This window comes from Flavobacterium sp. NRK F7, assembly GCF_024054195.1.
Taxonomy (GTDB): Bacteria; Bacteroidota; Bacteroidia; order Flavobacteriales; family Flavobacteriaceae; genus Flavobacterium.
In genome coordinates this window covers 173,014-288,356 of record NZ_JAMXLB010000001.1, presented here as the reverse complement: position 1 = coordinate 288,356, position 115,343 = coordinate 173,014, and the positions used below count along the sequence as shown (strand labels likewise).

92 protein-coding genes and 1 riboswitch (1 of these 93 running past the window's edge) are annotated in these 115,343 nt (G+C 31.8%); of the genes, 49 read left to right on the top strand and 43 right to left on the bottom strand.

Annotation, left to right across the window (positions count from 1 at the left end):
* The 3 genes from NHF47_RS01150 to ahcY all read right to left on the bottom strand — a co-directional run.
* Positions 1 to 1,211, bottom strand: partial view of a M56 family metallopeptidase gene (locus tag NHF47_RS01150; protein ID WP_252763197.1) — the 5' portion only. Its footprint begins 94 nt before the window's first position; only the first 1,211 of its 1,305 coding nucleotides appear in the window; it begins with the start codon at positions 1,209 to 1,211; its stop codon lies beyond the left edge, outside the window.
* Positions 1,204 to 1,578 carry a BlaI/MecI/CopY family transcriptional regulator gene (locus NHF47_RS01145; RefSeq protein WP_252763196.1) on the bottom strand — a complete coding sequence of 125 codons (375 nt, stop codon included), beginning with the start codon at positions 1,576 to 1,578 and terminating at the stop codon, positions 1,204 to 1,206. The genes NHF47_RS01150 and NHF47_RS01145 overlap by 8 nt, the downstream gene beginning before the upstream one ends.
* Positions 1,579 to 1,738: 160 nt before the next feature.
* On the bottom strand, positions 1,739 to 3,055 hold the full coding sequence (gene ahcY / locus NHF47_RS01140; RefSeq protein ID WP_252763195.1) for an adenosylhomocysteinase: 1,317 nt from the start codon (positions 3,053 to 3,055) through the stop codon (positions 1,739 to 1,741).
* Between the two features lie 187 nt (positions 3,056 to 3,242).
* Here ahcY and NHF47_RS01135 point away from each other — a divergent pair, with 187 nt between their 5' ends.
* The 9 genes from NHF47_RS01135 (at position 3,243) to NHF47_RS01095 (ending at position 12,986) form a co-directional block, all read left to right on the top strand.
* Positions 3,243 to 3,869, top strand: a complete 627-nt coding sequence (locus tag NHF47_RS01135) for a 4'-phosphopantetheinyl transferase superfamily protein (RefSeq protein ID WP_252763194.1) — start codon at positions 3,243 to 3,245, stop codon at positions 3,867 to 3,869.
* Positions 3,869 to 4,588, top strand: coding sequence for a geranylgeranylglyceryl/heptaprenylglyceryl phosphate synthase (locus NHF47_RS01130; protein WP_308219252.1), 720 nt, complete (start codon positions 3,869 to 3,871; stop codon positions 4,586 to 4,588). The genes NHF47_RS01135 and NHF47_RS01130 overlap by 1 nt, the downstream gene beginning before the upstream one ends.
* On the top strand, positions 4,585 to 5,190 hold the full coding sequence (gene pnuC / locus NHF47_RS01125; RefSeq protein ID WP_252763193.1) for a nicotinamide riboside transporter PnuC: 606 nt from the start codon (positions 4,585 to 4,587) through the stop codon (positions 5,188 to 5,190). Before NHF47_RS01130 ends, pnuC begins: the two co-directional genes overlap by 4 nt.
* On the top strand, positions 5,166 to 6,701 hold the full coding sequence (locus NHF47_RS01120) for a DUF4301 family protein (RefSeq protein WP_252763192.1): 1,536 nt from the start codon (positions 5,166 to 5,168) through the stop codon (positions 6,699 to 6,701). The genes pnuC and NHF47_RS01120 overlap by 25 nt, the downstream gene beginning before the upstream one ends.
* Entirely contained in the window at positions 6,694 to 7,095 is a 402-nt protein-coding gene (gene arfB / locus NHF47_RS01115) for an alternative ribosome rescue aminoacyl-tRNA hydrolase ArfB (RefSeq protein ID WP_252763191.1), read from the top strand. The genes NHF47_RS01120 and arfB overlap by 8 nt, the downstream gene beginning before the upstream one ends.
* A gap of 50 nt (positions 7,096 to 7,145) precedes the next feature.
* Positions 7,146 to 7,240, top strand: a riboswitch (TPP riboswitch).
* Positions 7,241 to 7,340: 100 nt separating this feature from the next.
* Entirely contained in the window at positions 7,341 to 9,548 is a 2,208-nt protein-coding gene (locus NHF47_RS01110) for a TonB-dependent receptor (protein WP_252763190.1), read from the top strand.
* 144 nt (positions 9,549 to 9,692) lie between these two features.
* On the top strand, positions 9,693 to 10,088 hold the full coding sequence (locus tag NHF47_RS01105; RefSeq protein WP_252763189.1) for a hypothetical protein: 396 nt from the start codon (positions 9,693 to 9,695) through the stop codon (positions 10,086 to 10,088).
* Positions 10,088 to 11,797, top strand: a complete 1,710-nt coding sequence (locus tag NHF47_RS01100; protein WP_252763188.1) for a hypothetical protein — start codon at positions 10,088 to 10,090, stop codon at positions 11,795 to 11,797. Before NHF47_RS01105 ends, NHF47_RS01100 begins: the two co-directional genes overlap by 1 nt.
* A gap of 22 nt (positions 11,798 to 11,819) precedes the next feature.
* Entirely contained in the window at positions 11,820 to 12,986 is a 1,167-nt protein-coding gene (locus NHF47_RS01095) for a hypothetical protein (RefSeq protein WP_252763187.1), read from the top strand.
* A gap of 2 nt (positions 12,987 to 12,988) precedes the next feature.
* Here NHF47_RS01095 and NHF47_RS01090 read toward each other — a convergent pair whose 3' ends face one another.
* From NHF47_RS01090 to NHF47_RS01065, 6 genes are all read right to left on the bottom strand, one after another.
* Entirely contained in the window at positions 12,989 to 13,624 is a 636-nt protein-coding gene (locus NHF47_RS01090) for a response regulator transcription factor (protein ID WP_252763186.1), read from the bottom strand.
* Positions 13,625 to 13,632: 8 nt separating this feature from the next.
* The gene (locus NHF47_RS01085) at positions 13,633 to 15,759 is read right to left on the bottom strand and encodes a tetratricopeptide repeat-containing sensor histidine kinase (RefSeq protein WP_252763185.1); all 2,127 of its coding nucleotides are present in this window, start codon (positions 15,757 to 15,759) and stop codon (positions 13,633 to 13,635) included.
* Positions 15,760 to 15,819: 60 nt separating this feature from the next.
* The gene (locus NHF47_RS01080) at positions 15,820 to 16,263 is read right to left on the bottom strand and encodes a LexA family transcriptional regulator (protein ID WP_252763184.1); all 444 of its coding nucleotides are present in this window, start codon (positions 16,261 to 16,263) and stop codon (positions 15,820 to 15,822) included.
* Entirely contained in the window at positions 16,257 to 17,519 is a 1,263-nt protein-coding gene (locus tag NHF47_RS01075) for a Y-family DNA polymerase (RefSeq protein ID WP_252763183.1), read from the bottom strand. The genes NHF47_RS01080 and NHF47_RS01075 overlap by 7 nt, the downstream gene beginning before the upstream one ends.
* A 71-nt stretch (positions 17,520 to 17,590) precedes the next feature.
* Positions 17,591 to 18,535, bottom strand: a complete 945-nt coding sequence (locus tag NHF47_RS01070; RefSeq protein WP_252763182.1) for a DUF3078 domain-containing protein — start codon at positions 18,533 to 18,535, stop codon at positions 17,591 to 17,593.
* A 4-nt stretch (positions 18,536 to 18,539) separates the two neighbouring features.
* Entirely contained in the window at positions 18,540 to 20,312 is a 1,773-nt protein-coding gene (locus NHF47_RS01065; RefSeq protein ID WP_252763181.1) for a 1-deoxy-D-xylulose-5-phosphate synthase, read from the bottom strand.
* Between the two features lie 38 nt (positions 20,313 to 20,350).
* Here NHF47_RS01065 and NHF47_RS01060 point away from each other — a divergent pair, with 38 nt between their 5' ends.
* From NHF47_RS01060 to NHF47_RS01035, 6 genes are all read left to right on the top strand, one after another.
* On the top strand, positions 20,351 to 20,791 hold the full coding sequence (locus NHF47_RS01060) for a nucleoside deaminase (RefSeq protein ID WP_252763180.1): 441 nt from the start codon (positions 20,351 to 20,353) through the stop codon (positions 20,789 to 20,791).
* Positions 20,792 to 20,868: 77 nt separating this feature from the next.
* Positions 20,869 to 26,373 (top strand): alpha-2-macroglobulin, encoded by a 5,505-nt coding sequence (locus NHF47_RS01055; RefSeq protein ID WP_252763179.1) that lies wholly within the window; start codon positions 20,869 to 20,871, stop codon positions 26,371 to 26,373.
* Positions 26,349 to 28,727 (top strand): penicillin-binding protein 1C, encoded by a 2,379-nt coding sequence (pbpC, locus tag NHF47_RS01050; protein WP_252763178.1) that lies wholly within the window; start codon positions 26,349 to 26,351, stop codon positions 28,725 to 28,727. The genes NHF47_RS01055 and pbpC overlap by 25 nt, the downstream gene beginning before the upstream one ends.
* Before the next feature lie 71 nt (positions 28,728 to 28,798).
* The gene (locus NHF47_RS01045; RefSeq protein ID WP_252763177.1) at positions 28,799 to 31,711 is read left to right on the top strand and encodes a sensor histidine kinase; all 2,913 of its coding nucleotides are present in this window, start codon (positions 28,799 to 28,801) and stop codon (positions 31,709 to 31,711) included.
* A gap of 9 nt (positions 31,712 to 31,720) precedes the next feature.
* Positions 31,721 to 32,473: a LytTR family DNA-binding domain-containing protein gene (locus NHF47_RS01040; RefSeq protein WP_252763176.1), complete on the top strand. Its 753-nt coding sequence runs from the start codon at positions 31,721 to 31,723 to the stop codon at positions 32,471 to 32,473.
* A gap of 96 nt (positions 32,474 to 32,569) precedes the next feature.
* Complete coding sequence (locus NHF47_RS01035; protein WP_252763175.1) at positions 32,570 to 35,143, top strand: LamG-like jellyroll fold domain-containing protein; 2,574 nt, start codon at positions 32,570 to 32,572, stop codon at positions 35,141 to 35,143.
* A gap of 172 nt (positions 35,144 to 35,315) precedes the next feature.
* Here the strand turns inward: NHF47_RS01035 and NHF47_RS01030 are convergent, their stop codons facing one another.
* Together NHF47_RS01030 and NHF47_RS01025 are read right to left on the bottom strand one after the other, a co-directional pair.
* Complete coding sequence (locus NHF47_RS01030) at positions 35,316 to 36,866, bottom strand: ribonuclease E/G (RefSeq protein WP_252763174.1); 1,551 nt, start codon at positions 36,864 to 36,866, stop codon at positions 35,316 to 35,318.
* A gap of 289 nt (positions 36,867 to 37,155) precedes the next feature.
* On the bottom strand, positions 37,156 to 37,494 hold the full coding sequence (locus tag NHF47_RS01025; protein ID WP_256476717.1) for an HU family DNA-binding protein: 339 nt from the start codon (positions 37,492 to 37,494) through the stop codon (positions 37,156 to 37,158).
* Between the two features lie 88 nt (positions 37,495 to 37,582).
* Between NHF47_RS01025 and mutY the strand changes: the two genes are divergently transcribed.
* The 4 genes from mutY to gldD are packed head-to-tail and all read left to right on the top strand — an operon-like array spanning position 37,583 to position 40,977.
* Positions 37,583 to 38,611 (top strand): A/G-specific adenine glycosylase, encoded by a 1,029-nt coding sequence (gene mutY / locus NHF47_RS01020; protein ID WP_252763173.1) that lies wholly within the window; start codon positions 37,583 to 37,585, stop codon positions 38,609 to 38,611.
* A gap of 47 nt (positions 38,612 to 38,658) precedes the next feature.
* On the top strand, positions 38,659 to 39,108 hold the full coding sequence (locus tag NHF47_RS01015) for a single-stranded DNA-binding protein (RefSeq protein ID WP_140997357.1): 450 nt from the start codon (positions 38,659 to 38,661) through the stop codon (positions 39,106 to 39,108).
* Between the two features lie 22 nt (positions 39,109 to 39,130).
* Positions 39,131 to 40,423 (top strand): gliding motility-associated protein GldE, encoded by a 1,293-nt coding sequence (locus NHF47_RS01010; RefSeq protein ID WP_252763172.1) that lies wholly within the window; start codon positions 39,131 to 39,133, stop codon positions 40,421 to 40,423.
* A 2-nt stretch (positions 40,424 to 40,425) separates the two neighbouring features.
* Positions 40,426 to 40,977 carry a gliding motility lipoprotein GldD gene (gldD, locus tag NHF47_RS01005; RefSeq protein WP_252763171.1) on the top strand — a complete coding sequence of 184 codons (552 nt, stop codon included), beginning with the start codon at positions 40,426 to 40,428 and terminating at the stop codon, positions 40,975 to 40,977.
* A gap of 44 nt (positions 40,978 to 41,021) precedes the next feature.
* Here gldD and NHF47_RS01000 read toward each other — a convergent pair whose 3' ends face one another.
* Positions 41,022 to 41,531, bottom strand: a complete 510-nt coding sequence (locus tag NHF47_RS01000) for a heavy metal-associated domain-containing protein (protein WP_308219251.1) — start codon at positions 41,529 to 41,531, stop codon at positions 41,022 to 41,024.
* A gap of 107 nt (positions 41,532 to 41,638) precedes the next feature.
* Between NHF47_RS01000 and NHF47_RS00995 the strand changes: the two genes are divergently transcribed.
* Positions 41,639 to 42,514, top strand: a complete 876-nt coding sequence (locus NHF47_RS00995; protein WP_252763170.1) for a DMT family transporter — start codon at positions 41,639 to 41,641, stop codon at positions 42,512 to 42,514.
* A gap of 51 nt (positions 42,515 to 42,565) precedes the next feature.
* On the opposite strand, the gene NHF47_RS00990 is transcribed toward NHF47_RS00995, so the two are convergent.
* A complete protein-coding gene (locus NHF47_RS00990) occupies positions 42,566 to 44,620 on the bottom strand; it encodes a pitrilysin family protein (protein ID WP_252763169.1) in 2,055 nt (684 codons plus the stop codon).
* An 8-nt stretch (positions 44,621 to 44,628) separates the two neighbouring features.
* Positions 44,629 to 45,954, bottom strand: a complete 1,326-nt coding sequence (locus NHF47_RS00985) for a pitrilysin family protein (protein ID WP_252763168.1) — start codon at positions 45,952 to 45,954, stop codon at positions 44,629 to 44,631.
* A 185-nt stretch (positions 45,955 to 46,139) separates the two neighbouring features.
* Here NHF47_RS00985 and rplU point away from each other — a divergent pair, with 185 nt between their 5' ends.
* On the top strand, positions 46,140 to 46,820 hold the full coding sequence (rplU, locus tag NHF47_RS00980) for a 50S ribosomal protein L21 (RefSeq protein ID WP_252763167.1): 681 nt from the start codon (positions 46,140 to 46,142) through the stop codon (positions 46,818 to 46,820).
* A gap of 32 nt (positions 46,821 to 46,852) precedes the next feature.
* Positions 46,853 to 47,113 carry a 50S ribosomal protein L27 gene (gene rpmA / locus NHF47_RS00975; RefSeq protein WP_140997365.1) on the top strand — a complete coding sequence of 87 codons (261 nt, stop codon included), beginning with the start codon at positions 46,853 to 46,855 and terminating at the stop codon, positions 47,111 to 47,113.
* Positions 47,114 to 47,176: 63 nt separating this feature from the next.
* Here the strand turns inward: rpmA and NHF47_RS00970 are convergent, their stop codons facing one another.
* Positions 47,177 to 47,752: a hypothetical protein gene (locus NHF47_RS00970; protein ID WP_252763166.1), complete on the bottom strand. Its 576-nt coding sequence runs from the start codon at positions 47,750 to 47,752 to the stop codon at positions 47,177 to 47,179.
* A gap of 48 nt (positions 47,753 to 47,800) precedes the next feature.
* Here NHF47_RS00970 and NHF47_RS00965 point away from each other — a divergent pair, with 48 nt between their 5' ends.
* The 7 genes from NHF47_RS00965 to NHF47_RS00935 all read left to right on the top strand — a co-directional run bounded on the left by NHF47_RS00965 (position 47,801) and on the right by NHF47_RS00935 (position 54,648).
* Positions 47,801 to 48,586 carry a DNA/RNA non-specific endonuclease gene (locus tag NHF47_RS00965; protein WP_252763165.1) on the top strand — a complete coding sequence of 262 codons (786 nt, stop codon included), beginning with the start codon at positions 47,801 to 47,803 and terminating at the stop codon, positions 48,584 to 48,586.
* 104 nt (positions 48,587 to 48,690) lie between these two features.
* Entirely contained in the window at positions 48,691 to 48,843 is a 153-nt protein-coding gene (locus NHF47_RS00960; RefSeq protein WP_252763164.1) for a hypothetical protein, read from the top strand.
* A 77-nt stretch (positions 48,844 to 48,920) separates the two neighbouring features.
* Positions 48,921 to 50,453: a vitamin K epoxide reductase family protein gene (locus NHF47_RS00955; RefSeq protein ID WP_252763163.1), complete on the top strand. Its 1,533-nt coding sequence runs from the start codon at positions 48,921 to 48,923 to the stop codon at positions 50,451 to 50,453.
* An 81-nt stretch (positions 50,454 to 50,534) separates the two neighbouring features.
* Complete coding sequence (locus tag NHF47_RS00950) at positions 50,535 to 50,759, top strand: hypothetical protein (RefSeq protein WP_252763162.1); 225 nt, start codon at positions 50,535 to 50,537, stop codon at positions 50,757 to 50,759.
* Between the two features lie 2 nt (positions 50,760 to 50,761).
* A complete protein-coding gene (locus tag NHF47_RS00945) occupies positions 50,762 to 51,016 on the top strand; it encodes a hypothetical protein (protein WP_252763161.1) in 255 nt (84 codons plus the stop codon).
* An 85-nt stretch (positions 51,017 to 51,101) separates the two neighbouring features.
* On the top strand, positions 51,102 to 53,303 hold the full coding sequence (locus tag NHF47_RS00940) for a peptidase domain-containing ABC transporter (RefSeq protein ID WP_252763160.1): 2,202 nt from the start codon (positions 51,102 to 51,104) through the stop codon (positions 53,301 to 53,303).
* A 34-nt stretch (positions 53,304 to 53,337) separates the two neighbouring features.
* Positions 53,338 to 54,648: an HlyD family secretion protein gene (locus NHF47_RS00935; RefSeq protein ID WP_252763159.1), complete on the top strand. Its 1,311-nt coding sequence runs from the start codon at positions 53,338 to 53,340 to the stop codon at positions 54,646 to 54,648.
* Between the two features lie 9 nt (positions 54,649 to 54,657).
* Here the strand turns inward: NHF47_RS00935 and rodA are convergent, their stop codons facing one another.
* The 9 genes from rodA to NHF47_RS00890 all read right to left on the bottom strand — a co-directional run bounded on the left by rodA (position 54,658) and on the right by NHF47_RS00890 (position 65,818).
* Positions 54,658 to 55,911 (bottom strand): rod shape-determining protein RodA, encoded by a 1,254-nt coding sequence (rodA, locus tag NHF47_RS00930; protein WP_252763158.1) that lies wholly within the window; start codon positions 55,909 to 55,911, stop codon positions 54,658 to 54,660.
* Positions 55,912 to 57,825: a penicillin-binding protein 2 gene (gene mrdA, locus NHF47_RS00925; RefSeq protein WP_252763157.1), complete on the bottom strand. Its 1,914-nt coding sequence runs from the start codon at positions 57,823 to 57,825 to the stop codon at positions 55,912 to 55,914.
* Positions 57,822 to 58,325 (bottom strand): rod shape-determining protein MreD, encoded by a 504-nt coding sequence (gene mreD, locus NHF47_RS00920; RefSeq protein WP_252763156.1) that lies wholly within the window; start codon positions 58,323 to 58,325, stop codon positions 57,822 to 57,824. Before mreD ends, mrdA begins: the two co-directional genes overlap by 4 nt.
* Entirely contained in the window at positions 58,322 to 59,152 is an 831-nt protein-coding gene (gene mreC, locus NHF47_RS00915) for a rod shape-determining protein MreC (protein WP_140997377.1), read from the bottom strand. The genes mreD and mreC overlap by 4 nt, the downstream gene beginning before the upstream one ends.
* Positions 59,153 to 59,161: 9 nt before the next feature.
* Positions 59,162 to 60,190: a rod shape-determining protein gene (locus tag NHF47_RS00910; RefSeq protein WP_130735703.1), complete on the bottom strand. Its 1,029-nt coding sequence runs from the start codon at positions 60,188 to 60,190 to the stop codon at positions 59,162 to 59,164.
* A 58-nt stretch (positions 60,191 to 60,248) separates the two neighbouring features.
* The gene (gene purH, locus NHF47_RS00905) at positions 60,249 to 61,775 is read right to left on the bottom strand and encodes a bifunctional phosphoribosylaminoimidazolecarboxamide formyltransferase/IMP cyclohydrolase (RefSeq protein WP_252763155.1); all 1,527 of its coding nucleotides are present in this window, start codon (positions 61,773 to 61,775) and stop codon (positions 60,249 to 60,251) included.
* 165 nt (positions 61,776 to 61,940) lie between these two features.
* Entirely contained in the window at positions 61,941 to 62,975 is a 1,035-nt protein-coding gene (locus tag NHF47_RS00900) for an SUMF1/EgtB/PvdO family nonheme iron enzyme (protein WP_252763154.1), read from the bottom strand.
* The gene (locus NHF47_RS00895) at positions 62,972 to 65,200 is read right to left on the bottom strand and encodes a hypothetical protein (RefSeq protein ID WP_252763153.1); all 2,229 of its coding nucleotides are present in this window, start codon (positions 65,198 to 65,200) and stop codon (positions 62,972 to 62,974) included. Before NHF47_RS00895 ends, NHF47_RS00900 begins: the two co-directional genes overlap by 4 nt.
* 33 nt (positions 65,201 to 65,233) lie before the next feature.
* The gene (locus NHF47_RS00890) at positions 65,234 to 65,818 is read right to left on the bottom strand and encodes a hypothetical protein (protein WP_252763152.1); all 585 of its coding nucleotides are present in this window, start codon (positions 65,816 to 65,818) and stop codon (positions 65,234 to 65,236) included.
* Between the two features lie 143 nt (positions 65,819 to 65,961).
* Here NHF47_RS00890 and NHF47_RS00885 point away from each other — a divergent pair, with 143 nt between their 5' ends.
* Together NHF47_RS00885 and NHF47_RS00880 are read left to right on the top strand one after the other, a co-directional pair.
* On the top strand, positions 65,962 to 67,839 hold the full coding sequence (locus tag NHF47_RS00885) for an ATP-binding protein (protein ID WP_252763151.1): 1,878 nt from the start codon (positions 65,962 to 65,964) through the stop codon (positions 67,837 to 67,839).
* A complete protein-coding gene (locus tag NHF47_RS00880) occupies positions 67,829 to 68,440 on the top strand; it encodes a response regulator transcription factor (protein WP_252763150.1) in 612 nt (203 codons plus the stop codon). Before NHF47_RS00885 ends, NHF47_RS00880 begins: the two co-directional genes overlap by 11 nt.
* A gap of 64 nt (positions 68,441 to 68,504) precedes the next feature.
* Here NHF47_RS00880 and NHF47_RS00875 read toward each other — a convergent pair whose 3' ends face one another.
* Positions 68,505 to 69,524, bottom strand: a complete 1,020-nt coding sequence (locus tag NHF47_RS00875) for an OmpA family protein (RefSeq protein ID WP_252763149.1) — start codon at positions 69,522 to 69,524, stop codon at positions 68,505 to 68,507.
* Positions 69,525 to 69,841: 317 nt separating this feature from the next.
* Between NHF47_RS00875 and NHF47_RS00870 the strand changes: the two genes are divergently transcribed.
* Entirely contained in the window at positions 69,842 to 71,092 is a 1,251-nt protein-coding gene (locus NHF47_RS00870) for an ABC transporter permease (protein WP_252763148.1), read from the top strand.
* A 61-nt stretch (positions 71,093 to 71,153) separates the two neighbouring features.
* On the opposite strand, the gene NHF47_RS00865 is transcribed toward NHF47_RS00870, so the two are convergent.
* Positions 71,154 to 75,329, bottom strand: a complete 4,176-nt coding sequence (locus tag NHF47_RS00865) for a T9SS type B sorting domain-containing protein (RefSeq protein ID WP_252763147.1) — start codon at positions 75,327 to 75,329, stop codon at positions 71,154 to 71,156.
* A gap of 174 nt (positions 75,330 to 75,503) precedes the next feature.
* Between NHF47_RS00865 and NHF47_RS00860 the strand changes: the two genes are divergently transcribed.
* From NHF47_RS00860 to NHF47_RS00850, 3 genes are read left to right on the top strand one after another with little or no spacing between them, the layout of a single operon-like run.
* Positions 75,504 to 76,244, top strand: a complete 741-nt coding sequence (locus tag NHF47_RS00860; RefSeq protein WP_252763146.1) for a prolipoprotein diacylglyceryl transferase — start codon at positions 75,504 to 75,506, stop codon at positions 76,242 to 76,244.
* The gene (locus tag NHF47_RS00855; protein ID WP_252763145.1) at positions 76,234 to 77,631 is read left to right on the top strand and encodes a radical SAM protein; all 1,398 of its coding nucleotides are present in this window, start codon (positions 76,234 to 76,236) and stop codon (positions 77,629 to 77,631) included. Before NHF47_RS00860 ends, NHF47_RS00855 begins: the two co-directional genes overlap by 11 nt.
* Positions 77,632 to 77,634: 3 nt before the next feature.
* Positions 77,635 to 77,835, top strand: a complete 201-nt coding sequence (locus NHF47_RS00850; protein WP_252763144.1) for a hypothetical protein — start codon at positions 77,635 to 77,637, stop codon at positions 77,833 to 77,835.
* 54 nt (positions 77,836 to 77,889) lie between these two features.
* Here NHF47_RS00850 and lepA read toward each other — a convergent pair whose 3' ends face one another.
* Positions 77,890 to 79,686: a translation elongation factor 4 gene (gene lepA / locus NHF47_RS00845; protein ID WP_140997385.1), complete on the bottom strand. Its 1,797-nt coding sequence runs from the start codon at positions 79,684 to 79,686 to the stop codon at positions 77,890 to 77,892.
* A gap of 193 nt (positions 79,687 to 79,879) precedes the next feature.
* On the opposite strand from lepA, the gene NHF47_RS00840 reads away from it, so the two are divergent.
* The 3 genes from NHF47_RS00840 (at position 79,880) to dusB (ending at position 82,985) form a co-directional block, all read left to right on the top strand.
* Positions 79,880 to 81,160, top strand: coding sequence for a putative DNA modification/repair radical SAM protein (locus tag NHF47_RS00840; RefSeq protein WP_252766046.1), 1,281 nt, complete (start codon positions 79,880 to 79,882; stop codon positions 81,158 to 81,160).
* A complete protein-coding gene (locus tag NHF47_RS00835) occupies positions 81,141 to 81,896 on the top strand; it encodes a TIGR03915 family putative DNA repair protein (protein ID WP_308219250.1) in 756 nt (251 codons plus the stop codon). The genes NHF47_RS00840 and NHF47_RS00835 overlap by 20 nt, the downstream gene beginning before the upstream one ends.
* A 96-nt stretch (positions 81,897 to 81,992) precedes the next feature.
* Complete coding sequence (dusB, locus tag NHF47_RS00830; protein ID WP_140997388.1) at positions 81,993 to 82,985, top strand: tRNA dihydrouridine synthase DusB; 993 nt, start codon at positions 81,993 to 81,995, stop codon at positions 82,983 to 82,985.
* A gap of 134 nt (positions 82,986 to 83,119) precedes the next feature.
* On the opposite strand, the gene NHF47_RS17235 is transcribed toward dusB, so the two are convergent.
* Positions 83,120 to 83,248 carry a hypothetical protein gene (locus NHF47_RS17235; protein WP_256476715.1) on the bottom strand — a complete coding sequence of 43 codons (129 nt, stop codon included), beginning with the start codon at positions 83,246 to 83,248 and terminating at the stop codon, positions 83,120 to 83,122.
* 126 nt (positions 83,249 to 83,374) lie between these two features.
* Between NHF47_RS17235 and NHF47_RS00825 the strand changes: the two genes are divergently transcribed.
* The gene (locus tag NHF47_RS00825; RefSeq protein WP_252763142.1) at positions 83,375 to 83,713 is read left to right on the top strand and encodes a hypothetical protein; all 339 of its coding nucleotides are present in this window, start codon (positions 83,375 to 83,377) and stop codon (positions 83,711 to 83,713) included.
* Positions 83,714 to 83,763: 50 nt separating this feature from the next.
* Positions 83,764 to 84,138 carry a hypothetical protein gene (locus NHF47_RS00820; protein ID WP_252763141.1) on the top strand — a complete coding sequence of 125 codons (375 nt, stop codon included), beginning with the start codon at positions 83,764 to 83,766 and terminating at the stop codon, positions 84,136 to 84,138.
* A 97-nt stretch (positions 84,139 to 84,235) separates the two neighbouring features.
* On the opposite strand, the gene NHF47_RS00815 is transcribed toward NHF47_RS00820, so the two are convergent.
* The 5 genes from NHF47_RS00815 to mvaD form a co-directional block, all read right to left on the bottom strand.
* On the bottom strand, positions 84,236 to 84,595 hold the full coding sequence (locus NHF47_RS00815; RefSeq protein ID WP_252763140.1) for a nuclear transport factor 2 family protein: 360 nt from the start codon (positions 84,593 to 84,595) through the stop codon (positions 84,236 to 84,238).
* 57 nt (positions 84,596 to 84,652) lie between these two features.
* A complete protein-coding gene (locus NHF47_RS00810) occupies positions 84,653 to 85,534 on the bottom strand; it encodes a pseudouridine synthase (protein ID WP_252763139.1) in 882 nt (293 codons plus the stop codon).
* Positions 85,535 to 85,622: 88 nt separating this feature from the next.
* Positions 85,623 to 86,570 (bottom strand): geranylgeranylglycerol-phosphate geranylgeranyltransferase, encoded by a 948-nt coding sequence (locus NHF47_RS00805; protein WP_252763138.1) that lies wholly within the window; start codon positions 86,568 to 86,570, stop codon positions 85,623 to 85,625.
* A gap of 72 nt (positions 86,571 to 86,642) precedes the next feature.
* Entirely contained in the window at positions 86,643 to 87,581 is a 939-nt protein-coding gene (locus NHF47_RS00800; protein ID WP_252763137.1) for a mevalonate kinase, read from the bottom strand.
* 36 nt (positions 87,582 to 87,617) lie between these two features.
* The gene (gene mvaD, locus NHF47_RS00795) at positions 87,618 to 88,694 is read right to left on the bottom strand and encodes a diphosphomevalonate decarboxylase (protein ID WP_252763136.1); all 1,077 of its coding nucleotides are present in this window, start codon (positions 88,692 to 88,694) and stop codon (positions 87,618 to 87,620) included.
* Between the two features lie 81 nt (positions 88,695 to 88,775).
* Between mvaD and NHF47_RS00790 the strand changes: the two genes are divergently transcribed.
* The 3 genes from NHF47_RS00790 to NHF47_RS00780 all read left to right on the top strand — a co-directional run bounded on the left by NHF47_RS00790 (position 88,776) and on the right by NHF47_RS00780 (position 90,878).
* Complete coding sequence (locus NHF47_RS00790) at positions 88,776 to 89,252, top strand: TspO/MBR family protein (RefSeq protein ID WP_252763135.1); 477 nt, start codon at positions 88,776 to 88,778, stop codon at positions 89,250 to 89,252.
* Positions 89,253 to 89,348: 96 nt separating this feature from the next.
* Positions 89,349 to 90,281, top strand: a complete 933-nt coding sequence (locus NHF47_RS00785) for an OmpA family protein (protein WP_252763134.1) — start codon at positions 89,349 to 89,351, stop codon at positions 90,279 to 90,281.
* Positions 90,282 to 90,305: 24 nt separating this feature from the next.
* Complete coding sequence (locus tag NHF47_RS00780; protein ID WP_252763133.1) at positions 90,306 to 90,878, top strand: hypothetical protein; 573 nt, start codon at positions 90,306 to 90,308, stop codon at positions 90,876 to 90,878.
* A 33-nt stretch (positions 90,879 to 90,911) separates the two neighbouring features.
* Here the strand turns inward: NHF47_RS00780 and NHF47_RS00775 are convergent, their stop codons facing one another.
* From NHF47_RS00775 to NHF47_RS00730, 10 genes are all read right to left on the bottom strand, one after another.
* Positions 90,912 to 92,126, bottom strand: a complete 1,215-nt coding sequence (locus tag NHF47_RS00775) for an NAD(P)/FAD-dependent oxidoreductase (protein ID WP_252763132.1) — start codon at positions 92,124 to 92,126, stop codon at positions 90,912 to 90,914.
* Complete coding sequence (locus NHF47_RS00770; RefSeq protein ID WP_252763131.1) at positions 92,123 to 92,800, bottom strand: glycerophosphodiester phosphodiesterase family protein; 678 nt, start codon at positions 92,798 to 92,800, stop codon at positions 92,123 to 92,125. Before NHF47_RS00770 ends, NHF47_RS00775 begins: the two co-directional genes overlap by 4 nt.
* Positions 92,801 to 92,882: 82 nt before the next feature.
* On the bottom strand, positions 92,883 to 94,328 hold the full coding sequence (locus NHF47_RS00765; RefSeq protein WP_252763130.1) for an alpha-amylase family glycosyl hydrolase: 1,446 nt from the start codon (positions 94,326 to 94,328) through the stop codon (positions 92,883 to 92,885).
* A gap of 10 nt (positions 94,329 to 94,338) precedes the next feature.
* Positions 94,339 to 95,274: an alpha/beta hydrolase gene (locus NHF47_RS00760; RefSeq protein ID WP_252763129.1), complete on the bottom strand. Its 936-nt coding sequence runs from the start codon at positions 95,272 to 95,274 to the stop codon at positions 94,339 to 94,341.
* Positions 95,275 to 97,116: a glycoside hydrolase family 13 protein gene (locus tag NHF47_RS00755; protein WP_252763128.1), complete on the bottom strand. Its 1,842-nt coding sequence runs from the start codon at positions 97,114 to 97,116 to the stop codon at positions 95,275 to 95,277.
* 56 nt (positions 97,117 to 97,172) lie between these two features.
* Positions 97,173 to 99,287 carry a glycoside hydrolase family 97 protein gene (locus NHF47_RS00750; RefSeq protein ID WP_252763127.1) on the bottom strand — a complete coding sequence of 705 codons (2,115 nt, stop codon included), beginning with the start codon at positions 99,285 to 99,287 and terminating at the stop codon, positions 97,173 to 97,175.
* A 1-nt stretch (position 99,288) separates the two neighbouring features.
* Positions 99,289 to 101,586 (bottom strand): glycoside hydrolase family 65 protein, encoded by a 2,298-nt coding sequence (locus tag NHF47_RS00745; RefSeq protein ID WP_252763126.1) that lies wholly within the window; start codon positions 101,584 to 101,586, stop codon positions 99,289 to 99,291.
* A gap of 1 nt (position 101,587) precedes the next feature.
* Positions 101,588 to 102,244 (bottom strand): beta-phosphoglucomutase, encoded by a 657-nt coding sequence (pgmB, locus tag NHF47_RS00740; RefSeq protein ID WP_252763125.1) that lies wholly within the window; start codon positions 102,242 to 102,244, stop codon positions 101,588 to 101,590.
* Entirely contained in the window at positions 102,234 to 103,760 is a 1,527-nt protein-coding gene (locus tag NHF47_RS00735; protein WP_252763124.1) for an MFS transporter, read from the bottom strand. The genes pgmB and NHF47_RS00735 overlap by 11 nt, the downstream gene beginning before the upstream one ends.
* A gap of 200 nt (positions 103,761 to 103,960) precedes the next feature.
* Entirely contained in the window at positions 103,961 to 104,983 is a 1,023-nt protein-coding gene (locus NHF47_RS00730) for a LacI family DNA-binding transcriptional regulator (protein WP_252763123.1), read from the bottom strand.
* Between the two features lie 227 nt (positions 104,984 to 105,210).
* Here NHF47_RS00730 and NHF47_RS00725 point away from each other — a divergent pair, with 227 nt between their 5' ends.
* From NHF47_RS00725 to NHF47_RS00700, 6 genes are all read left to right on the top strand, one after another.
* Complete coding sequence (locus NHF47_RS00725) at positions 105,211 to 108,282, top strand: SusC/RagA family TonB-linked outer membrane protein (RefSeq protein WP_252763122.1); 3,072 nt, start codon at positions 105,211 to 105,213, stop codon at positions 108,280 to 108,282.
* A gap of 10 nt (positions 108,283 to 108,292) precedes the next feature.
* Positions 108,293 to 109,834, top strand: coding sequence for a RagB/SusD family nutrient uptake outer membrane protein (locus NHF47_RS00720; RefSeq protein ID WP_252763121.1), 1,542 nt, complete (start codon positions 108,293 to 108,295; stop codon positions 109,832 to 109,834).
* Between the two features lie 17 nt (positions 109,835 to 109,851).
* On the top strand, positions 109,852 to 110,937 hold the full coding sequence (locus NHF47_RS00715; RefSeq protein ID WP_252763120.1) for a SusE domain-containing protein: 1,086 nt from the start codon (positions 109,852 to 109,854) through the stop codon (positions 110,935 to 110,937).
* A 42-nt stretch (positions 110,938 to 110,979) separates the two neighbouring features.
* A complete protein-coding gene (locus NHF47_RS00710) occupies positions 110,980 to 113,847 on the top strand; it encodes an alpha-amylase family glycosyl hydrolase (protein WP_252763119.1) in 2,868 nt (955 codons plus the stop codon).
* A 101-nt stretch (positions 113,848 to 113,948) separates the two neighbouring features.
* Positions 113,949 to 114,404 (top strand): hypothetical protein, encoded by a 456-nt coding sequence (locus tag NHF47_RS00705; RefSeq protein ID WP_252763118.1) that lies wholly within the window; start codon positions 113,949 to 113,951, stop codon positions 114,402 to 114,404.
* Positions 114,405 to 114,822: 418 nt separating this feature from the next.
* Complete coding sequence (locus NHF47_RS00700) at positions 114,823 to 115,191, top strand: hypothetical protein (protein ID WP_252763117.1); 369 nt, start codon at positions 114,823 to 114,825, stop codon at positions 115,189 to 115,191.
* Positions 115,192 to 115,343: the final 152 nt, after the last annotated feature.

Sequence of the window (115,343 nt, the reverse complement as noted above, 5' to 3'; positions counted from 1 at the left end):
TTTTCTTGAGGAAACTTTAGGCTTCTCGCATTTTTGTAAACATGACTGTTTTGAAAAAACACAAAATCAGATGGTTTAAATTTATTGAGTTCTGAATTGTCTACATTTTTTCCATCAATCCAAATGGCATATTTAGCTTGTTTTTTAAAATCTTCAAACTGAGCTTGAGTCATTTTTATTTTTAATGGTACAGGCGGTGGAGGAGGAATCATTTTTTTTTCGTCTTCACTTAATTCATTGTATTTTTTGGTGCTAATTACATTTCCGGTTCTGTCTTGTGTAATCACCTGAACATCTTCATAATACCTATTTACATCTTCATGTGGAAATGAAGTTTCAGTTTTTTCTTTTTCTTGTGCAACAAGATCAATACATAGAAAATAAATTAGTAGTGTTAAAATGGGTAATGTAGTTGCTCTTTTAAGTATACTACTAAGTCGCGATGTTTTTTTTGTCATCATAATAAATCTTTTTTTAGTCATTAAATAATTCAAATTACTGGCCAAGTAATATTTTTTAGTCTCTATAGTATTTAATAATAGTTGTTGATACAATGAAACATTTTTATGTTTTTTGATTACATTTTCATCGGCAATGAACTCATGATTAAGTTGTATTGCTTTTTTATATAAATTGTACATTGGGTTAAACCAAAATATAATTTTTATTATTTCTATAAATAGGATGTCATAACTGTGTTTTTGATGTATATGTGTGAATTCGTGTTCCAATAATTCTGGACTAATCCCTTTGTTTTTATAACTTTGTTTGTTGACAAAGACGAAATTCAAAAAGGTATAGGGCATTGTATTTTCATCTAATAAAATAATTGTAGCGTTATGCAATCGAATATGTGGGTTCTTTTTAATTTTTTTTCTGAAAGTCCATAAGTTATTAATAAACCGAATCACCAAGATAATAGCTACGATAAAATACAGTGTTAGAGCTATCTTAGTTCCAGTATTGATGTCATTTTTTTGGGTTATAGAATTGGGAATATTACGTTCGTTAAGAATTTCTGGTGCAGTTGGAATATTTTGTATTTCATTAAATATTTCAATGGAGATAAATGGGATAATTAATGAAATTAATAAGGAGGCTAATAGATAAAATCGATTGAATTGGTAGGTTTTTTCACTTTCTAAAAAGAATTTATAGAAGAAAAATAAAATTACCAAGCTAATAGTTGATTCTACAATATAATTACTCATTTTTTCTTTTTTTAAGTTCTACATCAATTATTTTTTTTAATTCTTCCAACTCTTTTTCAGATAAATCTGTTGCAGTAGTAAAAAACGAAGCAAATTGTGAGGCCGAATTGTTAAAAAAATGCTTGATTAATCCGTTTACATGTTTCGAAAAATAATCAGACTTTTTAACTAAAGGATAATATTCTCTTGAGTTTCCATGTAAATTATAAGCAATAAATTTTTTATCTGTCATTCTTTTTAATAGTGTTGCAATAGTAGTAGTAGCAGGTTTTGGATTTGAATAGGCATCTAAAAGGTCTTTCATGTACGCTTTTTCGAGCTTCCAAAGATGTTCCATTAATTGTTCCTCTGTAGGTGATAATTGCATTTGTTCTACGGTTTTAGAATTAACTCTACAAATGTAGAATAAAAATTTAATTCTACAAGTGTAGAATTAAATTTTAACAAAAAACCCTCACAAATTCATGTAAGGGTTTTAAAAATTTATATTAAACTAATTGCTAATCACTAGTAACTAATTACGCTAATTAATATCTATAATATTCTGGTTTGAAAGGACCTTCAACAGCAACACCAATATATTTTGCTTGTTCAGGGCGTAAAGTTTCTAATTCTACTCCTAATTTTGCTAAGTGAAGCGCTGCTACTTTTTCATCTAAATGTTTAGGTAACATGTATACTTCATTTTTATAAGCAGCACTATTCGTCCATAATTCAATTTGTGCTAAAGTTTGATTGGTAAACGAGTTACTCATAACAAAACTTGGGTGACCTGTAGCGCAACCTAAATTTACTAAACGACCTTCTGCTAAAATGATAATGTCGTTTCCGTTGATTGTATATTTGTCAACTTGTGGTTTAATTTCAACTTTGGTAGCACCATGGTTTTTGTTTAACCAAGCCATGTCAATTTCGTTATCAAAGTGACCAATATTACAAACGATTGTTTTGTCTTTCATTTTTTCAAAATGAGAACCTAAAACGATGTCTTTATTACCTGTTGTGGTGATAACAATATCAGCATTAGCCACAACAGTGTCTAGTTTTTTAACTTCAAAACCGTCCATTGCTGCTTGTAAAGCACAAATTGGATCAATTTCAGTTACCGTTACAATGGATCCTGCACCTCTAAAAGAAGCTGCTGTTCCTTTACCTACATCTCCATAACCACAAACAACCACTCTCTTACCAGCAAGCATTACATCTGTAGCTCTTCTAATAGCATCTACAGCCGATTCTTTACAACCGTATTTGTTATCAAATTTAGATTTGGTAACAGAATCATTTACATTGATAGCAGGCATGTGTAAGGTGCCATTTTGCATTCTTTCGTATAAACGGTGCACACCAGTAGTTGTTTCTTCTGATAAGCCTTTAATACCTTTAATTAATTCTGGATATTTATCAAAAACCATATTGGTTAAATCACCACCATCATCTAAAATCATGTTTAATGGCTGGCGCTCTTCACCAAAGAACAACGTTTGTTCGATACACCAATCAAATTCTTCTTCATTTAAACCTTTCCATGCATATACTGGAATTCCAGCAGCAGCAATTGCAGCAGCAGCATGATCTTGAGTAGAGAAAATGTTACAAGATGACCAAGTAACATCAGCACCTAAAGCAACTAAGGTTTCAATTAAAACAGCAGTTTGAATGGTCATGTGAAGACATCCAGCAATACGAGCCCCTTGTAAAGGCTTACTTGCACCATATTCTTCTCTTAAAGCCATTAATCCTGGCATTTCAGCTTCTGCTAATTCAATTTCTTTTCTTCCCCATTCAGCTAGAGCAATATCTTTCACTTTATAAGGAACATAAGGGATGGTTTTTGTACTCATCTATTCGTATATTTGTATTTATAATTTCAGACGGCAAAGATACTGAATTCCTTTTTATTTTTTTAGGGATTTTAGTTTTTTTGTGAAATGTCTAACATTATAATATTTTGAAATTCAGTTTTTTAATTGGGAAAATTTGACGTAAAAAGAAACGAATTAACCAGTTAAACACAAAAATAAATCATACATGTCTTTTTACAAGGAAATAACTATTCATCCAACAGCAACTATTTATCTATGGAAAATAGAAGAAGAGTTTGCTACGTTATTTCGTCAAGTACGACTAAAAGATACTTCTTTAGCTCGGCTGGAAAGTATGAAATCAGAAAGTCATCAAAAGGGTTTTTTGGCGGTTCGAATGTTATTGCAGCATTTGGATTATACCGATTTTGATTTGTTTTATGATGCATTTGGTAAACCACACTTAAAAGATGGAAAACACATCTCAATTAGTCATTCAAGTGATTTTTCAGCAGTATTAATTAGCGATACCCTTATGGGAATAGATTTGGAAATTTTAAAGGATAAGATTGTAACTATTGCACCTCGATTTATGGATGTGAATCATCTTGAAAATTTAAATCAAACCGACAAAATAAAGAAAGCTACAGTGATTTGGGGAATTAAAGAGTCTATTTTTAAAATTAAGAATGAAAAAGGAATTAGTTTTCCAAAACATATTTTTGAAAAAGAGTTTTGTTTGATGGATAAAAAAGGATTAGCACAATTGAAATTTAATGATTTAACTGAAGAATATTGCTTTCAGTTTGAATTTGTAGATAATTATGCCTTAGTTTGTGCTTTTCAAAATTAATGATGACTGCTATCTATCAAGAAATACTTCATGCAAAACAGCAACAACGAAAGCTTTTAGCGATTCTTTTAGATCCTGAAAAAGTAGAAGTTGCACAAATTCATGATTTAAGTCTTAAAATAAAAGAGGCACCAGCGACTCATATTTTAGTTGGAGGAAGTACTTTTAATGGTTTCCATTTAGATGCTTTAATTCAAGAAATAAAAAAATATTTAGACTTACCAGTTTTACTTTTTCCTGGAGATTATAAGCAAATTTCAGCTCAGGCAGATGGAATTTTGTTTTTAAATTTAGTATCAGGTAGAAATCCAGAATATTTAATTGAGCATCAAGTGAATGCTGTGCCAATATTGGAAAAAACCAATTTAGAAGTTATTCCTACAGCCTATTTATTAATTGAAAGTGGTGTAGTAACAGCAGTTGAAAAAGTAAGTTTAACTAAACCTTTAAATCGTGATAACATTGGTTATGTGAGTCAAACGGCAAAAGCCAGTGAATGGATGGGAAATAAATTAGTGTATTTAGAAGCGGGTAGTGGTGCAAAAAAAGCAATCCCTGTAGAAATGATTGCAGAAACAGCTTCAAAAATCTCAATTCCAATCATTGTGGGTGGTGGAATTACCACTTTTGATGGGATTCAACAAGCTTACAAAGCAGGTGCTACTATGGTAGTTATTGGTACCGCTTTTGAGAATAACACTTCTTTTTTTGAGCGATGATTGATTTTTTATTTTCTCAATATAAAGAAGTTTCTACTCAAAATATTATTCTTGAGTTTATTGCATTTGTTTTTGGATTAGTAAGTGTTTTTTATGCCAAAAAAAGAAATGTTTTAGTGTATCCTACTGGATTAGTTGCTACAATAATTTCTGTTTATTTACTTTATGAAGCAAACTATTTCGGAGATATGACCATGAATTTTTATTATTCTATAATGAGTATTTATGGCTGGATTATTTGGTCAAATACAAGTGAGAACAAAGTAGTTTCAATTTCTAAAATAAATTTTAAAGAAAAAATTATAGGAATAATTTTATTTCTATTAACTTTAGTCTTTACATATTTGATATATCAATTTTTTGAATATGAAATTGAATTATTGAATTATATTGATATACTAACATCTGGAATTTTCTTTACAGCAATGTGGTATATGGCAAAAAAGAAAATAGAAAATTGGACGCTTTGGATAATAGGTGATATAATTACTGTACCGCTATATGCATATAGAGGTTTAGGAATGCTAGCATTACAATATCTTATTTTTACAATTATTGCAATTTATGCGTATAAAGAATGGAAGAAAAATTTAGTGAATTAGATTTAAAACAAATTCAAGATAAGGGCATTTCAATTGAAAAAATACTACAACAATTTTATTTTTTTGAGAACGGAATTCCTAAAGCCAACTTGGTCAGATCGGCTACAAAAGGCGATGGAATATGGGTATTAAGTGGTGAAGAAAAAGAAAACTTTATTGTTGTTTTTAACGAAAAGAAGCATCTTTTTGATATTCAAAAGTTTGTTCCCGCTTCTGGAGCAGCTAGTAGAATGTTTCAGTTTTTATCGGAGTTTTTAAATGAATATGACTATAAAAATGAAACCATAAACGCGTATATAAATAGAAAAAAAGCAAGTGAATTATCTGTTTTTTTAATTGGATTAAAAAACTTTCCTTTTTATCCGAAACTTAAAGAAAAAACAATTGCTATTTATCCTGACTATTTTAGCAATGAAAGAGATGTAAAAGATTATTTCTTAATAAAAACATTACTTTCGGAAGCTCATTTTGATTTTGCAAACAAACCAAAAGGAATACTTCCCTTTCACAAAAAAAAGAATTCGATTTATTCTCCTGTAGAAGAGCATTTAGAAGAAACTCTTTTTTATCGAGTAGATTCAATTAAGCCTAAAGTTCATTTTACCATCTCTGAAAATCATTTAGAAAGTTTTAAGGAAATAACCTCGAAATACGATACGGTTGAAATTGATTTCTCCTATCAAGAAAGCTATACAGATACTTTGGCAGTTACTAAAAACAATGAACCTTTTAGAAAAGAAGACGGGACTCTTCTTTTTAGACCTGGTGGACATGGTGCTTTGATTGAAAACTTAAACCGACTAAATACAGATCTTATTTTTATTAAAAATATCGATAATGTTTCTCAAAATCATTTAAGTGAAATTGTACAGTATAAAAAATTATTAGGAGGAATTCTTATAGCTATACAAGAGCAGGTTTTTGCATTTTTAAGAGCATTGGATAAAAAAACATTAGGAAACCAAGAGTTAAATAAAATAGTGTCTTTCGTAGAAGAAAAACTCAATATAAACTTACCTGTCGATTTTGATAAATATAAAAAGACATACAAGAGTGAAGTTCTTTTTGAAATTTTAAACCGACCTATTCGCGTTTGTGGTATGGTTAAAAATGAAGGAGAACCAGGAGGAGGTCCTTTTTGGGTGAAAAATGAAAAAGGGATAATAACGTTACAAATTATTGAAAATACACAGGTAGATTTTACCAATGAGAAACAAGTTGAAATTTTTAATAAATCCACTCATTTTAATCCTGTTGATCTAGTTTGTGGTGTGAAAAATTTTAAAGGTAAAAAATTCGATTTACTACGCTATGTGGATGAAAATATGGGATTTATAGTGGAAAAAACTAAAAATGGTAAATCCTACAAAGCATTTGAGTTACCTGGTTTGTGGAATGGAGCTATGGGGTTTTGGAATACTATTTTTGTAGAAGTTCCACTAACTACTTTTAATCCTGTAAAAACAGTAAATGATTTATTAAAACCGGCACACCAACCAGAAAATGAATAAAGAGATCCTACTTACAGAAGTGAAATATAAAGCGGTACGAAGCAGTGGTGCGGGTGGTCAAAATGTAAACAAAGTGTCTTCCAAAGTGATGCTGAGTTTTGATGTCTTACATTCAAAAGGTTTAGATGAAGCCGAAAAAGAAAGATTAAAAGAGAAAATTGCTTCTAAATTGACTCAAGAATTCCATTTAATATTGACTTGTGATGAAGAGCGAAGTCAACTTAAAAATAAAGAAATAGTCACCCGTAGATTTATCAAAATGCTGCAAGAGGGTTTGAAAATAGAAAAACCAAGAAAAGAAACTAAAATTCCAAAAGCTGCTAAAGAAAAAAGACTGGTAGCTAAAAAAACAACCGCGCAAATTAAAGAAAACCGAAAGAAACCCAAGTTGTAAAAAAAAATGAATTTTCTATCTTGTAATTTATAACTTTAGCTTACATTTGCACCGTCTCAAAGGGGTGCTCTAAATAACGAGCTGAGATTATACCCATAGAACCTAGAACAGGTAATGCTGTTTAGGAATGAAAAGAGAAATCATTTATTTTATCTATTTAGATTAAAATAAAAACAATCTCGAGTATATCAATTTAAGTTTTAACCAAGAATAATGACCCCTTTTATTCGTATAATTTTTTACGAATGAAAATTTTATTCCACAAAAAAGAAAAGTATCTTTCTAAAGCAACAAATCAAAAGGCCAAAGTATCTTTGAGTTTGCTGACTTTCTTTTTTTTTCTTTTCTCTTTTTCACAAGAAACTGAAAAAGATTCAACAAAAATTACCCAACTAAATGAAGTTGTTCTTTCTTCTGTAAGAGCCAAAGAAAAAAGTCCAATTACCTTTACGAATATTTCTAAAGAAGAAATCGCAAAGCGAAATTTAGGACAAGACATTCCCATTTTATTGAATTACCAACCATCTGTTGTAACAACGACTGATGCCGGTAATGGTGTTGGATATACCTATATGAGAGTGAGAGGCTCGGATGGATCGCGTATAAATGTGACTCTAAATGGTGTTCCTTTTAACGATAGCGAAAGTCATGGTACTTTTTTTGTTAATCTACCCGACTTTGCTTCTTCAATACAAAGTGCTCAGCTGCAAAGAGGCGTTGGAACATCAACAAATGGAGCAGGCGCTTTTGGAGCAAGTTTGAATATGGAAACCAAATCGTATCAAGAAAAAGCGCATGCTGAAATTGCGAATTCAGTGGGTAGTTTTGGTACTCGAAAACATACGCTTTCTTTCGGAAGTGGCTTGCATAATAACTTCGAAATTAATGGACGTTTGTCTCAAATTGCTTCTGATGGTTACATTGATAGAGCTTCCACAAATATGTTTGGTTATTTCTTTAATGCCAATTATGTAAAAGAAAATACCATTATAAAGTTGATTGCTTTTGGTGGAAAAGAAAAAACGTATCAAGCTTGGTATGGTTTGGAGGATGAAGAAATGTTAGCGAATAATCCTACCTATAATATTGCAGGAATGTATTATGATGAAAACGGGAATGTACAATTTTATGATAATGAAACCGACAACTATTGGCAAAATCATTTTCAATTGCATTGGTCAGAAAAATGGAATTCAAAATGGAGTTCTAATGTTTCTTTACATTATACAGCAGGAAAAGGTTTCTTTGAACAATATAAAGAAGATGAAGATGTAACAGCATATAATTTACCAGATTTTAATGGGAATGTTATTTCAGATTTAGTAAGACGCAGATGGTTGGATAATGATTTTTTTGGAGCTACCTTTTTCTTAAACTATAATAGTCAAAAAACAGATTTTCAAATTGGTGGAGCAGTTAATAGATATTTAGGCAAACACTATGGTGAAGTTATAAAAACACAATATTATACTCCAAACGCAAATCGCTATTATGATAACTTTGGAAATAAAGACGATGTAAATGTTTACAGTAAAATAAGTCAGGAAATTATTGATAAAGTAAATGTATTTGCCGATTTGCAATATCGAATGGTTTTTTATCAAGCAGATAGTTTTAAATTTAATGATGTAAATGATACATTTCGTTTCTTTAATCCAAAAGTGGGCTTGAATTATCAATTGAATGCGAATAATATGTTCTATGGGTATTTTGGTATTGCCAATAAAGAACCAAGAAGAGACGATTATGAAAACAATGAAAATAAACCAAAACCAGAACGTTTGAACGATTATGAATTGGGTTGGAAATACGTCTCTAAGAAGATAAAAGTGAATACCAATCTTTTTTATATGAATTATAAGAACCAATTGGTTTTAACAGGAGCTTTAAATGATGTAGGTGCTCCTGTTTTCACAAATAGTGGTAAAAGTTATCGTTATGGAATTGAAATTGATGCCCAAATTCAAATAGTTGAAGGCCTATTTTTTCAACCTAATGTAACTTTGAGTCAAAATAAGAATCAAGAGTTCTATTTTCAAAGAGATGGTGAATTGCAAAATTTAGGCGATACAAATATTGCTTTTTCTCCAAATGTTATAGCTGGTGGAAATATCACGTATCTACCAGTGAAAGGGTTGCAAATTTCGCTATTGTCTAAATATGTTGGTAAACAATACATGGGTAATATTGATGCAGAAAAATCGATATTAGAAGCCTATTTTATTAACGATTTGAATGTAAATTACGAATGGAAAATTAATAAAGGAATTCAATCGATTGTTTTTTCAGGTTTAATCAATAATATTTTTGATGTAAAATACATTTCTAACGGTTATTTTTATACGTATGATGATGATTTTTCAAACCCACCAGCCATTACAACCATTGAAGGGGCAGGTTATTATCCGCAAGCAGGTATTAACTTTTTAGCAGGAATGACTGTGAAATTTTAGATTGAATCAAATCAGTTCAAATACAAAAGCTAGTTAATTGTTAACTAGCTTTTTTTATATTTCAAAATGAAAAATCACTATTTTTAATGATTCATAGAAGCTTAATTACCAATAGTTTTGTTTTCAAATAAATTCAAAACTATTATGGGACTAGCCGAAAAACGCTTAGCAGCTACTATACAAACTGATGCTTTGCCAAAATTCATATCAGAAATTCAAGAAGTAGCTACTTATCCAATAGCCATTACTATTGATTGGGAAACTTTTACTGCTTTTGATACTTATCCTTTGAGTCGATTGGAAAACTATGTTTTTAATGATGTGAAAGAGGCAATAGGAAAAATTTGTAGTGATGCCATCGGAAAAGAAGCGTTACAAGAAAGTGTAACTACAATACATATTCGTAACACAGATCAACAAGATAATTTCAGCATGGAGCTAAAAGATAAAACCCTTTTTCTTACCGAACGTTTGTATGGAGATACTTTTAGTAATCATATGACCAATATGATAGTGGATTATTTAGAATCGGTATTGTAATGAATAGGAGTAATAGTTATCAATTACAAATTGAAAGAGAAGGAGTTAATCAAGTACATGTTTTTAAAAAAAATCATGAAGATAGCTATGAAAATTACTGGAATTTCTCTTTGTTTGGTGACGATGAACCCATTATTTTAAGCGAATTTTATAACGAAAATCAATTTGTAGTTATTAATTGGAATGGCTGGATACGACTGTTTGATGCAAAGAAAAAAATACTACTATTGGATTATGATTTGAAAGGAAACATCGATGCAAAAGCTGTTTTTTCTGTAAATCAAAAACAAGTATATATTTGTATTCACGACCACAATCATAAAGCTTTTCTAGTTACTCTAGATTTAAAAACTACTAAAATTGCCATTCAAGAATTGGGTAATTGCTATGCATCTCATCTTGGAATTCGAAAAGATGGATGCTTGTTGTTTTATAAACAGGATTGGGACTATGAAAATAAACAAAAAAAATACACGCATGGTTTTACTGTATTCAATCCTAAAACGAGTGAGCAGCAGTATTTTAGTTTGCCTGAAGCGCCTTGTTCTTCTTTCGACAGTGTTAAACCTTTTATTGATACTCGAACGAATGTAGCCATAATGCCATATTATGGGGCGGTACAGGTTAAAAATAAAGAAAAAAAGCAACTGTTGTTTGAGTTTCATATCATGCTTATCCGTTTAAATACGTTTGAAGTTGAATTGCTTCCTGTTAGAGATTTTGAAAAATACCAATTGAGTTGCTTTGAATCCAGTTGTGAAGAGATGGCGGAACTTTTTCTGAATAAAGAGGTTGAAGAAGAAGAGTACCAAAATGCTGTTTGCGAATTTTGTGAAGATTTAAACACCGTTTATTTTGTGGAAGATGGTTTTTGGTTGTGCTGGAGAAATGGAGTTTTAAGAAAAGTTTATAATGATAAAAGCCTTTCCGCTTTATTAATAACCCATTCCTTAGCTAGTAATAGCGGAAAAGGAATGTTTCAATTTCCGTTTTTTCATTCTCAATTGTATAGAATTGAAGACAATAATCTCTATCTTTTTGATGAAACGAATTATTATTCTACAGTAATTCCTGATGCTATTTCATTGAAAAATGAGGTTTGTTTTCCTATTTCATTAGAAATAACGAATCTCGATACTATTCATAAAACGAGCTATACCCATGAGAAAAAGAAAGAGATAGATTCTTTGAACAAAATTATCCTCTTAGTGGAAGATATAGCTTTAGAAAATGCTCTTTTAGATGCCTTACATCAAATGTATCTAAAAATAACCTCTTTAGAAACTTTGGGTTTAGGAACTAAATTGGAATTCCAAATAGAAGATACACAAGGAACTATTGTATCGGAACCCTCATTTTTTGAAAAAGTGGCTAATCTAGAAACGGCGACCACAATAATTCAAAACCTAATTGAAAAATTCTGTGACTATCCAAAAGCCAAATACTTATATAGGAATGAGCAAGAAACAGCGCTTTGTTATGCAGTCTTGGTACTCTCGAAAAAAGGAAAGGAATTTTTGCCCACGGTACTTCGGTATTTAGCTACCATAGATTTGGATCATGATGTTTTTACTATTGAACATGTCATTCCTTATTTGGATGCCACATATGAGAGAGCCTTTGTGATGGAAAATTTAAAAATCATTTCTGAAGATTGTTTGGAATGGTTCGAGTTTTATTGGCAAGAAATGGATGCAGATAAAATATAGTCATACCGCTATTCAGAAACTAATGAATAAGTCAATAGAAATAGCTTTTTTTCTGATAACATTGCCGTTTTATACACAAAATAATATGGGACATTACACTTACGACCAAGAAATTCTAGATGAAAATAACTTACGACACGGAACTTTAGTGGCTACAAGTTATCTGTTTGAGGGATTGGCTTATAAACATGTATACCAACACGGATTGTTACTGCAAACGACTGATTTTCGTTATCAAGTAAATCATCAAAAAGAATTAATTGGGAACTTTAAGAATAATCTTCCCTATGAAGGTTATTTCGTTTTTGAAAATGAATTTGAAATTCCAGAAATTTCCTATTATGAAAAGGGTGAAATACACACGATTTATAGAACAACGCTTTCCGATATCTTAGAAATAGAATTAACGGGTAAAATGCCTGTTTGGGTAGCATGCAGTTTTAAAGAAGGGGTATTGTTTGATGGGTTATGTCATGAACAATTTAAACTCGATGACGGACATTTATTAGTAACCGAATTTTTTAAAAATGGAGAACGTACTCATGTTAGTTTTTGGCTTTTAGCCATGCATTATGCTGAAACGATTCGATTGAATTTTATCAAGAATGGATATGAAATCATTAAAGAACGGATAGAAGCAGAAGCTATTGATCCTGAAATTGATACGCGAGAACAGCGGCTAAAAATCGTATTTAATGAACAAGGAAGTGGCAATTTATCTTTTCAAAAAGAAAAAGAAGTAATTGCTCAATATGAGTTTAAGGAATATGAACTTTCAAGAAAAATTTCAGCTATTCCCAGTATTGTGAATTATGTCTTAAATGCATCCCAAACGATTCGATGTTTTCAAAAATATAATTTTAAGAGTGTTACTTCCAATTCTGAAAAAGACTTTTACAACCCAAGTTTAATGAATTCGATTTATAGTAATTTATTATACAATCGTATTCCTAAATTTTCTATTACTGAAAAAAATGAGTATACGACCTTGTTTCAAGAACAGCAGGATTTAGAATCTGGATTGCTTTTGTTTTTGAATCAAGAAGGAAAACCAGAGCATGGTTTGCTATTGGAACAAAAGAATGAAGTATATCAATATTCCAAATTTAAAGAAGGAACAAAAACGGAACACAAAGAGCAACTTACATTGAAAAATTTAAAGCAGTTGTTTTTTCAGGAAGAACAATAGCCTTAGTCTAAAAGGCCCAATTCAATAGCAAACTTCACTAAACCAGCTGTATTTTTTACATTTAATTTAGACAATAAATTTCTTTTATGTGTATTTACGGTGTTCAAACTTATGAATGTTTTTTCTGCAATTTCAGCGGCTGTTAATTGTTTGGCGATTAAAACAAGAATTTCTTTTTCACGATTACTTAATTCGGTGGTAGAAGAGAGGTTCTTTTTTAGATTGGTTTCATATTCTTTATGAATCGCAGCCACTTCTTTAGAAAAATAATGTTCTCCCGATTGTACTTTTTTAATAGCATATAAAAGTTCATCTTTTTCTGCGTTTTTTAAGAGATACCCATCGACACCTAAACGATTTAATTTGGCAATAATGTGTGCATTACTATGTGTGGTTAGGATAATAATTTTTAATTTAGGATAGGTTTTTTTTATGATTTTAGTTACTTCAACACCATCCATTTCAGGCATACTAATGTCTAATAAAAGCACATCGGCCGTATTTTTTTCTAATAATTTGAGTAGTTCTTTTCCATTGGAAGCTTTTTCAGTTACGGTAATTTCTGGAACATTTCTTAATAAAGAAATCAATCCTTCTAAAAACATAGTGTGATCGTCGGCAATGATTATGTTTGTCATGTTTGTTTTTATATTATGGGTATTTCAATGTTAAAAATGGCACCTCTATTTGGGGTGGAATCAATTTGTAAATTACCATTGAGTTGATGGATTCGGTTTTTAATATTGGTTAAACCAATACCTTCTTTGTTATTTTCAACAGCAAATCCTTTTCCATTATCTTCAAAAATAATATTAAATAGGTTTCCAATCAAATTGAGTTGTAATTCGATGTTATTGGCTTGGGCGTGCTTAATGGTATTTGTAATTAATTCTTGAATAATATGATACACTTCGTTAAGAATCAATTCGTCTATTTTATTGATTTCATTTCTTGGATGTGCCGAAAAATACGATTGTATATGACTAGCTTCTGCTAATTTGTTTTGGTATTCTTCAACAAATTCACAAAAATTATCCTGATGGAAACGTTTCGGTAATAAATTATGCGAAATACTTCTTATTTGATTATAGGTGTCATTAATTTGGGTATTTATGCGTTTAATTTCATTTTCTTTGCCATAAGTAGAATTGTTTAATTGTAGCTTAATGGCAGCTAAATTTCCTCCTACAGCGTCGTGTAGTTCTTGCGCTATTCGAATGCGTTCTTTATCCTGACCTTCAATTTCAGCCTTCACTAATTTTAATTCCTGATCTTTTAAAAGTGCTTTGTTCTTTTGCGCGCTAATTTCTTGTTGTTTTTTGTTAATTAAAAGTTGGGCTTTTTGTTTTTGATAATATACGAATGAGAGTGCAATCACGGGAATGAGCAGCACTAAGAAACCAATAATAATGATATTACGAACTTGCTTTTCTCTTAAAATTTCAGACTCTTTTAACTCCTTGTCTTTTTGCAACAAATTAATTTGATTGACTTTGTTTTGAGTTACTTCTTGTAATTTTAAGACTTCATTTTCATTCTGCTTTTTCTCAATTGCCTTCTGTAGATTAAGATTTTCAATGGCTCTTTCTTGGTTTTTAAGCAAAAGCATTTTATTGTTGTTTTTTAACGTCAAATCTTTGATTTCGTTCTCTTTCTGTAAGGTTTTAAACTTAATATCCAATTCATTTATATCTTGATCATTTTGCATTTTAGAAATAGAATCTTTTACTTCTGAATAGCGTGTCATTAATCCATACGCATTTTTATAGTCACCTTTTGCGACTGCTATTTCTTTTAGTTTGAGATAAATATTTTTTTGTTGCTCTAAAAAATCATATTCTAAGGCAACATGTAAGGCATTTAAGTAATAAAGTTCGGCTTCTTGGTATTTATTCTGTGAAAATAATATCTCTCCTATGTTTTGATTCACTATTACTTGTATAATATACAGTTTGTCTTTTTTGCAAATTTCCAAACATTCATTATAATACTTTAGAGCTTCTGGAATATTGTCAATAGATACATAATTGACACCAATATTTAAGGCGCTTAAGGCCTGACATTGCCAATTGTTTTTCTCTTTACAAATAGCTTTTACTTTTTTAAAATAACTATTAGACGTTTCATAGTCTTCATTCTCCACATAAATAGAGCCTAAATTAATATAGCTTCCAATTACTATCTCTTCATCTTCTTTATATTGTAAACATTGGTTGAAATATTTGATGGCGTTTTCTTTGTCTGAAAGCTTGGAATAAATATTGGCTAATCCGTGTAAATTAACATAATAGGGATATCCTTTTTTTTGTTTTTCAACAATTTCAATTCCTTTTAAATGATACTTTTTACTGCTTTCATAAAGACCTCGTTTATTGCTGGATAATCCCAATAGATTATAGCTACTAGCGGCTAAAATTCTTCTAATGGAATCATTTTTAATAGATTCTGTTCCTTTTAATGCTTTGTCTGCATAAAAAGCCATAGAATCAAGTACCGTTTTTTTATTGTAGTAATGAGAAAGTAATAGTTGAATTCGAACATACGACTCTTTTGTTTTTAAAACTTTAAGAAGTCTTTTTGCTTGATGATGCGCTTTTTCAAGTTCGTTATTGTTTAATAAATCGAAAAGGTTGTCTGTTTGTGTTTTTTCTAGAGCCACTAAATTCTCGTGATTCAAAGTAATGTTTTTAACCTCTATCTCCTGAGCATTTAAATGGTTTTGGAAAAAAAGAAGTAGAAAAAAGAAGTGTGTTTTTACAATAAATCGATGCATTCCCACAATTGTAATTAAAGTAGCGTACAATGAAATGTAAATATAGTGTTTATTCCTAAATTAACGAATCATTTTTTTAATGACATAAGTAACAATTCCCCAAATCATAAATTCGTTTTCTTCTAAAACTTCTATGGGTTGGTAAGCTTCGTTTTCAGGGTGAAGAAAAAGTTTTTTATCAATGATTTTAATTCTTTTTACTGTAAATTCGCCATCGATGAAGCAAATCGCAATTTTATTATCACTGGGTTCTAGGCTTCTGTCTATTACTAAAATATCTCCATCATCGATACCTGCACCAGTCATAGAATTGCCGCTTGCTTTAGCATAAAAAGTGGCTTCTTTGTTTTTTATCAAAAAGCTGTCCAAGCTAATTTTTGTTTCTTCAAAATCGGCTGCAGGAGAAGGAAACCCCGCTTTTATACCAGCGGCAATATAAGGCAACTCAATATTTGAGTCAGTTTTTGGAATAAAGAAATGAAGTTTTTTATCAGGATCTAACATTTTACGGTAAGTATTTCTCTAATATCGGTAGTGTATTTTTGGGACAAGTGCTTTTGTTTCATCTTCCAAGTTTTTTTTAAATCTTGGTTGCCCAATTTTATTTTTCTTTCACCTGTTTTTTCTAGAAAATCGTCCATTATTTTCATTACAATTTGATGTTTTGGATTTTCTTCTTCAAACAAGTGAAATTGCTTTGTTTCTTCTGGAATAATTTGGGTTACAATAATACCTGCTTTTTTATAAATAGCATTTTCTTCGAATATTTCGTTAAGCATTTTTATGGCTGTGCTACTAATGGTTATACCTGAATTGGTTGCAAAGGGTAAAGTATGCATGCGCGAAAAATTATAACGTGCATTTTCTTCCATATATTTATCTTTTCGAAGATAAAGAATGACATTATAACAACACGATTTTTGTTTGCGTAATTTTTCTGCACAAACCATAGCAAATGTAGAAACGCGTTCTTTTAATTCGTTGTAATCGGTAATGTTTTTTTGAAAGCTTCTAGTAATTGCGATGCTTTTTTTGTTTTTAGGTTCTTCAATAGCAATAACCGATTTCCCTTCTAATTCATATTTTAAACGCAAGCCTACAACTCCCATTTCTTTTTTAATAAACGTTTCATGATACGGTTGAATAAAATCATAGGCAGTAAGGATATTTTTAGCTTTCATTTTTTTACTTAAGCGAAAACCAATACCCCAAACATCTTCAATTTTTGTCCATTTTAAAGCTTTTATTCTTTTTTCATCGGTATCAATTACATATACTCCATTAGTGTGTGTTGGAAATTTTCTAGCAATCTTATTGGCTACTTTTGAAAGTGCTTTACTAGGAGCAAAACCCACACTAGTTGGAATACTTGTCCATTTTTTAATTCTGTCCTTAATTTGTATACCATATTCGTGATAGTTAGTAATCGACATGCCTTCAAAATTCATAAAGGCTTCATCTATACTGTACACTTCTACACAAGGTGTAAATTGCTCTAGTATTTTCATTACGCGATGACTTAAATCGCCATACAAAGAATAATTGGAGGAAAACACCTGTACTTGATGTTCTTTTAATAATGCTTTTACTTTAAATTCTGGTGCACCCATAGGAATGCCTAATTTTTTTGCTTCATCACTACGCGAAATGATACAGCCATCATTATTAGATAAGATGGCAATAGGTTTTCCATTAAGCTGTGGTTGGAAAACACGTTCGCAGGAAGCGTAAAAATTATTACAATCAATTAAAGCATACATACTGTAAATTTACTTTATAATTTTTATACTATAAAGCAATCAAAAGTTAATGTTGATAAATTAATCAGTATTTAAAAGCTGTAAACTAATCCTACACCAAGTAGTTGTTTTAATTGCATTTTTGGACCTACAATAACTTGTTCACCATCAATTTCTTCTTTTGCTTTAATATCATCGTCATAAATAATATGGGTGCCAATATTGGCTCTTACATATTCATTAATGGTCATGTTAAGTTGCAGTTGCCAATCTACATCAATGTTTCCGAAATTGTTGAGGTAATCTGTGTATAAACTAATACGGTGTTCTAAATGAATGTTTTTATAGATTTCTTTTTCCCATTGATTGGTAACTAAGATACCAATTTCAGTGCGCGATCTTTTTCCGTTTTGTAGAATTTCTCCAGTAACGTCATCAATAACCGCTTTATCCACACCAAAAGCACCTTGGTTAGCTAACCGTTCATCTAAAACTAAAGTAGTTTTTTGTGTTAATGGTGAAAGGTATAAATTTAAATTCAAGTCTTTTCTAGAATACTCGGCACCAATTCCTAGGAAAATATAAGCAGGAGCAAAAGGTTTTGAAATGGCTAATTCTGTGTTTGGATAGGAGTAACCATTTGCAAACTGGGTATTGAAGTTGAACTTTCCTCCATAAAACCAATTGGAGATAGTGTCGTTTCTAAAACCAATAGTCGAATTAATTTGTAATTGGTCATCTGTTTTTCTAACTTCTTGTCCTTCTTGTTTGTTTATCCCGTATCGAAAAATTAATTCGTTTTTCCAGTTTAATGTTTTTTTAGAATATTCTCGAATAAAATTTCCTTTTAATAAACCTGAAATAGAGTTGTTTCCTCCGGCATTCCAATTTACAAAAGTAATTTGAGAAATGTCTAATCCTACTTTGTTGGTTTTGTTCCAGTAGGTAATAGTGTCCGGTAATTTGGTTCTGATAATTTGGGCAAAATTAGTTTGAATGATAAAAAATAAAAACCCTAGTAGGAAGGCTTTTTTCATAATTTTAAAGTAATAAATTGATTTGGTTAGTAATATTTGTAACGTCTATTTGACAAATATGTTGTAATTCAGGAACACTTCCTTGTTCTATAAATGTATCAGGAATTCCAAGATTTACAACTGTTATAGCGTATTTTTTTTCTAAAATATAGTGATTGATAAGCGAACCAAAACCACCAATGATGCTTCCGTCTTCTATCGTTATTATCTTTTCGTATTTTTTACAAATGACGTCTAAAGCAGTAGCGTCTAAAGGCTTTATAAAAGGAAAATGAAAATGGCCAACAGCTTCTGGTTGTTTGCATAATACAATAGCCTTAGTCACATTTGTTCCAATCGTTCCTGTTGAAAGAAAAGCAATTTTTGAGCCTTCTTTTAATGCTTTGGCTTTGCCAATTTCAATTTTTTCAAAAGGTTGTTGCCACTCTATAATTTCTCCACGTCCTCTTGGATAACGAATAGCAATAGGTTGATGTAATCCTAATTGAGCGGTATACATTGCATTACGTAATTCTATTTCATTTAAAGGTGCAGCAAGGATTAAATTGGGAACGCAGCTCAAATATGCAATATCAAATACACCATGATGCGTTGCACCATCTTCACCAACTAAACCAGCACGATCTAAACAAAAAATAACTGGGAGATTTTGTAGCGCAACATCGTGAATTACTTGATCATAAGCGCGTTGTAAAAAGGTAGAATAGATATTACAAAACACAATCATACCTTGTGTTGCCATTCCGGCAGATAAGGTAACAGCATGTTGTTCTGCAATACCTACATCAAATGCTCTTTCAGGAAGAGCTTCCATCATATATTTCATGGAAGAGCCTGAAGGCATGGCAGGTGTTATACCAATTATTCTTGAGTTTTCTTTAGCTAATGTTACCAAAGTATGTCCGAATACATCTTGAAATTTGGGAGGTAATCCTTCTTCATTTTTAGGATGAATTTTACCAGTTTTAGCTTCAAACTTACCAGGAGCATGATATTTAACTTGGTCCTCTTCCGCTAATTGTAATCCTTTTCCTTTAGTGGTAATAATGTGTAAAAATTTTGGTCCTTTTACATTTTGTAGTCGCCTTAATTCTGAAAGTAATTTGGGTAAATCATGTCCGTCTATAGGACCTGAATAGTCAAAATTCAATGATTTTATAATGTTATTTTGCTTTGGATTTCTGCCTTCTTTTACCGATGTCAAATAGTTTTTTAAAGCACCCACACTAGGATCTATCCCAATGGCATTGTCATTTAAAATCACTAATAAATTCGCATTAGTAACTCCAGCATGATTTAAGCCTTCAAAAGCCATTCCACTAGCAATAGAAGCATCACCAATGACTGCAATATGCTGTTTTTCGGTTTCGTTTTTTAATAAGGACGCCATTGCCATTCCTAACGCAGCAGAAATAGAGGTTGAGGAATGTCCTACACCAAAAGTATCATAAATACTTTCACTTCTTTTTGGAAAACCAGAAATTCCATTTAAATCTCTATTGGTGTGAAAAAGTGTTCTTCTTTCGGTTAAAATTTTATGGCCGTACGCTTGATGGCCTACATCCCAGACTAATAGATCTTCAGGGGTGTTAAAAACATAATGTAAAGCAATCGTTAATTCAACAACACCTAAACTAGCACCTAAATGACCTTCTTTCTGAGAAATAATATCAATAATGAATTCACGCAACTCTTTTGCGAGTTGCGGTAATTGATTTTCAGAAAGCTTTCTTAAATCGGATGGGTTTTCTATTTGAGAAAGTAAATTTTCAGTCATGTTGCAAAAGTAATAATTGGAAATTGTAATTTTGAAAAATGGAAAAAATTTTTACAGACGAATATTTTATGAAAAAAGCCCTATTTGAAGCTGAAATTGCTTTCGAAAAGGGCGAAATACCTGTAGGTGCTGTAATTGTAGTTGATAATAAAATTATTGCAAGAGCACATAATTTAACAGAATTGCTTCATGATGTTACAGCGCATGCCGAAATGCAAGCCATTACTAGTGCGGCTAATTATTTAGGAGCAAAATACTTAAAAGATTGTACGTTGTATGTCACTTTAGAGCCTTGTCAAATGTGTGCTGGTGCATTATACTGGAGTCAAATTTCTAAAATTGTCTACGGTGCTTCTGATGAAAATAGAGGTTTTGTGAAAATGGGAACTCAATTACATCCAAAAACAACAATTGTTTCTGGAGTATTAGAAAAAGAATGTGCCCTTCTTATGCGTGCTTTTTTTCGTTTAAAGCGCTAAATTTTGTCGGATTTTTATTAAAAAAATACTATCTTTAAATTCGAAAATTCTGTATCCTTTCTTTAATACTTAAATTTATGAAAATCAATCACTTTCTGAAACTTTTTTTAGTTGTAACGCTATTGGTGTCTTGTTCTAAAGACAGTAAAGATTTTAATTCTGATCCCTCCTTATTTAAAGAATATATTTTAAATTATAGTTCGGGTATTGTTTCAGCTAAAAGTGATATTAGAATTGTTTTAGCATTTGATAATGCAGATTGGTCACCAAACAAGCAATTAGATGCAGATTTGTTTACTATAAATCCTAAGGTAGATGGAAAAGTAATAGCACTCTCTACGAATACGGTTGCTTTTGTTCCAAATGAGCATTTAGAATCCGATAAAGAATATCAAATTAGCTTTCATCTAGGTGAAATAAAAGACGTTTCAAAAGAGCTAAAGAAATTCAATTTTACTTTGAAAACCATTAAACAAGATTTTATTGTTACCACATTGGATTTACAATCTTACAGTAAAGATTATATGTACTTGAATGGTGTTTTGTCCACTAGTGATGCTTTGGAATTAGAAAAAGCAAAAAAACTGATACAAGTGAGCCAAGATGGTAAAATAGTATCCGTAAAATTTGATAAGGAGTTGAGTACGGATAAAGAATTTAAATTTGTTATCGATAGTATTCAGCGTTTTGTTGAAGATAGTAAAATACTAATTAATTGGAACGGTAAAGAAGAAGGAATAGATCAAAAAGGAACTTTAGAATTTGATATACCCGGAAAAAATAACTTTAAAATAATTAATGCTGAAGTGCAAGAAGACAACAATCAAGTCTTGTTGTTAAATTTTTCTGACCCTTTAAAAAAAGGTCAAGATTTTGATGGTCTAGTAGATGTTGAATCAGCAACAGATTTGAAATTTTCTACTGCTGGAAATTTATTGAAAGTATTTTTTAATGAACCTTTAAAAGGAGAATTATTAGTAGAAGTTTTTCAAGGAATTCAAAGTGAAGATGGCTATAAAATGAAGCAAAATTTTTCTCAAAAAGTATCCTTTGAGCAAATTAAACCTGCCGTTCGTTTTATAAAAAGTGGAACGATTTTACCAAGTTCCAATAATCTAAAAATCAATTTTGAGGCTGTTAACTTGAGTGCTGTTGATGTGAAGGTGTATAAAATTTTTAAAAATAACATTTTACAATTTCTTCAGGATAATCAAATTAACGGAAACCGAAACCTTCAAAAAGTGGCTGCTCCGATTGCGAAAGAAAAAATAATTCTAAAAACGAACAATTTAACGAATTATAGTAAATGGGGTGCTTATGCTTTAGATTTGGCTAAAATTATTTCTCCTGAACCTGGAGCTATCTATCGTGTTGAAATTACATTTAATAAAAAATATTCCTTGTACAAATGTACCTCTTCTGATGATGTAGAGCCTATGGAAGAAGACGAAACTAGAGATGATGGTGAAGTAAGAAGTACAAGTGAGTATTATTATGACGATTATTATTACGATGATTATGATTGGTACGAAAGGGAAAATCCTTGTGATAATTCGTATTATTATAGAAATAGTATTGCAACCAATGTTGTAGCTACAGATTTAGGTGTAATTGCTAAAAGAGGAGAAAATGGTTCGTATGTGTTTGCGGTTAACGATATCTTATCTACAAATCCAGTGTCTGGAGCTACTGTTGATTTATATGATTATCAACAACAAAAATTAGCTACTGTTACAACAAACGGAGAGGGTTTAGCTACAGCTGAAATAAAAAGATATGCTTATTTTGCCATTGTTACCAAAGATAATAACACCACTTACGTGAAATTAGATGAAGGACAATCGCTATCTGTCAGTAATTTTGAAGTAAATGGAGAAGCCTTACAAAAAGGACTTAAAGGATATATATATGGTGAGAGAGGAGTTTGGAGACCGGGAGACACCTTACATATTGCTTTTATGCTAAATGATAATGAAAATAAACTGGAAAAATCACACCCTATTAAATTTAAATTATCGGATCCAAGAGGGAAATTAACGTATCAAGCGGTACAAAAATATAATGAAAATAATCATTATAAATTTAAAGTCGCTACTAAAGATACTGATATTACAGGGAATTGGGAAGCAAAAATAACGGTTGGTGGAGCGAATTTCTTCAAATCCATTAAAATTGAAACGATTAAACCCAATCGATTAAAGATTAAAAATAGTTTTGCTGATGCGCAAATTTCGGGAAACAGTCCTAATAAAGGAACTTTGGAAGTGAACTGGCTTCATGGTGCAGTTGCGAAAAATTTAAAAGTGGAAATGCAAGCTAAATTCATGAAAGAGCAAACTACTTTTAAAGGATATAGTAATTTTGATTTTGATGATGAAGTCAGAGATTTTTATACAGAAGATGTAAATGTATTTTCTGGAAAAATTGATGAAAACGGAAAAACGAATGTTACTCTAAAACCTGAAATTACAAGTCAAGCACCTGGAAAACTAAAAATTGTAATGCAAACCAAAGCTTATGAGAACGGTGGCGACTTTAGTACAGATGTGGTTACAGCAAGTTTTTCTCCCTACGAAACTTATGTAGGTTTAAAAAGTCCTGAAACCAATAAATACGGTATGTTAGAAACGGATAAGACGAACCGTTTTGAAGTAGTAACACTGTCTGAAAACGGTAAACCTAAAGCGGTTAAAAAATTAGAAGTTAGAGTATATAAAGTTGAATGGAGATGGTGGTGGAATAGTGGCAGCGATAATTTATCGCGTTATAATTCGGATAATGTAACTACAGCATATAAGAACTTTACCATTTCAACGAACAGCAGTGGAAAAGGAAGTTTTCAATTCTTGGTTCCAGAAGGTGACTGGGGAAGATATTTAATTCGTGTAGTAGATCCTAATGATGGTCACGCAACAAGTACTACAGAACTAATAGATTGGCCTTATTGGTCTGGAAAGACAAAATCTGGTGATGGAGCAACAGCAAATATGCTAGTTTTTGCATCTGACAAAGAAAAATATGCAGTTGGTGAAAAAGCGATGATTTCTTTTCCATCAAGCGAAGGCGGTAGAGCTTTAATTTCTCTTGAAAACGGCTCTAAAGTGGTGCAAACGTTGTGGACAACCACTACAAAAGGAGAAACTAAAGTGGAAATCCCAGTTACTCCAGAAATGGCTCCTAATGTTTACGTTCATATTACGTTATTGAAACCACATGCCTCAACGGCTAATGATACTCCAATTCGTATGTATGGTATTGTTCCTATTGAAGTTGTAGATAAAAACACCATTTTGGAACCTCAAGTAGTGCTGCCAGATGTTTTACGTCCTGAACAAAAAGCAACTTTGAAAGTTAGTGAGAAAAACGGAAAACAAATGACCTATACTGTTGCTATAGTAGACGAAGGATTATTGGATCTAACCCGATTTAAAACGCCAAATGCTTGGGATAAATTCTATTCTAAACAAGCTTTAGGAGTGAAGACTTGGGATGTCTATGATGATGTAATTGGTGCTTATGGTGGAAAAATAAATCAAATTTTCAGTATTGGTGGTGATGAAGATTTAGGAGGTGGAAAAGCTAAAAAAGCCAACAGATTTAAACCTGTTGTAATTTATTTGGGACCTTTTAAATTGGAAAAAGGAGAAACAAAATCACATGCATTTGAAATGCCAAATTATGTAGGATCCGTTCGTACAATGGTCGTAGCTGGAGATATTACTGCGAATGCTTATGGTAGTACTGAAAAAACAACACCCGTTAGAAGTCCTTTAATGGTTTTAGCCTCCGTACCAAGAAAAATTTCGCCTAACGAAAAAATTACCTTACCAGTGACCGTTTTTGCAATGGAAAAGAATGTAAAAAATGTAACGGTTCAAGTGAAGACCAATAACGGTATTCGAATTTTAGAATCCGCAAAACAACAAGTGAGTTTTAGTTCTCCAGATGAAAAAATGGTGTATTTTAACTTAGAAGTGGGTGACGTAACAGGTATTGGTAAAATAGAAGTGGTGGCAACTTCTGGTTCAGAGAAGGCTTCATTTCCTGTGGAAGTAGATATTGTTAATCCTAATCCTGAAAGTACTGATTTTGTTGATATGGTTTTGGAACCGAATACAACAAAATCAATAACCTGGGAAACTTTTGGAGTGGTAGGTACAAATAATGCTAGGGTTGAAATTTCGTCGTTTCCAACCATCGATTTTAATAGAAGGTTAAAATATCTCATTCAATATCCACATGGTTGTGTTGAGCAAACCACATCAAGTGTGTTTCCGCAATTGTATTTAGCGGATGTAGTAGCTATTGATGAGGCACGCAAACAAAAAATACAATATAACGTGAATCAGGGAATTCAAAGGTTAGGTAGATTCCAGGTTTCCAATGGAGGCCTTGCCTATTGGCAAGGTGAAGGTACACCTGATGATTGGGGAACTTCTTATGCTGGTCATTTTATGATTGAAGCGGAGAAAAAAGGATATGTATTGCCTTCTGGTTTCAAACAAAAATGGCTATCCTATCAACAACGACAAGCCAAGCAATGGAGATACAATGCGAGTTATTATAATGATTTTGCACAAGCCTATCGTTTATACACTTTAGCTTTAGCAGGTTCAGCCGATTTAGGTTCTATGAATAGATTAAGAGAAACAGTTGGAATTTCTGACGAATCTAAATTGCGTTTAGCAGCCTGCTATGCAATTGTAGGTCAAAAAGCAGCGGCTCAAAAACTAATTGGGTCTATAGGTTCTTTCGAGTATAATCCAAGAAGTTATTATTACTATTATGGTTCGGAAGATAGAAGTAGAGCCATGTTGTTAGAAACCTATCTGTTAATGGATAATAAGACAAAAGCTTTTGAATTGGCCAATGTATTAGCTAAAAATCTTTCCTCTAACCAATATATGAGTACACAAACCACAGCTTATTCGCTTTATGCTATGTCTAAATTTGCAGTAAAAAATGGTGAAAAAGGAGTAAATGTAGGGATTAATTTTGGTGGAAAATCTGAAAATTTAGCGACACAAAAATCAGTTGTTGATAAGGCTCTTTTAGTAAATAAAGGGAAATATAGTGTTTCGGTTAAAAACAACAATAATGGTACGCTGTATGTAAGAGTTTTAAATAGCGGCGTTTTACCAATCGGCGAAGAGAAGGAAATTCAAAAGAACTTAACAGCTGCGGTTTCTTACAGAAATAAAGCCGGTGGAGCTATTAACTTTAATGCGGTTGGGCAAGGAACAGAAATTATAGGTCAGGTTACCATTAGAAATAATAGTTCAGAAAGGATAAACAACATTGCTTTAACGCAAATTGTACCTTCAGGATTTGAAATCATGAATTCTCGTTATACTGACTTTGGAAGTGAAACAGAAAATAAAGCGGATTACATCGATATTAGAGATGATAGAACCAATTTCTATTTTAATTTAGGTATAAATGAATCTAAAACGTTTACCGTTTTATTAAATGCTTCTTTCTTAGGAACCTATTATTTACCTGGAATTCAGTGTGAAGCGATGTATGATGATAATTATATTGTGAGAAACAAAGGACAGTGGATCAATATCGTAAAAGAATAATACAAAAACCAATTCGGTTTCTAAAAAAACATCCTTTTAAAACAACCATAGGAACACTTCTTGTGGTTGTTTATTATTTTTGTTTACCCAAAGTTCTTTTTGACGCGAACTACACAACCGTTATTGAAAGTGAAGAAGGTCAATTTATAGGTGCAAAAATTGCAGATGATGGTCAATGGAGATTTCCTGAAAGTGATAGTGTTCCAACTAAATTTAAAGCCTGCATTATTGCATTCGAAGATCAACATTTTTATAATCATTTTGGGTTTAATCCCATTTCAATGTACCACGCTTTTAAAGCAAATCGAAAAGCCAATAAAGTAGTTAGAGGTGGAAGTACTTTAACGCAACAAGTCATTCGTTTGCATAGAGATGGTAAAAAAAGATCGTATTTTGAAAAATTTATAGAAATTATCTTAGCTACCCGATTGGAGTTTCGCTATTCTAAAGATAAGATTTTGCAGTTATATGCAGCTCATGCACCTTTTGGGAGTAATGTAGTTGGTCTAGAAATGGCTTCATGGCGGTATTTTGGGTTGCAACCCCATCAATTATCTTGGGCAGAAGCAGCTACTTTAGCCGTTTTGCCAAATGCTCCTAGTTTGATTTATCCAGGAAAGAATCAACAAAAACTGTTACTAAAAAGAAATCGCTTATTAAAAAAATTAGTAGAAAATAGAACCATTGATCAAGAAACTTATGAGTTGTCTTTGTTAGAAGAATTGCCTCAAAAACCATTTGCGGTTCCCCAAATTGCACCCCACTTATTACAAAAAATAGCAAAAGAACACCACGGAAAAAAGCTTAAAACAACAATCCAATTAGGTGTACAAGAACGCGTAAATGATATTGTGGGTCAATATTATAATTTGTATAAACAAAATCAAGTATATAATATTGCTGTTTTAGTGGTGGAAGTAAAAACACGGAATATTATTTCTTATGTTGGTAATAGTCCCACAGACGTTGCCCATCAAAAAGATGTCGATATTATTGAAGCACCACGAAGTACAGGAAGCATTCTGAAACCCTTTTTATATGCTTCCATGTTAGATGAAGGAGAGATTTTACCATTTACTTTAATCCCTGATATTCCAACCCAAATTTCTGGATATACACCACAAAATTATGACTTATCTTATGATGGAGCCGTAGCTGCCAATAGAGCTTTAGCCCGTTCTTTAAATATTCCAGCAGTGTTGATGCTACAAGATTATTCGGTAACAAAATTTTATGAGCAATTGCAAAAATTAAAATTACGTGATGTAAATCGTCATCCTTCTAATTACGGACTTTCTTTAATTTTAGGAGGAGCTGAAACGAATCTTTGGGATTTATGTCGTTCCTATTCTTATATGTCGAGTACGCTTACTCATTACACTAAAACTCAAGATGAATTTCGAATAAATGAGTTGGCTAATTTGAATTACAATAGTGCAGTGAAAATCGATTTTGGACCTTCTAAAAAGCAAAAAAATGTCTTTAGCGCAGGAGCAATTTGGCATACCTTTAATGCAATGAAAGAGGTAAATCGACCGCAAGGGGATGAAGCCTGGCGATTTTATGACTCTTCTATTGAGTTAGCTTGGAAAACTGGAACAAGCTTTGGAGGAAGAGATGCTTGGGCTGTTGGAGTTACTCAAGATTATGTAGTAGGGGTTTGGGTAGGAAATGCGACTGGGGAAGGTCGACCGCTTTTAACAGGAGTGGAAAGTGCTGCACCTATTTTGTTTGATGTCTTTCGTTTGTTTCCTAAAGCCAATTGGTTTACCATACCGTATAATGATTTAGAAGAGAAAAAAGTATGCAAGCAATCAGGCTATTTGGCACAAGAAAATTGTATTGCACAACTACAATGGATTCCAAAAAATGAAAAAAAGACCGAGAATTGTCCGTATCATAAATTGGTTCATTTAGATAGCACCGAGCAATTTCGAGTGAATAGTTCTTGTGAAAAGGTAGACGCTATAGTCGCAAAATCTTGGTTTGTTTTGCCGCCAGTTATAGAATGGTATTACAAAAGCAAGCATGCAAATTATGTTTCACTTCCTCCATTTCGGTCTGATTGTGCTGAGGTGTCAATGGATAAGAAAATGGATTTTATATACCCAAATCCTAATAGTAAAATTATTTTAACCAAAAACTTTGAAGGGAAAACGCAACCCGTAATTTTAAAAGTAGCACATTCGAATCCTGATACGGAACTATTTTGGTACTTGAATGATACTTTTTTAGGAACTACAAAAACGTTTCATGAAAAGCAGATAATGGCCACTACTGGAACGTATATTATTACCGTTGTGGATGAATTTGGTACAGAAATAAAAAGAAAAATCACCATAGAGAAGGATTAATTTAGAAAGCCAAAACCCCTTTTCAGAAATAGCACACTAAAATTTCATATCAAAGTGCTATTTTTGATTACTTGAAAACAATTGTAAGATATAGCTTTTTGTTTTATTTTGTGGTGAACATTTTGTTTGCTCAAGACCCTATTGCTATTAAATTGAGTGAGAAAGAGGGCTTGCCAGACGTTGAGTTTTACGATATTTTAGAAGATAATGAAGGTTTTGTTTGGCTTGCTGCTGACAAAGGTTTGTATCGTTTTGATGGAAAAGAATATGCATCGTATCATCATGTAGATAAAAGAGGTCTTTCTGTTTTTGGTTTAAAATTAGATAAAAACGGACAACTTTGGTGTAATAATATATCAGGTCAGTTTTTTTATGTACAAAACAATACATTGGAACTCTTTTTAGATTTAAAAAATGAATTGAAAGGAGAATTATCTGAGTTCTTTTTTTTAGATAATACTTTATTTATTTTTTCCAATTCAATTATTTTTTCAGTTGATTTACAGACAAAGGTTCGCCAAAAGATTACTTTACCCATTTCTACAAAGTTTCCAATTATAAGAGCTCCATTTTTATTCGAAGAAGCTATTTATTTTACAGCTGACGACACGATGTTTACTATAAACAAATCAAATAATGTAGAAAAAAAGAAAGTAAACCTACCCTTTTTTGGGAGTAACATTTTTCCTAAGTTTTTCAATTTTAAAAGCAAATCCTACCTTTTACTCTATGACAACCTTCATAATAAAAACTATTTTTTTGAAATTGTTGAAAATCATTTAAAAGCTATTGCAATTCCCAAAGAATTGCAAAATAATAGAATTGTTACTATTTCAGAAAACAAAGAAGAGGTTTGGTTTTGTACTTCGAACGGGATAGTAATTATTGATGTTGATAATGATAGAGCACAATTAAAAAACGTTTTTTTTAAGAACGATTTTATTACTAAAAGTATCTTAGATAAAAATAGAACAGTTTGGGTTTCAACATTAAATAATGGCGTTTTTATAGTGCCTAATTTGCAAATTAAATCCTATGAGAATATTGTAGATGGAGAAGCTATTTCAACTGTAGAAAAGATAGCACCCACTCAAATTGCTATTGGTACAACCAAAGGGAATCTGTTTTTTATAGACTTGAAAGAGGGTAAAAAAGATAAAGTAGTAGTTGAAAAAACGAGAAAAATTGCTACTCTTTTATTTTTAAAAAATGAAAATGCACTTTTAATAAGTACAGAAGGTGGTTTTTATAGCTATTCTTTACAAACTAAAAAAATCATAACACTGGATTATTTACATAATGCGAAAGATTTACAACAAATAGGCAATTCTAATGGAATTGTTTACTCTGGTTTTGACAGAGCAACGGTATTTTATTTAGAAAATAACAGAATCAAAAAGCAAAATGAATTAAACTTTAGCAGAGCGTATCGTTCTTTTTATGATGAAAACAATAAAAAAATATATGTTTCTTATGTAGACAATCTTATTGTTTATGAGAGTGATTTTACTTCGAAAATTTTAACATATAACAACAAAAGCATTACTGCTAAAGAAATCTGTGCCACCTCTGATGGAGTGGTCTGGATAGCAACTTTTTCTGAAGGAATATTAGGTTATAAAGACGGTAAGTTTATTCATAAAATAGACACGAGTAACGGATTGAAATCGGTAGTAATTCAAGAGTTAAAGTCCGATAAGAATGCTATATGGATTGTGACCGATAAAGGAATTCAACTTTTTGATGCTGTTTCCAAAAAATTTAAACCATCTTTATTGAACGATGATGCAAATATGGGAAATGCAAAAGGTTTGATTGTTAATGATCAAAACATTCTTTTAGTAAGTCAAGAAGCTATTTTAGAAATTGAAAAGAATATTCAACCGAAAACCTATTATCCAAATGAGATCTATTTTAAATCGGTAACGATTAATGAAAAAGAGACTTTGGTTCAAGAGAATTATAATTTACCTTATGATAGTAATCGAATTAAAATTAGTTTTCATACCAATGGTTATTTTCCCGATGAAGAATTGCAATATGAATACCGATTGTTAGGCTTAAATGACCAATGGATACCTATTGAAAAGAATATCAATTTTATTAATTTTAATAGCCTTCCTTCCAATTCTTATGTTTTTGAGATTAGAGCTAAAAATGGCAATCATAAATATTTTATGTCAAAAAAAATTAGCTTTCAAATTAACCTTCCCTATTGGAAAAGATGGTGGTTTGTTTTGCTTGTTTTTTTATTTATTTTCGGAATAATCATTGTTTTTTATAGAAATAAATTAGCAATTCAAGAGAAAGAGAAGGAGCTCGCTTTACGAAATGCAAAATTTGAAAGTGAATTGGCAGTTTTAAAGTTAGAAAACTTAAAGTCACAAATGAATCCACATTTTATTTTTAATGCTTTAAATTCTATACAAGAATATATTGTTTTAAATCAAAAACATTTAGCGAGCTCTTATTTGGCAAAATTTGCCGATTTAATTCGAGCCTATTTAAATCATAGTTCGAAAGGATATATCTCATTAAAAGAGGAAATTGAATGCTTAAATATTTATTTAGAGCTTGAAAAACTTAGGTTCGAAGAGAAGTTTACTTATGTTATTGCTATTGGCGATGTAAATGAAGAAATTAAAATACCTACCATGCTTATTCAGCCTTATGTTGAAAATGCTATTAAACATGGATTATTACACAAAAAAGAGGATCGAAAGTTGCGTGTAACATTCAGGATGTTGCTAGAAGAACAAATGTTGCAATGTGTAATAATAGACAATGGAATTGGTAGAGAGAAAGCAACTCAATTGAGACAAAAAAAGCACCTTTCTTTTGCAACACAAGCGAATCAAAATCGATTGGAATTATTAAACTTTGGAAAAGAAAAAAAAATTGGAGTAACCATAGAAGATGTGTTGAACGAAAATAATGAAATTCAAGGAACGAAGGTTATTCTTTTAATACCTATTATTAAATAAAGTTAGCTTATGAAAGTCATAATTATAGATGATGAACCAAAAGCAAGAAATCTTTTGGAAATTTTAATTCAAGAAAATACGACAAAAATAGAAACGATTTTTCAAGCGGAAGATCTCTTGTCAGGTGTAAAACTTATTAAAGAGGAACGACCACATATTGTTTTTTTAGATATTGAAATGCCTCAACATTCTGGTTTAGAGATTTTGGATTTTGTAAATAAGGAAGAATTAAATTTCGAAATCATTTTTACAACTGCTTACAGTGAGTATGCTATTAAAGCTTTTCAACTAACAGCAATTGATTATTTATTGAAACCTCTTAGAGCTGAAACAGTAAAAGAAGCTATTGAAAAAGCCATACATCAAATTGGAAAATCGGAGATCAGTACTAAATTAGAAGAATTGAAAAAAAGTTTAAAATCAGCTAATTTTAATAAAATAGGATTGCCTTTTTCTGACGGCTTTAAATTTGTCAACTTTGAGGATATTATTTTATTTGAAGCTGATGGTATGTATACCAAAGTAACTACCATTAAAGAAACGGAATTATTGGTTTGTAAACCCTTACGACATTTTGTGGAAGTTTTAGAAAATCAATCTAATTTTTATAAACCACATCGTTCTTATTTAATTAATCTTAAGTATATTAAAGAATATATTAAAAAAGATGGCGGTTATATTATTATGGATAACGACGCTACAGTTTCTATAGCAAATGACAAAAAAGAAGAATTTTTAACTATCGTTCAAAATATTGGTTAATTGCTTTAGCAAGTCAAAGTCCTGTTTCAGAAAGTCATTTTACAAGTGCTTCTTTTTATCTGCAATTTTGTTCTTATAAACTATAAAATATTTATTATGAGAGCAATTTTACTTTATTCACTGCTATTTGTGGGTCTTTTTGCACAAGCTCAGTTTCCTACAAATGGTTTAGTAGCACAATACGGTTTTGATAATGGAAATCTTTTAATTGATGGTGCCAATGGTGTTAATTTAACGCAAACGGGAACTTCTATTGTAGAGATTAATGATCGATTCGAAATGTCTCCTACTAGTGCAGTAACCTTAAATACAGATTACCTAACTCGTCCAGACATTGATTTTCCTACAGTGAGTAATCTTGGAGAATACATTACCATCAGTTTTTGGGTTAAAACTACTACAAATGATGCAGATGTAAGAGTAATACTAGATGATAGTAACAGACCTGATTTTTCAACTTCAACTTGGGCAGGTTATTATATTTATTTACAAAATGGAAAAATTGGAGCTACTTTAGGAGTTCAATACAGCGGTGCTTTGTCTTACCGTAGTGGTGGTGTTTTAACCAATACATTTATTAGTGATGGTAATTGGCATCATGTAACGGTTTTTTTGTCTAGAACAGATAGTTTTGGAGGATGTTGCACCTATACCTTAAGTAATAATTTAACGATTTACATTGATGGTGTGAGTTCGGGTAATGGAGGAAATAGTCAGTCTACTGCTAATGGCTCTTTAAGTTTATTGCAGTCGCATGATACGCCTGGAAATATTACCATCGGTAATAATCGAAGTAATTCTTTGCCTGCTAATAATAGATATTTTGATGTAATTGATGATATATTAATATATAATCGAATATTAACTCCAGCAGAAGTAACAGACATTATTACATACAATAATTTTTGTTTTGCTCCGCAATCCTCTGTTCTAGCGGCTACATCAATTACCGATACAGGTGCAACTATTACAATTTCTGGTGGAGGAACTTATGATATTGCCTATCACAAATCTACAGAACCTTTTTCAAATGCAGTAACTGTTACTGGAATTACTTCAGGTTCAACTATACTAACAGGATTGGATGTTTTTACGGATTATGATGTATATGTTAGGGAACAATGTTCAAATAATACTACAGGTTGGTCGCTCCCTATAACCTTTAGAACTTTAAGAACCATAGGCTACATTTATGTGAATGCAAATGCTAGTGGAACTAATAATGGTATTTCATGGACAAATGCGTATACTAATTTAAACGATGCTTTAGCTGTTGCTCAAAACAATGAAGAAATATGGATTGCTTCAGGTACTTACACTCCAAGTGCTTCTGATAGAAATGCATCGTTTACATTAACGGCAACAAATTTAAAATTATATGGAGGATTTGCTGGTAATGAAACGCAGCTTTCTGATCGCGTTGTAGGTTCAAATGAAACAATTTTATCTGGAGATTTATTAGGAAATGACGATGCTACGATTTCTTATGTAAATGCAACTCGTACCGATAATAGTTATACAGTAGTGTCATTAGTTGGAGAAAACCCATTACTGGACGGATTAACAATTACTGCTGGACATGCTAATGCAACTTCCGGGGCAACTGAAACGAGATATGGTGGTGGAATCAATAAAAATGCTAGTATTAGAAACGTAACGCTAAACAATTGTAAACTGACTAAAAATATTGCTACTGAAGCTTCAGGTGCTATTGCTGGTGGTTATAATGTTTTTGGTGGAACAGGTAGTATGGTTATTAGTAATTGTGAGTTTTCGGAGAATTTATCAGCTATTGGTGCCGCAATTTATTCGGCAAATTTAAGTACGGCTGTAATAACTTATTCTATTTCGAATACGTTATTTAGTAAAAATAAAGCAACAAACACTAGTAGTGCAACCAATGGATTTGCAGGAAGTTCTATGTGGTTGCGTTCTTATGGTTCAGGAGCAAATATCGTTACGACTATTTCGAATTGTACCTTTGTGGATAATCTTGATGACGGAGCCAATGCAGCAATGAATAATTTGAACAGAGTAACATTGGCTTTGACAAAAAACACCAATTCCAACCATACAGCTACTATTTCGAATTGTTTGTTTTGGAATAATAAAGCGGCTTCTGGGACAACAGCAAGACCTATTGGAGGAATTATTGAAAGTGGTATTTCATCAGCAACTATAATTAATTCTACAGATGAAACCAATTTTACAGGAATTACCCTTTCAGGAGCATCAGCAAATAATAATAATTCTAATCCTTTATTTACAGATTTAGCTGGTGGAGATTATACTTTAAGTTTAGGATCACCTGCTATTGATTCTGGAGATAATGCGAGCGTAATTGGCACGACTGATTTATTAGGAAACCAAAGAATTTTTAATGCAGTTGTGGATAGAGGGGTTTATGAGTTTGGTTCTTCAGTTTTAAGTTCATCATCTTTTCAAGAGTTTACTAATTTTCAAATTTATCCTAACCCAACAACAAGTATTTTACACGTTGAGAGTTCACAAAAGATAAATGCATTAGAAGTGTATACTTTGGAAGGAAAATTAGTTTTAAAAATGAATGGGAATGTAGCGGATGTGACTTCGCTACAGAATGGATTGTATCTTATAAAAGTGATGACTCCTGAAAATGAATTTGGAGTGAAGAAATTTGTAAAACGATAATGTTGTTTTTATAGTTTTTTAAATGAAAGACCGTTATTTTAGAAAAGTAGCGGTTTTTGTTTTTTTATTTGTTAATACAACTTTCTAAGCAAAATAGCTAAGTAGACTAAGTTAGGGTGTACAAATTAGACATAAAAAAACCGCCTATCTATTTAGAAAGGCGGTTTTGTGTTTATTTAATTTGATTTCCTTGTTTATCAAAGAAATGGTATTCAAGATACGTGTAAGCGTCACGCGGTATAATTTTCACCCATTTTTTATGTTCAAAAAACCATTTTGAACGTATTGATGGAAAACCTTTTTCAAGGTAAGCTGCCACAAAAGGATGTGCATTTAATACCACCTTTTTATGGACTTTAATAATTCTTTCTAGGTCAGCCGTTATTTTGTCAATAATTAAAATAGGAGCTTCAATTTCCCCATTTTCATTTGGGTCTTCTTCTCTAGTTTTAATATTAACTTCTGGTCTAACACGTTGTCTAGTAATTTGAATTAATCCAAATTTACTAGGAGGCAAGATTTTATGTTTGGCCTTATCGTCACTCATTTCTTCTCTTAAGAAATCATAAAGCTGTTTTCTATTGTCTGCGTTTTGCATATCAATAAAATCGACCACTATAATTCCGCCCATATCTCGTAAACGTAATTGTCTTGCTATTTCAGCTGCTGCAATCATATTTACTTCTAAAGCTGTATCTTCTTGGCTTAAAGCCTTGTTGGAACGGTTACCGCTATTTACATCAATTACGTGTAAAGCTTCGGTATGTTCAATTATAAGATACGCACCTTTACTCATGGAAACGGTTTTTCCAAAGGAAGTCTTAATTTGTCTTTCTATATGATATTTCTCAAAAAGAGGAAGATCTTTCGATTGATAGTGTTTTACGATAGACACTTTATCAGGAGCTATTTCTTGCAAATAGTCCTTCGTTTGAATGTATAATTCTTCATCATCAATATGAATACTAGTAAAAGTATCATTAAAAACATCTCTTAGTATAGAGGAAGCTTTGTTTAATTCCCCTAGTACTTTTGAAGGATGATGAGCGGTTTGTAGCCTTTTACACATGGCAGACCATCTGTCTAACAACAGTTGCAGGTCTCTATCCAGTTCAGCTACTTTTTTGCCTTCGGCTACTGTTCTCACAATAACCCCAAAACCTTTTGGTCGGATGGATTGAACCAGTCTTTTTAATCGGTCTTTTTCTTCTTTAGAATCTATTTTTTGAGAAATGGACACTCTGTCTGAAAAAGGGACTAAAACAACATATCTACCTGCTAAAGAAATCTCGGAACTTATTCTAGGACCTTTAGTAGAGATAGGTTCTTTAACAACCTGAACTAAAACCGATTGATTGGCACTGAGAATATCCGTAATCATGCCATCTTTATTGATTTCAGCTTCAAAAGGAAAATTTTTGAGTGAATAATCTTTTAGTTTACCTGCGCTTACAAGTTTAATAAATTTCATCAAAGAAGGTAGGTTAGGGCCTAAATCATGATAGTGTAAAAAAGCATCTTTTTCGTAACCTAAATTTACAAATGCTGCATTTAAACCAGCAACTGGTTTTCTAATTTTGGCAATAAAAATATCACCTACACTAAAATTAGTACCTTTTTCTTCCTCTTTGTGTAATTCTATTAGTTTTCCATCTTTTAATAAGGCAAAATCTACTGCTTCTGAACCCGATCTAATAATTAACTCTTTGTTCACGCTGTACATTTTTATCTGTAAGTGTTTTCTGTTGTGTTCTAAGTAAAACTTCTAACTTGTAACATCTAACTTATTTACAGATGGATTAAACAATATTTTACAGGTATTTTACCCGATAATCAGTAGATTACTGATTAATTTCAAAGAACTTTTAAAAAAAGAAAAAGTAGTTTAAACTACTTTTTCTTTTTGTGACGGTTAGCTCTCGCTCTCTTTTTACGTTTGTGAGTCGCTACCTTATGTCTTTTTCTCTTTTTACCACTTGGCATAACGTTGTTGGTTTAGATTAATAAATGATTTATACTGCTACTTCAGTTTTCGTTTTTACGCTCTCAACAAATACTTTTGCAGGTTTAAATGCTGGAATATTGTGAGCAGGAATTTTAATCGTAGTGTTTTTTGAAATGTTTCTTCCAGTCTTTTCAGCTCTAGTTTTAATAATGAAGCTTCCAAAACCTCTTAAATATACATTATCACCTGTTTCTAATGAGTTCTTTACTTCTTCCATAAAAGTCTCTACAGTTGCTTGAACATCAGATTTTTCAAGACCTAATTTTTCAGAAATTTTAGCTACAATGTCTGCTTTCGTCATTTTCTTTCGTATTAATATTTTTATGTTCTTTTTTTGAGTTTGCAAATATATGAATTAAAAAAATAATAAATCAATCATAATTAATTAATTTTTAAGCCTTAATATTTTTATTTTTGTTGCCCAATATATAAAAATGAATTTTTCTAAGACCTTAATTGCTTGGTATTTACAAAATAAACGTAGTCTGCCATGGAGAGAAACCACAAATCCCTACTTTATTTGGCTCTCTGAAATTATTCTCCAACAAACGCGAGTGGCACAGGGAAAACCCTATTATGAAGCTTTTTTACAACGTTTCCCAACGGTGCAAGATTTAGCTTTTGCAACAGAAGAAGAAGTTTTAAAATTATGGCAAGGTTTAGGGTATTATTCTAGAGCAAGAAACCTTCATGCTACTGCAAAATATATTGTTACTGAATTGCAAGGTAAATTCCCAAATACTTACACTGACTTACTTTCTTTAAAAGGAGTAGGAGAATATACAGCTGCTGCTATTGCCTCTTTTGCTTACAATGAGCCAGTCGCTGTGGTAGATGGAAATGTGTTTAGGGTGCTTGCTCGTATATATGGATTGGAATCAGATATTGCTCAAGCCACTACAAAAAAAGAATTTCAAAAATTAGCGCAAGAGCTTTTACCTATAGATAAAGCAGCTCTTTTTAACCAAGCGATTATGGAATTTGGGGCTTTGCAATGTGTACCAAAAAATCCAGATTGTACCATTTGTGTTTTTCAAAGCAGTTGTTATGCATATCAAAAAAAGAGAGTAGATGAGTTGCCATTCAAATCAAAAAAAATAAAAATTTCACATCGTTATTTTTATTATTTAGTTCTTAGAGATGCAGCCAATCATTTTGTGATGTTAAAACGTGAAGAAAAGGGGATTTGGCATAATTTATATGAATTTACGTTGCTAGAATACGATCAAAAGCCACTTTTAAAAGAGATGGTGTCTCATATTCAAGAACAGTATCCCGTGAAAGAAATCATAGTAAAAAACGAAAAAGAGTTGCTGCATAAGTTGTCGCATCAGCATCTTCATATACATTTTATTGAAGTAGTTTTAAATACCAAGATTGAGAATGCTATTTCATTGGAAAGGGCATTGCAATTGCCGATGCCTATCGTAATCCATAATTTTATAGCCTCAAATTATTTATAAAACTTCAAAAAAAACACTATATTTGATTTATAAAATTATTATACGCCATGAATGGAACTTTAAACAAAGTACTTTTAATAGGTCATTTAGGAGATGAGATAAAAATGCATTATTTTGATGGAGGAAATTGTATTGGAAGATTTCCACTTGCTACAAATGAAGTATACATTAATAAAACCACAGGTGAAAAAATTACGTCTACAGAATGGCATAATATTGTGGTTCGAAATAAAGCTGCTGAAATTTGTGAAAAATACTTATCAAAAGGTGATAAAATCTATATAGAAGGAAGAATTAAATCCCGACAATGGCAAGCCGAAGATGGAAGTACAAAATACACTACTGAAATTCAAGTAACTGAATTTACATTTTTAACGACCAAAAAAGAATCGGAAGCCACCAAGCAAAATTTTAGAGACGATGTTTCTGAATCATCAAAAAACACTAATTTTGACAATTCAAACTTAGGTACTCATAATGATGATTTACCTTTTTAATGTTTAATTAATATAGTATACTTTGGATCCAGATCCTTCCAGTTTAACAAACACCATAGATTTTGAGCTACTAATTGGATTAATAGCTGTTATTTTTCTGCTTTTTTGCTCTGCCTTTATTTCAGGTTCAGAAGTTGCTTTATTCTCGCTTTCACAAAAAGATCTTGATGATTTAATTGAAGAAGATGGCAATAAAGGTTCAATTATCACACGATTATTGGAAAAACCTAAAAAACTATTAGCTACGATTTTAGTAGCCAATAATTTTATCAATATCGCTGTAGTCATCTTGTTTTCTTCAATAAGTGAAAAAATTTTCAATTCAATAAGTTCTTCTTTGCTCCGTTTTATTTTAGAAGTAGTAGTAGTTACCTTTTTAATTTTATTATTTGGAGAGGTTTTACCAAAAATTTATGCGAATAGAAATAATGTTAGTTTTTCAAAGACCGTTTATTTACCCATATCGATTTTGGATAAAGTATTAACGCCAATTACTATTCCTATGCGAAACATTATTTTGTATGTGGAAAAGAAATTTAGTGTTCAAAAAACGAGTTTTTCAGTGGATCAATTGTCACAAGCATTGGAACTAACCAATCATTCCGAAACCACCCAAGAAGAACAAAAAATTTTAGAAGGGATTGTTACTTTTGGAAATACAGAAGTGCGTCAAGTAATGAGTCCTAGAATTGATATTTTTGCATTGGATAAAGAGGAGTCTTTTTCTGAAGTAATGCCAAAAATTATCGAGAAAGGGTATTCTAGAATTCCGGTTTATACTGAAAATATTGACCAAATAGAAGGTGTTTTGTTTATTAAAGATTTGATTCCTTACATCGATGAAAAGGATTTTGAATGGCAAACACTAATACGTGCTCCCTTTTTTATACCAGAAAATAAAAAGTTAGACAATTTGTTGAAAGAGTTTCAAGGGATGAAAAATCATTTGGCCATTGTGGTAGATGAATATGGTGGAACTTCGGGGTTAGTGTCATTGGAAGATATTTTAGAAGAGATTGTAGGAGACATTAGTGATGAATTTGATGATGAAAATATTATTTATTCTCAAATAGATGATACAACCTATCTTTTTGAAGGGAAAATTAGTTTGAAAGATTTTTATAGAATTATTGATGTTAATGGAGTTGAGTTTGAAGAGAAGAAAGGTGAGGCTGAAACGCTCGCAGGGTTCCTTTTAGAAATATCTGGAAATTTCCCAAAAAAGAGTCAGAAAATAAACTTTAATTCGTATGTTTTTACAATAGAAAACGTTGATAAAAGAAGAATTAAACAAATAAAAGTTGCGATAAATTAGAGATGAAAAATTGGATTGTTATATTGTTGTTTTCTTTTTTATTGGTATCCTGTGGAGATGAAACAGTTCCGAAGCCTAAAGGGCAATTGCGTTTAGATTATCCTGAAGCTACCTATGGTTTTTTAGCAGGAACTTGTCCGTTTTCTTTTGATATTAATGATGCAGTCAAAATAAAATCTAAGGAAACTTGTTCGTTTGAACTGAATTATCCTAAAATGAAAGCTACAATATATGTAACTTATAAACCAGTGAATGATAATATTGATGATTTACTGCGAGACGCGCAAAAATTAACGTATGATCACGTAATTAAAGCCGATGATATTTTAGAACAGCCTTATATTAACAAAAAGAAAAAGGTATATGGAATGTTTTATGAAGTGGGTGGAAATGCAGCTACTAATGCCCAGTTTTATGTAACTGATAGTACTAAAAATTTTATTGTGGGAAGCTTATATTTTTATGCTAAACCTAACTATGATTCTATACTTCCTGCTGCAGATTATGTGAAGAATGATATTCGTAAGATTATGGAAACGATTGAATGGAAATAAAAAAGAGCGAATTTTATTCGCTCTTTTTTATATAGATTAGGTTTTTATAAAGTTCCCAATTCTTTTTTTTCACCACAAGCTGATTTTCCAGAACAGCAAGATTTCTTTTCTCCCTCCTTTTTTTCAGTAGAGGTAGTATTGTCTTCTTTTTTAGATTTTTTCTTTTTCTTTTTCTCTTTTTCTGAATAAAAAGCTTTGTCTTTAGAAGATTTTACATTCGAAACTTTGTAAAGTTCACCATTACCCACTTTCTCTACAGTTTGAGTTAAAGATTCTGGTGTTTGCTTTTGATTGTCAAACGTAACTGTAGCTGTTTTGTTTTCAAAATCAACTTTTGCTTCACTTACACCATCTAAACCTGCTAATTTGTTCTCAATAACTTTTGCACATCCTTCTGGACATGTCATGCCGTCAATGGTAAAAGAGGCAGTAGCTAAGTTTTCTGTAGCAATAGTGGTCGATTTATTATCTGTTGCTGTAGTTTCTTCTTTTTTACAACTTGTGAAAAGTATAGTTGTACAAACTATAAGAGCAATAAGTTTAAGGTTTTTCATAATTGATATTTTATAAAAGTAATTCAAAAATTTTAATACAAATTTATGTAAAAAATGATGGCTAAGTTAAAATAAAGTCTGAATTTTGAGCTGCTAAATTTATTTTTATGGAAAATAATAATACAAAATGGTATTTGCTAGGTTTCTTAGGATGTGTTTGGGGAAGTTCTTTTATCTTAATGCAATTGGGATTAAAAGGAGTAAATTCAGTTCAAATGGGAAGCTTACGAATTTTGTTTGCAGGCTTGTTCTTAATCTTGGTAGGTTATAAAGAATTGGCTAAAATACCATTATACAAATGGAAATTCATAGTGCTTACTTCTTTGTGTGGTACTTTTTTTCCGGTGTATTTGTTTGCTTTGGCTTTGTCTAAAATTGATGGTTCTGTAAGTTCTATTTTAAATTCATTAACACCATTAAACACACTTATTGTTGGGCTTTTGTTTTTTGGTGCAAGTGTTCAGCGAAGACAAGTGTTTGGAGTAATTATAGGTTTTGTAGGTTGTTTGTTGTTGGTCCTTTTTGGAGAAGGCAGTAATACAACTGAAAATTATTATTATGCGTTGCTAATTTTATTAGCGTCCTTATTTTATGGTATTAATGTGAATTTGATTAAAAAGTATTTATCCGATTTAAAACCATTAACCATTAGTACAGGAAATTTTGTGGTTATTTTTATTCCTGCTTTAGTAGTGCTTTATTTTTCAGATTTTTTTGTGATAGCTTCTCAAGAAAAAGTGCTAACTTCTCTAGGTTATATTGCTGTTTTAGGAGTTATAGGCACCGGTCTTTCTAATATATTGTTTTTTAAATTAATTCAATTGTCCTCTCCAGTTTTTGCGGCTTCTGTAACGTATATAATACCAGTTGTTGCTATTTTGTTAGGCTATTTCTTTATGAATGAAAGTTTGAATTTTATACAGGCTTGTGGTGCCTTCATAGTCCTTCTTGGGGTTTATTTGTCGAGTAGAAAAAATAGTTGATATAAAAAAAGCTCTCAAATAGTTGAGAGCTTTTTCTTTATTTAAAAAAGATTATTCAAAATCTTTATCTGTAACACCTTCGTTAATTTTTACTTCTGAAGTGGTTAATTCGATATCCATACCCATGTTTATGATAGTTTTGTATGGGAATTTAATTCCTTTTACATCTTTATAATCTTGGAAGTACGTTATTTGAGTCATTTTTTGACCCGCTTGTTCTAGTTCTCTAGCTTCTGCTACTTTTAATCCAGATTTTGCATTGTAATAAAAAGTTGTTTTTCCTTTTTTTATTGCATAGGCATCTTCTCCATTAATTGTCTCAATACCAGATAAAACTAAATTGGTATCGTTTACTAAGTTCAATTCTTTAAAAGTACCTGCCATTTCCTGCATTTCTTTTAAATCCTCGCCAGTAATGTCTTTTCTTTGACCTTGTTGCTCAATGTAAGCACCTTTGTCATTTACTACTTGTTTCATAAGAGTCATTCCCATTGCTTTCATTTCAAGTGACATTTTATGGTTTGACGTCTGTTTTGCCACAAGTTCAAGAGGAGTTCCTTGAATTGTTCCACTTGAAATAGTTACGGTAGATTTTACATCTTTTAATGCTTTTTCACCTCCGATTGCTTCAATATGATTTTTCAATACAGATTGCGCTGTTACACCAGCAGGAATTTCTTTCTTAACTACAGGTTTGTCTGTTTTGTTACCAAACTTATCAAAGTATAGAATAGGTAATTTTTCTTTTTTACTCATTGCCTCTAATGAAGGGAGAACATCACCTGCTTTACCTACAATAACTACTCTTGAGTTATCTGCTAAAAAGTATTTTTGAGCCGCGTTTCGGATGTCTTCTGCTGTAACTGCATTGATGTTTTTAATATAATTTTCGTAAAAATCATCTGGAAGTCCTTGGGTTTCTTTGTTTAAAGCATAACGTGCAATAGTTGCAGGTTTTTCAATTTGCATTACAAAGTTACCTACGTATTTCGCTTTGGCATTACGCAATTCTTCATCAGAAACTAGTTCCGTTCTAATTCGTTTTAATTCATTGAAAATTTCAACAACAGCACTATCCGTAACTGCATTTCTAACGGCTGCACCTGAGCGGAATTTATTAATGTATTTTCCAGAACCCAAGTTAGAGTAAGAACCGTACGTCCAACCGTGTTTTTCACGAAGATTTAAAAACAATCTTCCTTCACCACCGCCACCTAAGATTTGATTAGCTAAAATAGCAGCAAAATAATCTTTGTCGGTCATTTTTAATTGCGATAAATTAACCACAGCAACCTCTGATTGAACTGCGTTTGGTACATCAATAAAATTAATTTGACTGTATTGAACATCTACAGGATCATTGTAAGATAACGAAGGAGCAGTCGCTTTTTTCCATTTTCCGAATAAGCGTTCTACTTCTTTTTTTGTTTCTTTTACGTTGACATCACCTACGATAACCAAATAAGCATTACCTGGTACGAAGTAGGTATTGTAATTTAATTTTACATCTTCAAGAGTGATATTTTTTAAAGTTTCTTCTGTTACATATTCTCCATTGTAGTGGTTTTTTCCATAAGTAAGTGCGTTCTCTACTCTTCTAGCAATAGAAGTTACACTTTTTTCATCTGCTTTTAACCCTTCAATGGCTTTGGTTACTTCTTTGTCAAATTCTTCTTTAACAAAAATTGGATTTAATGCTCCATCTGACATTAATTCTAGTAATCTTTTTGAATATCTAGAAAGCCCATTTGCAGAAGCACCTTCGCTCCAAAAATTAATATTGGCTCCTAAAAAGTCAATTTCTTCATTAAAAGCGTCTTTTGATGTTGAAGTAGTACCATTTCCAATCATGGCGCTTAAAATTTGTGACACTCCTTTTTTGTTTCCTTCAGCATAAGGAGTGTTGTCTAAAGTTAAGGTGTAAGAAACTCTTGGTAACTTGTGATTTTCAACAATTAATACTTTTAAACCATTCTTTAAAGTAAAGCTTTCTGGTTTTTTAATATTAATAGTAGGAGCTGGTCCTGGTTTTGGTTGTGGTCTGTCTTGAGCTTGCATAGTAATTGTTAGAAACAAACTTGCTGCAATATATACTATTTTTTTCATCTTCAATTTTAGTTTTGAGTTTTGTCTTTAGCTGGAATATAATCTAAAATCATTCTTTGATTTGGATTTAAATATTTTTTAGCTACTTCTCTAATTTCCTCTCTAGTAATCGAACGATAAATATCAATTTCTGTATTAATTAAATTAATATCGCCATACAATAAGTAATAGGTTGCTAAGCTACTTGCTATTCCTTCAACACTAGCATTGCTATTTACGTATTGGTTTTCGAATTTATTTTGAAGTTTTTGGTAATCTTTTTCAGAAATTAAATCGGTTTGAACTTTAACAATTTCTTCGTCAATTTCTTTAATTAAATCATCTGAAGTTTTGCCTTGCATTGGGATACCATAAATTAGATACATACCATAGTCTTCTTGACTATTATTAAAAGCACCAACTTGTAAAGCCATTTTTTTATCATCTACTAATTTTTTGTACAATTTCGAACTTTTACCGTCTGACAAATAGGATGAAATCATATCTAAAACTCTAGCATCACGCGTTTTCATTGACGGCGTTCTGTAAGTAGCTAATACCATTGGTAATTGAACATTAGGATCTTCCCAAGTTGTTCTGAACTCTTTAGTAATAGGTTCTTCTGTATATGTTTTGCGTTCTACAGATGGTCCCTTTTTGATAGGTCCAAAATATTCTTTAATCCATTTTTTAGCGTTTTCTTTATCGAATTGTCCTGCAACAACTAAAACTGCATTATTTGGAATGTAGAATTTTTTGTTAAATGCTTGAAACTCTTCTAAAGTAGCAGCGTCTAAATGTTCCATCTCTCCAATGGTTGTCCAACGGTATGGATGTACTTTAAACATATTTTGTTTTACTGCTTTAAAAATGTTACCATATGGTTGGTTGTCTACTCTTAAACGTTTTTCCTCTTTTACAACTTCATTTTGAGTGTCTACTCCAATTTGATTGATTACAGGATGCATTAATCGTTCTGACTCCATCCATAACGCTAGTTCTAAATTATTTGAAGGAAATACTTCGTAATAATACGTTCTATCGTCTGTGGTGTTTGCGTTGTTGTTCCCTCCATTAGCGGTTACCAGTTTAAACCATTCTCCACGTTCAATATTTTTAGTTCCTTCAAATAATAAATGTTCAAAAAAGTGAGCAAAACCTGTACGGTTTGGTTGTTCGTCTTTAGCACCTACATGATACATTACAGATGTAATGACTACGGGAGCTGAATTATCTTGATGAAGCACAACGTGTAATCCGTTGTCTAAATCATATTCATCAAAAGTTACTTTTTGGGCGTAAGTTGATCCGCCTATAAGAAGCGCTGTACTCAAAGCCATTAAAGATTTTTTCATATGTTAATATTTGAGTTATTTTTTCAATGTGTCGTTATTTAATTCATAATGTTACAATTTTTGATAAAAAAAGATAAGTTTCTTTATTAATGAAATTAAGATTAAAAAAAATCATTCGCTTGTTGCTTGAATAATAAATTGTTGTATATTTGCACTCTTGAAAAATTAACTAAATTCATATTCGTATGTATGCAATCGTAGAGATAGCAGGGCAACAATTTAAAGTAAGCAAAGACCAAAAGGTTTATGTACACCGTTTAGGAGAAGAAGAAGGAAATAAAATTTCTTTTGATAAAGTTCTTTTATTAGACGATAATGGTACTGTAACTCTAGGCGCCCCAGCTATAGATGGAGCTTCTGTAGAAGCTAAAGTCTTAAAGCACCTTAAAGGTGACAAAGTAATCGTTTTCAAAAAGAAAAGAAGAAAAGGTTTCAAAAAGAAAAACGGTCACAGACAATCATTAACTCAAATTATTATCGAAAGTATTGTTGCTTCAGGTAGTGCTCCAAAAAAAGCAGCTCCTAAAAAAGAGGCAGCTCCTAAAGCTGAGAAAGCAGCAGATGCTCCAGTAGCAGAAAAAGCAGCTCCAAAAGCGAAGGCTTCAAAAAAAGGTGATGATTTGAAAAAAATTGAAGGAATAGGTCCTAAAGCTGCTGAGGCTTTAGTAGCTGCTGGAATTGATACATTTGCTAAATTAGCTAAAGCTAGTGCAGAATCTGTAAAAGAAATTTTAGATGCTTCAACTTCAAAACTTTCTCACTTAGACCCAACAACATGGGGACAACAAGCTCAATTAGCTGCTGATGAGAAATGGGATGAATTACAGAAATTACAAGACGAATTAAACGGCGGTAAAGCAGTTTAATTTTAATATTAACTTATAAAACTTAAAACGTCATGGCTCACAAGAAAGGTGTCGGTAGTTCTAAGAATGGTAGAGAATCAGAATCGAAACGTTTAGGCGTTAAGATTTATGGTGGTCAAGCTGCAATTGCTGGTAACATCATTGTTAGACAAAGAGGTTCTAAACACAATCCAGGTGAAAATGTTTACATGGGTAAAGATCATACTTTACATGCTAAAGTTGACGGTGTGGTACAATTTCAAAAGAAAAAAGATAACAAATCTTATGTTTCAATTGTTCCATTTGAAGCATAATCATTTATATCTCACATAAAAAACCAGCAGTAATGCTGGTTTTTTTATTTTTAAAGTATTCTATTAATCTAATTTAGATAATTTTTTTTCTGCTTTCTCTAAATCGTTTTGTTGTTTATTCAGTTTTTCTTCTTTTTTTAAAATTTTCTCTTTCCATTTTAACTCATCATTCGGACTTAATTTTCCTTTTAACTGATTCTTTTGAAGATTTGCTTTCTCTTTAGTAATGTCTTTCTTTTGGTCGGCTATCTTTTTTTTGATTTGAGAAATATCTTTTTTAGCATCCTCTCTTTTTTCTTTAGCTTTTTCGGCTTCTTTTATTTGTTTTTCTCTTTTCTTTTCTGCTTTTTCTCTCTCTTTCTCCGCTTTTTCACGTTCTTTTTCTGCTTTTTCTTGTTCTTTTAAAGCTTTCTCTCTTTCTTTTTCAGCTTTTTCGCGCTCTTTTTCCGCTCTTTCCTGTTCTTTTTTTGCTTTTTCCTCAGCTTTTAATTGTTCTTTTTCAGCTTTGAGTTGCGCTTTTTCAACTTCTAATTCCTTTTCTGTTTTAATTTTGGGCGTAGCAACTGAGTCTTTAACTTCTTGAGATATAGCTAGCTGCATTCCGAAAAATAGTAGTAACAGTAATGATTTGGTTTTCATATCTTTTTATTTAATTTTAGCTTCACAAATATAATTAAATCAGCTTAAATGTCTAAAAAGGTATTTTTATTTATAATTCTAGGATTCATTGCGATATCTTGTAGAGATCATTTGGCAAATAAGACCTTGCCTGAATTACTCATTCCTAATGATGATGCTTTTATTGGATTTGACTATTTACCTACAAACACAACAGGAGCTGTTTATAAGAAAAACACCTATGTCTTGTCTTATTCAGAAGTACACGAACAAGCGGAATGGGTAGCTTATGTGTTAAAAGCGTCAGACATAAAAGAAATGGATTATAAACGCCCTTATTTTGAAGTTGATCAAGATATTTTGACTGGCGCTGCCGATTGGAGAAATTATAAAAAATCAGGTTATAATAAAGGACATCTCTGTCCAGCTGGTGATCGAAGAGCGAGTTTTAAAGATTTTAAAGAAACTTTTTTAACTTCAAATATTGCTCCACAACGGTACGACTTCAATGCTGGAATTTGGAATAGATTAGAACAAAAAGTCAGATATTGGGCAAAAAGACAAGACTCGATTTATGTCATTACTGGTGGTGTTTTAACTGATGATTTAGATGTTATTGGTTATGAAAGTGTTGCAGTGCCTAACTATTTTTACAAAGTTTTGTTGTCCAAAGATCATAAGAAAATGATTGGTTTTTTATTACCTCATAAAGAATCAAATAAACCTTTATATAATTATATTGTTCCCGTCGATAGTATTGAAGTAATGACAGGAATTGATTTTTTTCCAGAACTTGATGATGTTATAGAAAAAAAATTAGAGTCCTCTAAAACCTATGATAACTGGGATTTTTGAATTTAACATTTTAGGTAATTTTATTGTAATTAGGAATAGTATTTATTTAGTAGTATTGTATATGACTTAATCAATAAGATAATTCATTTAAATACTATATAATTATGAAAAAGTCCATTTTAAACCTAATAGATGTAACCGTTTTATCTAAGAAAGAACTAAAGGTTATTAAAGGACAATTAAAAGATTGCATTGATCCAAATACTAATCAATGTAAATATTACAGTTTAGCTTGTGCAGATCCTTGCAGAATATAGTAACTGTAACAAAATAATAAGTTAAGGATAGCGTTTTTTAGTTTTTAAATTGCACTATTCTTTTTAAATTTTTTTCTATGATTTCTATTGTAAAAAAAATTTTGCAAATAAACCATTATAAAGAACAACAATATTCTTTTGAAAATCTTTTTTTATCTCACCCCAATTATCCTAGTCTTTATGCAGTAACGGATACATTAGATATGTTGCAAATAGAGAATGTTGCTGCTCAAGTACCTAAAGAGCAATTTTCTGCTTTACCCGATTCTTTTTTAGCGGTTGTTTCAAATGATATTGTGCTGGTTCGACGATTGGCTCAAGAAGTAAGTATTGAAACGGAAAAAGAAGGGAAAAAGAAAGTATCCTTCGAAGCTTTTTTAGAGCAATGGACAGGAGTGGTTGTTGCTATAGAACCGAATGAAATAACCCAAAAAGAACGCTTACCTTTAATGAATACTACCTATGTAGGCTTAGGTGTTTTACTGCTAGTTTTATTAGGATTGACCTTTCGCGAGTTTACGTTACCCTTTTTATTAACTTTTTTATGCAGTAGTATCGGATTGTTTTTAAGTGTAGTTATTATTGATGAAAAGATAAACAAATCGGAAGGTGTTATTTCCAAGATATGTTCCTTTAATGCGCATACATCCTGTGATTCGGTTATAAAATCTGAAAGCTCTCGCCTAACTAAATGGTTGGATTTTTCGGATTTACCCATTCTTTTTTTTGGTACAAGTATCCTTTTATTGCAATTGGCTCCAGCTTCCTATGCTATTGTAAATTTTCTGAGTCTTTTGTCATTACCTATGGTGGGCTATTCGATTTGGTTACAAAAAGCGAAACTAGGAAAATGGTGTGTGTTGTGTTTAGGTGTTTCTATGTTGTTGGTGCTAGAGTCGCTATTATTTGTTGGTTTTACCAAAGATTTTTCTTTCTATTATTTAGGTTTAATACAAGCAAGTGTGGTAGTGTTTTCGGTTTGGTTTTTTATAAAACCTATTTTAAATCGAAAAGTTACTTTAGAGAAGGAGAATGTTACTTTGTTGAAGTTTAAGCGTAATTTTTCGATTTTTTCTTCCTTACAAAAACCAGTTTTGGAAGTTGAAGTTTTGCATAGTATACCTACTATTATTTTGGGTAACAAAGAAGCTTCGGTAAGAATTGATTTAATTTTAAGTCCGAGTTGTGGTCATTGTCATACGGCTTTTTCACAAGCAATCGATTTGTTACAACAATTTTCAGATAGACTTCAAGTTGGTATTTATTATAATTTAAATACCGACAATTTAGATAACCCGTATTTAATAGTAGCGAAAACCATTCTTCAGTTGCACAAAGAGCATCCTCAAATGGCAGAAGCTGCATTAATGGATTGGCACATTGAGGGAATGAGTTTAAAAGATTGGAAAGCCAAATGGACCATTGGTATTATTGATTTTGAGGTGGAAGAGAATTTAAGAAGTGAATATACTTGGTGTATGAAAAACGAGTTTAATTACACCCCTGTAAAGCTGGTTAATGGTTCGCTTTATCCAGATGAATATGAGCTACAAGAATTGAAATATTTTATTTCAGAATTAGCCGAAAAAGAAGAAGCTGTATTGGTTTAAAAATATTGTTGCAACGATAGTCAAGATACTGCATTTGACTTTAAAATAATGCGGTAAAAAACAAATTATAATATTTAAATTATGAAAAAAACAATTTTAAATTTAGTTGGCGCTCAAGAGTTGACTAAAAAAGAGCAAAAAAATGTAAACGGAGGAATTACAGAAGGAATGGCAAGATGTTGTAAAAGCAGAACCCAATTAGGAGGAAGCTGCAATTCTTCTTATCCATATGTGAAAGGTGGATGGTGTTGTTCAGTGCCGGATCCAAACACTTGTGCTCCAATATTAATTGATTTAATTGACTAATCATGAAAAAGACAATTTTAAATTTAGTAGGTGCTCAGCTATTGTCAAATAATGAGCAAAAGGAAATAAATGGAGGTAAGTTGCCACCATCACCATCATGCAGTAATGGAACTTTTCCTGTTTCAGTAAGTAACTGTTTATGCTATAATGGAGGTACTTATTCTCCTACTTCTCAATCATGTTCAAATAACCAACCTACGGGTTTTGTTTGGGAAAATGCAACAGGATGTTGTTATAATCTTATGATGGAACTTTAAAATCTATCGAATTAAATTTTACTGTCTAGAATTTGTTTCTAGGCAGTTCTTTTTTATTATTTTTGATAAAAATCTAAACAAACTCTTGAAAAAATTTCCTTATTACATCCAAACTGAAAGTAAAGATTGTGGGCCTACCTGTTTAAAAATTATTGCCAAATTCAATGGGAAAGTTTTAAATACACAAATGCTTCGTGAACTTTCGGAAACTACTAGAGAAGGAAGTAATTTACTAACTTTGAGTGATGCAGCAGAAGCGATTGGTTTTCGCTCTTTAGGAGTAAAGATCTCTCTAGAAAAATTACAAGAAGCGCCACTTCCATGTATATTGCATTGGAATAAAAATCATTATGTTGTTCTATATAAGATTAAAAAGAATAAATACTATATCTCTGATCCAGCTATTGGTCTTATTGAATATACGGAAGCAGAATTTTTAAAATTTTGGATTGGTAATAATGCAGACGAAACTACAGAAGAAGGTATTGCTTTGTTATTAGAACCCACTCCTAAATTTTACGAGTCTGAATTGGATTTAGATAAAGACGAAGATGGAAAAACCAAGTTTGGTTTTAGTTTGTTATCAAAATATATTTATCGATACAAAGCGTTTGTTATTCAATTAGCGATAGGATTATTAGCAGGTAGTTTATTACAGTTAATTTTTCCTTTTTTAACCCAAAGCGTTGTAGATGTTGGGATACAAAACCAAAATATTCATTTTATCTACTTGGTTTTATTAGCACAATTGTTTTTATTTTTTGGAAAAACTGCTTTAGAATTAATACGAAGCTGGATTTTATTGCATTTGTCTACCCGAATTAATATAGCTTTAATTTCGGATTTTTTTATCAAACTAATGAATCTTCCTATTTCTTATTTTGACGTAAAAATGACGGGAGATATCATGCAACGTATTAATGATCACCACCGAATAGAACGGATTTTAACGACCTCTTCTTTAAATGTATTATTCTCCATGATTAATATGGTTTTAATGGGAGGAATTTTAGCCTATTATAACCTTGGGATTTTTACAGTCTTTTTTATTGGAAGTTTACTCTATTTTTTATGGGTTATTTTGTTTTTAAAAAGAAGAGAAAAGTTAGATTACAAGCGTTTTTCAGAAGTGTCTCAAGAACAAAGTAAGGTAATTGAGTTGATCAATGGAATGCAAGAAATAAAATTGCATAATGCAGAAAAGCAAAAAAGATGGGGTTGGGAATATATTCAAGCGCGATTGTTCCGAGTTTCTATGAAAAGCTTGGTCTTGGAGCAAACACAAGGTATTGGCTCTAATTTCATAAACGAATTAAAAAATATTATTATCATCTTTTTGTCTGCATTAGCTGTAATAAATGACGGACTTACTTTAGGTGAAATGATGGCAATTACCAGTATTGTTGGGAGTTTAAACGGACCAGTTATTCAATTAATAGGTTTTATTAGAGAGTTACAAGATGCTAAAATTTCATTAGCAAGATTGTCAGAAATTCATGAGATGAAAGATGAAGTAGAAGACGAAAATGAAAAAACAAGAGAAATACCAGAAAATGATATCCTTATCAAAGACTTATCGTTTCGTTATACAGGATCAGATGTAAATGTCTTGGAAAAACTAAATTTAACGATTCCTGCCAAAAAAGTAACGGCTATTGTTGGAACCAGTGGCAGTGGGAAAACAACGTTAATGAAATTATTATTAAAGTTTTATGAGCCTCAAGAAGGGGATGTTTTAATTAATAAAACGTCTTTGAAAAGTATTTCTCAGAAAGCCTGGAGAAACCATATAGGATCTGTAATGCAAGAAGGATATATTTTTAGTGATACGATTGCGAATAATATTGCTGTTGGTGTCGATATTATTGATAAAGAACGTTTACAATATGCAGCTGATGTTGCTAATATTAAAGAATTTATTGATGATTATCCCTTGCGATATAATACCAAAATAGGTGCGGAAGGAGTTGGAATGAGTACAGGACAAAAACAACGTTTGTTAATTGCTCGTGCTGTTTATAAAAATCCAGAAATGCTTTTCTTTGATGAAGCAACGAGTGCGTTAGATGCGAACAATGAAAAAGAGATTATGGAAAAGTTAGATGTGTTTTTTAAAGACAAAACGGTTTTGGTTATTGCACACCGTTTGAGTACAGTAATGAATGCAGATAAGATAGTAGTTTTAGAAAAAGGGAAAATAATTGAAACTGGAACACATACTGAATTAGTTGCTTTAAAAGGAAGCTATTTTAAATTGGTTAAAAATCAATTGCAATTAGGAAACTAGAATAAGAGAATAAAATTTAGATAAGAAAGAAACAATGCCAAACGAGAATAGAAACAATGAGTTGCTTCCAGCCTCTGATATTGAATTAAGAAGTGAACAAGTTCAAGAAATATTAACTAAGGTTCCACATTGGATGATTCGATGGGGAAATTTAGTTATTCTGATATTATTGTTGATGGTTTTGTTGTTTTCATATTTTATTAAATATCCAGACATTAATACAGCAAAAATCACAATTACCACAGCTATTCCTCCTGAAAAATTAGTTGCCAGAACTTCAGGTAGAATAGAAGCTTTATTAGTGAAAGATAATACTATTGTACCTCAAAATACACCTTTAGCAATTATTGAAAATACGGCTAATTATAAAGACGTTTTCTTGTTGAAAAGTATTACAGATACGATTCAAATTGATAAAAGTCCTTTTCCGTTTCAGAAATTACAATTTACACAATTAGGAGAAGTAGAAAGTGCTTTTGCAGTTTTTCAAAAAGAATATAGTGCAAATGATTTATTAAAGGTGTTAAAGCCTTACCAAGTTGAATCAAATGCACAAAATTTCGAAGTTAATCAATTGAAAGAAAGGTTATTACTGTTAGAGTCACAAAAAGAAATCAATCAATCGGAATTAGAATTAGAAAAAAATCAATTGGATAGACAAGAATTGTTATATAAAAGAGGTGTGATTGCAACTCAAGAATTTGAAAAATTTAAATTGGCTTATTTGCAATCTCAAAAAAACTTTAAAAACTTATTAAGTTCAATTTCTCAATTGAAATCATCCTTAAATGATATAAATAGAAATAGTAAAAATACCACAATCAATGCTACTAAAGATGCGGTAAACCTCGAAAGAAATGTGATTCAATCTTTCTTTCAATTGAAAAAAGCAATTAAAGATTGGGAGTTGAGTTATGTATTGCGAACTTCAATGAAAGGTAGAGTTTCGTTTTTACAACTTTGGTCTGAAAATCAAACGGTGGCTTCTGGAGATTTGGTCTTTTCAGTAGTCCCTATTCATGCGGATACATACATAGGAAAAGTAGTTGCAGAAGCACAAAATTCGGGAAAAATTAAAAAAGGACAAACTGTTCATATTCGTTTGGCTAATTTTCCAGATAGGGAATATGGTATTGTTCAAGGTGTGGTACACAATATTGCAGCAACTCCAGATAAAGAAGGGAATTTATTAATTGATGTAAGTTTGCCTAACGGTTTAGAAACCTCTTATGAAAAGAAAATTATTTTTCAACAAGAAATGACTGGAACTGCTGATATTGTAACAGAAGATTTACGTTTAATAGAACGCTTGTTGTATCAGTTTAGAGATGTTTTTAAAAGATAAATGAAGTACCTACCATTCGTTTACTTTATTAGCATCTAGCTTCACAAAAATAAAGAGCATAATCGTAAAGGCCCACAAACTCGATCCGCCGTATGAGAAAAAGGGGAGTGGTACACCAATGGTTGGGAATAGTTTAATAAGCATCGCAATGTTTACAAAGAAATGGGTAAACAAATAACTGGCTACGCAATAACCATAAACACGACTAAATTTTGTCTTTTGTTTTTCAGCTAATACAATTATTCTTAAGAATAAAGTTACAAAAAGGATGATTACTACAGAAGAGCCTATAAAACCCCATTCTTCACCTACAGTTGTAAATATATAGTCGGTATGCTGTTCTGGAACAAAACCACCTTTGGTTTGTGTGCCTTCTAAATATCCTTTGCCAGTTAAACCACCAGATCCAATAGCAATCATCGATTGATTTAAGTTGTATCCTTCTCTTTTAATATCTACATCTTTACCTAATAATACATCAATACGGTCTTTTTGATGCGGTTCTAAAACATTTGTGTACATATAATTTACAGAAAAAGTAAATCCTGATATAACAATAAAAATGAGAATGTAAAGTATGGGATTTCTCTTTATTCTTCGTTCTTTGAAATAAAAAACGAGCATTACTAATCCAATCCCTATCATAATATATTTAGGATCTATTGTGAGTGCGAGAAAAAATAAAACAATCGCACTAAAACCAGAAAATAGATACCACGCAGGAAGTCCTTCTCGATTTAAAACGAATATCAGAGAAAGAAAAATCATTGCACTTCCAGCATCTGGTTGTAAAAGAATTAATAAAACAGGAAGTAATATAATTCCAAAAGCAAGTAACTGATCCTTTAGATTTTTTAAATTAATTTGTGGAAAACTGAGGTATTTTGCTAATAATAACGCGGTTCCTGTTTTTACAAATTCGGAAGGTTGAAATCCAAATCCTCCAAATTGATACCAGTTAGTCTGCCCCTTTTTGGTTACCCCAAAAACAAACAAACCTAATAGAAGAATGATTCCAATACCATAAAAAATAAAAGAAAACCGTTCAAATATTTTGGCATCCAAAAAAAGTAATATTAAGATTAAAGGGATGGTTAAGATTACAAAAAGCATTTGCCTTCCATAGGTTTGCTTAATGTCGAATATAGAGGTAACCTCTAAAGATAAAGAAGCAGAATAAATGGTAAGCCAACCCATTATTACTAGAGTGGTATATAATAAAACGGTCACCCAATCAATGTTGCCAATACTTTTTCCTCTCATTTAATTAACTTCCTCCTCTTTTAGTGTTAAACTAGGTTTTGTGTCTTCGATAGTTACGGTTTCCGTAAATCTTTGATAGATGATGTTCTCTATTTTTTTGTATTCCTCTTCTAAAGAGCCGTTTAACATTCGCGTTTCTAAATCGGTTCTCGTGATTTCTCCATTCACATATTTTTCAATCATTAAAGTAGCAATAGGGCCAGCCCAACGATTCCCCCAATATCCATTTTCAACAAAAACAGCAATTGCTATGGTAGGATTTTCTTTTGGAGCAAAAGCTACAAAAATGGAATGATCTTTTAACTGATAGGTTTTACCGGCTACTCTAATTTTGTTCTCAGCAGTACCCGTTTTTCCGCAAATTTGCATGTCTTTTACTTTTAAACTTGCAGCAGTTCCTTTGTTATATACATCTGCTAAGCCTTCAATAACAGGTTCAAAATGTCTAGCATCTACTGTTGAAACGTGTTTAGTGGTGAATTTTTTATCTAAAGGTTTGTCTTTTATTTTTTTTACAATATGCGGTGTGAAGTAATATCCTTTATTGGCAACAACTGCCATCATGTTGGCTAATTGAAGTGGCGTTGTTAAGATTTCTCCTTGTCCAATTCCATTTGAAATTATGGTAGAACCTCGCCAGCCACCATTTGGATATAATCTTTCATACGTTTTTGAAGTAGGAATGTTTCCTTTTTTACCAATTGGCAAATCGGTTCCCATATAATTCCCTAAACCAAAACTTTTCACATGATTAGACCAAACATCCACCCCTTTGGATGAATTTTTAAACTTATCGATAGTATTTCGATAGACACTACAAAAGTAGGTGTTACAGGAATTGTAAATTCCATTGTTTAATTTGGATAATCCAGAATCGTGACATTTCATAAAACGTCCAGCTCCATAGGAAAAACCATGGTGACATACAAATCCTGTTTCTGGAGTAATCACTTCTTCTTGTAAACCAACCAAACCCGTTAGAATTTTGAAGGGTGAACCTGGTGGATACTGTGCTAAAAGACCTCTGTCAAATAAAGGATTGGCAATGGAATCATGATACAAAGCGGTATAGTTTTTTGATCGTTGTCTTCCAACTAATAAAGCAGGGTCGTAAGTGGGAGCTGATACTAAAGCTAAAATCTCTCCTGTTTTAGGTTCGATAGCTACAATACCACCTCTTTTGTTTATCATTAACTCGGTACCATATTTTTGTAATTCATAATCAATAGTAAGCGTCAAATCTTTACCTTGTTGCGATAGGGTGTCAAACTTGCCCTCTTTGTAGGAACCAATCACTTTATTGTATTTGTCTCTTAATAGGTATTTTACTCCTTTAACACCTCTTAAAATGTCTTCATATTCTTGTTCTACACCTTGTTTGCCAATTAAATCGCCACTATTATAATAGGGGTTCTTTTTGATAATTGCTTCATTTACTTGGGTGATAAAACCAAAAATATTGGCTCCAAAATCAACTTGGTAATCACGTAAGGCTCTTTTTTGGGTATAAAACCCTTCAAATTTTCTCTCTTTTTCTTGAAAAGCCGCATATTCTTTTTTATTCAATTGCGCTAGGAAAACGGAAGGTAATCTCGGACTGTATACGGTTGCTTTTCTGATTTTTTCAATCAATTCTTTTTTGTCAATTTTTAATAAATTACAAAAATCTAAGGTATCCAAGTTTTTTATTTCTCGAGGAATTACCATGATGTCATAAGAAGGTTGATTCGCAACCATTAATTTTCCATTACGATCATAAATATAACCTCTTTCAGGAAAATCAAAAACTTTTTTGATGGCATTATTCTCAGACTGAAGCTTTAAAGAATCATCTACAATCTGTAAATAAAAAATACGCACAATCAATACAATTGCGGCGATTATTATGATAGATGGCAATACAATTTTCCTCATCGCTTATTCGGTTTAATAAGATAAATAATCAGTAAACAAATAATAAATGAAAGTATGGTTGAGATTAAAGTCGAATATATAATTTCAAAAAATAAAGTCAAGCTAAAATATTCAAAGAAAAACAACACAAAGTGATGAATGAAAAGAGCTAATAAGACATAAGAAACTCTTTCTGATGTAATTTTATCTGCTATTTTGACTGTTTGGTATTCGTAACTAATTCCAAATGAAAAGCGAAATAAATTAGGCCTTACAAAGGCTAATGCAGTACAAGCCATTGCATGAATTCCATGTGAGTTACTAAACATGTCAATTATTAAGCCAATAAAAAAACTACTAATTAATAACACACTTTTATTTCCATTTACTGGGAATAATAAGATAAATAAAACATACGGGTATGGATTCGCAAACCCAAACATATTGATGTTGTTGAATAAAATTACTTGCAAAAAAACAAGTAATATAAAGCGTACGATATTTAGGATGTTATTATTCAATTCGCTTCTCTAATGGTTTCTTTTTCTAACTCTTGTTTCTCTTCTTTGTATTCATTTCCTATTACATATACATAACCTAAAGCAGTCATATCATTAAATAACCTCACATTTATAGTGTAATAGTTGGTCTTCTTATCGATAAAAACCTTTTCAATTTTACCAATCGGAATGTTTTCTGGAAAAATTTCTGAATCTGCTCCAGTTACAATGGAATCTCCTTTTTTTAAACTAGCCAATCGAGGTACATCAGTAAGCTGAACATAACCTACATTTTTTCCATCCCAATTTAAAGTTCCAAAATGAGTTGAATTTTTAATCTTCGCGTTAATTTTTAATTCAGTATTTAAAATGCTAATGATAGTGGCATAATTTTTAGAAGTCTTTTCTATAATTCCTACAATACCTTTATCATTTACAACACCCATACTCGGTTTGATACTGTCTTTGGTTCCAGCATTAATCGTTAAAAAATTTTGCCTAACATTATACGAATTCTTAATCACTTTCGCTTTCGTTACCGTATAGAATAAAGCATCATTGAATTTTAATTTTTTCAAATCTAAAACGGTATCTTTTTGGTTAAATAAGATTTGTTTTAATCGAGCATTCTCTTCAGCAAGTAATTCGTTTTTTTCTTTTAAGCTAAGATATTCGTTAAATGAATTAATGTTTTCATAAACTCCTCCTGTTATATTATTGGCGCTATTAATGTACTTACTTCTATGAAAGGAATGAGACTGTATAATGAGCGCAAATGAAATACCCAAAAGCAGCAAAAACAGCAATCTATAGCTGTTTTTTATAAAGAAATATAGTATTTGCTGCATGAATTATCTTTATTTTATAAGAATGCTTTTGTATTTGCCAAGATTTTTTAACGCTATTCCTGTTCCTCTTACAACAGCTCTCAATGGATCTTCTGCGATATAAACAGGTAAATCAGTTTTTATAGAGATTCTTTTATCTAGACCTCTTAACATAGAACCACCACCCGCTAAATAAATCCCTGTGTTGTAAATATCAGCAGCTAATTCTGGAGGCGTTTGTGATAACGTTTCCATAACGGCATCTTCAATTCGTTGTATCGATTTGTCTAATGCTTTTGCTATCTCTCTATACGAAATGTCAACTTGCTTTGGTTTACCAGTTAATAAATCTCTACCTTGAACTTGCATTTCTTCTGGTGGACTGTCTAAATCTTCTGTAGCGGCACCAATTTGAATCTTAATTTTTTCAGCTGTAGTTTCACCCACAAATAAGTTGTGTTGTGTTCTCATATAATAGATGATGTCATTAGTAAATACATCACCTGCAATTTTTACAGATTTGTCACAAACAATACCACCCAACGCAATTACTGCAATTTCAGTTGTACCTCCACCAATATCTACAATCATATTCCCTTTTGGTTGCATGATATCAACTCCAATACCAATAGCAGCAGCCATAGGTTCATGAATTAAATATACTTCTTTACCATTTACACGTTCCGCTGATTCTTTTACCGCACGCATCTCTACTTCCGTTATTCCAGAAGGAATACAAATTACCATTCGTAAAGCGGGTGTAAAAAGTTTCTTTTTTAATGCTGGAATGCTTTTAATTAGCATGCTAATCATTTTTTCTGAAGCATCAAAATCAGCAATAACCCCATCTTTTAAAGGTCTAATGGTTTTAATGTTTTCATGTGTTTTCCCTTGCATCATGTTGGCTTCTTTCCCGACGGCTATAATTTTACCACTAATACGATCCCGTGCAACAATAGAAGGACTATCTATTACTACTTTGTCGTTGTGAATGATTAAGGTGTTTGCTGTACCAAGGTCAATTGCGATGTCCTCAGTCATGAAATCAAAAAATCCCATATGCTTTTTTAGGGGTTTATGTTAGTAAAAATATTCGTGTTTTACAAATGTAATAAAATTAATGTTTAAAATGACGTGTTCCCGTAAATACCATAGATACATTATTTTCATTACAATAATTAATGCTCAATTCGTCTTTAATAGAGCCTCCAGGTTGAATGACCGAAGTAATTCCTGCTTTATTTGCAATTTCTACACAATCTGGAAAAGGAAAGAAAGCATCACTTGCCATCACCGCGCCAATTAAGTCAAATTCAAAAGAACGCGCTTTTTCAATTGCTTGTCTTAAAGCATCTACTCGTGAGGTCTGTCCTGTTCCTGAAGCACATAATTGTTTGTTTTTAGCTAAAACAATAGTGTTCGATTTGGTATGTTTACAAATTTTTGAAGCAAAAATTAAATCTTCAATTTCTTCTTCTGTCGGTTTTGAACTAGTAACGTTTTTTAGGTGCTCTTTCGTATCTGTTAGGTTGTCTTTATCTTGAACTAAGATGCCATTTAAGCATGTTCGAACTTGTTTTGTTGGTAATGCAACATCATTGATTACTAATAAAATTCTGTTTTTCTTTTCTTCTAATAAATCGATTGCATCTTTATCAAAAGCTGGTGCAATTACCACTTCGCAAAATAGGGAATGAATTTCTTCTGCAGTAGCTAAATCAATGGTGCCATTTGCGATTAAAACACCACCAAAGGCAGAGGTTGGATCACCTGCTAAAGCATCTAGGTACGCTTCTTTCATAGTGGCTCTTGTTGCAATTCCACAAGCGTTATTGTGTTTCAAAATCGCAAATGTAGGGCTGTCATTTTTAAACTCATTCATTAAATTAACAGCTGCATCAACATCTAGTAAGTTGTTGTACGATAATTCTTTTCCGTTTAATTTGGTAAACATTTTATCAAATTCTCCAAAGAAAAATCCTTTTTGATGTGGATTTTCTCCGTAACGTAACGTTTCTCCTGCTGCCATACTTATTTTTAAGTAGGTTTCATCTGTATTGAAATAATTAAAAATCGCAGTATCATAATTCGAAGAAACATGGAACGCTTTGGTTGCCAACCATCTTCTTTGCTCTATAGTTGTAGCCCCACTTTCATTCGTATAAAAATCTAAAAATGGTTTGTATTCTTCAACAGAAGCTACTATTACAGTGTCTTTAAAGTTTTTAGCAGCTGCTCTAATTAAAGAAATACCTCCAATATCAATTTTTTCAATAATATCGGCTTCACTTGCTCCAGAAGCTACTGTTTTTTCAAAAGGGTATAAATCAACAATTACTAAATCGATTTGAGGAATGTTATATTCTTCCATTTGAGCAACATCGGAAGGATTGTCTTGACGGTTCAAAATTCCTCCAAACACTTTAGGATGCAATGTTTTTACTCTGCCTCCTAAAATAGAAGGATAATCGGTTACATTTTCAACAGCTACGACTGGAATCCCTAAATTGGTAATAAAAGTTTCTGTGCCTCCAGTAGAATAGATGGTTACTTGATTTTCATGAAGTGCTTTTACAATAGGTTCTAATCCTGTTTTGTCAAAGACTGAAATTAAGGCAGAAGTAATTTTTTTCGTTGTGCTCATAGTGTGTTGTGTTGTTGTTTAGTTCCAAAAAAAAGACGTTTTTGTTATGTATTTTTTTTGGAGTAGTTTTTCGTTGTGCAAAAGTAGTTATACTTATTAAAACTTTCAACAATTATAGACACAGAAAAGCACTTTTTTTAATAAAATTTTGTTCTAATGATAATTTTAATTTTCAACTGGGAATTTATCAAAATAAGCAGCAATTTTTTGAATTTGCTTAAAGTCTTCTTTTTTAAAACTAAATTCAATAACGGAATTACTTTCTTCTCCTAATTTATTAATATCTTGAGCCCAACAACAAAAGCCTGCAGTCTGACTCTTCTCATCATAGTAAAAGTTTTCAAAACCATCATCCCAAGCAATGAAAAGTTGGCCTTTGTATATTCCTTTTGCAGTTATAGTTATAGGTGCTTTTTCATCATTAATAGGATGAATTAATGTTTGTAATTCTATAGCAAAACGCAATAATTCATAGTCTCTTTTGGGTATTACAATTCTAAATCCTACGTCGGCTCTTTTTAAAAGTTTATTGTGATTGACTTTTGAATTAGCTTGTACATGGTCGGCATCTTCAAAAAAACTACCACCCATTAAGGTCATAGTGTTTTCATCAACATAACTGGTAGATGATTCAGTAATTTCCCATACGTTGCCACGCATATGGTACAATCCATATAAATTAGGCTGTGTACAAGTAATGCAACTAGGTTTTTCATTTTTAGCATTATACAGATAAACGATGTTTGTATTAATTCCATTTTTGTCTTTTTTGTCTTTCGAAAAGCCAATAGATGCAGCATATTCCCATTCTCTTTCACTAGGCAACCGAAAGGTAACCTGATAATATGAAGATAACCATTCGCAATAGGCTACAGCATCATTGTGATTTACATTCACAACAGGTAATAATGGATTATGCCCTTTGGGTTGAGATGGCATTTTACGTTTTGTTTTTTTACAAAAAGTTTCAAAATCATGTCCACTAATTTCATAATTGAGCATATACAATGGTTCAATTTCTCTAGACGCTACAATATAAGTTTTTTCAAAAAGGGTATCGTCTGGATCAAGCATAGTTGCAAACTCTTCTTCGCTTTCCAAATACGAAAAATGGGCAAGATTGTTGAGTTGTGCAGTGATGCTATTGATTAGCAAAAGGGAAAGACAAACTAATGAGTATTTTTTAAAAAATGAAATCATATGCTTTTAGGTTTCGTTTTTTTAATAGCATTATAAAGATACGGTAAGTATATCGATTTTTCTTGTTTTCTAGCAAGTTCTTGTTGAATATGTTCTAATATGATATAGCCATAATCGGCATCGTATTTTTTGGAAGCTGCTTTAGTCAGTAAGGCTTCAAAGTCATATTTTACATTATCGTCTTTTGGTTTTACAAATTTGACATTAGCATCTAAAGGATAGGAATAAGTATTGCTTAGTATAATATTGGTGAGTAATAATAAATAGGCTACATCTTCTTCTTTTTTTTCAGAATTGAGTTGGGCGTAATTAGCAAAACAGATAGCACTTTCATAATCTTTACTACAAGTTGAGGCTAGAGCGGCCTTTGTCATCAAATCTTTATAAACGGTGTTGTTATAGGTGAAATCATAACGTAATGAAGGAAGAAGTTCTTTTGCAATGCTTACAGCTAGGTTGTCATTTTTATTATCATAGGCATTATTGAAGGCTTCGATTTTTGAAGCATTAATTTCTTCCCAAGTTTTTTTAGTAACATTTTTTTCCCATTGATCATAAGTTTGAATAATTTGCTTGAAAGTAGTACTCGAGTTACCTAAGTTTTTTTTTTCAGATAAACTGGGTTCGTGTTTTTTTAATAAATAAATCAGTTGATTATCGTTGTTACCAAAGTAAGATACAGGTGTTCCTTTTTTAATCATTTTTACAATTGGATGTAAAACTTTTGAAGATGCTTTCATATCATCTTTTTTAAAAAGTGATTTGGACCAAAAAATCAAAGCTCTTGAATAACAATTTTGAATAGAAATGTCATTGGTAGCCAGACTGTTTTTGTCTTTGGAAATTTTAATCGTATTTAAATCGACTAATTCCTTTTTGGGATATTGTTTTAAAAGGGCTTGTTCAAATTTTTGCGCTTCTTGTATGGCTAAATCATAATTAGCGGAATAATATAAAGCAGCAATTTCAAAAGAGTATATCTCCCAATACGTGGTAGGTTTAAAATCTTTAGTATATAAATCGACACTGGTTCTTTCTCGGTTTAAGAGTTGATAGGCGTCAAAATAATAACCGTTATAGTATAAAAGATACCCTAAATTAACACGCCATTGTATTATGTTATTGGTAAAATTTCTCATTGAAATTACCCTTTTTAAATTGGTATTGTGATTTGCTAAAGCTGAAAAATATTCAAATAAGGCTAAATTGGCTTTGTTTTGAGCAAAATAAGAAAGCCCTCTTTTTTCGAATTCGTTAATGTCTGCTGCGAAACTAGAGTTTGGAACCGAAACGGTTGTTCCAGATAAATAGCGATACGCATTGGTTGCAGGATGAAATCCAAATTGTGCTTTCCCATAAGCATAAATGGAATTGATTTTTTTAAAAACATCCGTAGGAACTACTTTGTTATAATTATAATCATAATAAATATTGTAGTAGTTATAAGTATCTACTAAAACCCTATTCAAAATGGCTGATTTTTCTTCCCCAGAAATAGTAGGTGAGAGTAAAGTTCTTTCTATCAATAAGGCATAAATATCTAAATAAGTAGGTAGTTTTTCGCCTTTAAATAAATTGTATTTGTTCTGAGTTTCGGTAATAAATTGTTTGGTTTTTGCATCCCATTCATTCAATTTTGTGAGAAACGTATTTTTTGTAGTATTTGACCAATTGGTAAATTTTATTTTTTCCTCAGCTGCTTTTTTTTCATTTTGAATTCTTAAGTTTTCAGCAGCAATTCGATCTTGTTCTGCTTTTGCTTGTCTTCTTTCTTCTTCTTTTGCTTGTCGTTGTCTTTCCCATTCATTTTCTTCATCAATAGAAAGATGATAATCGCAATCATAACGATAGGAATCGGTATACTTGTCGTTATCATCATATAAGCCTGAAGAAGAGCGAATTCGATTACGAGCTTGTTGGGCACTGCTTTCGGATTCATATACATATACGTTGGCACGATATTCTTTACTCCATGATTTGTATCTAAACCAATTACTAAAATCTTCTCGAATTATTTTTTCAATGGCATACTCTCCTCGACTACCCCATTCACAAGAAATCGATTTTACAAATGATAAAATGATATGGCCATTTTTTGTTGAGGTTTGTTGGGTAAAATAATATACAGTCTTGTATCTTTTAGGGGTAAGGTCGGTAGCGAAAATAGTACTACACATGCCTGAAAATAGAAGTAAAAATGGTAAAAGTGTTTTTTTTGAAATCATAGCGAACAGTTTTTAAAGAAAGAATGCTTATTATTAAAGCTTCTTTAATTTGTCTTTAATTTTGTAATCATTACTAGTTTTTGTAGGACCACCGCGAATAATTTTTACATTTCTCAGTGTTAATTTATGAATGTTGTCTTTGTATAACTTGTCGGATGGGTTTTTACCCACTTGTTTCAATACATCAAAAGTTTCTCCAAAACAGCCTGCAAAATTCCCCACGATATAATTTAAGTGAACTTGTCCCAAATTGGAATTCCCATAATATAAATCAGCAGTGATTTCTTGAAGTTCAAAATCAGTAGCTTTTGGCCATAAATCACTTCCTACAGTAGTCTCTCCAAACCATCTTCCATTGTGATAATAGAAGGTGTAATTGGCTCTTTTATCATAATTAATGCCCATTTGAACATCGCCTCCACAATTGACAAATTGATAGCGAAATTGTACTCCATAGAAGTCAAAACCACTTGTCTGGGTTTCAAAATTGAGACCTGAGCGACTTCGAGATAAATTTAAACTATGTGTTTCACTGCGTTGTGCTTCGCTTCTGAAAGTGTTTCCTAAAAAAATACAAACAAAAACAAAAAGGCATTTGATACATTGTGTTTTTCTCATAAATAATTTATTTCTAATCAGTTAATAGCTCTTTTTTGACAGTACTATAAATTTATTTTTTTACTACAAATGGTACAATACCAAGTTCTTGGTATTTTTATTTTCAGTAAATTACTAGATATTTGTTAGATTAATAGCGTAAAATGTCACGTAAACAGTATTTGTTTTTATGGCTTTGCTACCACTTTGCATTGCTTTCTATGGCACAAGAAAAAAGAGTTTTTCATGTGGATGGCCCCAATGCACACAATTTATATGACTATTTACGAATTTGGATAGACACAACTAAAAATGCTAATTTCGAAGAAGTAGCACAGCGATTAAGTAAGGATACGTTTGCTCAATCAAAATACCGCTCTAAAAGGAATTTAGGACTGAATCCTTATTCGAGTTGGTATTACTTAAAAATTAAAAATAGCTCTTCTAAAGATTTTAAATATTGGTGGTCTTTTTATACACATGCCGATTCTATTTATGTGTATCGAAAGCAGAAAGAAAAATGGCTACCCACTGATACTTTGTTTCGAAATCAATTGTTAAAAGAGCGTAAGGTTCCTACTCGAGCGCTTACAATCCCTGTTGTAATTAAGTACAATGAGGAACAAGAAATTGTTGTAAAACTGATTAATAAAAGGCATGCCCAAAATGCTTTTACAGATTTAACAACACCAGAACATAATTTGCTTTGGGAAAAACGTTTTTACTGGTCAGTTGGTTTTTTTATTGGTACTTTTTTATTGATGTCTCTTCTGAGTTTTATTTTATGGGTTATTCAAAGGAAGAATGTGTTTTTGCAGTTTTTTTTCTATCTCATAGTAATTGTAATAATTACTTTATCTGAAGAATTGATGAATCCTGTTATTACCCAAGAACTACTTTTTAAGATAGTAAACCGATTCCATTCTTTACCGCTTTCATTACTAGCAGTTTGTATTAATTATGAAATTGTAACGTATATTTTTCAAGGCATTACTACTGAAATTAAGTATAAAAAAATAATTGATAGGATCTTTAAAATAGGCGTATTCATAAGTATAACCTCTATTATACTCTATTTTTTATGTATGAATCAACTTCATTTTGGGCAATTGAGTTATTATATTGTATGGAAAATAAATCTCTATTTTATTTTTATTATTGTTGGTATTACTGTTCTAAAAATCATTTTATTTTCACTGCAATCAAAAAAAATAATCATAGGTATTTTATTTATAATTATCATGTTGCTTTTTAATCCTGCAGGATATTTTTTAAATTATTCTGGGATCATAAATTATTACGAAATAACCTATCCTAATTATTTTTATTGGGTAGTATGTGCAGAGTTTGTTTTTATAGGTGTTTTAATTGCATGGCGATTTCAAAAAACAGCAAAAATGAAATTTAAGTTGGAAATTGAAAATGCGAATTACGAGGAACGCATGATGCATCGAGAATTGAATATTCAAAATCAGGAAAGACAGCAAATTGCTAGAGATTTACATGATGATTTAGGTGCTACTATTAATGCCATAAAATTATTGGTAACTCATACTTATGTAGAAGATAAAAAATTAATTGAAATGATATCCAATGCAAGTAACGACATTCGATCCTTTTATAATAAATTATCAGGAACAAGTTCTAACTTGTCTTCTCTTAAAGAAAGAGTGGATAATCTAATCGCCCTCTATAAAAATATAACACCTATAGAGTTTAATCATATTTTTATTGGGAACGATCAAAAAATATCTGGAACTACTAAAGAAGCACTTTTCAAAATTGTCAATGAAATTATAACCAATATTTTAAAGCACGCACAAGCTAAAGAAGTTACAATTCAAATTTTGATTGATGAAGATATCCAAGTCATAATTGAAGATAATGGCATTGGGTTTGCTGTTGAGAAAGCAATGAAAGGAACAGGTATGGGATTGAAAAACATCCATCAACGGGTTAAAAATAGAAATGGAGTAGTGCATATTTCAAGTACAAAAGGCAATACTACGATTATTATAAACATTCCTTTAAATGAAAACTAAAATTCATAATACCATAATTATCGATGATCATAAACTTTTTGCTGAAGGATTGGCAAGAATTTTAAGAGATATAGAAGGGGTACATTTACAGGATTGTATTGCTTCTGAGAAGGAATTGTCCAATTCATTAGATCATATCGATTTAATTCTTTTGGATATTCAATTGAAAGAGGAAAACGGATTGGAAGTTGCCAGACGGATGAAAACTAATTATCCTCATCTGAAAATTATTATTATCTCTATGTTTGATCCTAAAAATTTATATCTCGAAATTAAGAAGAGTCAAGCGAATGGTTTTATACCAAAGAGTACCGATGCCAAAGAAATGAAAGAGGTTATTGGTTTGGTACTAGCAGGGGAAGATGTCTTTTTAGAAATGGACATGGATTGTTTTGATCCGCCACCTTTGTTTAAAATGATCTCTAAAAGAGAAAAAGAAATTATTTTACTAATAAAAGAAGGGAAAACGGCAAAACAAATTGCAGATGCTTTGCATATAAGTCAGTTTACTGTAGATACACACCGAAAGAATATTTTAAAAAAACTCGAACTCAATTCTATTAAGGATTTGATTGCTTTTTCGTTTCACAATCTCTTCTAAATTTTTTATAACTGTATGTTCGAGTTTTTGAAATACCTGAAATTGATAAAAAAGAGGGTAGTTGTTATCCTATTTTTCTCAATTCAACTCGTCTATTTAAGGCTTTATTGTCTTCTGATGTGTTTTCTTGTAATGGTTTAGTATCGCCATAACCTTTACTTTGTAATCGCTCACTTGAAATGCCTTTTTGTGTAAGGTAAGCGACAATACTTTTAGCTCTTGCTTCAGAAAGTTCAAAATTGTATTTTTTATCGCCACTATTGTCGGTGTGTCCTTCAATACTTAATTTTAAACTTGGGTTTTCTTTTAATAATTTAAAAACTTCTTCTAGAGTTGGCTTAGCTTCTGGTTGTATGTCTGATTTATTGGTCTCAAAATTAATATATAAGGTTACTAATCCATTCTGTTCCAATGACAATTTCATTTCGTCAGCTTTAATGAGTTGAGAAGTAATAGCAACCGCTTTTGTTTTAATTATTGCCACATGTAAACTTGCATTGTCATCAGATTCATTTAATTGTAACCAAATATTTTGATTGTCTTGTCGGATGATATACGTCCATGTTTTGGCAAATCCTTGAAAACCATAGGCGTTAGATTTTATCCCATAATCAGAAATAGGATATTTTTCTTCATTTTGAGTGATTGCTTCTTGGGGTACTTTACCCTCAAAAAGTGCTACTGCACCAGCTTCTTTAAAAATTTGATCTAAATTTTTAAAAAGTTCAAGACCAGAATAGGAATGGTCTTTGTCATTACTGATTCTTCCACAAAATAATTCACCTTCTGGCATTTCAAATGATGACCCAGTCCAAAAACGAATCGACTCGTAATTTCTCTTTTCTTCATGAGAATATTTGTATCCCGTTGGTAAACTAAAAAAAGGTATTTGGGTAATGGGAAATGTACTAATAGGGATTTTTGTTAAATCAAGTGTTTTGGAATCATTTTCATTTGAAGATTTTTGTTCTAATGTTTCCGTTGCTACTTCATTTTCACTATTGTTCGTGTTTTCTGTAGTAGTATCTTTTTTACATGAAAATAGAGATAAGCCTAGTATGGCTAATAAAAAAATTTTTTTCATAGTGTTTGTTTTTTGAATAGTTGTATTTTTAAATAAAGTTAAAACAAAAATAAATAAAGTTTCTAAAAATATATTAGTATTAAAATGAAATAGATGTTAAGTACAAGAAATAGGGGCCTTACAGCTATTTCATTAAAAAATATTTTTAAATTCTATTTCTTCTATGTGTTTTACATAAGTTGTTACTCCATATCAAAGCCATATCAAAGCCGAGGTTATAGTAACTTAACCTTTAGTCAAGCTAAAGTGTATCTTTTTATATACTTTTTGTAACATTTTAAGCTTTCGGTCTACTAATACTATAATTCAACTGTATTATGTTATTATATCTTCGATTACTTAAAGAAAGTTTAAGCTTTGCACTCAATGCATTGCGAAATAACAAATTACGAACCTTATTGTCTCTTTTAGGAGTTACTATAGGTATTTTTTCCATTATTGCAGTTCTTGCAGCTGTAGATTCTATGGATAAGAAAATCAAAGAAGATTTAAGTGATATGGATTTAAATACCGTGTATTTAATTCGCTTTTCTTTTGGTCCTTCAGAAGTGCCAAGATGGAAAAGAGAACAGTTTCCAGATGTAACTTATGAAGAATATGAATACATTAGACGTTCGGTAAATTATGTAGATAAAATGTCTTTTAATGTATTTACTCGAAATGAAAATATAAAATATGATGACAAAACCGTTAATTCTATTCAGGTAACTCCTTGTACTAATGAATTAATTGACATTGAACCTATAAAAGTTGAAACAGGTCGTTTTTTTAATGAATCCGAATCCAATTCGGGTACACCCGTAATTGTTATTGGAAGCGAAGTAGCGAGCAGCTTATTTGGGAATAAGAATCCATTAGGTAAAAAAGTAAGGTTATATGGACAGAAGCTAACGGTAATTGGAGTCCTTAAAAAACAAGGACAAGCTACTTTTGGTCAAAGTAATGATGTGTCTGTGTTTTTTCCCGTAAACTTTTTAAGAAGAATGTATGGCGACAATAATAAGAGTTTAACTCCAGCCATATTAATTAAACCTGAAAAGGGAGTAGATATGGAAGAGTTTAAAGCAGAACTATCTCAAAAACTGCGCGCTTATAGAAGTTTGAAGCCTGGTGAAATTAATAACTTTTTTATTAATGTGCTATCTGGTTTTACAGATTTCATTGATAATATCGTTGGACAAATGAATAAAATAGGTTGGGGAATCAGTTTGTTCTCTCTTTTAGTTGGAGGTTTTGGAATTGCTAATATTATGTTTGTTTCTGTAAAAGAGCGTACCAACTTAATTGGAATTCAAAAAGCCTTGGGAGCTAAGAATAAGTTTATTTTATTTCAGTTTTTATTTGAAGCTATTATTTTGTCTCTAATTGGAGGAATTGTAGGTATGCTACTCGTATGGTTGTGTGCAGTAGGATTAAGTGCTGCTCTGGATTTTGAGTTTGTTTTAAGTTCCCAAAATTTATTAATTGGGAGTGGTCTGGCCTCATTTATTGGTTTGATTTCTGGAATTCTGCCTGCTATTTCAGCTGCAAAATTGGATCCAGTGGAAGCGATTAGAACAGGTCTCTAAATTAATTGTTAAATAGAGAATAGTATAAAAAAAGCACTTGAATCTTCAAGTGCTTTTTTATTTATCGTTTCATTGTAAAGTGTGCTTTGTAGGTGCGTTCTTCCCCATTATACTGATACGAAACAATAAACCAATAATCTGTTGATGGTAATGGTGTTCCGTTGTAAGTTCCATCCCAGCCGGGTCCGTTTGGTGAAATTTGTTTAATTAATTTGCCATAACGATCAAAAATAGAAATGGTTGTCCCAGAAGTGTCTTTTAAATCATAAATGTTCCATTGATCATTGTAACCGTCATTATTTGGGGTAAAAAATTTGGGATATTTAATAACTGTAAAGGTAACCTGACTATCTCCACAGTTTCCATATAAATCATTAATAACAATAGTATGATCACCAGAACTTAAATCGGTAAATACGGGACTTGTTTGAAAGGCACCCCCATCTAATTGATATTCATAGTTGCCAAAACCCGTTAGTATGTTAACAGTTGCAATAGCTACTTCTTCGAAATCTTCTGTTACAATTACTTCTGCTAAAGCAACACTAGAAGCGGTTACTTCAACGGTAGTGGCATCATACGAACATTCAGGAGCGTTTTCAGGTATTAATTTGATGGGAACTACATCATAAACTCCAATTGCATCAGCGATATATTGAAATCCTGTACCCATTAAGTTGCCATTTAAATACCATTCAATAGCATAATTTGAAGGATTCAGACTACTATCTTGAGGTACAAATAAGGTTGCCGTTTGTTCTACTATATTGGTTTCAGGATGAATACAAATAATACCGTCTGCTACAGAAAACACGGATCTTGGAGAAACCGTAAACTGAAAATGCGTTTCGTCATTACAAGTATCATTATTAGTTGCTCGAGCATATACCCAAATATCAAAGGTTTCACTTGTACTAGCGGCTGGCACACTAAAAGTGTAATTATTAGGATCAATTAGATTGGAAGAATCACCACCTGGCTGACTGTAATAATTAATTTGATAGCTAGTAGGCGTTAAGGTAGGTAACGTAAATTCACCACAATGATTGCTTCCGTCTAATGCTGCAAAATCAATTGGATACGTACTTAAATCTGGGGTTTCTGAGATAGTAACTGTAAAGCTCTTTTCTTCGGTACAAGGATATCTATCCCCATTTTTTGCATACACATAAATGGTTTGAGTTGCGCTAATAGTATAATCATTTGGATTGATAATATCTGCAGGATTACCCCCAGGTTGCGAGTAATAATCTATAGTATAACTATTTGGTGAAGCTGGTGTATGAGTTAATGTTTCTAATGTATAACTATCACAGCTAGAGATATTATCATAATTAGGTAAACCAATATAATTATAGTAAACCGTAAATGGAATATCTTGATAACAACCTGTGGTTGTATCTATGTTATAAATGTAAAAGGTTTTTGTTTCCTCAAAGACCATACTTGGGGTTACTAGTGTTCCTGATGCATTAGGCTCTGTATAATAGGTTCCATAAACTGGTGCTTCTAATGAATAAGGACTGCAAAAATAAAGTTCCCCTTCATTATCTACAGGAGGTAATGGATTAATTGTAACGGTAAACGAACTTTGATTATCACAATTGGATGCATTTGCAGGAGTGTAAATATAGAATGTACCTGGATCGGGATTATTAGAGGTTAAGTCAATAATTGTTCCAGCTTGTAATTGGGTTCCATTTCCATTTGGTTCTGTGTAATAATTTCCATCTGTTAACTCAGGTAGAATGTAATAATCACAAGCAATAACATCCCCTAGTTCATCTACTGGTGGAACTTCTAGTATAGTTATTTCAAAAGACATGTTTTCTGTGCAGTTAGGGGCTGTACTGGTGTTTGCATAGATATAAATCGTTTGTGATTCTGTAATTTCAGTTTGAGCAGGGATATTATCTCCAGTTCCAGAAGGCCCCGTGAAATAACCTCCTGCATCCAAATTAGGAAGTGTATATACTCCACATGCACTTTGATTTCCGATATTATTAATAATATAAATTGTAAAGGAAGAACTGTTAACACAGCCATTACCGTCTGGGCCATTGCTTATGGTAATAACTTGCGTAGAAGTTACTGATTCTCCTGCATTCAATTGATTTCCTTGTGCGTTGAAATAGTTCCCATTGGTAAGAGGTTGTAAAGTATAACTAGTACAAGTTATTACATCGTCTAAAGTATCTACTGGTGGTAAAGGATGAATGACTAATGGAAAGACTTCTTCTCTACAAAAAACACCATCTACTTCGGCATAATAATATATCGTTTGATCGCTCGTAATTAGTGTGCCACTGGGAATAACAGTATTAGATACATTATTTGGTCCGCCTGCTTGTGTGTAAAAATTACCGGCTGGAGGATTTGGTATGGCAAATTGACCACAGTGTTCTAAATTAATATCAAATTCATCAATTAAAGTAATTTGAAAACTAGATTGATTGGTACAGCCATTCGTATCTGGGCCTATGAAAATATAATAGGTGCCGCCAACATCAATACTATCACCAGCATTATAGGGAATACCCGTTCCATTGGGTCCTGAAAAATAATTTCCATTTGTAATAGGGGGTAGAATATAATTATGACATTCTATGACGTTTTCTAATGTATCTACTATCGGTAAAGGATTAATAATGATTTCAAAACTGCTTACAGCAAAACAATTGGAATTGGTATCGGATTGGATTCTAACCCACACTGTTTGTGTAGAGGCTCCAGGCGCTATTGGGTAGGTAGAAGGATTTGGATAATTCCCTGTATCACCTAATTGTGCACTATTTTGAGTAGCATAGAAAGATAAACTATACCCTGTAGCTAACTGCGAATTACTAGCTAATGTTTGTGATATTAAATTTACATTTTGACCTTGACCATTAGCAGTGTCACAATTTTCTAGATTGTCAATTGTATTCACAATAATTGGGTCACTCACTAATAAATCAAAGGAATAAACGGCTTCACAAAATGCAGAAGTGTTAACGTTATATAGTGCAAGATATAGGGTTTCATTTCCTCCACTTGCATAATTTGTTACTTCAGTATTAGGGATTGAATTAGTGTGAGAGGAAGCTTCCGCTAATGAACTGTAATAAAAGATATCATACCGTGTGTTATCAATACCTAAAGTGGCTTCATTGTTTTGCGTTAAATCATAATTGTAGGTTGCACTACCATTATTACAGGCGATAAGGTCATTGGGATTATTGACAGCTAAGTCATAGAAAACGATTGCGTCAGTAATGGTACAATTTGTATTGGGTTTTGTTACTATTACTTCATACGCTCCGCTTTCTAAAATTGTTAAGGTATTGCCAGTTTCTGCTAAAGGATTTCCATTCAACGTCCAACTATGATTGTAATCTGTTTCGCTTAATCCAGTTGTAAGCGTTCTATTGTCACCGTAACAAAAACTATCATCTGGTCCTAAGTCTAAAGTCGTAATGAAACTTCCAGAAGCTAAGAAAACTGCAGAATCATAACGAGCATCTTGATAATCTCCAATAACCAATCGTATTCTGTAAGCATTGTTTGGTGTTACTATTGAAGATGCATTCATAACAGTAGTAAAACCTCTCATGTTTACAGTTGAATTTCCTGGATTGATTACATTATAGGTGCTAAATAAAGTAGCATTTGAAGAAAAACAATTGTTATTATAGGCTTGGTCTCTAATGTTTAGAACCGATACAGGAGTTGTTGTAGATGGTATAACAGCTAAATTAGTAGTTGTATTAGTGCTTAAGTCTGTTAAGAAAAAAGCAAAAGTATCATAAGAAGCACATTGCCACTGACCGTATTCATTTGAAGCAAATAAGAAATCAAAGCTAAAGTTTGAAGATAAAGGAATAAAATCAAATTCGAGATATGCCACATCAGTAATGGAGCCACTTTGTCCGTTGCTCGCTACAAGGTTTTGTAAACCAGCATCACCAGAAGTATTTACTTGACTGTCTAAATTGTTTCCTGTGTAAATCCCTTCAGAATAAGAAGCAATCCCACTTCTTATTATGATTCCTTCATTAATTGGAAATGCAGAACCATTGTTATTGAAATAAGCTACTGATTGATTGGATGAAATGGACACATTTGAAACTTCGGTACAGGAATTTCCTAACAACAAATCCACTAATTGATTAGGAGAAAACCCAGTGTCATCCACTGTGACGGCTTGAGAATAAGATAGTATTGGCAAAAGCCAAAATAAAATTAGTAGTTTTTTCATTATGATATCTTTGGGGTTTGAAAATCATTTTGACAGTTTACAAAATTACGGTTTTTTGACTATAGAGCTGAGAAAATAATCTTAAAATGTTAATAAATTTAACAATTTTAAAAAGATCTAATTTTCGACTTTATTTTTTTGTAGTATTTTTCTAAATTTAATAAAATTGTTTCTATGTCTATTCCTTATAATCCTATTTGGTTTGGTTACCAAATTAATATTCATCTTGTTTTGGAATACCTTGCTTTCTTTCTAGGATTTAGATACTATCTCTACCTTAGAAAAAATGCTTTGGATTGTATTTCCAATGCAAATCGGCTGTCTATTCTACTGGGGGCTATTTTAGGTGCATTTTTAGGCTCAAGAATTATCGGTTTTTTGGAAAATCCAATTTTTCCTACTGAACCGTTACAATGGATTCAGGTCATGAATGCCAAAACCATTATGGGCGGACTATTTGGCGGATTACTTGGAGTAGAAATAGCAAAGAAAATAATTGGCGAAAAACATTCTTCTGGAGATTTATTTGTGTTTCCTCTAATTTTAGGGATTTTCATTGGAAGAATTGGTTGTTTTTTGTCTGGAATTAATGAGTTTACTTACGGTAAAATTACTACTTTTTTTTTAGGAATGAATTTAGGTGATGGTTTAAAAAGACATCCGATTGCTTTGTATGAATTGTTTTTTCTATTCATTTTATTTTTATTTTTATGGAAAATAAAAAGCAAAGTCAAAGAAAATGGTTTGTTGTTTCAATATTTTATGATTGGCTATTTTACATTTCGCTTTTTTATTGAATTTTTAAAACCGAATACATTTTTTATTTGTCATTTGAGTACCATTCAAATTTTATGTGTCATTTGTGGGTTGTACTATTATAAAACCATTTTTAATCTATTCAAAAATGCCTGTTAGAAATTATACGTATTACGATTATACCTTAAGTTTGTGTCCCAAATGCTTAAAGCGTATTGATGCTAAAATTGTTTTTGAAGACGATAAGGTTTACATGTTGAAGCGATGTCCAGAACATGGGAATTCAAAAGTGTTAATTGCTGATGATATAGCTTACTATAAAAATAGTAGAAATTATAACAAACCTTCTGAAACACCTTATAAATTCAATACGAAAACAGATTATGGCTGTCCTTATGATTGTGGATTATGCCCAGATCATGAACAACACTCTTGTTTAACCGTTATTGAAATTACAGATCGTTGTAATTTAACGTGTCCTACTTGCTATGCTGGTTCTTCTCCTTTCTATGGAAGACATCGAACCTTAGATGAGGTAAAAAAGATGTTGGATACTATTGTTCGAAATGAAAAAGAACCTGATGTGGTGCAACTAAGTGGTGGTGAGCCTACTGAACATCCTGATTTTTTTGAAATTTTAAGTTATGCAAAATCATTGCCTATTCGCCATTTGATGCTGAATACCAATGGAATTAAAATTGCAAAGGATAAAGATTTTGTAAACGAATTGAAAAAATATACACCAGATTTTGAAATTTATTTGCAATTTGACTCTTTTGAAGATGATATATTGAAGGAATTAAGAGGAGCACATTTAAGTGAGATAAGAAAACAGGCTATTGCCAACTTAAATGAGGTGAATTTGTCAACTACTTTAGTGGTAACCTTACAAAAAGGCTTGAATGATCATGAAATTGGAAAAATAATAGATTATGCGCTCCTACAAAAATGTGTTAGAGGAGTAACTTTTCAACCCACGCAAATAGCAGGAAGGTTGCAAAATTTTAATCCTGAAACTGACCGAATGACTTTGACAGAAGTAAGAAGGAAAATTCTAGAGCAAACGGCTATTTTTAATCCAGATGATTTGTTGCCAGTGCCTTGTAATCCTGATGCTTTGGTTATGGGTTATGCTTTAAAGTTAGCAGGTGAAGTATTTCCTTTAACACGATATATTAATCCAAATGATTTGCTTGATAATAGTAAAAATACGATTATCTATGAACAGGACGAACAATTAAAAGGGAAAATGATTGATTTGTTTAGTACCGGAAATTCGGTTGAAGTAGCAGAAGAAAATTTAAAATCAATCTTATGTTGTTTACCTCATATTGATGCGCCTCATTTAGGGTATGACAACCTTTTTAGGATTATTATCATGCAATTTATTGATGCCTATAATTTTGATGTTCGAGCCATTAAAAAATCGTGTGTTCATATTGTGGATAAGGACTACAAAATTATTCCTTTTGAAACGATGAATTTGTTTTATAGGGACGATAAGAAAGCCCGTTTAAAAGTGTTGAGAAATGAAATAAAATTTTAAAATATGATTGCATTAGAAGGAAATATGGATTTAGGAGGTTTGATATTGTTAATTGTTATTATAATGATTGGTCCTCCCATTGTAATAAGTATTTTAGGGTTTATTATTCGTAAGAATAATCCTAAAGCAGCTAAAATTTTATATATATTATCGGGTATATATTTACTGGTTGGTCTTGGTATTTGCGGAAGCATGATGGTATAAAAAAAACCAATAACATTACTTATTGGTTTTTACTATACTTTTAAAGATTAAGGCTTAATCATTTAATTTTAAAACGGCCATAAATGCTTCTTGAGGAATTTCAACATTACCTACTTGACGCATACGTTTTTTACCTTTTTTCTGTTTTTCTAATAATTTTCTTTTACGAGAAATATCACCGCCATAACATTTTGCTGTAACATCTTTTCGAAGTGCTTTTATGGTTTCACGAGCAATAATTTTAGCTCCAATTGCTGCTTGAATTGGAATGTCAAATTGTTGTCTTGGGATTAATTCGCGTAATTTTTCACACATTTTTTTACCAATGTTATAGGCATTATCCTCATGTATCAATGCAGATAAAGCATCTACTGATTGTGCATTTAAAAGAACATCTAACTTCACTAATTTTGAAGTTCGCATTCCAATTGGGTGATAATCAAAAGAAGCATACCCTTTAGAAACTGTTTTTAGACGATCATAAAAATCAAATACAATTTCTGCTAAAGGCATATCGAAATTTAATTCTACTCTTTCAGTGGTTAAATAAGTCTGATTGGTTATAATCCCTCTTTTTTCAATACATAAACTCATTACGTTGCCCACAAAGTCAGATTTTGTAATGATTGTTGCTTTAATGTAAGGTTCTTCTACACGGTCTAACTTAGATGGTTCTGGTAAATCAGAGGGGTTGTTAACAATAATAGCGGTTTCAGGTTCTTTTTTGGTGTATGCTAAATACGAAACGTTTGGAACGGTCGTAATTACGGTCATATCAAATTCACGCTCTAAACGCTCTTGAATGATTTCTAAGTGTAACATTCCTAAGAAACCACAACGGAAACCAAACCCTAAGGCAGCTGAACTTTCCGCAGCGAAAACTAAAGAAGCATCATTTAACTGTAGTTTTTCCATTGAAGCACGTAAATCTTCAAAATCTTCCGTATCTACAGGATAAATTCCGGCAAATACCATTGGTTTTACGTTTTCAAAACCTGTAATCATGTTGGTGGTAGGTTCTTTTGCATCTGTAATAGTATCACCTACTTTTACTTCTTTCGCTTCTTTAATTCCAGAAATCAAATAGCCTACATCACCTGTTGAAATTTTATCTTTGGGAACCTGATTCAATTTTAAAGTTCCTACTTCATCAGCAAAATACTCTTTGCCAGTGGCCATGAACTTAATTTTTTGTCCCTTTTTAATTTCTCCATTCACTACCCGGAAAATAACTTCAATTCCTCTAAAAGGATTGTAATGTGAGTCAAAAATTAAAGCCTGAAGTGATTCATCTACATTGCCTTTTGGTGCTGGAACTTTTTCTACAATCGCTTCAAGAATTTTATCCACTCCAAAACCTGTTTTTCCAGACGCATGAATAATATCTTCTAGTTTACAGCCTAGTAAATCAATAATATCGTCACTTACTTCTTCTGGGTTGGCACTCGGTAAATCTACTTTATTTAAAACAGGAATAATTTCCAAATCATTCTCTAATGCCAAATATAAATTAGAAATGGTTTGCGCTTGTATACTTTGTGCGGCATCTACAATTAATAAGGCACCTTCACAAGCTGCAATTGAACGAGATACTTCGTACGAAAAATCTACATGTCCTGGAGTGTCAATCAAATTTAAAATATAATCTTCTCCGTTATGTCTATAATTCATTTGAATGGCATGACTTTTAATGGTAATTCCACGCTCACGCTCTAGATCCATATTGTCTAACAATTGCGCTTTTTCTTCTCGGGCTGAGACAGTTTGTGTAGCACTTAATAATCTGTCTGCCAAAGTACTTTTACCATGGTCAATGTGCGCAATAATGCAAAAATTTCTAATGTTCTTCATCTTCTGATTCTATCAAATTTCCTAAAAATACATTGCTGTATTTAATCTGCAAATATAAATTAAACTTTTTAACAATCGATGTATTATTAGCAGATTATATATATGCTTAAACAAATGCTAAAGTTTGTTATTTTCTTTTTTAACAGGTATTTTTTTCTTACTTTTATACGAAAATAATCTTATAAACAGTAGAGTGAATTACGATCGAATTAAAGAGAAGTTAGAAATTTTAGCAGATGCCGCCAAGTATGATGTTTCTTGTTCTTCTAGTGGTGGAAATAGAAAAAATAAAGGGAAAGGGTTGGGAAATTCTTCAGCATCTGGAATTTGTCATACCTATACCGAAGATGGAAGATGTGTTTCTTTGTTGAAAATTCTCTTAACTAATTTTTGTATTTACGATTGTGCCTATTGTGTGACTCGAAAAAGTAATGACATTAAAAGAGCCGCTTTTACAGTAGAAGAAGTGGTGGATTTAACCCTTAATTTTTACAGAAGAAATTATATTGAAGGACTCTTTTTAAGTTCGGGAATTTTTAAAGATGCCGATTATACTATGGAACGTTTGGTTCGTGTGGCAAAAAAGTTACGATTGGAGCATAATTTCAATGGCTACATCCATTTAAAAACTATTCCAGGAGCAAGTGACGAATTAATGCGCGAAGCAGGTTGGTATGCCGATAGATTGAGTGTGAATTTGGAAATTCCAACTGAGTCTGGTTTGAAATTATTAGCACCTGATAAAAATCATCAACAGATGATTCAACCTATGGGGTTTGTGAAAAATGAGATTATGGTCTATAAAGACGAAAAAAAGAAATTCAAATCGACACCTAAATTTGCTCCTGCGGGGCAAAGTTCGCAATTAATTGTTGGTGCTACAAAAGAGACTGATTTTCAAATTATAAAAGTGGCTGATCATTTTTACAATAACTTTAATTTAAAAAGAGTGTATTACTCGGGTTATGTTCCTGTGTCCAATGACTCTCGATTACCTGCTTTAGGTACAGAGGTTCCAATGGTAAGAGAAAATCGTTTGTATCAAGCGGATTGGTTGATGCGATTTTACGGTTTTAAAGCGGACGAAATAGTCAATCAAAACCAGCCTTTTCTTGACTTAGAAGTGGATCCAAAATTAGGATGGGCACTGCGAAATATTCATCAATTTCCAGTTAATATTCAGTATGATTCTCTTGAAATGATTTTGCGTGTGCCTGGAATTGGAGTAAAATCGGCTTATAAAATTGTGCAGGGTAGACGCTTTCAGCAGTTAACATTGGAACATATAAAAAAAATGGGAGTCGCTACCAATCGCGCCAAATATTTTATTAGTGTGGCTCATTCTAATAAGCATTTGCAATTTTTAGATAGTTTGCATTTAAAAAATGTCATTTTAAATGGAACAAAAAGTAAGTTTGAAAAACAATTTAGTTCCCAATTGTCTTTGTTAAATGATGTCTCTTTTATACGATAATAGTTTTGAAGGACTACTTACAGCAGTTTTCGAAATTTATGAATACAAATTTACTGATGTAAAAATAGTTAGCAAGCATAGTGTTCAAAATGTTCTTTTTGGTGAAAATAGCATGGTAATTACGAATACTGAAAAAGCAGATCGCGTGATGTTACGCTTAGAAAAGCAATTAGGTGCAAGCGCAATCAAACAGTTGTTGTATGTATTTGCCTCTGAAAATGAAGATAGGGAAACTATTATTAGTCAAATTATTTTTTATGCCATTGCTAATCCTTCTGACAATATTTTAAATGATTATTCTAATCCTTTCGTGTTACAATTATCAAAATGGGTAAAAAGCGTGGGTAGAGAAAAACATCGAATGGAAGCTTTTGTGCGTTTTGAGCTATTAAAAGACGCTATTTATTTTGCAACAATCCGACCCGATTATGACGTATTGCCTTTAATTATTAAGCATTTTAAAGAAAGATATCAAGATCAAAAATGGTTAATTTATGATGAAAAGAGACAATACGGAATTTTTTATGATTTGAATGAAGTGACAGTGGTTACTTTGCCAGATAAAAAGATGGTGTCAAAAAATAAAGAAGTTATTTGGCATGAAGAAGAAATCAATTATCAAAATTTATGGAAAGAGTATTTTGATCATACCAATATTAAAGAACGAAAAAACACAAAATTACATTTGCAACATGTTCCTAAGCGATATTGGCGCTATTTAACAGAAAAGAGATAATGTTATTTTGGTTTTAAAGTGTTCAAAGCTTGAATTTTAGCTCAACAATCTATGTTTTTTAAAAAAAACTTACCTTTGCAAAAAAAATAAAAGATTATGCCTAAAATTGGCAACATAGAATTACCTGATTTTCCTCTTTTATTGGCTCCAATGGAAGACGTGAGTGATCCTCCTTTTCGTCGCTTGTGTAAATTACACGGTGCAGATTTAATGTATTCTGAATTTATTTCTTCGGAAGGATTGATTCGCGATGCAATTAAAAGTCGTCAGAAATTAGATATTTTTGACTACGAGAGACCTGTAGGAATTCAGATTTTTGGAGGAGATGAAGAAGCCATGGCCATGAGTGCTAAAATTGTTGAGACAGTGCAGCCAGATTTAGTCGATATTAATTTTGGATGTCCTGTTAAAAAAGTGGTTTCTAAAGGTGCTGGTGCTGGAGTATTGAAAGATGTGGATTTGATGGTACGCTTAACAAAAGCAGTCATAAAAAGTACTTCGTTACCAGTTACAGTTAAAACACGATTAGGTTGGGATGAAGATTCTATCAATATTGATGAAGTAGCGGAGCGTTTACAAGATATTGGTGTGCAAGCCTTAACGGTTCATGGAAGAACGCGTGCACAAATGTATAAAGGTCATTCCGATTGGTCTCATATTGCTCGAGTAAAAAATAATCCTAGAATAACGATGCCTGTTTTTGGTAATGGTGATATCGATTCTCCTGAAAAAGCATTGGAATATAGAGATAAATACGGTTTGGATGGAATTATGATAGGGCGTGCAGCTATTGGGTATCCTTGGATTTTTAATGAAATCAAGCATTTTTTTAAAACGGGTGAACATTTACCAGTTCCTAGCATGAAAGACCGTATTGAAGCTGCTCGCAATCATTTGATTTGGTCTGTAGAATGGAAAAATGAAAGAGTAGGTGTGGTTGAAATGCGCAGACATTACACTAACTATTTTAAAGGGATTCATGGATTTAAAGAATACAAACAAAAATTAGTTACTACAGATGATTTGCATCAATTATTAGATGTGTTTACAGAAATTGAGCAGGTATTTGGAGACTATCAATTTGCATAAATAGCTTTTTTTCTTCAAAATTAGTGTACAAAAAGAGCACTTTATTCGATTTTAACCTTATAAAATCAAATAAAGTGCTCTTTTTTTTTGAAAATTTTCTTTTTTTAAAAGAAGATTTAGATTTTTAACTTCTATTAGCTAAAAATATTTTTAAAAAATCCTCTTTTCTTAGTCATAGCGCCATTTTCAGTAGAATATTTTCTAAATTCTACTAATGCTTTTTGTAGGTCTTTGTTTAGTTTTTTTAGGTTCTTTGTTTTCATAATTATAGTTTTTCTGTAATGGAATACTGATATTTTAACTTTTTTGTGAAGTAAATTTAGTATATTTTTGTTAAAACTCTAAATATATTTAATAAAAAAACTAACACAAATCAAAACTAAGTATTTATGAGCAGTAGACCAACCAAACAAGATTTAAAAAACATGATTGCAGACGCAGGTGTAGAAAATGTTCTTCTATTTGATATTGATGGAGATTTAATTGAATCCACAGAATTTGAATATGATGGAAATTTTGCGGCCATGTCTGGAATGATTGCAACCATGTGTAAAGAGACAATTATAGATCTCGAATATGGTGAAATGGATAAAATTACCATACATGCAGATAAAGGTTTGGTAGTAATCAATAAATTTAATAAAGATTATTATTTAGCCTCCTTTTCAAAAGATGGTTCCAAACTGGGTCTTATTATGAAAACCATGGACACTATTATTAATAAATAGTATTATTTACCAAAAGAATTCAACCAATATAAACTAAATAACAAGAATTTATGTCAGATTTTTTAACCACATTCGTAGAGGATTTAAAAGCCAATGTAGCGGGTTTTATTGCAGTAGCTGTAACAGAAGTTAAAACAGGTATGTCTTACAAATCATTATCTGTAAACTCCTCTTTTGATCCAGAATTAGCTTCCGCTTATAATTTAGAAGTTGTAAAAGCAAAAATGACAGCAATTAAAGCATTAGGATTGAAAGAAAATATTGAAGATATTATGATTACTTTGAGTAACCAAATTCATATTATCAGTATTTCTGAAAATGGAGAGTATTTTATCTATTTAGCTGTTGATAGTAGTAAGGCTAATTTAGGAATGAGTAGAGCTATTCTAAAAAGATATAGTAAAGAAATTGCTTCAAAAATGTAAAAAACTACTTTTTTTAATATTTGAAATCTTAGCTGTTCAGTGATTCAGCTAAGATTTTTATACTAAAAATAACTACTGCATGCTTTTAAAACGGCTTTTAACCATGATATACTCTGGAAAAAATAATTTTATCCTCTTTAATTTCTAAAACTTCAGCTATAGCAATATCTTCTTCATTGTCAACTTGACGAATGTATTCCATAAATACACGATCCGAATTTGCAGTTAAAGAAGTTACTTTGTAGTATAAGGAAGGAAGCCTTTCAAAAGCTTCTTGCCACCAACTTCGTAAAGCTTCTTTGCCTTCAATTAACCCGTTAGTTTCGGGTTGGCGTATTTTTAATTTCGGACTATAATGTTGGGCATCTTCATCATATAAGTCGAGTAGTTTTTCAAGATCTTTTGCATTGAATGCTTCAAACCATCGAATGGCTATTTGTTGGAGTTGATTAGACATGTCTATAGAAAATAAAACCATGAATTTTTTAGCTTTTCATGGTTTTTGGTATTTAGATTATGAATTCTTTAAATTTATTATTTCTTGATCCGTTAGGAATCTCCATTGGCCACGAGCCAGATTTTTTTTGGTTAAACCAGCAAAAGTAACACGGTCTAATTTGATGACATTGTAATTAAAATATTCAAATATTTTACGTACTATTTTTACATTGGCAGTTTTCATTTTAACACCAACTTCACTTTTAGGTTCGTTCTCGATATACGTAACTTCTTCTACGTAAATTCGATAATCATCTATAGTAATTCCTTTGGCAATTTTTTCTAAATCTTCGTATTTTAAATTTTTATCTAAGCTAACTTGATACAATTTTGAGGAACGTTGATTTGGAGTGGTAAATTTGCGAATCATATCGGTATCATTCGTAAATAATAATAACCCAGTTGTGGTCTTGTCCATTCTACCTACAGGTTGAATTTTTGCTTTTGTAGCATTACGCACTAAATCCAATACATTTCCATCGCCTTTAACATCATCACCTACAGTAGAAAAGTTTTTAGGCTTGTTTAATAAAATATATTCTTTTTTTTCAGGTGTGATGGTTGCACCGTCAAATACGATTACATCAGATAGTTTTACTTTGTAGCCCATTTCGGTTACTACTTCTCCATTAACTTTAACATTTCCGCTTTGAATATAAATATCAGCTTCTCTACGACTGCACATTCCAGAGTTAGCAATATATTTGTTTAAGCGCATTTCATCAGAATTGGATGCTGTCTTAGGTGTTTTGTTGTTTTTATTTTCTTCTGGTTTGGCTGTAAACTTAGAAGGTGTTTTTTTTATTGGAGCTTTTCCTCTTGAGTTACTCGTTTTTTTAAAACCACCTTGTCTTCCTGATCCAGGTTTGCTTTTATCATTGCCTTGGTGACGTGACATAATATTTCTGTATTTTTTGCAAAGATATAACTAATATATGGATTCGCGTATTTTTATTCGCAAATACAATTCGTTTATCTAGAAGCGATTAAATAAAATTTAAAATTAGCTGATGGTATTCTTGTGTTAATAGTTTTTGTCCGTGAATAAGTACAGAAGGGTCAATTAAAACAATACAAAATACACCCGATACAATAATGAATTTTAATAAAAAATGGAGTTTTAGAAAATCAGCTTTGCTTTCAGATTTCCACAATTGGATAAAAAAATAGATTAACAATAATAAGCTACAATAAAAATAAATATCCATATAACCTACATCATATATATCAGTTAAAAAATAGACAGGAAGTAAGGTTGCAATGGTTAATATTGAAATAATAATTTTTGCTGTTTTTTCATTAAATAGAACTGGAATGGTCTTGTATTCGTTAACCAAATCACCTTCAATGTTTTCTAAATCTTTTATCAGTTCACGTATAAGGATTAATAAGAACAGAAAAGTAGCATGTGCAAAAATAACATGGTAAAAGTTTTTATAATACATTAAAATGCCAAAAAAAGGTAATACTGCCAAAATAGCTGCAGTTAAATTTCCAATTATGGGGTATTTTTTTAATTTATGAGAATAAAACCAAATTAAGAAAATATAACTAGAAAAAAATAAAATGGCTTTCCAAGAGATAAAACTAACTAAAGTTACAATCAAAAAATTTAAGACAAAATAGACTTTTAATTTGGTTGATTGACTTACCAAGCGATCAATCATCGCTTTACGTGGGCGATTGATCAAATCTTTTTTAGCATCGTAAAAGTTATTGATAATGTATCCTGATGCAATGGTTAATGAAGAAGCAAAAACAATTAAAAATAATCTCCAATCTAATATGATTTTTAGCGCACTTCTTTCTGGAGCTAAAATAAAAATAGCGGATAAGTATTGTGCTAAGACGATGACCCAAATATTATAACCTCTAATAACAGAAAAGAAACTGAAAATTTTAGTGATTAATAATTTAGATTTACGACTTAGCATAGGGGCGTTTAAAAAGTTTAAAAAAAAGTAACTGTCAAAAGCGCAATTTGCTTTTATTGAAAGTACTAGGGGTTAAAAATTATAAACTACTTCTAATTTGTAATCTTTAAGCGAAGCTTTTGCTTTTTCTAAATCTTCTGTAAAACCAAGAATATAACCACCACCGCCTGAACCACATAATTTTAAATAGTAATCATTGGTCTCAATACCATGTTGCCAAATTTGATGAAACTGCTCAGGTATCATAGGTTTAAAATGATTTAAAACTACTTTAGAAAGCTTTTTGGTGTTGCTAAACAAGGATTTAATATCTCCATGTAAAAAATTCTCCACACAAGCATCTGTGTATTTAATAAATTGTGATTTTAACATTTTACGAAATCCATTGTCTTTTAAGTTTTCCATAAAAATGCTAACCATTGGAGCGGTTTCGCCTACAATTCCAGAATCAATTAAGAACACGGCTCCTTTTCCTTGTGTACTTTGACTTGGAATGCCAGTTGGTTCTATATTGTCTTTGGAATTAATTAAAATGGGTAAACTTAAATAACTATTTAAAGGGTCTAAGCCAGAACTCTTACCGTGAAAGAAAGATTCCATTTGAGAGAAAATTGCTTTTAACTGTAAAAGTTTATCTCGTGTTAAATTCTCTAAAACGGTAATTTTATCAAACGCATATTTATCGTAAATAGCGGCTACTAAAGCACCACTACTTCCAACGCCATATCCCTGTGGAATACTAGAATCAAAATACATTCCGTTAGCAATGTCTTGTTTTAATTGTTCTAAATTAAAACGGACTAATTCAGGTTGGGAAACTTGTAAAGTAGCTAAGTAGTCTGCAAATTTTTGTAAACTTTTATTGGAAGCTATTGCTTCAACAGAAGGATTTTCAGCTGTTTTTAAAGCTCCTTTATAGAAATTGTAAGGAATAGAAAGTCCTTTAGAGTCTTGAATAATTCCATATTCACCAAAGAGCAATATTTTCGAATAAAATAACGGTCCTTTCATAGCGATTTACAAATTGTATTACGTAAAGATACTAAATTAAATTGATTTTGCACCACTGCCAATTTGATCGCAAATATACTGACCATTTTGACAATAGGCAACTAATTCATTCTTAATAAATTCTAAAACTTTTTGAGTTGTATTTTCAGGATATAAAAGATGAACATTCGCTCCAGCGTCTAAAGTAAAACAAACAGGAATTTTGGTTTCTTTTCTGAATTTCCAAATTCGATTAATGATTTCTAAGGTGTTGGGTTTCATTAGAATAAAATAAGGCATAGAGGTCATCATCATAGCGTGTAAAGTTAAAGCTTCACTTTCCACTACTTCAATAAATTTGTCTAAATCTCCTGAAGACAGAATAGCTTTCATTTTTGATAAATTTTCATGAGCTTGCTCAAATCTTTTAGTAGCATATGGATGATCATGCATTAAATCATGACCGACAGTACTTGAAACTTGTTTTTCGCCTTTGTCTACCAATAAAATTGTGTCTTGATAGTTTTTGAAATTATCGTGTATTGATTCAAATGCAACACCAAATAAATCAGAACTTGTAATGGTTTCTTGATGGTTTCCCCAAATAACCACTTCTCCTTTAACGCTTCTACAAGCACTGCCACTACCTAACCTTGCTAAAAACGAAGCTTTTTGGTAAAAATATTCTTCTGTTAATGAAGGGTTTATCGTTTTTTCTAAGCTCATAAAATTCATGGCTAAAGCAGCCATTCCTGATGCAGAAGAAGCAATTCCAGAACTGTGAGGAAACGTGTTCTGAGTATTTATGGTTAGATGATATTCTTTTAGAAAAGGGCAATAAACTGCTATTCGTTCTAAAAATTTTTGAATTTTTGGTTTAAAATCTTCTTTGGGTTGGCCTTCAAAAAGTAAATCAAATGAAAAAGCATCCTGATTTTCTTTTCTTTTCACTGAAAGTTCCGTCATCGTTTTACAATGATTCAATGTAAAACTAATTGAAGGATTTGCTGGAATTTGATGTTCTTTCTTACCCCAATATTTTACCAAGGCAATATTGCTTGGGGCACTCCACTTAAAATGAGCGCTGTCAATAGATGTGTATTGGGAACTTATAAAATCTTTTTCAGATAACATACTAGAAAATTTGAGCAAAAATACCAATTTTGATTTATTTGTTTGAGAGTTTATTCGTTAATTTGTCTAAAAAGTAGTGTTATGTCAAAGTATCTAAAAATTATCCTTGTTGTTAGTGTTTGTTTGTTAGTTGGCTATTTGTCGAGTTTTGTAACTAAAGAGGGTGTAATAACGTGGTATCCTACTTTGAAAAAACCTTTTTTTAACCCTCCAAATTGGATTTTCGCACCTGTTTGGAGTCTGCTTTATATTTGTATGGGAATAGCCGGTGGTTTGGTTTGGAATGAATTCGATAAAGATAAGGAACTGGTAAAAAAAGCACTTTTCTTTTTTGTTGCCCAGTTGTTACTAAATGCATTTTGGTCGTATTTATTTTTTGGATTGCATAATATTTTACTAGCACTTATTGAAATTGTTTTGCTTTGGCTAATTATTTTTGAAACCTATTTGCTTTTCAAAAAAATAAATAAAACAGCAGCTGTCTTATTTATTCCTTATTTGGCATGGGTGGCATTTGCAACTGTTTTAACTATTTCTATTTATATTCTTAATTTTTAGTATTTATATTTTATAAATTCATTATTTTTTTAAAATAATAAGTTGTTTTTTTGTTAAATTTTTATATTTTTGAAAGTATTCAAAAAAATAAAGCGTATGTCTAAAAAAATACCTTATTATTTCGGAATTATCATCACCATGTTATTAGGTTCATGGTTGTATGTCATGTATTGTTGTCCGTGTTGTTCAGAGGAAACAATACCCACAAAGCCGGAGACTACGATTAGCAATGTGAATACAAAGAAGACAACTTTAACTGAATCCAATCCGTTTGCCTTTCATTTTTCTACACCAGATATCACTTATTCTTGTATAGATAATTTTAATTTTAAAAGTTCCAATTTTGCTCTTTTATTACCCATTGCAGATTCATTAGGTTTAGGAATAGCTTTGATGAAAGAAGCGGTTGAAAAAGGAGAAGGAAAATTAAAACTTTTTGGTTTATATCAAGATAATGAATCCAATACATCTATTTTTCCCAATTTAGGTTTAGCGAGAGCAAATGCCGTTAAGAATTATTTAGTGAGTCAAGGTATTGCAGAAAAGAATATTGAAATTTCTGAATTAGTAGAAGAAAATTTAAATTTTGATAATGATACCGTGTTTGGAGCGATGCGTTTTGAATGGATACCTAACAAAATACTTGGAAATGCTACTAAAAATTGGGCAGAAATAAAAAAGAATAGTAAGGCTAATCCATTAACTTTATATTTCGAAACAGGTCAATCTACTATTTCTTTAACTCAACAGCAGAAAAAACAATTTGCTGAAATAGTAGACTATATTAATCATGTTGAAGGCGCTAAAATTAGTATTACGGGTCATTCAGATAATGATCCTGGTGTGAGGCATACGAATCAATATTATTCGGAACAACGCGCTCAATTTGCCAAAGCCTATTTTGTATCCAATGGAATTCCCGAAAATAAAATTGAAGTTTCTGGAAAAGGAGAATTACAGCCTATAGCTGATAATAGTACGGAAGTAGGTAGAGCTAAAAATAGAAGAACCGAAATTACTATCAAATAAAACAATCAACTAAACTATACTACTATGAATTTACCTTGTTTTTTAATTCCCGCTTTAGTCGGACTTATCTGTGGGGTTCTAGGATATTTACTAGGCAAAATGGCTTCAGATACTGGAACTACGGATGTAGATTCGTTACAAGACGATTTAGATAGTTGCAACCGTATGAATTCACAATTGCGATTGGATATGGAAAAACTGCGTCTACAATTGAATGAGCAAAATAAATCAAAAGCAAGTTTCGTTACTGAAACTATAGTGTCTTCAGATATAACTAAGCCAGTAGAACCTATTGTTTTTGATGGGGCTTCAGTTAAAGCCATTTTTGGTAAGAAGGTGAATGAAAATGATTTAAAAATAATAGAGGGAATTGGTCCAAAAATTGAAGAACTTTTCAAAACTTCTGGAATATTAACATGGAAAGCATTGTCTGAGACATCAGTGGATAGATGCCGAGAAATTTTAAATAAAGCTGGTGAACGTTTTCAAATTCATGATCCAGGGACTTGGCCTAGACAAGCAAAATTGTGTTACGAAGGGAAATGGCAAGAATTGAAAGATTGGCAAACGACATTAGATGGCGGAAGAGAAAAATAAAACAATAAAAGACCAGTTTTAAACTGGTCTTTTTTATTGTTTTAATGCCTCACTAATTAAAAATCCTCCTGTCCATGCGTTTTGGAAATTAAAACCGCCTGTTATAGCATCAATATTAACAATTTCTCCAGCCAAATATAAGTTTGGAAGTACTTTACTTTCCATGGTTTTGAAATTAATTTCTTTTAAATCAATCCCTCCAGCAGTTACAAATTCTTCTTTAAAGGTACTTTTGCCATTTACTTGAAAGCAGCCATTAGTGAGCTGATCCGCTAATGCAATTATTTGTTTTTTAGAAATATCAGCCCATTTTAATTCTGAATGAATTCCTGCTGCGATGATAAAGCTTTCCCACAATCGTTTTGGAAAATCAAAAGGACAAAAGGTCGTTATTTGTTTTTTGCTGTTTTGAAGTTTTATTTCTTGTAAAATTTCAATGCTTTCCTCAAATGAAATATCGTTTAACCAGTTTACTTGTAATATAAATTGGTAATTTTTCTCAGATAATATTCGAGCGCCCCAAGCTGATAATCGAAGTATTCCAGGACCGCTCATTCCCCAATGCGTAATTAATAATGGTCCGGAAGCCTTTAAATTCGTTCCTTTTACTTTTACTGTTGCCAAAGCGGAAAGTCCCATTAAATCTTTTATTCTAGGGTCTTTAATGTTAAAGGTGAATAAAGAAGGAACAGGTGGAACAATGGTGTGTCCTAATTGTTGCATTATATCCCAAATTTTTGGATTGCTTCCGGTTGTTAGTATTGCTTTTTTGCATATAAACGTATCCGAGTTGGTTTCAATTTTCCAGCCTTCTTCTTTTTGAAAAAGAGATTGTACACTTTGAAGTGTGAGAATGTCTATTTTTAATTTTTGGGTAGCCAATAAAAAACAGTCAATAATGGTTTGAGAGGAATCTGATTCAGGAAACATTCTACCATCTTCTTCTATTTTTAAAGGAACACCATGATTTGCAAACCATTCGATGGTGTCTCCCGAACAAAATTGATGAAAAGGGCCTTTTAATTCACGTTCTCCTCTAGGGTAAAATTTTACTAACTCATTTGGAATAAAACAAGCATGCGTAACATTACATCTTCCGCCACCAGAGACTCTTACCTTGGATAACACTTCTTTGCCACGCTCTAAAATAGCAATTTTATAATTTTTATTTTTTTCTGCGATATTAATTGCCGTAAAAAAGCCAGCTGCTCCACCACCAACAATTATGATGTCGTATTTTGTATTCATATTCTGTCTGGAAAGTCGGAAATGATTCCGTCAATGGTAAATCGTTTTACATGTTCAATATCAATGGGGTCATTTACTGTCCATGTATTTATTTTTAAATCATTCGCCTTTGCATAATTACAATTATCCATTGTTAAAAGTGAAAAGTGAGGATGAATATAGCTAGCTTGAAATTTTTTGGCCCATTCTACAGCTTGTTCTACACTAGCTTGTGTTAACACAGCTAAAGGGATTTTTGAATTTAAATTACTAAATGTTTCTAATTCTTCATATTGAAAACTAGAAACTATAAAATCAGAATAGTGCCACGATTTGTTCTGAACAAATTCTTCCACTACTAAAGCTGTTGCTTCCGCGGTGTGATGTCCTTTTAATTCAATATTTACATTGCATTTTCGGTCTATTAGATCTAAAGTTTCAATTAATGTTGGAATACGAAATCTACTTACAATTTGGAGTTGTTGTAATTGTTCCCAAGTGAATTTTGAAATTTCACCTTGGCCATTGGTCAATCTTTCTAAAGTAAAATCATGAAAAACAATTAATTCTCCACTCGCACATTGATGCACGTCTAACTCAATAGCATCTACACCTAGATCAATTGCTTTTTGAAAGGATTCTAATGTGTTTTCTGTAAGGTGACCTTTGGCACCACGATGGCCTATCTTTTGCATACTCAAATATATGAAAAAGCGCGAATCTAAAAGTGAAGATTCGCGCAATTCAAACAAACAAACAGGTAAACATGAACCTGTACTACTGCAAAATTACAAATTTCCAAGGTTTCAATTCTATATTTTTATTTTTATTTAACGAAAAATCATCATTTGTAAGTAAATTCTTGAATTTTCCTTCTAAATCTACAGTGAAAATTTGATTATTTTTAGATAAATTGGCTATAAAAATAACTTTCTCACCATTCTTTTCTCTTTCGAAGACTAAAACATTTTGATTATTAGAGGTTGAAATTCTTTTATAAGCCGCTTTGTTTTTACCTCCGTTTAATGCTAATTGATTCACCTTTAAAGCACCCATTTTTTTGAAAATATCCCAATTTTTTCCCTTTGTCTTTGGAATAGAATCTTTTTCAAAAAATTTCAAACGATGCTCTAAATCATATTCGTCCCCACTATAAATCAAAGGCATTCCAGGAGTCATATAGGATAGTGCGATCATTACTTCTGAAGCATCACCTAATCTTTCCTGAATGGTTCCATTCCAAGAATTTTCATCATGATTGTCTACAAAATTCATTAAAATGTCGTCCGCTTCATATTCTTTTATTCTTTTATCCATGAAGCTGTCCCAGTTTTGTACATTTTCTTTTCCTTGTGCTATTTTATTCATTGTATGGTGTCCTTCCCAAGAATAACACATATCAAAAAGATTGCCTTTTAATAATTCCGGTTCCCAAGCTTCTGCTAACATGAAAATGTTTTTTTCTTTTCGTAAAGCAGGAATGGCTTGTTGCCAAAAATCAGTAGGAACATTGCCAGCAACATCACAACGAAAACCATCTATATTTTCATTTTTAATCCAATGTAACATGTCGTTGGTCATTGTTTTACGAAGCTCTTGATTGTCATAATTTAAGTCGGCCACATCAGTCCAGCCCCAAGTTTCTCCTGTTTCTGGATTTATAGGGTCTATAATTTCACCTTTTTCATTTTGAGTGTAAAATTCTGGATGTTCTTTAATCCAAACATGGTCCCAACCCGTATGATTGGGAACCCAGTCAAGAATTACATACATGCCATTTTTATGTGCTGTAGTTACTAGATTTCGTAAATCTTCAATAGTTCCAAATTCTGGATTTACTTTCTTGAAATCTGAAACAGCATAATAACTGCCCAAATATTTTGCTTGTTCTGCTTCTGGCATTTCGGAAGCAAATTTGCTGTTTTCTCCACCAGTTGCTTTTCTTTTCGTTTCCGAAATAGGGAAAATAGGCATTAACCAAATAATTTTAACACCCAATTCTTTTAATTGAGGAATGTCTTTGGTAAATGCATTAAAAGTACCTTCTTCAGAATACTGACGAATATTGGCTTCATATATGATAGCATTTTCTGTCATTTCTGGAGAAAATTCAGCGATTTCCTTTTTGGTATTAGCCATTGGGTCACTAATTGTTTCTTTTTTGTCTTCTTTACAACTCCATAATGAGATCAAAATGGTTAAGGCTACAATTGTTTTTTTCATAAGTTCTATTTTATTTTTTAAAAAGGAATTCTATTGGAATATGAATTCGTTTTTGCCATGAATTTTCGGAATGATTTTCACCTTCAAATTTTAGATTTTTTGAATTTGAATCGGTGTATCCTTTTTCTTTTAAGATTTCATCTACTCTATATTCATATTTCAAATAACTTGCATCTAAGGTTGCTGTACCATAATCAAAATAAATGCTATGGTTTTTTGGATTGGGTAGATTTTTCTTTAAATAGGTAAAAAAAGACTCTGGAATAGGATTATTTTCAAAATCCATAAAGCCTACCCAATGTGTCGATAAACAGGCAGCTTTTCCAAAAACCTCAGGATATTCGCAAAGCGCGTACATGGAAATTAAACCGCCCATACTCGAACCCATAATCGCTGTATGATTTGCTGTGGTATACACTGGATACGTTTTGTCTATATAGGGTTTTACTTCTTCTACAATAAATTTCAAATAATTATCCGAATTAATTTTAGAAGCATCAAAAGGGAAATGTGCTTTTTGTATTTCACTTTGTAAGGTTTCTTTCCATGCTTTAGAAAGTAAATCATAGGGTTTTTTGGGATATAAATCCAGATGACGTAATTCTGGAATATTCCAAATAGCGACCACAATAAAATTATTCACTTTATTTTCTTCCATTAGTTTGGAAGCCACTTCATCTACTTGCCATTCTTGTTTGTTCCAAGTTGTTGTTGCGTCGAATAACATTTGTCCGTCGTGCATATACAAAACATTATATTTTTTTGTAGCAGTATATGCTTTGGGTAACCAAACATCTACTGTGCGAGGAACAATAAATTGAGAAGGGAAACTGTTGATACGTTCTATTTTTCCTTCAAAATTACCTGAGTTTTCAAGGTTGTGCGAATGGATGTTGTCTTGACCAAAAGCGAAACTACTTAGCAATAAGAATATAAGTTTTTTCATTTATTGTAATTCTAAAATTAATGCGGTTTTCCCTTCTATTGAAAATTCATTATTCAATTTTAGTATTTCTTCAGAAATAATATCTTTACCTGAGATGAACCCTTTTATGTTTTCTTCAAATCGATTGAGATTAATTACTTGGGTATTCAATGAGTTATTAAGAATGACCATTACACTTTCAGTATCATTATGACGGAAATATACATATACATTGTTTTCAGGAATATAATGGGTTAGTTTTCCCGAATGTATAACCGCTTTATTTTTTCTCCAATTCAAAAGTTTTTTTGAAAAATCAAAATATTGTTTTTGCATTTCGGTTCTTCCTGAATTTTTGAAAGCGTTATTTGAATCGCTTTTCCAACCACCTGGAAAATCTTGACGAATATCGGCATCTCCTTTTCCTTTATCGCCTGCCATTCCAATTTCTGATCCATAATAAATTTGTGGAATTCCTCTGGTAGTTGCTAATAAAGTCATCCCTAACTGGAATTTTTTAAAATCGTTTTTATAAATTTCGTTGAAACGCCCAGTATCATGGTTTTCAATAAAGATTAATAAATTATTCGGATTGTCATACAAGAAATCATTTACAAAGTTTTCATAGAATTTGATTGTTCCATTAGACCAATTGGCTTCGTTTTCATTAAAGGCAGAACCAAAAGCATCATGTAACGTAAAATCCATGACACTTGGCAAGTAAGAATTATAACTTTGAATTTTTGCTATAGGGCTATTTTTTTGCCAATACGAAATTTGGGCTTGATCGTGCATCCATACTTCACCTACAATATTAAAATAAGGATATTCATCCGTAATTGCTTTTGTCCATTTAGCAATACCTTCTTTGTCATTATAGGAATACGTGTCTACTCGAAAACCGTCAAGATCTGCAAATTCGATCCACCAAATAGCATTTTGGATCAAGTAATTTAATACTAATGGGTTGGATTGATTTAAATCGGGCATGCTAGGTACAAACCATCCGTCCATACAATATTTAGCATCTCGTTTTGATCCATTAGTATCGTATTGTGTAGTCATACGATAGTTGCTTTGCGCGTAACCAGGAAATTGATGAAACCAATCGTAGGAAGGCATGTCTTTGAACATCCAATGTTCGGCACCCCAATGATTCGTAACATAATCTTTAATTAGCTTAAGATTGCGTTTGTGCATTTCTGAAGCTAATCTTTTGTAGTCTTCGTTGGTTCCATAACGAGCATCAATTTGGTACACATCCGATTGACCGTAAGTGTGGTAAGAATAGCCTTTGTCATTGTCTTCACAAAGAGGCGTAGACCATATAGCCGTTGCGCCTAATTCTTGTATGTAATCTAAATGATCTATAATTCCTTGAATGTCTCCACCATGTCTCCCTCCAGGCAAATTTCTATTTCCTTTTTCTGTTAAATTAGGAGAGGAATCATTGGCTTCATTTCCATTTGCAAAACGATCTGGCATTAATAAATAGATAACATCAGAAGCATCAAAGCTTTTTCTAGTGGCTGAATTAGCGCTTCTTTTTTTAATTTCAAAAGGTTGTGAAAAAGTATTTTTACCCTTTTTAAAAGTGAATTCAAGCGTTTGAGCGGTTATGTTTTTAGTATCTATCGTTACAAATAGATAATTTGGATTTTCAGTTTTTGTTAGGTTGGTAATGACTACTGGTTTAGTTATGGATACAGAGTTGTCAGCAATATTTTTGCCATAAAATAAAATTTGTATTTCGCTTTTATTCATGCCTTCATACCAAAAAGGAGGTTCCATTTTTGTAATTTGAGCCATAGAAAGTGTAGTAAAGAATATGGCGAATAATAAGGTGAGCTTATTTTTTTTCATTTCATTTTAGTGTTAAATGAAAAAGACAGCAATTTCCAACCACTGTCTTTTCTACATTATTTTATTTCTACGATGCTAATGGCATAGCCACCACCAGCTGCAGAAGTCATTTTTAATTTTGACTTATTGGTTACTTTTTGTTTTGTAATCGTATAAGCCTGTGGATTGGTTTTGTAATCTGCATTTTTAGCATCGGCATAGATAGTAGCTTCATATTTTTTGTCTTTATCCAAAAAATCTAAGCTAATAGTTGCAGTTCTTGGGTTTACCCCATTATTATTTCCAACAAACCAATTGTTAGAATTTTTATCTTTTCTCGCAATAGTGATATAGTAACCCGGTTCTGCTTCTAAATATTTTGAGGTAGACCAAGCTACAGGAACATCTTTAATAAATTGAAAAGCATCTAAAAAGCGATTGTAGTTTTCTGGTAAATCGGCAGCCATTTGTAACGGACTATACATTACTACATACAAACCTAATTGATTCGTTAGGGTTGTGTTTACATGAGAATCATTATTAGGGTTTACTTTTGAGATATCCATTTCAAAAATACCTGGAGTGTAATCCATTGGTCCTCCAATTAATCTCGTAAAAGGTAAAATGGTAGTATGGTTTGGTTTTGAACCTCCAAAAGCTTGAAATTCGGTGCCTCTTGCAGATTCATTTCCAATCATATTTGGATAGGTTCTGCAAATTCCTGTTGGACGAACCGCTTCATGCGCATTCACCATAATTTTATAATCTACGGCTTTTTCAATTACATATTGGTAATGATTGAGTATCCATTGGCCGTAATGATGTTCCCCTCGTGGCAACATATCACCTACATAACCTGTTTTTACCGCTTCGTAACCGTGTTTGTTCATAAATTGAAACGCTTGATCTAAATGACGCTCATAATTACGAGCTGAACCTGATGTTTCATGATGCATAATCATTTTAACCCCTTTTGATTTTGCATATTCATGAATGCCTTCCACATCGAAATCTGGATAAGGACTAACAAAATCAAACACATAATCTTTAGATTGCCCAAACCAGTCTTCCCAACCTTGATTCCAGCCTTCCACTAAAACACCATCAAAGCCATGTAAAGCAGCAAAATCAATTAATTCTTTTACATGTTTTGTAGTAGCTCCATGTGTTCCATTAGGTTTTGCTTTGGAATAATCGGTAATTCCTAATTGAATAGAAGGGAAGTCATTAGTGTATGACCAAGAACTTTTACCCGTAATCATTTCCCACCAAACGCCTACATACTTCACAGGTTTTATCCAAGATGTATCTTCAATTTTACAAGGTTCATTGAGATTTAGAGTCATTCTAGATGCCAAAATATCTCTGGCATCATAGCTAGCGATTATGGTTCTCCATGGAGAAACACAGGGTGCTTGTAAGTGTCCTTTGTTGCCTTGTGCATCTGGAGTTAAATGCGATTGAAAAATCAGATTTTTATCGTCTAAATTTAGATGCATGCAAGAATAATCAATTAAGGCAGCTTCGTGAATGTTGAGGTATAAACCATCAGCTGCTTTCATCATTAAAGAAGTTTGGACACCCGTTTCAGAAAATTGTTCTTGAGAAGCATTTGTAGTTAATGCGGTTTGAAATAATCTTCTAATTTCAGAAAGTTTCGATTCTGTATAATCATATTCTTGGGTATCATAGTCGCCTGGAATCCAAAAAGCAGTATGGTCACCAGTCATAGCAAATTCCGTTCTTTCTTCTTTAATTGTAAAATAGACCAAGTTTTTTTGTTGAGGGAATTCATATCTAAATCCAAGGCCTTCATCAAATAATCGAAAACGAATGATGATTTCTCTTTCTGTTTTGTTTTGCTTAAGAAGAACAGCTAATTCATTGTAATGGTTTTGGATTTCTGTTTCTTCACCCCAAACCGTTTTCCATGTTTCATTGAAAGTAGAAGGTGTTGTTTTTACGATTGTAAAATCATTTAAAAGCGATTTAGAATCATTTTGTAATTCTAATCCTAATTTACTTTTTTTAATAATTTCTTTATTCAAATAGTTCAATTGGTAAGTAGGAGTTCCGTCATTTAGCAAACCAAAATACATTACAAATTTCCCATTCGGTGATTGTAACTCTTGTGCTTGAACATTAAAAAAGGATAGTGCTACTAAAATTAGGAGTGTTTTGATTGTATTCATTTTACTGGTTTTTAACTAATTGTGATTTTCCGTTTACAACAATATCTATTTCTTGATTACCTTCCACACTTACCTTAGTTTCTTGATGATTGACCTCTACTTTTACAATAGCATTTCTAAAATTAACTTTAAATGTGTAGGCCTTCCATTCTTTTGGAATTTTTGGTTCAAAATGCAATTGGTCATTTTTAACACGCATCCCTCCAAAACCTTCTACGATGCTCATCCAAGTTCCTGCCATAGAAGTGATATGCAAACCTTCGTGAACTTCTTTATTATAGTCGTCTAAATCCAATCGAGAAGTTCTCAAATAAAAGGTATAGGCTTGTTCCATTCTTCCTAAAACCGATGCTTGTATAGAGTGAACACAAGGTGATAGAGAGCTTTCATGAACGGTAAAAGGTTCGTAAAAATCAAAATGTTTTTCTAATTGTTCTTTGGTAAAATGATCTTCAAAAAAATAGAAACCTTGTAGCGTATCTGCTTGTTTAATATAAGGGGAACGTAAAATTCTATCCCAAGACCACTTTTGATTAATTGGACGTTGTGATTTGTCTAGATCAGAAACTTTAACCAACTCTTTATCCAAGAAACCGTCTTGTTGTAAAAACACACCATATTCTTCAGAATAAGGGAAGTACATGTTTTCTGAAACTTTTTTCCATGAAACTAATTCGTTATCATTTAAATTTACTTTAGACATGATGCGTTGATAGTCTTTGGAATATTCCGTTTGTACTTTTTGAATTTGTTCCATGGCGTAATCAATACACCATTTAGCAATATAATTAGTATACCAATTATTATTTACATTGTTTTCATATTCGTTTGGCCCGGTAACACCTAAAATTACATATTTGTTTTTATGTTTCGAAAAGGTGGCTCTTTGGAACCAAAAACGAGCAATACCAATTAATACTTCTAATCCTTTTTCAGGGATATAAGAGTAATCTCCTGTGTAGCGATGGTAATTGAAAATGGCAAATGCAATGGCACCATTACGATGAATTTCTTCATGCGTAATTTCCCATTCGTTATGACATTCTTCACCATTCATAGTAACCATTGGATATAAAGCTGCACCATTTTTAAAGCCTAAGTTTTGCTGTGCATTTTCAATGGCTTTATCCAGTTGATTGTAGCGGTATTCTAACAAACTTCGAGCTACATTTTGATTTTTGGTTGCCATATAGAAAGGGATACAATAAGCTTCGGTGTCCCAATAGGTTGAACCTCCGTATTTTTCACCTGTAAATCCTTTCGGACCTATATTTAATCGAGAATCTTTACCTAAATAGGTTTGATTCAATTGAAATATATTAAATCGAATACCTTGTTGCGCTTTAACATCACCATCTATTGTGATGTCGCTCATTTCCCAAATTTTAGCCCAAGCTTGTTTTTGTTTTTCCAAAAGCCCGCTAAAACCATAAGTTTGTGCTTCTTGTAGTACTTTTTTTGCAGCAACAATTAAGTTTTCTTCAGCATGATTGGTAGAAACGGTGTAACCTCCAAATTTTTGTAAAGCAACAGTTTGTCCTTTGGTTGCAGCTATTTCGTAAGAAAAAGAGATTTTTGAAGCTTCTTTTTTTATTTCAACAGGAAGCACATCAGCGGTGTGATTATTTACCAAAACATTATTTTGCATAAAAGTAGCTACCACAAAATTAGTTTTTAAGGTACGCGCTACTATAAAAGCTTTGTTTTCGTCACTTTTAACCGTTAAAGTCTCCCAAAATTTTTCTTCCCAATTGGTGTCTTCGTTTTCAATACCCGAATCAAGATATGGAACAAATACTACTTTGGCATCTGTATTTACAGGTGTTATTTCATATTTAATAGCACCTACTTCGTCTAGGTCTAATGAAAGAAATCGGGTTACATTTACTTGAATTTGGGTCTCATTCTGAAGTACAATTTCGAAAGTACGGTTGTACCAACCTTCTTTCATATTCAATTCTCTTCTAAAGTTTTTGATTTCTTTACAAGTTGCTAAATCTACCACTTCTCCATTAACTTCAACATGAATTCCAATCCAATTTGGAGCATTTAAAACTTTAGCAAAATATTTTGGATATCCGTTTTTCCACCAGCCCACTTTTGTTTTGTCTGGATAATATACTCCAGCGATGTAGCTACCCTGAAAAGTGCTTCCAGAATAATTTTCTTCAAAATTTGCTCTTTGCCCCATGGCACCGTTTCCAATGCTAAATAGACTTTCTGAGGATTTTACACTTGCCGCATTAAATCCTTCTTCTATAATTGACCAATTATTTGGTATAATATAATCCTGATTCATTTTATTTTTTCAATAAATTGTCTAAAAAAGTTGTGTCGATAAAAGTAAAGTTGGGGAAAATAAATTTCGCTTCATGCAAAACCTCTTTTTCGCCAATTCCAATACTTGTCATTTCAGCAATATTTGCTGCTTGAATACCTGCAACTGAATCTTCAAAAACGATACAATTTGTTGGTGATGCATTCATTTTTTTTGCCCCTTGAAGAAAAACTTCGGGATCGGGTTTTGCATTGGTAACATCATTACCATCTACTATGGCATCAAAATAATGTATAATACCTGTTTTTTCTAAAATCGGTCTTGCATTTTTACTTGCACTACCTAAAACAATATTTTGTTGATATTCTTTAAGATAATTTAATACTGAAGATACTCCAGGCAATATTTCGCTTTCATCTAATTTATCGATGTAGGAAAGATATTCTGTGTTTTTTTGAATGAGCCACTTGTTTTTATCTTCTTGTGTAGCATGAATGTTTCCTAATTCTAATATAATATCTAAGGAACGAACTCTACTTACTCCTTTTAATTGTTCATTATGTTCAGGTGTGAAATCTATTCCTAATTGAGAAGCCAATCGTTGCCATGCTAAAAAATGATATTTAGCAGTATCTACTATTACTCCATCTAAATCAAATATGAAAGTTTTATTGTTCATTAATATTTAATTTTCTTTTTGTTTTTACTGTTAATGTTAAAAGGCCTGCGAAAATCATAGAAAATCCTCCTATAATTAACGCATAAATAGGTTGATCATCAAAAAAAGTATTGACTAAAAACCCTAGAATTGTTCCAGCTACAATTTGAGGTATTACAATGAAGAAATTGAAAACGCCCATATAGTATCCCATTTTGTTAGCGGGTAATGCACCAGATAACATGGCATAAGGAATAGAAAGAATACTTGCCCAAGCAATTCCTACACCAATCATAGCTAACAATAATCCTGTTTTATCCGATAAGAAATAAATAGAAATAAGTCCTAAGCCACCTGCAACTAAGGCTAACATATGAGTGAATTTATTACTGGTTCTTTTTGCAATAACAGGCAATAAAAAGGCAACTGCAGCAGCAACTCCATTATAAACTGTAAACATAACACTAACCCAATCAGCTGCGTCATTATATACTTTTGAAGTGGTGTCAAAAGAGTTGAATACGTGACCTGTTACAGATTTAGTAGTGTAGATCCACATTGCAAATAAGGCGAACCAAGAAAAAAATTGCACCCAAGCTAATTGTTTCATGGTTTTTGGCATATTTAATAAATCGGTAACAATTACTGTAAAACCATTTCTTACTTGGGCTTTACGCAGTTGCGAAACAATGATAAATAATACCCCTGTTACAAATAAACCGATAGCCAATATATACAATTCTTTGTGTGAATTGTTTATTCGATTGATATAATAAACATACGATAAGGCAATAAGCCCAATAAAAGTTAATAGAATTCCATAATTCCATTGCTTCTTCAATGGGACTAAAGATTGGCTGTTTTCAATTTTATTAAGATTAGGTTCTTTGTTTTTTTCAAATTTTTCTAACTCTTCTGGAGTGTATTCTTTCGAATGGAATACGGTCCATAATACAGCTAATAGAAAAACTATACCTCCAATGTAGAAAGACCACTTTACAGATGGAGCTATAATTCCTTTTGGAGCCGTGTTGGCCATGTTGAACCAATTCGTAAAAATGTAAGGTAGGGCAGAACCTACTACTGCACCAGCTCCAATAAAGAAACTTTGCATGGAGAAACCTAATGTTCTTTGTTTTTCTGGTAAATTATCTCCAACAAAAGCTCGAAAAGGTTCCATAGAAATGTTTATGGAAGAGTCCATAATCCATAAGGTACCTATGGCTACCCATAAAGTGGGTGAATTGGGCATGATGCATAGTGCAATTGAAGATAAAATGGCACCTGCTAAAAAATAAGGTCTTCTTCTTCCAAGCTTTGTCCAAGTTCGGTCAGAAAAATACCCCACGATAGGTTGTACAATTAATCCAGTTAAAGGAGCGGCTAACCAATATAGGCCAATTTTATCCACTTCAGCACCCAAGGTGTCGAAAATTCTAGAAGTGTTTGCGTTTTGCAAAGCAAAACCAAACTGTATTCCTAAAAAACCGAAACTCATGTTCCAAATTTCCCAGAAACCTAATTTACGCTTTTCCATTATCGTAACGTTTTATTATTTTACGATAAGCGTGATTGCTTATCAAAACTTAGTATTGTAGAAGTGTATTATAAGCTTTGATTGAGTACAAATATATATTTTATTTTAATCTAAAAATTTTTTTTAACTACTTTTTTTTGTTGGAAAAGACAACTTTTTGTATTGTAATAATTTGTTTTTCAATAGGTTAATTAAAACTATCACGTTTGCGTAGATTCTCTAGAAATTAAGTTTGTTTCAATGACTTCCGTACGATATCGTTCCTCTTCTTCATCTTCTGCTTCTAGTCTTTCAATTAACATTTCGGCTGCTTTTCTACCCATTTTAACTCCGTTTTGGCTTACAGTAGTAATTGTGGGTGTTGAAAATTTAGAGATGATTCCATCCGTAAATGCAATTACCGATAGTTCTTCAGGAATTTTTATTCCTTTTTTTAAAGCTTCTTTAATAGCAACTACAGCAAAAAGTTCATTAACCGCAAATACACTATCTATTTTTTGTTCGTCAATTAATCTTTGAATTACGTCCGAACAATTGTCTATGTCTTCAATTTTTAATATGATGTTTTCATCTACAGGTAAATTATGATCTTTTAAAGCTTTAATGTAACCTTCAGTTCTCAATTTACCAACACTTACATAGTCAACAGTAGTTATTAAAGCTATTTTTTTGCGTCCTTCTTCAATTAAAAAATTGACAGCTTGGTAGGCGGCCAATAAATCATCGATAATTACTTTATCAGCCAAAATTTCATTGGCCACTCTATCAAACATAACAATTGGCATTCCTTGGTTTATTACCTCTTGTAGATGATGAAAATCTTTCTTTTGTTGTGTTTCTTTGGATAAAGACATAATAAATCCATCCGTGCTTCCATTGGCAAGCATTTCAAGGTTGATGACTTCTTTGTCAAAAGATTCGTCCGATAAACACACAATTACATTGTAACCTTGTTCATTAGCAACCTGTTCAATTCCACTAATAACAGTAGCAAAAAAATGATGTACAATTTCAGGAATTATTATTCCTATAGTTTTCGTTTTTTTGTTTTTTAAGCTTAAGGCAATGTTGTTGGGTTTGTAGTTATATAGTTTTGCAAATGCTTGTACTTTTAAACGAGTATCTTCGCTTATTTCGGGACTGTTTTTTAAGGATTTGGATACAGTTGAAATAGATACATCTAACTCTTTGGCAATTTGTTTTAAAGTTACTTTTCTTTTCATTGCATTTTTTGTAAATTTAATATTTTCAATAAAAGTACTTTTATTTTTCTTAGTATCGTAATTTTAATGTAAAAAATGCTAGGATTTAACAAAGTTTTCAACACGAAAACGTTTTCGGTTAGTCTTTCTCGCTTACTGATTTTTTTTAAAGCTTTTTTTACATAAATTTAACATTAGAAGTGAATTATAAGCGAAAATAATTAAAGATTTAACCCTAAACAAATTGTATGAAAACATTACAAAAAAAGCTATTATTTTTCATGCTGGTAGTATTACCGATGGGGATGTTTGCACAGAACATTTTAAAAGGAAGAGTGTTAGATAGTGCCACACAATCACCACTACCAAGTGTGAATATAGCAGTAGTTAATAGTACGTCAGGAACTGCCACAGATTTTGACGGAAACTTTACACTTTCAAATTTAACTAATGGAGATCAAATTGTTTTCTCTTATGTAGGATTTGTAAAGCAAACATTTACTTATAAAGGTGAAAAAGAAATTACTATTTTAATGATTGAAGATGCGAATCAATTAGAAGGTGTAGTTGTTATTGGTTATGGATCCGTTAAAAAAGAAGACGCTACTGGATCTTTAGTTTCTGTAACTACAAAGGATTTTAATAAAGGAGCAATTGTTTCTGCGGATCAATTATTGACAGGTAAAGTAGCGGGTCTTAGAATCACTTCAAATGGTGGTCAGCCAGATTCGGCTCCAAATATCAGAATTAGAGGAGGTTCTTCTTTAAGTGCTAATAGTAGTCCTTTAATTGTTATTGATGGAATTCCTTTAGATAATACAACACAAGCAGGTGTTAGTAATCCATTGTCATTTATTAATCCAAATGATATTGAAAGTTTTACAGTTCTAAAAGACGCTTCTGCTTCTGCTATTTATGGTTCTAGAGCTTCTAATGGTGTCATTATTATTACAACCAAAAAAGGAACTTCGGGTCAAGCACAATATAATTATTCTGCAAATGTATCGGTTGGTAAAGTAGGTAAAAAAATTGACGTGATGAATGGGAAAGAGTTTACTCAATTTATTGAGGAGTATCATCCTACTTATACTAATTATTTAGGTATAGATGATCCTAATTCAACATTGGTTGATGATCCATCAACACCTGGGGTAATTGAAGGTAGAATTTTATATGATACCGATTGGCAAGACGAAATTTATAGAACGGCTATTTCGACTGATCATAATTTTAGTGCTAAGACGAATCTATATAAAGTATTGCCAATGAGAGCTTCATTAGGTTATACTAAAAATGAAGGTTTGGTTAAAACGAATGATTATGAGAGATATAACTATTCATTGAAATTAACACCAAAACTTTTTACAGATCATTTAAAAATCGATGCCAATGCAAGATTGATAAATGTTGTTAAAAATTCAATTGATGAAGGGGGTGCTTTAGGAGGTGCAATTAAAATGGATCCTACTAAACCGTTATATGATTATTCAGCTTCAAATAGATTTGGAGGTTATTATCAAGATTTGGTTACAAATTCTAATAATATAAGTGGTCAATATAATCCTTTAGCTTTATTAGAGCAAAGAAATAGACCCGAAAGAGTGCTTCGATTTTTAGGTAATATTGAAATGGATTATAAAATGCATTTTTTACCGGAATTAAGAGCAGTATTGAATTTAGGTATTGATGCTTCTAAAGCTAGAATTCGCGAGACATTTAACAACAATGCTATAGCTACTTATAGGGTAATCAATAATGATACAGATTATGTTTTTAATCCTGGCTTAAATTATTTGGAAAATCAAAAAATGACAAATGTAACTATGGACTCTTATTTAGCGTATGCTAAATCGTTGGATGGGTTCGTAAATAAATTTGATATTCAAGGAGGTTATTCGTATCAAAACTTTAAGAATGACGGGAATAAAGAAATCTATAGGTATAACATAGACACGGGACTTAGAGAGGTGCAGCCAAATGTAAACAACCCAAACAATAGATACTACAATGTTTTGAATTTACAATCCTTTTTTGGAAGAGCGAATATAGATTTAGCGAATAAATATTTAGTTACCTTAACCTTTAGAGCAGACGGTTCATCTTTATTTAGAGAAGATAAAAGATGGGGTTATTTTCCATCAGCGGCAGTAGCTTGGAAATTAAAAGAAGAAAGCTTTCTTTCAAATGTTGCCTTTGTGAATGATGCTAAAGTAAGAATTGGAGTAGGTAAAACTGGACAACAAGATATTACAGGTACTGTAGGGTTTTATCCCTCTACACCTTTGTTTAGTGTTGGTAGCAATAGCAGTCAATATTTAGATGGTTCTAACTTATATTCTGCTTTAGCTTTTAATGAAGATTTAACTTGGGAAAAAACAACTACCTATAACTTAGGTGTTGATTTTGATTTCTTTAAGAATAACTTTTTATCAGGAAGTTTTGATATATATAAGAAAGAAACAAATGATTTATTGGCAAGAGTACCATTACCTCCAGGACAAGGATTGACAGATACTTTTGTTAAAAATGTGGGAAGTACTGAGGGTAAAGGTTTTGAGTTAAGTTTAAATTTAAAACCTGTACAAACAGAAGATTATAGATTAGAAGTATATACCAATGTAGCATATAGTTATGTAAAGGTAACCGATTTAAAAGATGTTGATAAAGTGCAGGCTGGAGGTAATTTACCAACAGGTACAGGTGTAAATATTGCTGATCACGTAGTAGGTTTACAACCGTATTCATTTTGGGTATTTGAACAACTATATGATCAAGATGGCAACGTTATTCCAGGTGCTTTTGTTGACAGAAATGGTGATAATGTGATTACCAATGACGATAGATATTATAAAGCAGTAAGACCAAATTGGACTTTTGGTTTTGGATTCGCGTTTAATTATAAAAATTGGGATGTAAGTTCTAGCTTCAGAGGTCAATTTGGCGGACAAGTTTACAATTCAAGAATTTTAACTTCAGGTTGGGTTGATAGTGCAATTCCAGTAAACAACAATAGCTTGTCAAATGTTTTAAATTTTTACGGAGGGGAATCTGATTTGGCTTTCCAAAACTTTAATGGGAATGCCACTTTTTCAGATTATTTCTTAGAAGATGCTACTTTTTTAAGATGTGAGAATATTATTTTAGGATATAAATTCAATAAATTAATAAAGACTTCTTCTCTAAGATTATATGGAGCTCTGAATAATCCATTTTTAATAACAAAATATGGTGGTCAAGACCCTGAAAATTTTGGAGCAATTGATACGAATTTTTATCCAAGACCAACTTCTTACACGTTTGGATTAAGTTTAGATTTTTAAAAAAATAAATATGAAAAGAATCAAATTATTAAGTTTATTCATCTTTTGTACTGCTTTGTTTTCAGGATGTACAGATGATTTAAACACAGAACCAAAAGTAGAATTGTCATTAGAACAATTGCTACAGAAAGATCCAAATGCCATTACTGGTATTATGTCGAAATTGTATGGTTCCTTTGCTTTATCAGGTCCAGATGGACCAGGTTCTTCTGATATAAGTGATGATCCAGGTGAATCCCCATTTTTAAGAGGAATTATCAATTTGCAAGAGTTTACTGCAGATGGTATGAAAAACCGTTGGGGAGATAATGGTTTAGACCAGTTAACAACTACTTCAAGTTGGGACGAAAACAATAAATTCTTCAGATATTTATATAATAGAGTTTACTATACCGTTCCACAATGCAATAATCTATTAGTAGTTTTAAATAATGTAGATATACCTAATAAAGAATCCATTACTAGTGAAGTGCGATTTCTAAGATCATTAGCGTACTACTATATGATTGATTGCTTTGGAAAAGGGGTTTTAGTGACAGAAGAGAACGTGGGTGTTTCAACGCCACTTCCTGAAGCTTCTAGATTAGATCTGTTTAACTTCGTTGAATCAGAATTATTAGATATTGAAGACAAGATTACCATGACAAATGCTTATGGTAGAGCAAATAAATCTGTAGTAAGAATGTTATTGGCAAAATTATATTTGAATGCTCAAGTATATACAGGAGTAGATAGATATACAGATGCGTTAACTTATACAAAGAAAGTTATTGATGAAGGAGGTTATACATTAGAACCTAATTTTGCTTCTAACTTTACAGGAGATAATAATACTTCATCAGAAATTATCTATCCATTAATCGCAGATCCTTTAGTAAGCCAAAGTTATGGAAATACGACCTATATCGTAAACGGAAGTTTAAATAGTGCTACCATGACATTAAGTACTTATGGAGCTACTCAAGGTTGGGCAGGTCACAGAGCTACTAAAGCATGGTATGGTCTATTTGGTAACTTGTCAACTTCTACAGATGATAGAGCGCAATTGTTTTGGACCAATGGGCATACTTTCGAAATGACCGATTATAAAGAATGGACTAATGGATATCCATCAATCAAGTTTAGAAATAATAATTATATGTCTGCTACTACACCTACAGACTTTTCAGGGACAGATTTCCCATTATTTAGATTGGCAGATGCTTATTTAATGTATGCTGAATGCGTAGTTAGAGGCGCAACTGGTGGTTCTTTAACAGAAGCTGTTACATATGTAAATGCTGTAAGAACAAGATCTAATGCATTAACAATCTCATCTAGTGAATTGGATTTAGATTTCATAATAGAAGAAAGAGGTAGGGAATTAATGTTAGAAGGACACAGAAGAAGCGATTTAATTCGTTTTGGAATGTTTACTGGAGGAACTTATTTATGGCCATGGAAAGGAAATGCAGTGAATGGAGCTCCAATTCCAGCTACTTATAACGTATTCCCAATCCCTTTAACGGCTTTGCAAGCGAATCCTAACTTATCACAAAATCCTGGTTATTAACATAAAATTGTTTTAAAATGAAAAAAATATTAAAAATATCTGCTCTAGCCTTATTGTTATTTACAAGTTTTTCTTGTGAAAATGATGAGCAAGTTACCGTTAAAGCTTCAGGTGACCCGCAATTAGTTTCTCCTGTAAACGGAAGTACTTATGAATTAAATCCAGCAAATGCTGCAAGTGAAGCAACAACTTTAGTTTGGAATCATGCTGAATATTCTGTTCAAACGGAGGTTAATTATGAAGTTCAAATAGCTTTATCAGGGACTGATTTTGCGACATATGAAATTGGTGGAATGACAACAAGTCGATTTGTAACTTGGACTGTAGAAGCACTTAATGGAGTGATGTTAAATTTAGGAGCAATACCTTACGATGCAACTGATGTTGATGTCAGAGTTAAAGCTTCTTTAGGTTCAAATGAAAGTTTAGTAACCTATTCAAATGTTATTACTTTAACAATTACTCCTTATCCTACTGATTTGCCAAAAATTGCTGTACCAGGTAATCATCAAGGATGGAATCCACCAACTGCACCAGAATTGGCAGCTTCGGATTTTGGAAAAACAGATTTTGAAGGATTTCTATGGTTAGATGGGGAATTCAAATTTATTGCACCAAACGCATCTGGTGCTTATGAATGGGGAAATGTTGATTGGGGTGATGATGGAACATTTTCAGGAGTTTTACTACAAGGAAGCTCAACTAACTGTGGGCCAGCTGCAGCTGGTTATTATAGAGTTAAAGCTAATACAGGTGCTGTTACTTCAGATAACCCAAATGGATTAACATATTCAGTAGAAATTGCTAATTGGGCAGTTACTGGTGCTGCTACGCCTAATGGATGGCCTGATCCAGCTCTAGATCATGATATGACTTATAATGCTTCCACAAAAAAATGGAGTATAACTTTACCATTAACTGCTGGAGAATTCAAATTTAGAGCTAACAATGGTTGGGATTTAAATTTAGGTGGTGATTCAAATGGTGATGAATATATGGATTACGGTGGACCAAATTTAACTGTGCCTTCAGCTGGAACTTATTTAATCGAATTAGATTTAAGTAACCCAAGAGAATATACTTATTCATTAACTGCTCAATAAATAAAAAGGCTACTTAGGTAGCCTTTTTCAAATATATTCACAATGAAAAAAATTACGTATTTATTTACTTTTTTTATATCCTTTGTTTTCTCTCAACAGCAAAATGTAACCTATAGTGTTGCTCCTTCTTCTTTTGAAGAAAATCAGAGTATCACCATTACCATTAATGGAAATTCTATTAATGAAGCTACTTGGGGAGTTACTGGAAATGCTCTTTATTTGTGGGCTTGGTCTTTTGATACCAATGATACCAATATCTTAGATTGTCCCACCAATGGTTCTTGGACGAGTTCCAATGAAGCGAATCGGTTGACCTATAATGCAGGTCCAGATACCTATACGATGACTTTTGTTCCCAATACGTTTTATGCTAGAACAGGAATCGGTAGAATAGGGTTTTTAGTAAAAGCAAAAGATGGAACTGGAGATAAAAAATCACAAGATATTTTAATTGAAGTAGGGGCTTTTCAATCGACTTTAGTTACACCAGCAGTTAACTCTACAACCATTTTAAATTCAGGGGGTAATTTATCCATTTCAGCCAACAATAATAATGGGAATGCCAATTATAATTTAAAAGCGAATGGGGCTTCTATTAATTCGGTTGCCAATGTAAGTTCGTATAGCTTCAATCATACGAATATCACGACCAACCAAAATTATGAATTAGAAATTACGCAAGGAGCCGTTACACAAACCAAAACTTTTGCTGTAGTAGTGAATCCAGGTGCAGTAACTCAAGCGCTTCCTAATGGGATGGAAATTGGAATTAATTATAATGCATCCGATAACACTAAAGCAACTTTAGTATTAAATGCTCCAGGGAAAGATTTTGTATATGTGGCAGGTTCTTTTAACAATTGGAACCCAAGCAATGCTTATGCCATGAAAAAAGATACGTCTTCTGAGAAATTCTGGTTGGAACTTACTGGTTTAACACCAGGACAAATTTATACCTATCAATATTGGGTAGTGGATCAAACGCCTATTGCAAATTCTCCTTCTTTGGTGAAAGCAGCAGATCCTTGTTCAACACTAGTTTTATCACCTTACGATGATCCGTATATTCCAAGTGCTTCTTATCCTAATTTGCCTACTTATCCAGCAGGTCAAGAAAGAGAAGTAACAGTTTTACAAACCGCGCAAACCCCATACAATTGGCAAGTGACTAATTTTACAAAACCTAATAAAGACAATTTAGTAGTTTACGAACTTCTAGTACGTGATTTTGATGCAGACCGAAATTATCAAGATGTGATAGATAAAATCATGTATTTAAAAAATTTAGGAATTACGGCAATCGAATTAATGCCTGTAATGGAATTTGAAGGGAATGAAAGTTGGGGTTACAACACTTCTTTTCACATGGCTTTGGATAAATTCTATGGTACAGAAGATAAGTTGAGAGAATTAGTAGATGTATGCCATCAAAATGGTATTGCGGTTATTTTAGATATCGCTTTTAATCATGCTTTCGGAAGAAATCCAATGGTAAGAATGTGGATGAATGATCCAGATGGCGATGGTTGGGGTAGCCCAAGTACCGATAATCCTTACTTTAATACGGTAGCGCGACATACTTATAGTGTAGGTGAAGATTTCAATCATGCTTCTACGCATACTAAAGAATATGTAAAACGTACTTTAAAACATTGGATTACTGATTTTAAAATTGACGGTTTCCGTTGGGATTTAACCAAAGGGTTTACACAAAATTGTACGAGTGGTGATGAATCGTGTACCAATGCATATCAACAAGATCGTATCGATGTTTTGAAAGAATATGTAGATTATACATGGAGTTTAGATACCAATCACTACGCTATTTTTGAACATTTAGGTTCTGATAATGAAGAACAACAATGGGCAAATTATAGGCTAGGAGAAGGTAAAGGAATTATGATGTGGGGTGAAATGTTCTTTAATTATAAAGAATTAGCGAAAGGATATGCAACTAATGGTGATATTTCAAGAATAGGGCACGTAAGCAGAGGTTTTTCTGGAAAACGTTTAATTGGGTATCCTGAAAGCCATGATAAAGATCGTTTAATGTATGAGGCTGTCACTTTTGGAAATGCAGCAGGAGCTTATCCTGTAAATGGAAATCTTACCAATGCTTTAAATAGAATGGCTTCTTTAGGAGCTATAAGTGTATTGGTTCCTGGACCAAAAATGATTTGGCATTTTCAAGAATTAGGTATGGACGATTCTATTTATACCTGTACCAATGGAACTGTAAACTCCGAATCAGATCCAACGCCAGGAGATTGTAAATTAGCCACAAAACCACAACCACAATGGGTTGAAAACTGGGCAAGCGACCCAATTAGAGGCGCAATTTATGATAAGTATGCGCGAATGATTGCTTTAAAAACCAACGAACCTGTTTTTAATGGGGATTACGCCATTAGTCCAGATGGCAATAATGTTAGACAAAGAATCTATGTTTACGATAATAGTTTGCCCACTACACAATTGAAAAATGTAGTGATTTTGGCAAATTTCTCTGTGGCTGATTTAACGATTAATCCTAATTTTCCTTACACCGGAACTTGGTATGATTTAATGACTGATGCTCCTTATGTAGTTACGAATACAACAACTGCAATTAGTATTCCTTCTGGTCAATTTAGAATTTTTGGTAACCAACCAAGTACTTTAAGTACTTCTGAATTTGAAGCAAATGATAAAGTTTTGGTATATCCAAATCCTGCAAAAAGCAACCTGCATGTGTCTTTAGATGCTAATAAAGTGGCTATTTATACGATAACAGGGCAATTGGTAAAAAGTTTTAATTCGGTAAAAGCAAATCAGAGTTTACCGATTGAAGATATTCAAAAAGGAATTTATTTTATTACCATTATTAATTCCGATAATACCATCAATAAAAGCAAGTTTAGTAAAGATTAATTTGATTTAGAATGTGTTTCTTAAAAAGCATCTTTTTTTTAAAAAGGTGCTTTTTTTAGTATAAAAACATACTATAAGCTGTTTTTTTAAGTTATTAAAATATGAAAAAGAAAAATTTATATACCCTAGTTGTCCTTTTAATACTTATTATAGGATGTAAATCGGGTGGAGTATCTACCCAATATCGAGATGATTTTACCAGTGTTTCAGAAAGTGAAAAAAATGCGTTTTTGAAACAGCACAACGCGGATGCTAGTAATCGTAGTGTTCTCATTTTAACACAAGGCTTCAAAGGAGAAAAAATTTCGGCAAAACAAGGAGAAAAATCGGTTTATTCGAGTTATCCTATTACCAATTTAAACACAAAACTAGCCGATTACTTTAGTTTTTCCAATGAGAGTGCTTTGGTCATTCACGATCAATTTTCTAAAAAAGACATTGTAATTCCTTCGGATAAAGCACAAAAGTATAAATTCATTTATTTGATGAAAGAATACAAAGACGATACCGCCGATTTTTCGATTACGTATAGCAATACCTTGCGACCCTTGAAATAGGGACTATTAAAATAAGTATAACACAAGCTTAAAATCCACTCCATTACTAAAAAAACCACTCTTTAAGGAGTGGTTTTATATTTTAAACCTAAAAGCATCTCTCCATAATCTAAAAGCTACTATTTATAATCTCAAAGCGTATAATTATAGACTAAAAGCTTCTAATTACAACCTCAAAGCTTCTATTTATAATCAAAAAGCTTGTAATTATAAACGAATAGGTTCAAATTATATTCAAAAAGCATCTTTTAATAAGTAAAAAGGTTGTCATTACAAGCTAAAAGGTGTTTTTTACGTCCAAAAAGTTATTAATTTTATTTATTTTTGAAGAGAGGTTAGGTTGTTTTTGATTAAAATTTCTAACACTGATTGTAAATTCACACCGTAGAATTTATTAGAAAAATGAATAATAGGTATGATGAGAAATAGTATTTTATTTTTTTTAGTTTTAGTGTCTTGTAAGCCAACATTAAAGAGAAATTATGAATCAAATTGTATTTTATATGGCAAGCCTGAATACATACTTTATATTGAAAAAAATAATCAATTTAGAATTATTTCTTTTATGAATGATACTATTGAAGGGGAGTGGTCTTTAAATCGGAATAAGTTGACTTTAAAGTCTGATTCTTTTATTGATAGTGAAAGCTTTAATATCCAAACAGATTCCATTTTTTTCAATTCTAAATATACAAGTAATGATGGATATGAAGAATATGTTCTAAAAAATAAAAAGTTGTTTTTAATTTTAAAAGAGGGTGTATATGATAAGTGTTTTTACTATTAAGTTATATAAAAAAGCAATAGAACATATTTATAAACCTAATAGCGCGGAAATGTTTTCCGTGCTCACAAAGTAGCTAAAAATAAAACCACTCTTGTAAAAGGAGTGGTTTTTTATATTTCAAATCCTTAAATAGAAGTCATAAAAAAAAGCCG

What these genes read in the sequence shown, in the direction of transcription:
- purH (WP_252763155.1), bottom strand. Translation starts at nt 61,775, where the DNA reads ATGAGCACAACGAAAAAAATTACTTCTGCCTTAATTTCAGTCTTTGAC.
- NHF47_RS17235 (WP_256476715.1), bottom strand. Translation starts at nt 83,248, where the DNA reads ATGAAAACAAAGAACCTAAAAAAACTAAACAAAGACCTACAAAAAGCA.
- NHF47_RS00700 (WP_252763117.1), top strand. Translation starts at nt 114,823, where the DNA reads ATGAGAAATAGTATTTTATTTTTTTTAGTTTTAGTGTCTTGTAAGCCA.
- NHF47_RS00995 (WP_252763170.1), top strand. Translation starts at nt 41,639, where the DNA reads ATGGAAAATAATAATACAAAATGGTATTTGCTAGGTTTCTTAGGATGT.
- NHF47_RS00880 (WP_252763150.1), top strand. Translation starts at nt 67,829, where the DNA reads ATGAAAACTAAAATTCATAATACCATAATTATCGATGATCATAAACTT.
- NHF47_RS00770 (WP_252763131.1), bottom strand. Translation starts at nt 92,800, where the DNA reads ATGCAAAAGATAGGCCATCGTGGTGCCAAAGGTCACCTTACAGAAAAC.
- NHF47_RS00715 (WP_252763120.1), top strand. Translation starts at nt 109,852, where the DNA reads ATGAAAAAAATATTAAAAATATCTGCTCTAGCCTTATTGTTATTTACA.
- NHF47_RS01130 (WP_308219252.1), top strand. Translation starts at nt 3,869, where the DNA reads ATGATGACTGCTATCTATCAAGAAATACTTCATGCAAAACAGCAACAA.
- NHF47_RS00890 (WP_252763152.1), bottom strand. Translation starts at nt 65,818, where the DNA reads ATGAGAAAAACACAATGTATCAAATGCCTTTTTGTTTTTGTTTGTATT.
- NHF47_RS00820 (WP_252763141.1), top strand. Translation starts at nt 83,764, where the DNA reads ATGTCAGATTTTTTAACCACATTCGTAGAGGATTTAAAAGCCAATGTA.
- NHF47_RS00935 (WP_252763159.1), top strand. Translation starts at nt 53,338, where the DNA reads ATGCCAAACGAGAATAGAAACAATGAGTTGCTTCCAGCCTCTGATATT.
- NHF47_RS00850 (WP_252763144.1), top strand. Translation starts at nt 77,635, where the DNA reads ATGATTGCATTAGAAGGAAATATGGATTTAGGAGGTTTGATATTGTTA.
- NHF47_RS00945 (WP_252763161.1), top strand. Translation starts at nt 50,762, where the DNA reads ATGAAAAAGACAATTTTAAATTTAGTAGGTGCTCAGCTATTGTCAAAT.
- NHF47_RS00910 (WP_130735703.1), bottom strand. Translation starts at nt 60,190, where the DNA reads ATGGGATTTTTTGATTTCATGACTGAGGACATCGCAATTGACCTTGGT.
- rodA (WP_252763158.1), bottom strand. Translation starts at nt 55,911, where the DNA reads ATGAGAGGAAAAAGTATTGGCAACATTGATTGGGTGACCGTTTTATTA.
- NHF47_RS01085 (WP_252763185.1), bottom strand. Translation starts at nt 15,759, where the DNA reads ATGCATCGATTTATTGTAAAAACACACTTCTTTTTTCTACTTCTTTTT.
- NHF47_RS00775 (WP_252763132.1), bottom strand. Translation starts at nt 92,126, where the DNA reads ATGAATACAAAATACGACATCATAATTGTTGGTGGTGGAGCAGCTGGC.
- NHF47_RS00835 (WP_308219250.1), top strand. Translation starts at nt 81,141, where the DNA reads ATGTCTCTTTTATACGATAATAGTTTTGAAGGACTACTTACAGCAGTT.
- NHF47_RS00990 (WP_252763169.1), bottom strand. Translation starts at nt 44,620, where the DNA reads ATGAAAAAAATAGTATATATTGCAGCAAGTTTGTTTCTAACAATTACT.
- mreC (WP_140997377.1), bottom strand. Translation starts at nt 59,152, where the DNA reads ATGCAGCAAATACTATATTTCTTTATAAAAAACAGCTATAGATTGCTG.
- NHF47_RS00970 (WP_252763166.1), bottom strand. Translation starts at nt 47,752, where the DNA reads ATGAAAACCAAATCATTACTGTTACTACTATTTTTCGGAATGCAGCTA.
- mrdA (WP_252763157.1), bottom strand. Translation starts at nt 57,825, where the DNA reads ATGAGGAAAATTGTATTGCCATCTATCATAATAATCGCCGCAATTGTA.
- NHF47_RS00760 (WP_252763129.1), bottom strand. Translation starts at nt 95,274, where the DNA reads ATGAAAAAACTTATATTCTTATTGCTAAGTAGTTTCGCTTTTGGTCAA.
- NHF47_RS01055 (WP_252763179.1), top strand. Translation starts at nt 20,869, where the DNA reads ATGAAAATCAATCACTTTCTGAAACTTTTTTTAGTTGTAACGCTATTG.
- NHF47_RS01135 (WP_252763194.1), top strand. Translation starts at nt 3,243, where the DNA reads ATGTCTTTTTACAAGGAAATAACTATTCATCCAACAGCAACTATTTAT.
- NHF47_RS01015 (WP_140997357.1), top strand. Translation starts at nt 38,659, where the DNA reads ATGAATGGAACTTTAAACAAAGTACTTTTAATAGGTCATTTAGGAGAT.
- NHF47_RS00750 (WP_252763127.1), bottom strand. Translation starts at nt 99,287, where the DNA reads ATGAATACAATCAAAACACTCCTAATTTTAGTAGCACTATCCTTTTTT.
- NHF47_RS00875 (WP_252763149.1), bottom strand. Translation starts at nt 69,524, where the DNA reads ATGAAAAAAATTTTTTTATTAGCCATACTAGGCTTATCTCTATTTTCA.
- dusB (WP_140997388.1), top strand. Translation starts at nt 81,993, where the DNA reads ATGCCTAAAATTGGCAACATAGAATTACCTGATTTTCCTCTTTTATTG.
- gldD (WP_252763171.1), top strand. Translation starts at nt 40,426, where the DNA reads ATGAAAAATTGGATTGTTATATTGTTGTTTTCTTTTTTATTGGTATCC.
- NHF47_RS00755 (WP_252763128.1), bottom strand. Translation starts at nt 97,116, where the DNA reads ATGAAAAAAAATAAGCTCACCTTATTATTCGCCATATTCTTTACTACA.
- NHF47_RS00955 (WP_252763163.1), top strand. Translation starts at nt 48,921, where the DNA reads ATGATTTCTATTGTAAAAAAAATTTTGCAAATAAACCATTATAAAGAA.
- NHF47_RS01100 (WP_252763188.1), top strand. Translation starts at nt 10,088, where the DNA reads ATGAATAGGAGTAATAGTTATCAATTACAAATTGAAAGAGAAGGAGTT.
- NHF47_RS00805 (WP_252763138.1), bottom strand. Translation starts at nt 86,570, where the DNA reads ATGCTAAGTCGTAAATCTAAATTATTAATCACTAAAATTTTCAGTTTC.
- NHF47_RS00790 (WP_252763135.1), top strand. Translation starts at nt 88,776, where the DNA reads ATGTCAAAGTATCTAAAAATTATCCTTGTTGTTAGTGTTTGTTTGTTA.
- NHF47_RS00735 (WP_252763124.1), bottom strand. Translation starts at nt 103,760, where the DNA reads ATGGAAAAGCGTAAATTAGGTTTCTGGGAAATTTGGAACATGAGTTTC.
- NHF47_RS00730 (WP_252763123.1), bottom strand. Translation starts at nt 104,983, where the DNA reads ATGAAAAGAAAAGTAACTTTAAAACAAATTGCCAAAGAGTTAGATGTA.
- NHF47_RS00800 (WP_252763137.1), bottom strand. Translation starts at nt 87,581, where the DNA reads ATGAAAGGACCGTTATTTTATTCGAAAATATTGCTCTTTGGTGAATAT.
- NHF47_RS00745 (WP_252763126.1), bottom strand. Translation starts at nt 101,586, where the DNA reads ATGAATCAGGATTATATTATACCAAATAATTGGTCAATTATAGAAGAA.
- NHF47_RS00965 (WP_252763165.1), top strand. Translation starts at nt 47,801, where the DNA reads ATGTCTAAAAAGGTATTTTTATTTATAATTCTAGGATTCATTGCGATA.
- NHF47_RS00950 (WP_252763162.1), top strand. Translation starts at nt 50,535, where the DNA reads ATGAAAAAAACAATTTTAAATTTAGTTGGCGCTCAAGAGTTGACTAAA.
- NHF47_RS00855 (WP_252763145.1), top strand. Translation starts at nt 76,234, where the DNA reads ATGCCTGTTAGAAATTATACGTATTACGATTATACCTTAAGTTTGTGT.
- NHF47_RS01060 (WP_252763180.1), top strand. Translation starts at nt 20,351, where the DNA reads ATGGAAAAAATTTTTACAGACGAATATTTTATGAAAAAAGCCCTATTT.
- NHF47_RS00895 (WP_252763153.1), bottom strand. Translation starts at nt 65,200, where the DNA reads ATGATTTCAAAAAAAACACTTTTACCATTTTTACTTCTATTTTCAGGC.
- NHF47_RS00865 (WP_252763147.1), bottom strand. Translation starts at nt 75,329, where the DNA reads ATGAAAAAACTACTAATTTTATTTTGGCTTTTGCCAATACTATCTTAT.
- NHF47_RS01090 (WP_252763186.1), bottom strand. Translation starts at nt 13,624, where the DNA reads ATGACAAACATAATCATTGCCGACGATCACACTATGTTTTTAGAAGGA.
- NHF47_RS00780 (WP_252763133.1), top strand. Translation starts at nt 90,306, where the DNA reads ATGAATTTACCTTGTTTTTTAATTCCCGCTTTAGTCGGACTTATCTGT.
- NHF47_RS00765 (WP_252763130.1), bottom strand. Translation starts at nt 94,328, where the DNA reads ATGAAAAAAACAATTGTAGCCTTAACCATTTTGATCTCATTATGGAGT.
- arfB (WP_252763191.1), top strand. Translation starts at nt 6,694, where the DNA reads ATGAATAAAGAGATCCTACTTACAGAAGTGAAATATAAAGCGGTACGA.
- NHF47_RS00720 (WP_252763121.1), top strand. Translation starts at nt 108,293, where the DNA reads ATGAAAAGAATCAAATTATTAAGTTTATTCATCTTTTGTACTGCTTTG.
- NHF47_RS01095 (WP_252763187.1), top strand. Translation starts at nt 11,820, where the DNA reads ATGAATAAGTCAATAGAAATAGCTTTTTTTCTGATAACATTGCCGTTT.
- NHF47_RS00725 (WP_252763122.1), top strand. Translation starts at nt 105,211, where the DNA reads ATGAAAACATTACAAAAAAAGCTATTATTTTTCATGCTGGTAGTATTA.
- mutY (WP_252763173.1), top strand. Translation starts at nt 37,583, where the DNA reads ATGAATTTTTCTAAGACCTTAATTGCTTGGTATTTACAAAATAAACGT.
- NHF47_RS00825 (WP_252763142.1), top strand. Translation starts at nt 83,375, where the DNA reads ATGAGCAGTAGACCAACCAAACAAGATTTAAAAAACATGATTGCAGAC.
- NHF47_RS01105 (WP_252763189.1), top strand. Translation starts at nt 9,693, where the DNA reads ATGGGACTAGCCGAAAAACGCTTAGCAGCTACTATACAAACTGATGCT.
- NHF47_RS01000 (WP_308219251.1), bottom strand. Translation starts at nt 41,531, where the DNA reads ATGAAAAACCTTAAACTTATTGCTCTTATAGTTTGTACAACTATACTT.
- NHF47_RS01075 (WP_252763183.1), bottom strand. Translation starts at nt 17,519, where the DNA reads ATGTATGCTTTAATTGATTGTAATAATTTTTACGCTTCCTGCGAACGT.
- NHF47_RS00960 (WP_252763164.1), top strand. Translation starts at nt 48,691, where the DNA reads ATGAAAAAGTCCATTTTAAACCTAATAGATGTAACCGTTTTATCTAAG.
- rpmA (WP_140997365.1), top strand. Translation starts at nt 46,853, where the DNA reads ATGGCTCACAAGAAAGGTGTCGGTAGTTCTAAGAATGGTAGAGAATCA.
- NHF47_RS01040 (WP_252763176.1), top strand. Translation starts at nt 31,721, where the DNA reads ATGAAAGTCATAATTATAGATGATGAACCAAAAGCAAGAAATCTTTTG.
- NHF47_RS00870 (WP_252763148.1), top strand. Translation starts at nt 69,842, where the DNA reads ATGTTATTATATCTTCGATTACTTAAAGAAAGTTTAAGCTTTGCACTC.
- NHF47_RS00860 (WP_252763146.1), top strand. Translation starts at nt 75,504, where the DNA reads ATGTCTATTCCTTATAATCCTATTTGGTTTGGTTACCAAATTAATATT.
- rplU (WP_252763167.1), top strand. Translation starts at nt 46,140, where the DNA reads ATGTATGCAATCGTAGAGATAGCAGGGCAACAATTTAAAGTAAGCAAA.
- ahcY (WP_252763195.1), bottom strand. Translation starts at nt 3,055, where the DNA reads ATGAGTACAAAAACCATCCCTTATGTTCCTTATAAAGTGAAAGATATT.
- NHF47_RS01110 (WP_252763190.1), top strand. Translation starts at nt 7,341, where the DNA reads ATGAAAATTTTATTCCACAAAAAAGAAAAGTATCTTTCTAAAGCAACA.
- NHF47_RS00985 (WP_252763168.1), bottom strand. Translation starts at nt 45,954, where the DNA reads ATGAAAAAATCTTTAATGGCTTTGAGTACAGCGCTTCTTATAGGCGGA.
- NHF47_RS01065 (WP_252763181.1), bottom strand. Translation starts at nt 20,312, where the DNA reads ATGACTGAAAATTTACTTTCTCAAATAGAAAACCCATCCGATTTAAGA.
- NHF47_RS00900 (WP_252763154.1), bottom strand. Translation starts at nt 62,975, where the DNA reads ATGATTTCATTTTTTAAAAAATACTCATTAGTTTGTCTTTCCCTTTTG.
- NHF47_RS00785 (WP_252763134.1), top strand. Translation starts at nt 89,349, where the DNA reads ATGTCTAAAAAAATACCTTATTATTTCGGAATTATCATCACCATGTTA.
- mvaD (WP_252763136.1), bottom strand. Translation starts at nt 88,694, where the DNA reads ATGTTATCTGAAAAAGATTTTATAAGTTCCCAATACACATCTATTGAC.
- NHF47_RS01145 (WP_252763196.1), bottom strand. Translation starts at nt 1,578, where the DNA reads ATGCAATTATCACCTACAGAGGAACAATTAATGGAACATCTTTGGAAG.
- NHF47_RS01030 (WP_252763174.1), bottom strand. Translation starts at nt 36,866, where the DNA reads ATGTACAGCGTGAACAAAGAGTTAATTATTAGATCGGGTTCAGAAGCA.
- NHF47_RS01080 (WP_252763184.1), bottom strand. Translation starts at nt 16,263, where the DNA reads ATGTTAGATCCTGATAAAAAACTTCATTTCTTTATTCCAAAAACTGAC.
- pgmB (WP_252763125.1), bottom strand. Translation starts at nt 102,244, where the DNA reads ATGAACAATAAAACTTTCATATTTGATTTAGATGGAGTAATAGTAGAT.
- NHF47_RS00710 (WP_252763119.1), top strand. Translation starts at nt 110,980, where the DNA reads ATGAAAAAAATTACGTATTTATTTACTTTTTTTATATCCTTTGTTTTC.
- lepA (WP_140997385.1), bottom strand. Translation starts at nt 79,686, where the DNA reads ATGAAGAACATTAGAAATTTTTGCATTATTGCGCACATTGACCATGGT.
- NHF47_RS01120 (WP_252763192.1), top strand. Translation starts at nt 5,166, where the DNA reads ATGGAAGAAAAATTTAGTGAATTAGATTTAAAACAAATTCAAGATAAG.
- NHF47_RS01035 (WP_252763175.1), top strand. Translation starts at nt 32,570, where the DNA reads ATGAGAGCAATTTTACTTTATTCACTGCTATTTGTGGGTCTTTTTGCA.
- NHF47_RS00885 (WP_252763151.1), top strand. Translation starts at nt 65,962, where the DNA reads ATGTCACGTAAACAGTATTTGTTTTTATGGCTTTGCTACCACTTTGCA.
- pnuC (WP_252763193.1), top strand. Translation starts at nt 4,585, where the DNA reads ATGATTGATTTTTTATTTTCTCAATATAAAGAAGTTTCTACTCAAAAT.
- NHF47_RS01070 (WP_252763182.1), bottom strand. Translation starts at nt 18,535, where the DNA reads ATGAAAAAAGCCTTCCTACTAGGGTTTTTATTTTTTATCATTCAAACT.
- NHF47_RS00705 (WP_252763118.1), top strand. Translation starts at nt 113,949, where the DNA reads ATGAAAAAGAAAAATTTATATACCCTAGTTGTCCTTTTAATACTTATT.
- NHF47_RS00810 (WP_252763139.1), bottom strand. Translation starts at nt 85,534, where the DNA reads ATGTCACGTCACCAAGGCAATGATAAAAGCAAACCTGGATCAGGAAGA.
- NHF47_RS00815 (WP_252763140.1), bottom strand. Translation starts at nt 84,595, where the DNA reads ATGTCTAATCAACTCCAACAAATAGCCATTCGATGGTTTGAAGCATTC.